86 protein-coding genes, 1 tRNA gene and 7 pseudogenes (1 of these 94 running past the window's edge) are annotated in these 115,343 nt (G+C 71.9%); 32 read left to right on the forward strand and 62 right to left on the reverse strand.

Features of this window, described 5'->3' with window-relative positions; all coding sequences use genetic code 11:
* Positions 1 to 191: 191 nt before the first annotated feature.
* Complete coding sequence (locus ACH5AF_RS12060; protein ID WP_398901478.1) at positions 192 to 350, reverse strand: hypothetical protein; 159 nt, start codon at positions 348 to 350, stop codon at positions 192 to 194.
* Positions 351 to 401: 51 nt separating this feature from the next.
* Between ACH5AF_RS12060 and ACH5AF_RS12065 the strand changes: the two genes are divergently transcribed.
* Both ACH5AF_RS12065 and ACH5AF_RS12070 read left to right on the forward strand, forming a co-directional pair.
* Positions 402 to 1,283, forward strand: a complete 882-nt coding sequence (locus tag ACH5AF_RS12065; protein WP_398901479.1) for a hypothetical protein — start codon at positions 402 to 404, stop codon at positions 1,281 to 1,283.
* Positions 1,284 to 1,586: 303 nt separating this feature from the next.
* Entirely contained in the window at positions 1,587 to 2,237 is a 651-nt protein-coding gene (locus ACH5AF_RS12070) for a class F sortase (RefSeq protein ID WP_398901893.1), read from the forward strand.
* 74 nt (positions 2,238 to 2,311) lie between these two features.
* Here the strand turns inward: ACH5AF_RS12070 and ACH5AF_RS12075 are convergent, their stop codons facing one another.
* Positions 2,312 to 3,163 (reverse strand): polysaccharide deacetylase family protein, encoded by an 852-nt coding sequence (locus ACH5AF_RS12075; protein ID WP_398901480.1) that lies wholly within the window; start codon positions 3,161 to 3,163, stop codon positions 2,312 to 2,314.
* 145 nt (positions 3,164 to 3,308) lie between these two features.
* On the opposite strand from ACH5AF_RS12075, the pseudogene ACH5AF_RS12080 reads away from it, so the two are divergent.
* The 3 genes and pseudogenes from ACH5AF_RS12080 to ACH5AF_RS12090 all read left to right on the forward strand — a co-directional run bounded on the left by ACH5AF_RS12080 (position 3,309) and on the right by ACH5AF_RS12090 (position 5,419).
* Positions 3,309 to 3,766: pseudogene (locus tag ACH5AF_RS12080) on the forward strand (universal stress protein).
* Between the two features lie 434 nt (positions 3,767 to 4,200).
* Entirely contained in the window at positions 4,201 to 4,818 is a 618-nt protein-coding gene (locus ACH5AF_RS12085; protein WP_398901481.1) for a sigma-70 family RNA polymerase sigma factor, read from the forward strand.
* Between the two features lie 85 nt (positions 4,819 to 4,903).
* Positions 4,904 to 5,419, forward strand: a complete 516-nt coding sequence (locus tag ACH5AF_RS12090) for a hypothetical protein (RefSeq protein ID WP_398901482.1) — start codon at positions 4,904 to 4,906, stop codon at positions 5,417 to 5,419.
* 104 nt (positions 5,420 to 5,523) lie between these two features.
* Here the strand turns inward: ACH5AF_RS12090 and ACH5AF_RS12095 are convergent, their stop codons facing one another.
* From ACH5AF_RS12095 to ACH5AF_RS12115, 5 genes are all read right to left on the reverse strand, one after another.
* Positions 5,524 to 6,744: a sensor histidine kinase gene (locus ACH5AF_RS12095; protein ID WP_398901483.1), complete on the reverse strand. Its 1,221-nt coding sequence runs from the start codon at positions 6,742 to 6,744 to the stop codon at positions 5,524 to 5,526.
* Positions 6,741 to 8,474, reverse strand: a complete 1,734-nt coding sequence (locus ACH5AF_RS12100; protein WP_398901484.1) for a cation acetate symporter — start codon at positions 8,472 to 8,474, stop codon at positions 6,741 to 6,743. The genes ACH5AF_RS12095 and ACH5AF_RS12100 overlap by 4 nt, the downstream gene beginning before the upstream one ends.
* Before the next feature lie 3 nt (positions 8,475 to 8,477).
* Positions 8,478 to 8,858 carry a hypothetical protein gene (locus ACH5AF_RS12105; RefSeq protein ID WP_398901486.1) on the reverse strand — a complete coding sequence of 127 codons (381 nt, stop codon included), beginning with the start codon at positions 8,856 to 8,858 and terminating at the stop codon, positions 8,478 to 8,480.
* Positions 8,859 to 9,507: 649 nt separating this feature from the next.
* Entirely contained in the window at positions 9,508 to 9,777 is a 270-nt protein-coding gene (locus ACH5AF_RS12110; RefSeq protein ID WP_398901487.1) for a hypothetical protein, read from the reverse strand.
* Between the two features lie 156 nt (positions 9,778 to 9,933).
* Complete coding sequence (locus ACH5AF_RS12115; RefSeq protein WP_398901489.1) at positions 9,934 to 10,773, reverse strand: LytR/AlgR family response regulator transcription factor; 840 nt, start codon at positions 10,771 to 10,773, stop codon at positions 9,934 to 9,936.
* A gap of 158 nt (positions 10,774 to 10,931) precedes the next feature.
* Here ACH5AF_RS12115 and ACH5AF_RS12120 point away from each other — a divergent pair, with 158 nt between their 5' ends.
* Positions 10,932 to 11,600: an anti-sigma factor family protein gene (locus tag ACH5AF_RS12120; protein ID WP_398901491.1), complete on the forward strand. Its 669-nt coding sequence runs from the start codon at positions 10,932 to 10,934 to the stop codon at positions 11,598 to 11,600.
* A gap of 19 nt (positions 11,601 to 11,619) precedes the next feature.
* Here the strand turns inward: ACH5AF_RS12120 and ACH5AF_RS12125 are convergent, their stop codons facing one another.
* From ACH5AF_RS12125 to ACH5AF_RS12140, 4 genes are all read right to left on the reverse strand, one after another.
* Entirely contained in the window at positions 11,620 to 12,480 is an 861-nt protein-coding gene (locus ACH5AF_RS12125) for an Fpg/Nei family DNA glycosylase (RefSeq protein ID WP_398901492.1), read from the reverse strand.
* 641 nt (positions 12,481 to 13,121) lie between these two features.
* Positions 13,122 to 14,492, reverse strand: a complete 1,371-nt coding sequence (locus ACH5AF_RS12130; RefSeq protein WP_398901493.1) for a wax ester/triacylglycerol synthase family O-acyltransferase — start codon at positions 14,490 to 14,492, stop codon at positions 13,122 to 13,124.
* Between the two features lie 102 nt (positions 14,493 to 14,594).
* Positions 14,595 to 16,670 (reverse strand): SpoIIE family protein phosphatase, encoded by a 2,076-nt coding sequence (locus ACH5AF_RS12135; RefSeq protein WP_398901494.1) that lies wholly within the window; start codon positions 16,668 to 16,670, stop codon positions 14,595 to 14,597.
* Positions 16,671 to 16,724: 54 nt separating this feature from the next.
* Complete coding sequence (locus ACH5AF_RS12140; protein WP_398901495.1) at positions 16,725 to 17,711, reverse strand: DUF6777 domain-containing protein; 987 nt, start codon at positions 17,709 to 17,711, stop codon at positions 16,725 to 16,727.
* 387 nt (positions 17,712 to 18,098) lie between these two features.
* On the opposite strand from ACH5AF_RS12140, the gene ACH5AF_RS12145 reads away from it, so the two are divergent.
* From ACH5AF_RS12145 to ACH5AF_RS12155, 3 genes are all read left to right on the forward strand, one after another.
* Entirely contained in the window at positions 18,099 to 18,941 is an 843-nt protein-coding gene (locus ACH5AF_RS12145) for a YndJ family protein (RefSeq protein WP_398901496.1), read from the forward strand.
* Entirely contained in the window at positions 18,938 to 19,495 is a 558-nt protein-coding gene (locus ACH5AF_RS12150; protein WP_398901497.1) for a DUF1990 family protein, read from the forward strand. Before ACH5AF_RS12145 ends, ACH5AF_RS12150 begins: the two co-directional genes overlap by 4 nt.
* 242 nt (positions 19,496 to 19,737) lie before the next feature.
* Positions 19,738 to 21,144: a lipase maturation factor family protein gene (locus ACH5AF_RS12155; RefSeq protein ID WP_398901498.1), complete on the forward strand. Its 1,407-nt coding sequence runs from the start codon at positions 19,738 to 19,740 to the stop codon at positions 21,142 to 21,144.
* A gap of 119 nt (positions 21,145 to 21,263) precedes the next feature.
* Here ACH5AF_RS12155 and ACH5AF_RS12160 read toward each other — a convergent pair whose 3' ends face one another.
* Positions 21,264 to 21,434, reverse strand: a complete 171-nt coding sequence (locus ACH5AF_RS12160; protein WP_215187325.1) for a hypothetical protein — start codon at positions 21,432 to 21,434, stop codon at positions 21,264 to 21,266.
* 297 nt (positions 21,435 to 21,731) lie between these two features.
* Complete coding sequence (locus tag ACH5AF_RS12165) at positions 21,732 to 23,195, reverse strand: SDR family NAD(P)-dependent oxidoreductase (protein ID WP_398901499.1); 1,464 nt, start codon at positions 23,193 to 23,195, stop codon at positions 21,732 to 21,734.
* 936 nt (positions 23,196 to 24,131) lie between these two features.
* On the opposite strand from ACH5AF_RS12165, the gene ACH5AF_RS12170 reads away from it, so the two are divergent.
* Entirely contained in the window at positions 24,132 to 25,169 is a 1,038-nt protein-coding gene (locus tag ACH5AF_RS12170; RefSeq protein WP_398901500.1) for a DMT family transporter, read from the forward strand.
* On the opposite strand, the gene ACH5AF_RS12175 is transcribed toward ACH5AF_RS12170, so the two are convergent.
* From ACH5AF_RS12175 to ACH5AF_RS12200, 6 genes are all read right to left on the reverse strand, one after another.
* Positions 25,050 to 26,315, reverse strand: coding sequence for a peptidoglycan DD-metalloendopeptidase family protein (locus tag ACH5AF_RS12175; protein WP_398901502.1), 1,266 nt, complete (start codon positions 26,313 to 26,315; stop codon positions 25,050 to 25,052). The genes ACH5AF_RS12170 and ACH5AF_RS12175 overlap by 120 nt on opposite strands.
* 159 nt (positions 26,316 to 26,474) lie before the next feature.
* A complete protein-coding gene (locus ACH5AF_RS12180; protein WP_398901503.1) occupies positions 26,475 to 27,464 on the reverse strand; it encodes a zinc-dependent alcohol dehydrogenase family protein in 990 nt (329 codons plus the stop codon).
* Complete coding sequence (locus tag ACH5AF_RS12185) at positions 27,461 to 28,339, reverse strand: carbohydrate ABC transporter permease (protein WP_398901504.1); 879 nt, start codon at positions 28,337 to 28,339, stop codon at positions 27,461 to 27,463. Before ACH5AF_RS12185 ends, ACH5AF_RS12180 begins: the two co-directional genes overlap by 4 nt.
* Complete coding sequence (locus tag ACH5AF_RS12190) at positions 28,336 to 29,226, reverse strand: carbohydrate ABC transporter permease (RefSeq protein WP_398901894.1); 891 nt, start codon at positions 29,224 to 29,226, stop codon at positions 28,336 to 28,338. Before ACH5AF_RS12190 ends, ACH5AF_RS12185 begins: the two co-directional genes overlap by 4 nt.
* A 116-nt stretch (positions 29,227 to 29,342) precedes the next feature.
* On the reverse strand, positions 29,343 to 30,710 hold the full coding sequence (locus tag ACH5AF_RS12195; protein WP_398901505.1) for an ABC transporter substrate-binding protein: 1,368 nt from the start codon (positions 30,708 to 30,710) through the stop codon (positions 29,343 to 29,345).
* A 123-nt stretch (positions 30,711 to 30,833) separates the two neighbouring features.
* Positions 30,834 to 31,595: a DeoR/GlpR family DNA-binding transcription regulator gene (locus ACH5AF_RS12200; protein WP_398901506.1), complete on the reverse strand. Its 762-nt coding sequence runs from the start codon at positions 31,593 to 31,595 to the stop codon at positions 30,834 to 30,836.
* A 414-nt stretch (positions 31,596 to 32,009) separates the two neighbouring features.
* Between ACH5AF_RS12200 and gndA the strand changes: the two genes are divergently transcribed.
* Entirely contained in the window at positions 32,010 to 33,452 is a 1,443-nt protein-coding gene (gene gndA, locus ACH5AF_RS12205; protein WP_398901507.1) for an NADP-dependent phosphogluconate dehydrogenase, read from the forward strand.
* A 721-nt stretch (positions 33,453 to 34,173) separates the two neighbouring features.
* Here gndA and ACH5AF_RS12210 read toward each other — a convergent pair.
* The 9 genes and pseudogenes from ACH5AF_RS12210 to ACH5AF_RS12250 all read right to left on the reverse strand — a co-directional run.
* The gene (locus ACH5AF_RS12210; RefSeq protein WP_398901508.1) at positions 34,174 to 34,800 is read right to left on the reverse strand and encodes an aspartate/glutamate racemase family protein; all 627 of its coding nucleotides are present in this window, start codon (positions 34,798 to 34,800) and stop codon (positions 34,174 to 34,176) included.
* 68 nt (positions 34,801 to 34,868) lie between these two features.
* Entirely contained in the window at positions 34,869 to 35,681 is an 813-nt protein-coding gene (locus ACH5AF_RS12215; RefSeq protein ID WP_398901509.1) for an MBL fold metallo-hydrolase, read from the reverse strand.
* Positions 35,682 to 35,903: 222 nt separating this feature from the next.
* Entirely contained in the window at positions 35,904 to 36,245 is a 342-nt protein-coding gene (locus ACH5AF_RS12220; protein ID WP_398901510.1) for a GNAT family N-acetyltransferase, read from the reverse strand.
* A 74-nt stretch (positions 36,246 to 36,319) separates the two neighbouring features.
* Entirely contained in the window at positions 36,320 to 36,736 is a 417-nt protein-coding gene (gene panD, locus ACH5AF_RS12225; RefSeq protein ID WP_398901511.1) for an aspartate 1-decarboxylase, read from the reverse strand.
* A gap of 470 nt (positions 36,737 to 37,206) precedes the next feature.
* Entirely contained in the window at positions 37,207 to 37,620 is a 414-nt protein-coding gene (locus ACH5AF_RS12230; RefSeq protein WP_215187305.1) for a hypothetical protein, read from the reverse strand.
* Positions 37,621 to 37,666: 46 nt separating this feature from the next.
* The gene (locus tag ACH5AF_RS12235; protein WP_398901512.1) at positions 37,667 to 38,047 is read right to left on the reverse strand and encodes a protease inhibitor I42 family protein; all 381 of its coding nucleotides are present in this window, start codon (positions 38,045 to 38,047) and stop codon (positions 37,667 to 37,669) included.
* A 121-nt stretch (positions 38,048 to 38,168) separates the two neighbouring features.
* Positions 38,169 to 39,752, reverse strand: a complete 1,584-nt coding sequence (locus tag ACH5AF_RS12240) for a peptidoglycan-binding protein (RefSeq protein ID WP_398901513.1) — start codon at positions 39,750 to 39,752, stop codon at positions 38,169 to 38,171.
* Between the two features lie 11 nt (positions 39,753 to 39,763).
* On the reverse strand, positions 39,764 to 40,135 hold the full coding sequence (locus tag ACH5AF_RS12245) for a hypothetical protein (RefSeq protein WP_398901514.1): 372 nt from the start codon (positions 40,133 to 40,135) through the stop codon (positions 39,764 to 39,766).
* Positions 40,136 to 40,285: 150 nt separating this feature from the next.
* Positions 40,286 to 40,508, reverse strand: a pseudogene (locus tag ACH5AF_RS12250) (aldehyde dehydrogenase family protein); the annotation flags it as partial.
* A 211-nt stretch (positions 40,509 to 40,719) separates the two neighbouring features.
* Between ACH5AF_RS12250 and ACH5AF_RS12255 the strand changes: the two are divergent.
* Positions 40,720 to 40,931, forward strand: a pseudogene (locus ACH5AF_RS12255) (cystathionine beta-lyase); the annotation flags it as partial.
* A 235-nt stretch (positions 40,932 to 41,166) separates the two neighbouring features.
* On the opposite strand, the gene ACH5AF_RS12260 reads toward ACH5AF_RS12255, so the two are convergent.
* The 7 genes from ACH5AF_RS12260 to ACH5AF_RS12290 form a co-directional block, all read right to left on the reverse strand.
* Entirely contained in the window at positions 41,167 to 41,868 is a 702-nt protein-coding gene (locus tag ACH5AF_RS12260; RefSeq protein WP_398901515.1) for a GNAT family N-acetyltransferase, read from the reverse strand.
* 31 nt (positions 41,869 to 41,899) lie between these two features.
* On the reverse strand, positions 41,900 to 42,097 hold the full coding sequence (locus ACH5AF_RS12265; RefSeq protein WP_398901516.1) for a hypothetical protein: 198 nt from the start codon (positions 42,095 to 42,097) through the stop codon (positions 41,900 to 41,902).
* Positions 42,097 to 42,306, reverse strand: a complete 210-nt coding sequence (locus ACH5AF_RS12270) for an ATP-binding cassette domain-containing protein (RefSeq protein WP_398901517.1) — start codon at positions 42,304 to 42,306, stop codon at positions 42,097 to 42,099. The genes ACH5AF_RS12265 and ACH5AF_RS12270 overlap by 1 nt, the downstream gene beginning before the upstream one ends.
* Positions 42,307 to 42,340: 34 nt before the next feature.
* Positions 42,341 to 43,579 (reverse strand): type III PLP-dependent enzyme, encoded by a 1,239-nt coding sequence (locus ACH5AF_RS12275; protein ID WP_398901518.1) that lies wholly within the window; start codon positions 43,577 to 43,579, stop codon positions 42,341 to 42,343.
* A complete protein-coding gene (locus ACH5AF_RS12280) occupies positions 43,576 to 45,336 on the reverse strand; it encodes an IucA/IucC family protein (RefSeq protein WP_398901895.1) in 1,761 nt (586 codons plus the stop codon). Before ACH5AF_RS12280 ends, ACH5AF_RS12275 begins: the two co-directional genes overlap by 4 nt.
* Before the next feature lie 161 nt (positions 45,337 to 45,497).
* The gene (locus ACH5AF_RS12285; RefSeq protein ID WP_398901519.1) at positions 45,498 to 47,291 is read right to left on the reverse strand and encodes an IucA/IucC family protein; all 1,794 of its coding nucleotides are present in this window, start codon (positions 47,289 to 47,291) and stop codon (positions 45,498 to 45,500) included.
* The gene (locus ACH5AF_RS12290) at positions 47,288 to 48,478 is read right to left on the reverse strand and encodes an acetyl-CoA carboxylase biotin carboxylase subunit family protein (RefSeq protein ID WP_398901520.1); all 1,191 of its coding nucleotides are present in this window, start codon (positions 48,476 to 48,478) and stop codon (positions 47,288 to 47,290) included. The genes ACH5AF_RS12285 and ACH5AF_RS12290 overlap by 4 nt, the downstream gene beginning before the upstream one ends.
* A gap of 182 nt (positions 48,479 to 48,660) precedes the next feature.
* Between ACH5AF_RS12290 and ACH5AF_RS12295 the strand changes: the two genes are divergently transcribed.
* From ACH5AF_RS12295 to argB, 4 genes and pseudogenes are all read left to right on the forward strand, one after another.
* Positions 48,661 to 49,515 (forward strand): (2Fe-2S)-binding protein, encoded by an 855-nt coding sequence (locus tag ACH5AF_RS12295; RefSeq protein WP_398901521.1) that lies wholly within the window; start codon positions 48,661 to 48,663, stop codon positions 49,513 to 49,515.
* A 537-nt stretch (positions 49,516 to 50,052) separates the two neighbouring features.
* Positions 50,053 to 51,087, forward strand: coding sequence for an N-acetyl-gamma-glutamyl-phosphate reductase (gene argC / locus ACH5AF_RS12300; RefSeq protein WP_398901522.1), 1,035 nt, complete (start codon positions 50,053 to 50,055; stop codon positions 51,085 to 51,087).
* An 86-nt stretch (positions 51,088 to 51,173) separates the two neighbouring features.
* Positions 51,174 to 51,548 (forward strand): annotated as a pseudogene (locus ACH5AF_RS12305) (bifunctional ornithine acetyltransferase/N-acetylglutamate synthase); the annotation flags it as partial.
* A complete protein-coding gene (gene argB / locus ACH5AF_RS12310) occupies positions 51,545 to 52,417 on the forward strand; it encodes an acetylglutamate kinase (RefSeq protein WP_398901523.1) in 873 nt (290 codons plus the stop codon). The pseudogene ACH5AF_RS12305 and the gene argB, both read left to right, overlap by 4 nt.
* 118 nt (positions 52,418 to 52,535) lie before the next feature.
* On the opposite strand, the gene ACH5AF_RS12315 is transcribed toward argB, so the two are convergent.
* Genes ACH5AF_RS12315 through ACH5AF_RS12335 form a run of 5 tightly spaced genes read right to left on the reverse strand, consistent with a single transcriptional unit; the run spans position 52,536 to position 57,735 of the window.
* Entirely contained in the window at positions 52,536 to 53,060 is a 525-nt protein-coding gene (locus ACH5AF_RS12315) for a GNAT family N-acetyltransferase (protein ID WP_398901524.1), read from the reverse strand.
* A gap of 44 nt (positions 53,061 to 53,104) precedes the next feature.
* The gene (locus tag ACH5AF_RS12320) at positions 53,105 to 54,682 is read right to left on the reverse strand and encodes an amidohydrolase (RefSeq protein WP_398901526.1); all 1,578 of its coding nucleotides are present in this window, start codon (positions 54,680 to 54,682) and stop codon (positions 53,105 to 53,107) included.
* A 13-nt stretch (positions 54,683 to 54,695) separates the two neighbouring features.
* Positions 54,696 to 55,544: an ABC transporter ATP-binding protein gene (locus tag ACH5AF_RS12325; RefSeq protein WP_398901527.1), complete on the reverse strand. Its 849-nt coding sequence runs from the start codon at positions 55,542 to 55,544 to the stop codon at positions 54,696 to 54,698.
* Positions 55,541 to 56,602, reverse strand: coding sequence for a FecCD family ABC transporter permease (locus tag ACH5AF_RS12330; RefSeq protein ID WP_398901528.1), 1,062 nt, complete (start codon positions 56,600 to 56,602; stop codon positions 55,541 to 55,543). The genes ACH5AF_RS12325 and ACH5AF_RS12330 overlap by 4 nt, the downstream gene beginning before the upstream one ends.
* Before the next feature lie 59 nt (positions 56,603 to 56,661).
* On the reverse strand, positions 56,662 to 57,735 hold the full coding sequence (locus ACH5AF_RS12335) for a FecCD family ABC transporter permease (protein ID WP_398901530.1): 1,074 nt from the start codon (positions 57,733 to 57,735) through the stop codon (positions 56,662 to 56,664).
* 223 nt (positions 57,736 to 57,958) lie between these two features.
* On the opposite strand from ACH5AF_RS12335, the gene ACH5AF_RS12340 reads away from it, so the two are divergent.
* Together ACH5AF_RS12340 and ACH5AF_RS12345 are read left to right on the forward strand one after the other, a co-directional pair.
* Positions 57,959 to 59,656, forward strand: a complete 1,698-nt coding sequence (locus tag ACH5AF_RS12340; RefSeq protein ID WP_398901531.1) for an ABC transporter ATP-binding protein — start codon at positions 57,959 to 57,961, stop codon at positions 59,654 to 59,656.
* Positions 59,657 to 59,832: 176 nt separating this feature from the next.
* Complete coding sequence (locus tag ACH5AF_RS12345; RefSeq protein WP_398901897.1) at positions 59,833 to 61,638, forward strand: ABC transporter ATP-binding protein; 1,806 nt, start codon at positions 59,833 to 59,835, stop codon at positions 61,636 to 61,638.
* A gap of 129 nt (positions 61,639 to 61,767) precedes the next feature.
* On the opposite strand, the gene ACH5AF_RS12350 is transcribed toward ACH5AF_RS12345, so the two are convergent.
* From ACH5AF_RS12350 to ACH5AF_RS12375, 6 genes are all read right to left on the reverse strand, one after another.
* Entirely contained in the window at positions 61,768 to 62,181 is a 414-nt protein-coding gene (locus ACH5AF_RS12350) for a DNA-binding protein (protein ID WP_398901532.1), read from the reverse strand.
* On the reverse strand, positions 62,163 to 62,447 hold the full coding sequence (locus ACH5AF_RS12355) for a hypothetical protein (RefSeq protein WP_398901898.1): 285 nt from the start codon (positions 62,445 to 62,447) through the stop codon (positions 62,163 to 62,165). The genes ACH5AF_RS12350 and ACH5AF_RS12355 overlap by 19 nt, the downstream gene beginning before the upstream one ends.
* Positions 62,448 to 62,864: 417 nt before the next feature.
* Positions 62,865 to 63,074, reverse strand: a complete 210-nt coding sequence (locus ACH5AF_RS12360; protein ID WP_398901534.1) for an MbtH family protein — start codon at positions 63,072 to 63,074, stop codon at positions 62,865 to 62,867.
* Positions 63,071 to 78,625, reverse strand: coding sequence for an amino acid adenylation domain-containing protein (locus ACH5AF_RS12365; RefSeq protein WP_398901535.1), 15,555 nt, complete (start codon positions 78,623 to 78,625; stop codon positions 63,071 to 63,073). Before ACH5AF_RS12365 ends, ACH5AF_RS12360 begins: the two co-directional genes overlap by 4 nt.
* 154 nt (positions 78,626 to 78,779) lie before the next feature.
* Positions 78,780 to 79,817, reverse strand: coding sequence for an iron-siderophore ABC transporter substrate-binding protein (locus tag ACH5AF_RS12370; protein WP_398901536.1), 1,038 nt, complete (start codon positions 79,815 to 79,817; stop codon positions 78,780 to 78,782).
* 95 nt (positions 79,818 to 79,912) lie between these two features.
* Positions 79,913 to 81,262 carry a lysine N(6)-hydroxylase/L-ornithine N(5)-oxygenase family protein gene (locus ACH5AF_RS12375; RefSeq protein ID WP_398901537.1) on the reverse strand — a complete coding sequence of 450 codons (1,350 nt, stop codon included), beginning with the start codon at positions 81,260 to 81,262 and terminating at the stop codon, positions 79,913 to 79,915.
* A gap of 245 nt (positions 81,263 to 81,507) precedes the next feature.
* On the opposite strand from ACH5AF_RS12375, the gene ACH5AF_RS12380 reads away from it, so the two are divergent.
* Together ACH5AF_RS12380 and ACH5AF_RS12385 are read left to right on the forward strand one after the other, a co-directional pair.
* Entirely contained in the window at positions 81,508 to 82,455 is a 948-nt protein-coding gene (locus ACH5AF_RS12380; protein ID WP_398901538.1) for a methionyl-tRNA formyltransferase, read from the forward strand.
* A gap of 222 nt (positions 82,456 to 82,677) precedes the next feature.
* Positions 82,678 to 83,364: a winged helix DNA-binding protein gene (locus tag ACH5AF_RS12385; protein WP_398901539.1), complete on the forward strand. Its 687-nt coding sequence runs from the start codon at positions 82,678 to 82,680 to the stop codon at positions 83,362 to 83,364.
* Positions 83,365 to 83,479: 115 nt separating this feature from the next.
* Here ACH5AF_RS12385 and ACH5AF_RS12390 read toward each other — a convergent pair whose 3' ends face one another.
* The 4 genes and pseudogenes from ACH5AF_RS12390 to ACH5AF_RS12405 all read right to left on the reverse strand — a co-directional run bounded on the left by ACH5AF_RS12390 (position 83,480) and on the right by ACH5AF_RS12405 (position 86,854).
* Positions 83,480 to 84,211, reverse strand: a complete 732-nt coding sequence (locus ACH5AF_RS12390; protein ID WP_398901541.1) for a DUF2470 domain-containing protein — start codon at positions 84,209 to 84,211, stop codon at positions 83,480 to 83,482.
* Between the two features lie 156 nt (positions 84,212 to 84,367).
* Positions 84,368 to 85,467: pseudogene (locus tag ACH5AF_RS12395) on the reverse strand (ArsO family NAD(P)H-dependent flavin-containing monooxygenase).
* Complete coding sequence (gene arsB / locus ACH5AF_RS12400) at positions 85,464 to 86,549, reverse strand: ACR3 family arsenite efflux transporter (protein WP_398901543.1); 1,086 nt, start codon at positions 86,547 to 86,549, stop codon at positions 85,464 to 85,466. Before arsB ends, ACH5AF_RS12395 begins: the two are co-directional and overlap by 4 nt.
* Entirely contained in the window at positions 86,546 to 86,854 is a 309-nt protein-coding gene (locus ACH5AF_RS12405) for an ArsR/SmtB family transcription factor (protein ID WP_398901545.1), read from the reverse strand. The genes arsB and ACH5AF_RS12405 overlap by 4 nt, the downstream gene beginning before the upstream one ends.
* A gap of 91 nt (positions 86,855 to 86,945) precedes the next feature.
* Between ACH5AF_RS12405 and ACH5AF_RS12410 the strand changes: the two genes are divergently transcribed.
* The 4 genes and pseudogenes from ACH5AF_RS12410 to pstS all read left to right on the forward strand — a co-directional run bounded on the left by ACH5AF_RS12410 (position 86,946) and on the right by pstS (position 89,624).
* Positions 86,946 to 87,359 (forward strand): arsenate reductase ArsC, encoded by a 414-nt coding sequence (locus ACH5AF_RS12410; protein WP_398901546.1) that lies wholly within the window; start codon positions 86,946 to 86,948, stop codon positions 87,357 to 87,359.
* A gap of 216 nt (positions 87,360 to 87,575) precedes the next feature.
* Positions 87,576 to 87,837 (forward strand): annotated as a pseudogene (locus ACH5AF_RS12415) (universal stress protein); the annotation flags it as partial.
* A 35-nt stretch (positions 87,838 to 87,872) separates the two neighbouring features.
* A pseudogene (locus tag ACH5AF_RS12420) lies at positions 87,873 to 88,128 on the forward strand (Glu/Leu/Phe/Val dehydrogenase dimerization domain-containing protein); the annotation flags it as partial.
* A 371-nt stretch (positions 88,129 to 88,499) separates the two neighbouring features.
* Positions 88,500 to 89,624, forward strand: coding sequence for a phosphate ABC transporter substrate-binding protein PstS (pstS, locus tag ACH5AF_RS12425; protein WP_398901547.1), 1,125 nt, complete (start codon positions 88,500 to 88,502; stop codon positions 89,622 to 89,624).
* A gap of 107 nt (positions 89,625 to 89,731) precedes the next feature.
* Here pstS and ACH5AF_RS12430 read toward each other — a convergent pair whose 3' ends face one another.
* The 5 genes from ACH5AF_RS12430 to ACH5AF_RS12450 form a co-directional block, all read right to left on the reverse strand.
* The gene (locus ACH5AF_RS12430) at positions 89,732 to 90,286 is read right to left on the reverse strand and encodes a DoxX family protein (protein WP_398901548.1); all 555 of its coding nucleotides are present in this window, start codon (positions 90,284 to 90,286) and stop codon (positions 89,732 to 89,734) included.
* A 198-nt stretch (positions 90,287 to 90,484) separates the two neighbouring features.
* Complete coding sequence (locus ACH5AF_RS12435) at positions 90,485 to 91,957, reverse strand: bifunctional transcriptional activator/DNA repair enzyme AdaA (RefSeq protein WP_398901549.1); 1,473 nt, start codon at positions 91,955 to 91,957, stop codon at positions 90,485 to 90,487.
* Between the two features lie 27 nt (positions 91,958 to 91,984).
* Positions 91,985 to 93,223, reverse strand: coding sequence for an NAD(P)/FAD-dependent oxidoreductase (locus tag ACH5AF_RS12440; protein ID WP_398901550.1), 1,239 nt, complete (start codon positions 93,221 to 93,223; stop codon positions 91,985 to 91,987).
* Positions 93,220 to 94,644, reverse strand: coding sequence for an FAD-dependent oxidoreductase (locus tag ACH5AF_RS12445; protein WP_398901551.1), 1,425 nt, complete (start codon positions 94,642 to 94,644; stop codon positions 93,220 to 93,222). Before ACH5AF_RS12445 ends, ACH5AF_RS12440 begins: the two co-directional genes overlap by 4 nt.
* Positions 94,641 to 96,095 (reverse strand): FGGY family carbohydrate kinase, encoded by a 1,455-nt coding sequence (locus ACH5AF_RS12450; protein ID WP_398901553.1) that lies wholly within the window; start codon positions 96,093 to 96,095, stop codon positions 94,641 to 94,643. The genes ACH5AF_RS12445 and ACH5AF_RS12450 overlap by 4 nt, the downstream gene beginning before the upstream one ends.
* Before the next feature lie 507 nt (positions 96,096 to 96,602).
* On the opposite strand from ACH5AF_RS12450, the gene ACH5AF_RS12455 reads away from it, so the two are divergent.
* The 5 genes from ACH5AF_RS12455 to ACH5AF_RS12475 all read left to right on the forward strand — a co-directional run bounded on the left by ACH5AF_RS12455 (position 96,603) and on the right by ACH5AF_RS12475 (position 105,611).
* Positions 96,603 to 97,601, forward strand: a complete 999-nt coding sequence (locus ACH5AF_RS12455; protein ID WP_398901554.1) for a hypothetical protein — start codon at positions 96,603 to 96,605, stop codon at positions 97,599 to 97,601.
* A 190-nt stretch (positions 97,602 to 97,791) separates the two neighbouring features.
* Positions 97,792 to 99,348, forward strand: coding sequence for an amino acid permease (locus ACH5AF_RS12460; protein WP_398901555.1), 1,557 nt, complete (start codon positions 97,792 to 97,794; stop codon positions 99,346 to 99,348).
* 187 nt (positions 99,349 to 99,535) lie between these two features.
* Complete coding sequence (locus tag ACH5AF_RS12465) at positions 99,536 to 99,967, forward strand: pyridoxamine 5'-phosphate oxidase family protein (protein ID WP_398901557.1); 432 nt, start codon at positions 99,536 to 99,538, stop codon at positions 99,965 to 99,967.
* A gap of 921 nt (positions 99,968 to 100,888) precedes the next feature.
* Complete coding sequence (locus ACH5AF_RS12470; RefSeq protein WP_398901899.1) at positions 100,889 to 102,583, forward strand: S8 family peptidase; 1,695 nt, start codon at positions 100,889 to 100,891, stop codon at positions 102,581 to 102,583.
* A gap of 190 nt (positions 102,584 to 102,773) precedes the next feature.
* The gene (locus ACH5AF_RS12475) at positions 102,774 to 105,611 is read left to right on the forward strand and encodes an AAA family ATPase (RefSeq protein ID WP_398901559.1); all 2,838 of its coding nucleotides are present in this window, start codon (positions 102,774 to 102,776) and stop codon (positions 105,609 to 105,611) included.
* A gap of 591 nt (positions 105,612 to 106,202) precedes the next feature.
* Here the strand turns inward: ACH5AF_RS12475 and ACH5AF_RS12480 are convergent.
* A tRNA-Pro gene (locus tag ACH5AF_RS12480) sits at positions 106,203 to 106,276 on the reverse strand.
* A gap of 595 nt (positions 106,277 to 106,871) precedes the next feature.
* On the opposite strand from ACH5AF_RS12480, the gene ACH5AF_RS12485 reads away from it, so the two are divergent.
* Positions 106,872 to 107,384 carry a DUF309 domain-containing protein gene (locus ACH5AF_RS12485; RefSeq protein WP_398901560.1) on the forward strand — a complete coding sequence of 171 codons (513 nt, stop codon included), beginning with the start codon at positions 106,872 to 106,874 and terminating at the stop codon, positions 107,382 to 107,384.
* A gap of 14 nt (positions 107,385 to 107,398) precedes the next feature.
* Here ACH5AF_RS12485 and ACH5AF_RS12490 read toward each other — a convergent pair whose 3' ends face one another.
* The 5 genes from ACH5AF_RS12490 to ACH5AF_RS12510 all read right to left on the reverse strand — a co-directional run bounded on the left by ACH5AF_RS12490 (position 107,399) and on the right by ACH5AF_RS12510 (position 111,027).
* Complete coding sequence (locus ACH5AF_RS12490; protein ID WP_398901562.1) at positions 107,399 to 108,622, reverse strand: cytochrome P450; 1,224 nt, start codon at positions 108,620 to 108,622, stop codon at positions 107,399 to 107,401.
* Between the two features lie 195 nt (positions 108,623 to 108,817).
* Positions 108,818 to 109,189: a DUF488 domain-containing protein gene (locus ACH5AF_RS12495; RefSeq protein ID WP_398901563.1), complete on the reverse strand. Its 372-nt coding sequence runs from the start codon at positions 109,187 to 109,189 to the stop codon at positions 108,818 to 108,820.
* Between the two features lie 269 nt (positions 109,190 to 109,458).
* A complete protein-coding gene (locus ACH5AF_RS12500) occupies positions 109,459 to 109,905 on the reverse strand; it encodes an MFS transporter (protein WP_398901564.1) in 447 nt (148 codons plus the stop codon).
* A gap of 41 nt (positions 109,906 to 109,946) precedes the next feature.
* The gene (locus ACH5AF_RS12505) at positions 109,947 to 110,276 is read right to left on the reverse strand and encodes an MFS transporter (protein WP_398901900.1); all 330 of its coding nucleotides are present in this window, start codon (positions 110,274 to 110,276) and stop codon (positions 109,947 to 109,949) included.
* 217 nt (positions 110,277 to 110,493) lie between these two features.
* Positions 110,494 to 111,027 carry a hypothetical protein gene (locus ACH5AF_RS12510; protein WP_398901565.1) on the reverse strand — a complete coding sequence of 178 codons (534 nt, stop codon included), beginning with the start codon at positions 111,025 to 111,027 and terminating at the stop codon, positions 110,494 to 110,496.
* A 293-nt stretch (positions 111,028 to 111,320) separates the two neighbouring features.
* Here ACH5AF_RS12510 and ACH5AF_RS12515 point away from each other — a divergent pair, with 293 nt between their 5' ends.
* Entirely contained in the window at positions 111,321 to 111,764 is a 444-nt protein-coding gene (locus ACH5AF_RS12515) for an SsgA family sporulation/cell division regulator (protein WP_398901567.1), read from the forward strand.
* A 300-nt stretch (positions 111,765 to 112,064) separates the two neighbouring features.
* The gene (locus ACH5AF_RS12520) at positions 112,065 to 114,485 is read left to right on the forward strand and encodes a SpoIIE family protein phosphatase (RefSeq protein ID WP_398901568.1); all 2,421 of its coding nucleotides are present in this window, start codon (positions 112,065 to 112,067) and stop codon (positions 114,483 to 114,485) included.
* Positions 114,486 to 114,620: 135 nt separating this feature from the next.
* Here ACH5AF_RS12520 and ACH5AF_RS12525 read toward each other — a convergent pair whose 3' ends face one another.
* A protein-coding gene (locus ACH5AF_RS12525) for a glutaminyl-peptide cyclotransferase (RefSeq protein ID WP_398901569.1) crosses the window boundary here: on the reverse strand, positions 114,621 to 115,343 show its 3' portion. The gene runs 114 nt beyond the window's last position; only the last 723 of its 837 coding nucleotides appear in the window; the start codon falls outside the window, past its right edge; it ends in the stop codon at positions 114,621 to 114,623.

Here is a 115,343-nt window from a genome sequence, read left to right on the forward strand (position 1 = left end):
CGGGCGGGGCGCGCCGCGCGCGGCGCGCGGGGCGGGGCTCCGCGGCCCCCCGGCGGCGGCCCCCCCCCCCGGGGGGGGGGGGGGGGGGCCCCCCCCCCCCCCCCCCGGGGGCCCCCCCCCCCCCCCCCCCCGGCCCCCCCCCCCCCCCGGGGGGCGACGGGCGGTTGGCTCCGATCGGGAGGTTCGGCCGATCAGGCCTGACCGCTGGCCGTACGGCGACGGCGGCGGGCGATGAAGACGCTGCCGCCGACGGCCGCCGTGGCGACCAGGCCGGCGCCGACCGCCATCTCGGCGGTGGTGGGTCCGATCGACCCGCCGAGACCGCCTGCCGCACCGCGTGGGGAAATCACGGTGAACGAGGCACTGGCGGTCCGCGGGCTGTCGTTGCACCGGACCGTCAGGTGGTAACTGCCCGGCGCGGCGTTGTTTCGGACGCGGGCCGTGGCCACGGCCTGGCCGCTGTCGGCGCGGCTGCCGCCATTGCCGCCTCGGTTGCCTCCGTCGCCGCCGATGCCGCCTCGGTTGCCTCCGTCGCCGCCGATGCCACCCCGGTTGCCCCCGTCGCCGCCCCGGTTGCCGCCGTCGCCACCTCGGTTGCCGCCGTCGCCGCCCTGGTTGCCGCCGTCGCCCCCATCACCTCGGTTGCCGCCGTCGCCGCCCTGGTTGCCGCCGTCGCCCCCATCACCTCGGTTGCCGCCGTCGCCGCCCTGGTTGCCGCCGTCGCCCCCTTCACCCCGGTTGCCGCCGTCGCCCCCTTCACCCCGGTTGCCGCCGTCGCCGCCAATGCCGCCCCGGTTGCCCCCGTCACCACCTCCATCGCCCCCAAAGCCGCTCCGGCCACCATCGCCACCCCGGTTACCCCCGTCACCCCCAAAGCCACCCCGATTGCCACCATCGCCGCCAATGCCGCCCCGGCCACCATCGCCGCCCCGATTACCCCCGTCACCCCCAAAGCCACCCCGGTTACCCCCGTCACCCCCAAAGCCACCCCGATTGCCACCATCGCCGCCAATGCCGCCCCGGTTGCCCCCGTCGCCCCCGATGCCGCCCCGGTCGCTGCGCGAGAGCACCGCGTCCGGGAAAGCATTCGAACTGACGACGCCACCGCGGTGGCAGCCGTCCACGGTGATCGTCAGAGTGCCTCCCGGGAAGACGGCGGAGGGACTGACGTGGACGTTTCTCGGGCCGTCGCCGCCGCCGGCGGCGGCCAGCGGAGCGCAGAGCCCGACGGCCGCGAAGGCGGTCGCGGTCACCGCGAGAGCGCGTGTAGCACACATCGTTGAACCTCCAGCGGAAGACGCTCCGGAGCGGCGCTCCGGCATATTCGACGAGTACGCCTTCCATGACGAACCCTCATCGCAGGGAGCAACACGCGCATGTCGGCCTTGGTCCACCCCGGTGAGGCGACACGCCGCACGGGCGCCCAATCATCTGACGGAGCCGCAGGTCACAGACCGTCAGGATTTTTATCCGCCGATTACTCGGATGGGGCACCCCGACCGGCCCCGCCACCCGTTCGCCCTTCCCTTCTCGCAGCCTCGGCGGACGGCACTTAGCGTGACCGCATGCGCACAATGGGGAGAATCATGGGCAAGGACATCTACGGCTCCGAGCCGAGACGACGCTCGCCCTGGGGCGTGCTGGCCCTCGTCATGCTCAGCGGCATCGCACTGATGAAGAACGGGCTGGATGTGGGCATCGGGCCGCCGCAGCCCGCGGTCGCCGCGTCGCTCGCCGGCCGCGCGGGCGAGACGTTCCTGCCCGTACCGCTCGAACCTCTGCCGTACGCGCCCCCCGGCCGGGTGCGCATCCCGGCGATCAAGGTGGATGCCCCGATCATGGACGTGGGCCTGGACGAGAAGGGGTGGATCGCGGCCCCGCCCCCGCAGGACCCCAACCTCGCGGGCTGGTACCAGAACGGTGTCGCGCCTGGTCAGCGCGGCACCGCCGTGATCGTCGGGCACGTCGACAACCAGGCGGGGCCCGCGGTGTTCTACGGTCTCGGCTCCGTGAAGCACGGTCACCTGATCGAGGTCCCGCGGCTGGACGGCAGCACGGCCGTCTTCGAGGTGTACGGCGTGGAGGTCTTCTCCAAGCACGCCTTCCCCGGCGTCCGTGTGTACGGCGACACCGGGTCACCCGAGCTGCGGGTGATCACCTGCGGGGGCGGCTACTCGGAGGCGCACGGCTACGACGGCAACGTCGTCATCTTCGCCCGTATGGTCAAGGCCCGCTGAGCCGCGGCCCGTTGCCGCCCCCGCGGGCGGCCCGTTGCCGCCCCCACGCCCGTTCCCGGCCGTCGCGCGGCCGCTCAGCGGGGCGGGACGGTGATGCGGTAGCCCGCGTCCAGCAGTTTCGGCAGATATCTGCGCAGGGCCGCGACGCTCTGGGAGCGGTTGCCACCCGCGTCGTGGGACAGCACGACGACACCCGGGGCCGCACCCTCCAGCACCCGCCGGACGATGGTGCGGGTGCCGGGTGTCGTCCAGTCCAGGGTGTCGACGGTCCAGGCGAGCGGCTCCATGCCGAGTTCGGCGCCGATCGCGAAGGAATGCTTGTTCCAGGCTCCGTAGGGTGCCCGGTACCAGAGCGGCGCCGCGCCCACAGCCTTGTCGACGACGTCGCTGGTGCGGCCGAGCTCCTCGCGGATCCGCGACGGTGAGAGCCCCGGGATCAGCGGGTGGGACCAGGTGTGATTGCCGATCACATGGCCGTCGTCGACCATCTCGCGCAGCAGGTCGCGGTGGTCCGTGGCCATCTCCCCGCAGACGAAGAACATCGCCTGCGCACCGTGCTCGCGGAGCGTCGCGAGGATGTCGGGCGTGTACCGGGGGTCCGGTCCGTCGTCGAAGGTGAGCACCATCATCCGCCCCTCCGCGGGCACCTTGAGGAAGGGCCTCGTACGCACCGGCGGCACCGCCCGGCCCAGCTTCACCGGGAGGTAGGCGGTCATGGGCTGCAGCCGGTACGACGACGCCCGCGGGGGCCGGCCCGCGCTCGGCAGGCCCGCGGCGCCGCGGGCCGGAGCGGGGGCGGGCCGGGGGGCGGTGCGTCCTGTGGTCGGCTCGGTGACGAACAGCCCGCCGAAGGCGGCGACACCGCCGAGGCCGGCGGCGACACGGAGCACCGAGCGGCGTCCGCGGAGCAGCTGATCCTTGTCCATGGCCCACTGCTCGCACGGCTGACGCCGCGGACAACTGATCGACACCGCGTTGCGGGCAGGAATGACCCGTTGGGAGCAGTGCCACGGGCAGGGCGCGTGACGGCCACGAGCCGGGCGCCCGGGGAGGGGCATGAGCCTCGGTCGCGTGAGCGAGCATCCACCCCACCGGTTCGAACGCGGCGCGGACAGGCCGAAGGTGATCCTCGTCGGTCTGACGGATCCGCGTCGTCGCTGAGGGCCGCCGCCTACGCGAACGCTCTCGCGCGCCGTCAGGGTGCGCTGCCGGCGATCGTCTGCGTACGGCCTGTCGTGCCGGCCTGAGCGGTGCTCGGTGTGCTGGTCGCTGGCACTGTCGAGGAGAACGGGGAGGGTCCGGTCGCCGAGATCCGTACGGCCGTCGAGCGGGTGCGCGGCGTCGGGGACGTCCGCAGGGAGTTCCACACCTCCCCCCGGTGCCCCGTGCACCGGGCTGGTCACCACGGTTGGCGACTGGAGGCGGATGCCGTGATGGGGCCTCGGAGTCCTGCAGGACACGGATCATCGTTCTCGGTCGCGGTGCGGCTGGTGAAGCCGGGCCGGTGGCCCGTGACCGTTGTCCCGTAAGGGCACGCGAGCACGGGGTCATTACGGGTCCGGCCCCGGCGGACGCCGGGGCGTCCTGCTACGCGGGCGACCGTCCTCAGCGGCCCATCGTGAGGCCGTCGTACTGCGCGCCGCGGCCGAGCAGCGCGGCCCTGATGTCGGCGGGGGCGGTGCGGTAGCCCCCACGTCGGTCGTTCGACCGCGGCGACCACCTGAATCCACCGGGGAGGCCGGACGGAGTCGAGCGACGAAGCCGTCACTTCGCTGGAGCGGCCGTGTGCCGCCCGCCCGCCCGCCGCGCCCGCCCGCGCCGGTCCGGTCGACCGCTCGCCGCACCACTCGCCGCTCGGTGCGACCGTTCGTCGACGCCCGCGGTACGGCGTCTGTCGCTGTGCGCCCTGATGCGTTCGTATACGCCACGTGGCAGCGACCGACGGGTGAAGGGGTGTTTGACAATGGCAACAGCGACCGCGACGACCGACGAGCGGGCCATGGCGGAGCTGCAGCGTGAGCACGGCCCCGCGCTGCTGAGCTTTCTGCTCGGCCTCACCTACGGGGACCAGCAGCGCGCCGAGGACCTGTTGCAGGAGACGCTGGTGCGCGCTTGGCAGCACCCCGAGGCGTTCGACGGCCCCTACGAGTCCATGCGGCCGTGGCTCTTCACCGTCGGCCGCCGCCTCGCCATCGACGCCCGGCGCTCCCGGCTCGCGCGCCCCACGGAGATCGGCGACGGCGTGCTCGCCACCACTGCGGACCCGGCCGACCCGACGGAGAACGCGGCCCTGGCCCTCGACGTCCGCGCGGCGGTCGGCTCCCTGAGCCCCGAGCACCGCGCCGTACTCGTGCAGATCTACTTCCGCGGGCTGAGTGTCAACGAGGCCGCGCAGGCACTCGGCATCCCGCCCGGGACCGTCAAGTCGCGCTCGTTCTACGCGCTGCGCGCCCTCGCCCGGTGCCTGCCCGGCTACAGCAGGCGCACCGCCCCGGCCGCCCCACCGGCCACGGTGGCGCAAGCCTCCCCCACGGACCACGACCACGGGGTGGCCGTATGCCGAACGTCACGCCGGAGTTGAGCAAAGAAGCGCCCCGGGACGTGTTCGACGGTGGAGGCTCGTCATCGGGGCCCGGACGCGACTGTTTCGGAAGTGGGTGGAAGGCGTGCAGCCCGAGAGTGCGAACGGCACCGGGGGACCGGGACTTGCGGTCCCCATGGCGTGGCTGTGCGCCGAGTACACGGCCGAGGAGATGCTGCGGGCCGGCGCGCTCGTGGAGTACGGCTCGCTCGAGTACCGCGCGGGACGGCGGACGCTGGCGCTGACGATCCATCTGTCCGACGGCCCTGGGGCACCGGACGCACTGCGCTCGGCGGCCAGGATCGACGAATGGCTGTCGCTGACGTCCTACGGGCACCCCTGGCAGGAATGGGTCGAGGAGCGACTCGCCGCCAGGGCGGCAGGTGAACGGCACGGCGCCTCGGATCCCGATCTCGCGCTCGCGACGACCACCTGGGACTGGCTGCGCGCCACCGAACTGCTCGCCGCCGACCTGGGGGATCTGGAGCCCTGGCATCCTGCGCTCCCGCTCGACGGCACGGTGGACGAGGCGGACAAGGTGTGGACCCCCGCCTGGCAGCTGGGACTGCCGCTGGGGCATCTGGCGATCCATCTGTGGTGAGCCGCCGATGGGGGTGAGCGCCCGACGCCCCGGCGTGGGTGAGCGCCCGGTCGTGGTGAGCGCCGACCGGCCCCGACGGACGCCGGGCCGGAACCTCCGCGTCGTCAGTCGGCGCGCCGGACCGCCGAGGAGTGCACGCCCGCGCGGTACTTGGGGATCCGGATCGTGATCTTCATGCCGGCGCCGACGGCCGTCTCGATGACGAGCCCGTAGTCGTCGCCGTACACCTGGCGCAGCCGCTCGTCGACGTTCAACAGCCCGATGCCAGGCGAGGTGGTCCGCTCCCCCGCGAGGATCGCGCGCAGGACTTCCGGGTCCATGCCCACCCCGTCGTCCTCGATCGTCACCATGGCCTCCGACCCCGCGTCCTGGGCAGCGATCATGATGCGGCACTCGTGGCGGGAGTCCTCCAGGCCGTGCTTGACCGCGTTCTCGACCAGCGGCTGAAGGCACAGGAACGGCAGTGTCACGGGCAGGACCTCGGGGGCGACCTGCAGCGTGACCTTCAGCCGGTCGCCGAAGCGGGCGCCGGCGAGGGCCAGGTACTGCTCGATGCAGCGCAGTTCGTCCGCGAGATGGGTGAACTCGCCGTGGCGGCGGAAGGAGTAGCGGGTGAAGTCCGCGAACTCCAGCAGGAGCTCGCGGGCGCGCTCAGGATCCGTCCGGACGAACGAGGCGATCGCCGCGAGCGAGTTGAAGATGAAGTGCGGGGAGATCTGGGCGCGCAGGGCGCGGATCTCCGCCTCGATCAGCCGGGTGCGGGAACGGTCCAGCTCGGCGAGTTCCAGTTGCACGGAGACCCAGCGGGCGACCTCGGTCGCCGCCCGCACCAGCACCGCCGACTCGCGCGAGCCGTGGGCCACCAGGGTGCCGAGGACCCCCTCCTCACCGGTCAGCGGTGCGATGACCACCCAGCGCAGCGGGCACTGAAGGTCCTCGCACCCGGAGTGCACGCTCTGGCTGCGGCCCGAGTGCAGGACCTCCGCCACTCGCTCCATCACCTGCCGTTCGTGGTGGTCGCCCCCCGGTCCGTCCCAGGCGAGGACGCGTTCGCGGTCGGTCAGGCACAGCGCCTCGGTGCCGAGCAGGGAACGCAGCCGCCTGGCCGCCTTGCGCGCGGTGTCCTCGGTCAGACCGGCGCGCAGCGGCGGGGCGGCGAGGGACGCGGTGTGCAGGGTGTGGAAGGTGGCGTGTTCGACGGGCGTGCCGAGGTCGAGGTCCGGCTCCACACCGCGCCGGGCGGCGATCCTGCTCAGTGCGAGGCCCAGCGCGATGCCGACGGCGAGCAGCACCGCCCCTGCCGCGACCGCTTCCGTACCGGTCATCGCTCCACTCCTTCGGGGTGCGGCAGGCCGGCGAGGTCCTCCGGAAGGTGGAGCCGGGCGAGGATCGCTGCGGCGCCGGCGGGTACGTGGCGGGCGGTCGCCAGGGAGACGGCCACCATGGTCAGGAAGCCGAGCGGTACCGACCACAGCGCCGGCCAGGCCATGAGGGTGTGCGGCCAGCCGTCCGGGGCGAGACCGGCCCGCGTGGCCATGACCGCGGTCAGGGCCGCCCCACCGCCGAGGACCAGGCCGGCCGCGGCGCCGGGCGGGGTGAGCCGGCGCCACCAGATGCCGAGCACCAGCAGCGGGCAGAAGGAGGACGCGGCGACGGCGAACGCGAGACCGACCGCGTCGGCGACCGGCACGTTGCTCGTCACCACGGACAGGCCCAGCGGCACGGCCATGGCGAGCAGCGTCGCGAGCCGGAAGTCGCGAACGCCGCGCGAGGGCAGGACGTCCTGGTTGATGACCCCGGCCACGGACATCGTGAGACCGGACGCAGTCGACAGGAACGCGGCGAAGGCGCCGCCCGCGAGCAGGGCCCCCAGCAGTTCGCCCGTGATCCCTCCGACCATTCGCTCCGGGAGCACAAGCACGGCGGCGTCCGCGGCGCCGGTGAGGGCCAGCTCCGGTGCGTAGATGCGGCCGAGTGCTCCGTAGACGGGCGGCAGCAGATAGAACGCGCCGATCAGGCCGAGTACGACAAGGGTCGTGCGCCGGGCTGCCCGGCCGTTGGGGCTCGTGTAGAAGCGGACCGCGACGTGCGGCAGGCCCATGGTGCCGAGGAACGTGGCGAGGATGAGTCCGTACGTCGCGTACAACTGGTAGCCGTCCCGCCCGCCCGAAAGGGGCTGGGACCAGCTGACGGGGTCCGTGCCGGAGCGGGTCCGTTCGGGCACCGCCGCGCCCTTCGGCAACCGCAGCACGGTGCCCGCCTCGATGCGGTGGGTGCCCTCGCCGAGGGTCACCTTTTCGCCGTGGTGGGGAGTGCGGTCGACCGCGCCGGTGACGGTCAGTGTGAGTGGTCGGTCGATTTCGACGCGTACGGTGTCGCCGATCCGGACGTCGGTGTCGGCGCGGAGCACGGCGGGTGCGTCGAAGCGGGCGCGGGGCGCGTCGTCGCCGGCCCAGGCGACGACGAGGAACAGCACGGGCACCAGCAGGGCGGTCAGCTTGAGCCAGTACTGGAAGGCCTGCACGAAGGTGATGGACCGCATGCCCCCGGCCGCGACGGCGCCGGTGACGACGACGGCGACGACGAGCGAGCCGAGCCAGTCCGGGGCGCCGGTGAGGATCTCCAGGGTGAGTCCCGCTCCCCGCAGCTGGGGCAGCAGATACAGCCAGCCGATCCCGACGACGAACAGGGACGCCAGCCTGCGGACGGCGGCCGACTCCAGCCGGGCCTCGGCGAAGTCGGAGAGCGTGTAGGCCCCGGAGCGGCGCAGCGGGGCGGCGACGAGCACGAGGAGAACGAGATAGCCGGCGGTGTAACCGACCGGGTACCAGAGCATGTCAGGGCCTTGGAGCAGGACCAGACCGGCTATGCCGAGGAAGGAGGCGGCCGAGAGGTACTCGCCGCTGATGGCGGCGGCGTTGAGGCCCGGCTTGACCGTGCGCGAGGCGACATAGAAGTCGGACGTGGTGCGGGATATGCGCAGTCCGAGCGCGCCGATGAGGACGGTGGCGAGCACCACGACGGTGACCGCGGCCACCGCGTAGGTCTGGTTCACGGGTCAGCGGCCTTCGACGAGCCTGGTGAAGTCGCGCTCGTTGCGCTCGGCCCGGCGCACGTAGCGGCGCGCGATCAGCCACATGACGGGATAGACGCCGAAGCCGAGGGCGGCCCAGACGAACGGGGCCGGGGAGTCGAGCGAGCCGCCGAGGGCGGCGGGCAGGGCGAAGAGGAGCGGCAGCGTGCCGACGAGCGTTCCGAGCGCGCCGAGGGCGTAGAGCGCGGCCCTGAGCTGGCTGCGCATCAGCGAGCGCACATAGGTGGTGCCCAGCGTGGTCTGCTCACTGATCTCGAATCGGGCGGGCGCGTGGCCGGGTGGCCGCCGGGTGCCACGCGGCACCCCGGTGACCACCTCGCGGCGCGGGGGCTGCTCTGCTGACATCGGCGTACGCTCCGGCGTCTGTCGGCGAAGTGGGGAGGACGGGGGATCTGGGAGGGGGAGTCTACGCAGCGGCTGTCACGGCCGGTAGGGGCGAGCCTGCCGCTTCCGGCCCGGCCGGGCCGAGGGAATCGACCGGGGGGTGGCCAGGGCCGAAGGCGCCGTGCCGACGGGCGAGCGGGCAAGGCCGACGCCGTAGGACGCCGGGGCCGTAGGAGCCGGGACCGGCGGTCAGCCAGCCCGCGGGCAACTGGGCCGGGCGGGTGCCGGCAGGGAGCCGTCCTGGCCTCAGGACCCGGGCCCGACGGAGCCGAGCCGGAGGCCGACGGCCGAAAGCGCCGTGCCGACGGGCGAGCGGGCAAGGCCGACGCCGTAGGACGCCGGGGCCGTAGGAGCCGGGGCCGGCGGTCGGCTGGGCCGCGGGCGGCTGGGCCGGGCGGGAGGCGGCGGGGAGCCGTCCTGGCCTCAGGACCCGGGCCCGACGGAGCCGAGCCGGGTCGAGAAGGCCAAGAACGGAGGATGCCGGGGACGCAAGAACCGGGGTCGGCGGGCAGCCGGGCCGAGAAGCCCGCGCGGGAGCCGCGGGACCGGAGCCGTCCTGGCGCGGGGCCCGGGACCGAGGGATCGGGCCGTAGGGGGTCTGATCGCCCGGTCAGCACGCCCCGGGGTTCGCACAGGCGCTGAGCGCGATCTCCAGCTCGACGTACGACTCCTCCGCGCGGCGGAACGCCACTTCCAGCGCCGCCTCCGTACGCGGACCGGCGAGGCCCTGGGACGCCTCTCGGATGTCCTCCAGCACGTCCGCCCAACGGCCCGCCGCGCTGCGGGCGGCAGCGAGCAGCGTCTGGAGTTCGGCCGCGCCCGAGGGGCGCACGGACGGCAGTCCGCGCAGTTCGTCCAGCAGTGCTTCGATGTCGGACATCAGGCCCCTTCTTCCCCCGTTACCCCGGCGTGATCAAGGTTAGGGGCCGCGCCGCGGCACCAAGGCCGGGCCGGGGTGTGCCTCGCCCAGCGGGTGGCGCACGTCGCCGTACGGCCCGCCGCCTGCGACGAACGGCCGTTCTCGGCCGCCGAACGGTCAGCCGCCCGACCCGGGCACGCCCCCGCCCGTGCCCTTGGGGCCGCGCGGCAGCATCAGCAGATCCCGTAGCTGGCGCGCGTGGCGGCGGCTGACGGCCAGCTCGGCGGTGCCCACGCGCACGGTCGTCGTCCCGGCATCCAGGCGGAGTTCGTCGATACAGCCGAGCGCGACGAGGTGGCTCCGGTGGATGCGCACGAAGCCGCGCGAGGCCCAGCGCTCCTCCAGCGTCGACAGCGGAATACGGACCAGATGGCTGCCCTCGGCCGTGTGGAGCCGGGCGTAGTCGCCCTGGGCCTCGACATAGGTGATGTCGTCGACCGGTACGAAGCGGGTCACCCCGCCCAGCTCGACCGGTATCTGCTCGGGCCCGGTCCCGGGGACGACCGTGGGTGCCGCGACCGGCACGGGCCGGCCGCGCTGCATGTCGGGCTGTGTGTCGCGCTGCGGGACGATCAGCTCCCGGACTCTGCGCACGGCCTCCGCCAGCCGTTCCCTGCGCACCGGCTTGAGCACGTAGTCGACGGCCTTGAGGTCGAACGCCTGCACGGCGAAGCCCTCGTGGGCCGTGACGAACACGATGAGCGGCGGCCTGGCGAACCCGGCGAGCAGCCTCGCGACGTCGAGCCCGGTCAGCCCGGCCATGTGGATGTCGAGGAAGACGACATCGATGGCGTCGTCGCTGTCGGGGCCCGCCTCCAGTGCCCGTCCGATGCGCCGCAGCGCCTCGGTGGCATCGGTGGCACCTTCGGCACTGCGGATCCTGGAGTCGGAACGCAGGAGGTAGAGCAGTTCCTCGAGCGCCGGTTTCTCGTCGTCGACGGCCAGTACGCGCAGCATGGTGCGGAGTGTAGGCGGGCCTCGGGGCCGGGACCATGTCTGCGTTCCCGTACGGGTTTGCGATCGCGTCGGACGCCTCGCCGCCGGGTTGAGCAGAGCGCCTTCCTGCTGCGTATTCCAGGGTGACCGCCCGTAACATGAGGAATCGAGGACCCCCCATGAGCCGCCAGCAGCCGCACGAGGATGTGGCCGCCTACGCCCTGGGCGTCCTGGAACCCGCCGACGCATTCCGCTTCGAGGAGCATCTCGCCGAGTGCGTGATGTGCGCGGTCCGGCTCTCTGACTTCACCGACGTCGCCCGGGCCCTCGCCGAACTCGCCGGCCCCGCCCGTGTCGACGCCCGCCCCTCGCCCCGCCTGATGGACCGGCTCAGCCGGCACGTGGCACTGGAGCGGCGGCGCGGCCGCAGGCGGCGGCTGCGGCTGGCGGCCGCGGCCGCGATCCTGATCGTCGGCCTGCCCGCCGCCGTGGTCGCGGCGCAGGACGATGCAGCCCCCGCCCCGCAGCCGGTCGTGGCGACCGATCCGGTCACCGGGGTGCGGGCCACCGTAGCGCTGCAGGACCGAGGGTGGGGGACCTCGGTGGCGATGCGACTGGCGGGGCTACCGGGGCCGCGCACCTGCCGGCTCATTGCGATCGGCAAGGACGGAGTGGAGCATCCGGTGCTCAGCTGGTGGGTGCCGGCGGGCGGCTACGGCATGGCGGACGGCCCCGGGCACGAGGGGCCGCTGGACATCGAGGGGGGCACCGGGCTGCATACGGCGGAGATCGGCCGGTGGGAGGTGCGCGGCGAACGGGGCGAGCGCCTGCTGTCGATCGGCGGCTGATCCGGACTGCGGCACGCGATCACTTCAGCAGGCGCGAGAGCCTCCGGTCGGCGAGCGGCTTTCCGCCCGTCTGGCACGTGGGGCAGTACTGCAGGGACGAGTCGCTGAACGACACCTCGCGAATGGTGTCGCCGCAGACCGGGCACGGCTCCCCCGTACGACCGTGCACGCGCAGTCCGCTCTTCTTCTCCGACTTGAGCCGACCGGCCGCCACGCCCCGAGAGCGGGCGACGGCGTCGGAGAGGGTGGCGCGCAGTGCCTCGTAGAGCGCATCGGTCTCGTGCTCGTCCAGGTGATGGACGAGCTTGAAGGGCGACAACCTCGCCGCGTGCAGGATCTCGTCGCTGTAGGCGTTGCCGATGCCGGCGATCAGGCTCTGGTCGCGCAGCGCGCCCTTGATCTGGCGCCGCTCCCCTGCGAGTACGGCCGTGAAGGCGGCGCGGTCGAAGGAGTCGGCGAGCGGATCGGGGCCGAGCCTGGAGATGCCGGGCACGTCGGCGACGTCCCGTACGAGGTGGACGGCCAGGCGCTTGGTGGTGCCCGCTTCCGTGAGGTCGAAGCCCGCGCCGTCCACCAGGACGGTGCGCAGGGCGAGCGGCCCCTTGCCGGGCCGGGGCGGCGTCGCAGGGAACTCGTCCTTCCACTGCAGCCAGCCGGCCCGGGCGAGATGGACGACCAGATGCAGGCCGGCGGCGGTGATGTCGAGCCATTTGCCGTGCCGGTCGACGGAGGTGACGGCGGCGCCCTCGATCGCGGTCAGCGGGGGGTCGTACGTCTTGAGGACGCTGACGGCCACCGGCATGACGCGGGCGATCTCGCGGCCGACGAGATGGCCGTCGAGGAACTCTCGGAGCGCTTCGACCTCGGGTAGTTCGGGCATGTCTCCACCCTGCCGCACCGGGCGGCCCGTCGCATCGAGTACCGCCCGGGCGCGCGGGTCGCTGCCGGTGGAAGCGGGCGGGAGTCACAGCCCCTGGACGCGGCCAGGTGTCATGGCCCGTGGACGCGGCCGGGAGCCACGGCCTGTCGCCGACGCCGGGTACCACAGCCCCTGGACGCGGCCGGATGTCACGGTCCGTGGACACGGGCGGTCGTCGCGCCGAAGACGGCCCGTCGCTCCTCCTCACCGAGCGCGTGAGTGAACTGCCGGGCCCCGTGGGCGACTTCGCCGTAGGAGGCGGCCGGCACACCGGCCGGGCGGACCCGAACATCAGCCGCCCCGGTCCGAAGGAGTCGAGCGCGGTGCCCGAGTACGGCCGCAGGTCGCGCACGCTCCAGGCGCCCCAGTCCGGCCCCGTCACCAGCCCGGAGAGCTTGCACACCGTAGTGAGTCGCTCGGCCGGCGCCCGTACCGCAACGGCCCACGGACCGGTTCGCCGCACGGGCGGCTTGCCGAGGTGGCCGAGCTGGCCCGGCACAAAGGTGAGTCCGGGGACCGGGCCGCGGCCTCGCCGGGGGCGGGCAGCTGAGAAGGCAGGACGACGAGGTCGGAGGCGAGTCCGGCACGGGCGGCGGCCTCATCTATCGCGAGGCGTCCTCGTTCGCCCCCTGTCCGCCGACGAGGGCGAGCAGCTCGTCGAGTTCCTCCCGCGCCGCATCCGCCAGGCGGTCGAGGTCGGGCAGGGCCTTGCCGTCGGCGACGAGCCCGATGTGCACCTGGCGGCCGTACGTCGACATGGCCACCGCCAGGGACTGGCCGCGGGCGAGCGGCGCCATCGGGTAGATCTCGCGCAGGGGGCAGCCGCCGAGGGACAGGGCCGAGCGGGGCAGCGGCACGCTGGTGACGAGGACGTCGAAGAGCATCCGGGCCGCACCGCCCGCCAGCGGGGCGCCGAAACGGTGGGCCAGCGGCGGCAACTGATCGGCCAGCAGCGCGACGGCGCCGGCGCCGCGCGCCGGGCCCGCGGCCTTGTTGTGGTCCATGGCCTTCCGGACGGAGGCGAGGCGCAGCCAGGGGTCGGGTTCGGCGACAGGCAGTTGGAGCAGGTACGCGGACAGCTTGTTGCCCGCGCCGGGGGGACTGCCGGGGCGGCGGCGCGAGACCGGTACCAGGGCACGAGGGCCCGCGGCAGGCAGCCGTTCGCCGCGCCCGTGCATCCAGCGCCGGAGCGCGCCGGCGACGACGGCGAGCAGGACGTCGTTGGCGGTACCGCCCATGGCCCGGCGCACCTGCTGCACATCGTCCAGGGGCAGCACGGCGGTGCCCAGCCGGCGGGTGCCGCTCGGGGCCGCGGTCAGGGCGGGCAGTCCGCGGGGGTCTAGCCGGCTGGCCCGTACGACGGAGGCACCGACGCCGACCGCGCGACCCAGTTCCTCGATACGGCCCTGGGCGAAGTCCGCGAAACTGCGCGGCCCGGCGAGCCAGGAGCGCGGGGGCAGGGGGCGGGCGCGGCGGGCACCGGTGCGGCGGACGTCGGCGATCTCGTCGAAGATGCCCGCGCCGATGGCGACGGCGCGCATACCGTCGGCGAGGGCGTGGTGGAGCTTGACGAGGACGGCGAAGCGATCGTCGCGGGCGCCGCGCAGGAGGTACATCTCCCACGGCGGCAGACCGCGTTCGAGCGGACGTTCCATCAGCTCACCGGCCGCGGCCGTGACCTCCGCGGTGAAATCGTCCCCGGTCAGGCCCACTTCGCGGACATGGCGGCGTACGTCGAAGTCCTTGGCGGTGCTCCAGGCCGCTCCGCCGACGGGCAGCAGGACGTCGCGCACCCGCATCCTCAGCCGGGGGATGGCGGCGGCGCGGCTCGCCAGCAGATCGATGACGCCCGCGGCGTCCGCGCCGCCGGGCGGGGAGTCGAAGAGCGCGAGAGCGCCCAGGTGCATGGGGTGACCGGCGGATTCCAGATGCCAGAACGCCAGGTCCAGCGGGGCGAGAAGCTCAGAGCTCAAGTGATCCTCATGTCTTCCGGAGGCCGGGAGTCGCAGTCAACCGCTTTCGTTCGGTTACGGTCAAGTACGATCGGTTCACGGACAGTTAACAGTCGTCCAACCTCAGAGTCCGAGCCTGTCCGGAATGAGGAACTCGCACCACACGCACTTCCCGCTCCCCCGCGACTCCACGCCCCACGACTCGGACAGCCGGTCAATCAGCAACAGGCCCCGCCCGGAGACCCCCGACTCCCCGGCGTCCCGCCTGCGCGGCAGCGCACTGGAGCCGTCCTCGACGTCGACCCTCAGCCGCCGTTCGCTGCCCGAGAGCACCCGTACGGTCACGAAGGCCCCGCCGTCCGTGTGCAACAGCGCGTTGGTGATCAACTCGTCGGCGGCCAGCTCCACCTCGTCCACCCGCTCCCGGGCCCCCCAGGCCAGCACGGCGGCCCTGACCATGTGCCGCGCCGAGCGCAGCGCCTCCGGGTCGTTCTGTCCGACGTGCTGCTGGAGGCGGCCGCCCGCCTGGTGCGGGAGCGCGCCGCTGCGCCGCAGCAACAGCAGGAGGGCCACGTCGTCGTCCCCGGCACGCTCGTCGACGACCTCGCACATCCGGTCGGCGAGCGACTGGAGGTCGCGCGGCCCGTCGCGCACCAGGGCGGTCAGGAACTGCATGCCGTCGTCGAGGTCGGCACCGGGCTGCTCGATCAGTCCGTCGGTGTAGAGCAGCAGCGTCTGCCCCGCGTCCAGTTCGACGGTGCTCACCGGGTATTCGAGCCGGCCGAACTCGGCCGAGAGCCCGAGCGGCAACCCGCCCGGCACCGGCACTCTGCGGCAGCTGCCGTCCTCGTTCCTGATCAGCGGATCCACATGGCCCGCGCGCACCATCTGCACCACGCCGGTGGACAGGTCAACCTCCGCGTAGGTGCAGGTGGCGAACCGGCCGGTGTCGAGCTCGTGGAGGAAGAGCGAGGCACGGGCCATCACCGTGGCGGGCGGGTGCCCCTCGGCCGCGTAGGCCCGCAGCACGATACGGAGCTGCCCCATCACGGTGGCCGCGTGCGTGTCGTGGCCCTGTACGTCGCCGATGACGGCGCCGACCCGGCCGCCGGGCAGCGCGATGATGTCGTACCAGTCGCCGCCGATGTCCCGGCCGAGGCGGGCGGAGCGGTAGCGCACCGCGATCTGCGCGCCGGGCACCTCGGGAATGCGGCGGGGCAGCATCGCCTGCTGGAGCCCCTCGGCGAGGTCGTGCTCCTGCTCGTACAGCATGGCGCGCTGGAGGCTCTGCGCGATGCTGCTGCCGAGGGCGACCAGAAGGTTGCGGTCCTCCAGCGTGAAACCGGTCTTGTCCCGGTACAGCAGCCCGAGGGCCCCGATGGGCCGGGCCTGGGCGATGAGCGGGAGATAGGCGGCGGCGGAGATGCCGAGGCCCTTGATGTGCGGCCACAGCAAGGGGTACGACTCGGCGAAGTCCTCCTTGGACTCGATGAACCGGGGAGTCAGCGTGCGCACCACTTCGCTCATCGGGTACTGCTCGTCGACGCGGGTGTAGCGGGTGCCCGGCACGAAGGCGTCCTCCGGGCCCTCGGCGACCAGATGGATCCGTCCGGATTCGAGCAGGCCCATCACAAGACTGGTCGCGCCGAGGAGTTTCAGGCCGTGCGACCCCTTCAGCAGTTCGATGACGTCCTGGACGGTGCGGGCGTGGGCGAGCGCGGCCGTCGTGGACTCCACGACGCTGGTCTGGCGGCGGCGTTCCACGTCCACCTCGACGCGTGCGCTGGAGTCGGCGAGTTCCTGGGTGGCGTCCCGCACGATGCCGATGATGCGTACGGGGCGGCCGGTCTCGTCCCGCCGCACACACGCCTGCGTGTGCGTCCAGCGCAGCGTTCCGTCACGGCAGCGGATGCGGAAGTACGCGCCGTAGCGGTCGTTCCCGCGCTTGAGTGCCTGCGCCACCAAGGAGTCCAGCCGGACGGCCTCGTCCGGCGGCACCCGTACGGCCAGGCTCGCCGGGTGGCCGTCGTACTCGTCCGGGTGCAGATCGAACACGTCGAGGCCGGGCTCGTCCATGTGCATGAGACCGCTGGTGAGGTCCCAGTCGAAGGAACCCATGCGGTTGAGCGTCAGACTTGTGTCCGCGTGCGCCGGCCAGTCGTCGGGGAGCGACAGGGCACTTGCTGCCCGATCAGCCATGGAGCCACTCTGCCATCATTCATCGCATTCCACGACCGGATCCGGCGGGCTCGTTCAGCCCTGGAAGCCGTCCGGCCCCCCGGTCGCCGCCGCAGGCGGCACCGGGTCCGGCTCGACCGGTGCCTGCGGCTCCGGATCCGGGACGGGGGGGTCGGCCGGCAGCGGTTCGACCTCGTCCTGCGGCGGCTCGTAGGGGAGGTCCGCGGCGGGCGGGTCGCCCGGGTCATAGGGCAGGGGCTGGTCCGGCAGGGGCTGGTCCGGTAGAGGCTGGTCGGGCTGGGGAGCCGGGGCCTGGGGCACGGGGGCCTGTCGCGGCGGGGACTGAGGCGCCGGGACCTGGGGCGCCGGGGGGCCGTCGGGCCCGGTGGCCGGGGCAGCCGTGCCCGAGGCGTCGCCCTGCCGCATGGCACCGGAGGACTCGGTACGCGCGAGGTCCGAGAACACCTCGTCGGGGTCGACGGGTGGCAGCACCCCGGGGCGGGCGTCCTCCTCCCCATCGGTGCCGGAGGGCCGCTCGATCCAGGTGCTGTCGGCGATGTTGACGATCAGGAGGTTGTTCACGACCTGGGCGGCCGGCTTGATCACGAGGACGCGGTCGCTCCGGTGGCCCGCCCACGCCGTGCCCTCGACCACCACCGGGCGCCTCACGGCCACGGGCGGCTTCAGCGGATTGCCACCGGCGCAGCGCACCCGGGGAGCGCCGTACTCGTCCACGAGCACAGCGGTCCCGGCCTGGAGGACGGCCTGGAAGGCGGCGGCTTCGCCGTCACGGAAGCCATGGCCGGTGATGCGGGTGTCGGCACGGAGGACGACGGGGGTGAGCCCGCGCAGGAACGGGGCGATGTCCTGCTGGTCGATGCCGGCGCCCTTGGCAAAAGCCCGGACCTTGTCCTTGTCCTTGTCCTTGTCCTTGCCTTTGCCCTTGTCTCTGGCTGTGTCCAAGCCCGCGCCGTCCGCGCCGAGGTGGCGGACCAGGGCCTCGACGTCACAGCTCGCGGTCTCCTGGGCTCCTCCGTACAGACCAGGGGTCGAGCCCAGCATCGTGCGCAGGCTCGTACCTCCGCCCGCCGGGCTCTTGGGAGCCGGCGCGACGGGCGGCGGCGCGAAGGGGGCCGGGGCTGACGCGGTCGACGCCGTGAAGGGATCCGGGCCCCTGGCCGCGAGGGGCTGGAGGAGCACGTCCGCCGAGTCCGCCGCGCGGCTTTCGCCGCCGCATCCGGCGACCAACGGCCCCACGCACAATGCGGCGACCGCCGCGACCAGACCATGCATCGGTGAGCGCACCAAATTCTCCCGTCTTCTGCAAATCCGAGATGTCCCTCCTGTTCTGACGGACAGACAGACAAGGCGCGACTTGAACGCGTTCAGTTCAACGACTAGCCTTCACCCCAATGAATTGAACGTGTTCAATCCAGGAATGGCTGCCTGATGTCCGCACTGGTCAACATGATCGTGATGCTCGGAATGCTCTTCGTGGTGCCCGCGGGACTCCGTCTGGTCGACCCGGTCGGGCTCGCGTCCATTCGGCGGACATGGCCGGTGTTCGCGGTGGCGGGTTCCGTCGCCCTGTGGCTTCCGCGCGGTGCGGCCGCCGTCGCACTCGCCGCCGTCTACGGCGTGGGCACACTGCTCCTGGCCGCCCAGGCCCCGCGCCGGCTGGTGCGTACGCGGTCACTCGCCCCCGCCGAGTTCGCGGTGCTCACCGCACTGGTGACACCTGCGGTCGCGGGCGTCGCACTGGTCGCCGAGCGGGCCGGTCACGAGCTGTTCGGCTTCACGCTGCCGATCCTGGCCCTGACCGTGCCCCACTTCCACTTCGCGGGCTTCGCGGCGGCACTCGTCGCGGGGCTGGTGTGCGAAGCGGCGGGCGCGGCCGGCCGTCTCAGCCGGTTCGCGGCCCTGAGCGTGCCGGTCGGGAACGTGCTCGTCCTGGGCGGGTACTTCATGGGCGACTGGGCCGAGCTGTTCGGCGCAGTGGTGCTGACCGCCGGTATGTGGGCGGTCGCAGGGCTGACCTGGCGCGACGTCCGCGGCGGCGAGCGGGACCGCGGCACGCGGGCGCTGCTCGGCGTCTCGGCGACCGTACTGGTGGCGACGATGCTGCTCGCACTGAGCTGGGCCGTCGGCGAAGCCGCCGACCTGCCGCACCCCGACCTGACGTGGATGGCGGCCACCCATGGCCTCGGCAATGCGCTGGGCTTCGCCCTCTGCTCGGTGCTGGCCTGGCAACGACTGCGACGACAGCGACAACTGAAGGAGAGTGCCGTATGAACCGCCCGATGAACCGCTCGCAGTACATGCGAGGCTCGTTCACCTACCCGGAGACGGGCGCCACCCGGCACGGTCCGCTGCCGGACGGTTACCACCATCTGCACCACACCACCCGCGTCGGCCGCGGCCGCTCAGCATTCGAGCAAGCCGGGGCCGCGGTGACCGGCTGGGACATGCACCGCAGGTCCGGAGCCCGAGTACGGGCCACCGCCGCACGGGCCGAGGCCGGGGTGCGGGTGCAGGTGTCACTGGGTGCCGGGCCGCTGCGGGTGGCCGCTCCGTGCGAGGTGGTCTGGGCGGCGTATGACAAGGACCGGACGGGCTTCGCGTACGGGACGCTGACCGGCCACCCGGAGCGGGGCGAGGAGTCGTTCGTGGTCGACATCCGCGAGGACGGCTCGGTGTGGTTCACGGTCCAGGCCTTCAGCCGGCCCGCTGCCTGGTACGCCCGGCTCGCCGGGCCGCTCGTGCCCGTGGCGCAGCGGCTGTACGCCCGGCGGCTCGGCCACACGCTGCGGCGGATCGCCGCCGGCGCCGGGCGGCCGTCCGACTGACCGGGAGGACCGGAGCCGACCGCCCGGGACCGTCGCCCCACTCACCGGCAGGACCCGGACAGCCGTCCGACCGGGCAGGACCGGAGACCAGCCAGCCCAGGGCGCCCGCCAACCGACCCGGCACAACCGCAGCCCACCCATCCCGGACGCCGCCCAACCGGCCCGGCACAACCGCAGCCCACCCGCACCGGCGCGGCAGGCCGACTGATCGGCGGGGCCGGAGCTGCCCGATACTGGGAGGGATGGAGTGGTTCGGCGACGATGCCTACTGGCTGAGCCGGCTGGTCTTCCAGCGGGCTCTGGCCGCCGTGTACCTGGTCGCCTTCCTGTCCGCGGCGCTGCAGTTCCGTGCGCTGATCGGCGAGCGGGGAATGCTCCCGGTACCGGCGTTCCTGCGCCAGGTGCCCGCCCGGGACACGCCGAGCCTGTTCCGGCTGCACTACAGCGACCGCTTCTTCGCCCTCGTCGCCTGGACCGGCGTCCTGCTCTCGGCGGCCCTGATCGCCGGGGCGGCCGACGATGTTCCGCTCGGTGCCGCGATGGCGTGGTGGGCGGTTCTGTGGGCGCTCTATCTGTCGATCGTCAACGTCGGCCAGACCTGGTACAGCTTTGGCTGGGAGTCGCTGCTGCTGGAGACCGGATTCCTCGCGATCTGGCTCGGCAACGAGCGCACCGCGCCGCCGGTCGTCGTGCTGTGGCTGCTGCGCTGGACGCTGTTCCGGGTGGAGTTCGGCGCCGGGCTGATCAAACTGCGCGGCGACCGGTGCTGGCGCGAGCTGACATGCCTGTACTACCACCATGAGACCCAGCCGATGCCCGGCCCGCTGAGCTGGTACTTCCACCATCTGCCGAGGCCCGCGCACCGGGTCGAGGCGGGCGCCAACCATGTGGTGCAGCTGCTGGTGCCCGTCCTGTTGTTCACCCCGCAGCCGGTCGCGAGCATCGCCGCGGCGCTGATCGTGGTGACACAGCTGTGGCTGGTGCTGTCGGGCAACTTCGCCTGGTTGAACTGGGTGACGATCGTGCTCGCCCTGCCCGCCGTCGACGGCTCGCTGATCGTCGACGGGCCCGAACTGCCGGACGCGCCGCTGTGGTACGCGGTCGTGGTGCTCACCGTGTCCGCCGGGCTGCTGGCTCTGAGCTACCGGCCCGTGCGCAACTTGTTCTCACGGCATCAGGCCATGAACCGCTCCTACGACCCGTTCCATCTCGTCAATTCCTACGGGGCGTTCGGGACGGTGGGCCGGGTGCGTTACGAGATCGTGGTCGAGGGCACGGACGAGCGCGTGGCCCACGCGGGCACGGTGTGGCGCGAGTACGGCTTCAGGGGCAAACCGGGCGACGTCCGCAGGCTGCCGCGTCAGTTCGCGCCGTACCATCTGCGGCTCGACTGGCTGATGTGGTTCGCCGCGCTGTCCCCCGCGTACGCCCAGTCATGGTTCCTGCCGTTCGTGGAGCGGCTGCTGGAGGGCGACCGGGACACGCTGCGCCTGCTGGCCCGCAATCCCTTCCCGGACGCCCCGCCCGCACAGGTGCGCGCGAGGCTGTACCACTACCGGTTCACGACCCGGCAGGAACGGCGGCAGACGGGGGCGTGGTGGCACCGGACCGCCGTACGGGACTTCCTGGCGCCCATGAGGCTGCACTGAACGACGGGCCCGCGGCCGCCTCGTCGGCGTGCGGGGAGCAACCCTGGTGTGCGGCAGGAGCCGTGAGCAGCCCCGTGCCCCCTGCCGGGCGGGCGGGGGGCACGGGTGCAAAGCGCAGATCAGTCGATGCCAGGAAGGATGTGCGGCTCGGCCAGGTCTTCCTCGTAGCCGGCGAGCCGGATCGGGGCCGAACGGGCCCAGACCTCGAGGTTGCGAATCTCTTCGGCCTTGCCGGGCCGTTCGCCGCCGTCCTCCGACGGCCGCTTCTCGTGCTTCACATCTGGTGTCACCGCGCACTCCTCTGTGTCGCGTATGTGGGACAGGGCAGTTGGGTCGCGGTGGCGCCGTCAACTCTGGCGGGACCGCGGCCCGGTTGAAGACCTGTCCCAGGAGGGCCGAAGGGGATTGGTAGGTCCCTTGGAGGCCGTCCATTCACCCCAGGGTAACCAAATGAGCGGACCTCCGCTCGATGGGGCCAATAATGCGGCTCAATTCACGCCAACGACCCCCTCCAGATGGACAACGGCCGGTGCACCTGCTGGTGCACCGGCCGAAAGGGGTGACGCTATGGGCGAATTACGCATTTCCTACCAGTTGGCGGGGCCGTAATCCTTGAGGAAGCAGCCGAACAGGTCCTCGCCGCTCTCGCCGCGCACGATCGGGTCGTACACGCGGGCGGCTCCGTCGACGAGGTCGAGCGGGGCGTGGAAGCCCTCTTCCGCCAGGCGCATCTTGTCCGGGTGCGGGCGCTCGTCGGTGATCCAGCCGGTGTCCACGGCGGTCATCAGGATGCCGTCGCTCTCGAACATCTCCTGCGCGCTGGTGCGCGTGAGCATGTTGAGCGCGGCCTTGGCCATATTGGTGTGCGGGTGGCCCGCCCCCTTGTAGCCGCGGCTGAAGACGCCCTCCATGGCGGAGACGTTCACGACGTACTTGCGCCGGCCCCGGGCTGCCGCCATCGCCGGGCGAAGCCTGCTGATCAGGATGAACGGCGCGGTCGAGTTGCACAGTTGGACCTCGAGCAGCTCGACCGGGTCGACCTCGGAGACCGTCTGGATCCAGCTGTTGCTGTCGTGCAGATCGGGGACGAGGCCGCCGGCGTCGATGGCGGTACCGGCCGCGATGCGCTCCAGGGACGCGGAGCCGCTGACGAGCGCGAGGTCGGTGACCTCCTGGGCGCTCAGGCCCTCGCCGCGGGACGAGGGCAGGGCGGCGACGGAGTCCACGGCGCCGCTGCCGAACGTGCCGATGACCTGGGCGGGCGGCAGCTCGCCCGCCGGCAGCGGGGCCGACTCGGCGACCACGAGCTCGCGGTACGCCTGTGGCGAGCGGCGCACGGTCTGGGCGGCGTTGTTGATCAGGATGTCGAGCGGGCCCTCGGCGGCGACCGAGTCGGCAAGGGCGACGACCTGCGCCGGATCGCGCAGATCGATGCCGACGATCTTGAGCCGGTGGATCCACTCGTCGCTGTCCGGCATGGCCTTGAAGCGGCGGATGGCGTCATTGGGGAAACGCGTGGTGATCGTGGTGTGGGCGCCGTCGCGGAGCAACCGCAGCGCGATGTACATGCCGATCTTGGCTCGGCCACCGGTGAGCAGGGCCCGCTTGCCGGTCAGGTCGGTGCGGGCGTCGCGGCGGGCACGGTTCTCGGCGGCGCACTTCTGGCACAGCTGGTGGTAGAAGGCGTCGACCTCGATGTAGCGGGTCTTGCAGATGTAGCAGGACCGGGGGCGCTGGAGTATGCCCGCGATCTCCCCCACGACGGACGAGGAGGGCAGCAGCCCCTGCGTCTCGTCGTCGATGCGCTCGGCGGAACCGGTGGCGGTGGCCTCGGTGACGGACCTGTCGTGCGCGGTCTTGGCGGCGCGGCGCTCCTGCCGGCGGCGCTGCTTGACCGTCCGGTAGACGCCGGCGGTGGCGCGGCGCACCGCGATGGCATCCGGGTGGTCGATGTCGAGCTTGTCGAGCTCTTCGAGCACGCTCAGGCAGACGGCCAGACGCTCGGGGTCGATGCCCGGTCCGTATACCGGGCTGTCCTCTGTGACGGTCATGGCCTGTGTTGTTCCTCGATCACTCGAATGCCGGAGTTTCAAAAGCGCGATTTTACCGAGCGATGGGGTGCCCGCCAAATGACGGGCGTCACCTCCGGACGGTGCGGTCGGGCGGCGCGCTGATGCGCCCAGTGATCCAGGTCGGCCACCGCACTGCCCGTGGGCGTGGTGGCCACGAACGGACTGGCCGATTCCGTGCGCTGGCCGACGGGGCCGATTGGTCTGGACATGTGAGGAGAGACACCACATCACCGCAACCGCTTGCATCAGACGGCATACGGGCCCTTGGACTGACGGCGAGTGGTGGGCAGTGTGCCCGGCGGCGCTGGAGGCCGTTCGTCGGCCGCGGGCGGGCGGATCCGTTTTCCGCCAGGTTTCACCATCCGCACACAGATCCCCCGCATTGCACCCCACTATGTGATCCGACAAGGCCACCGACCACTCGGAAAATGGGGGGGTAGGGCATGCCGGATGGGGGTCCGGCATGCCCTACCGGGATTCCGGCACCCGGTCGAGCGCCTCCGGCCGCCCGGTGCGCCGCGCCCGTGGAGTCAGCTCCCGTCCGGCTCCGGATCCGGCGAGAGCCGAGCCGGCGTTGCCCAACCACCCGTACCGGACCGCCGTATCTCCCCCACGCATACCTGACCACCCGCACCCGACCGTGGAAAATCCGGTGACGCCGTGCGTGATCACCGTAAGGATGTCCCGGTGCCCGGCGGTGGACGACGCCGGTGCCACTGCCGCGCGCGCGGCGGTGACGCACATCGGATACTGGGGATGAACCCGCGCGCCGAGCGGGTCGGCGGTCCCCCCGATCCGCCCGCGCCCCCGTCGGAAGGGGGACGTCGGAGGTCATCCCGTACTACGTCAGCAGTACGGACAAGTGCCTGCTCAAGAACGACGACGTACCGGCAGAAGGGGGACAGGGTGGTCATCATGAGTTCCCTCGCGCTGTCCGTGTTCCTGTCGCTGGTCTCCGCGGTCGCCTACGCGGCCGGGGCGATCCTCCAGGAGCACGTGGCGACCACCACGCCGTCCCGCCCGTACGCGCCGCTCAACCAAGTCCGTTGGTGGGTCGCCGTGCTGCTCAACAGCGTGGGCGCGGTGCTCCACGTCGTGGCGCTGGCGTACGGGCCGCTCAGTGTCGTGCAGCCGCTCGGCGCGCTCACCATCGTCTTCGCGCTGCCCATGGCGGCGCTGTTCGTACGGCGCGGGGCAGGGCCGACGGCCTGGCGCGGCGCGATCATGGCGACCGCAGGGCTCGCCGGGCTCCTCGCGCTGACCGGCGGCTCCGCCTCGCAGTCACTGGGCGGCGTGGAGCGCGCGGTGCTCGCCGCGGTGACGCTCGGCGCGGTGGCCCTGCTCTTCCTGGGCGCCCAAGGGGTGCGCCGGCCGATCGTGCGCAGCGTCCTGCTGGCCGGTGCGGCGGGCGTCGCCTTCGGTATCGCCTCGGTGTTCACCAAGACCGTCGCCGTCGACTGGGACTGGAGCGCGCCGCTGACGCAGTGGCCGAGCCTGCTCGTCGTGGCCGTGCTCGCGGCCGGCGGGCTGCTGCTGTCCCAGGCGTCGTATCGCGGGGCCGGCCTCGCGGCCCCGCTCGCCACCGTCACCGTGGTCAACCCCGTGGTGGCCGCGGCGGTCGGGATCACGCTCTTCGGCGAGGACTTCCGGTACGGGGCGGCGGGCACGGTGCTGGCGCTCGGATGTGGTGTCGTGGCCGCGGGCGGGCTCGTCCTGCTGACGATCGAGCGGCTGGGCAACGGCGTGCGCCCCCGAGACCGCCACGTGCGCCGGGAGCGTTCAGAGGGACGTGCGACCTTGTCGGGAGATCGCGTCGTTCCCCCGCGCGCCGGATCAGATCGACACGCCGCCGGCCCTGAGATAGGCGAGGGGATCGATGTCGGACCCGTATCCCGGTCCGGTGCGGATCTCGAAGTGCAGATGCGGTCCGGTGCTGTTGCCGGTGGATCCTGAGCGGGCTATCCGCTGGCCCGGCGTCACCTGCTGGCCGGTGCGCACGGTGAGCGCGGACAGATGCGCGTACTGGCTGTACCGGCCGTCGCGGTGGCGGATGACGATCTCGTAGCCGTACGCGCCGCCCCAGCCGGCCGACACGACCGTGCCCGCGGCCACGGCCTTCACCGATGTCCCGGTGGGCACGGGGAAGTCGACGCCCGTGTGATACCCGCTCGACCAGGAGGAGCCCGCCTTGCGGTAGGCGGTCGACGGCCCGGCGGTCACGGGTGCGCTCAAGCCGGCGTGCCGCTCGGGCAGGGACTGGTCATTGGCCTGCCTGTCGGGCTGGGGCTTGGGCTTGGTCTTCTGCTGTTCCGGCCGAGGCGTGGCCTGCTGCTGAGGCTTCTGCTGCTGGGGCTTCGTCTGCTGCCTGGGCTCGGCCTGCGGTTTCGGTGCCTGCTGCCGGGGCGCCGGCGGCTCGGCGGCGGGCGCTGTGCGCTCCTTCGGAGGAGAGGCGGGAGCGGCCGCCGTGGCGCGCAGGACCAGCCGCTGGCCGGGGAAGATCAGGTCCGGGTCGTCGCCGACCACGGCGCGGTTGTCCGCGTACAGCCGCTGCCATCCGCCCCTGACCCGCTCCTTCTCCGCGATGCCGGACAAGGAGTCACCGCGGGCGACCGTGTATCCCTCCCGCTGCGTCGGCACGGTCGTGGGCGACGCGGCGCGCTCGGAGGTCAGCGCCCGCTTCGGCTCGGCGTGCGCGGCCGGCGCGATGGCAGGTGCGTCCCCGCCCCGGGTGAGCCGGGCACGCTCCGAGCAGGTGGGCCTGGCGCGCTCGCCCTGCCCTTGGAGAACCTTCTCGGCGATGGCGATCTGCTGGCCCTCGGTGGCGAGGTCGGCGCGCGCGGCGTACCGGGTGCCGCCGTAGGCCTCCCAGGTGGCCTGGGTGAACCGGAGCCCGCCGTCATGACCATTGCCGGTGTTGATCTGCCAATTGCTCGTGGACTCGCAGGCCGCGGCCTTCTCCCGGATATCGACGGATGCCGCGTGGGCCGATCCCGCGCCGATCAGGGGAAGCGCCATGCCGGCGCCGCCGGCGGTGACGGTGAGCGATGCGCGGTTGATGCGACTCGGCTGATATCGACGGTGCCGACCGGTTCCGGCCATGGTGTGCTCCCCCACTACATGTAGGTCGCGCATGCAGGTCATGCCGCAGGCGGCCAACGTAGGGGCGTAATACGGAGCGTGACAAGGTTTCAGAACGAGAGTGTCCGGAATGCTTCCCCGGCCCGGGTGGGCGACACCCCGCCGGGGCCGGGCCGCCGCTTACGGCTCCACCACGATCTTGCGGCCGTGACCCGCCGCGAACCGCTCGACGGCCTGCGGGTACTGCTCCAGCGGCAGTCGGTCGCTGATGAACACCGACGGGTCGAGCACGCCGGTCGCGAAAAGTGCGGCCGCCCGCTCGTAGCTGTGAAGAACGGCCATGGAGCCGGTGATGGTGATCTCCTGGTTGTAGATCCGGTACGGCTCGATCACCGCCGTCGTCGCGTAGTCGGCGACGCCGAACTGGAGGAAGGTGCCGCCCTTGGCGACGCGGCCGAGGCCGTCCTGGATGGCCTTGGCGTTGCCGGTGGCGTCGATGACGACGTCCCAGCCGCCGGGGCGCTCCAGTTCGTCCGCGGAGGCGGCCGTACGGGAACAGCCGAGGAGCCCGGCGGTGGCGAGGCGGTCGGGGTTGACGTCGAGGACGTCGACGCCGGCGGCGCCGGTGCGCTTGGCGAGCTCCAGCATCATCAGGCCCATGGTGCCGGAGCCGTAGATCAGGACCTCGGCACCGAGCGTGCCGCTGAGCACGTCGTAGCCGCGTACGGCGCAGGACAACGGCTCGATGAGGGCGGCGTCCTTCACATCGATGTGGTCGGGCAGTTTCACGCAGTTCGCCACGGGTGCGACGGCGTACTCGGCCGCACCGCCGGGAACGGTGACGCCGATGGCGGCCCAGCGATCGCAGAGGTTGCCGCGCCCGCTGCGGCAGTAGCGGCACTCGTGGCAGTGCAGCGACGGATCGACCGCGACCAGGTCTCCTACAGCCAGTTCCCTGACGTCCGTGCCGACACCGACGACCTCGCCCGCGAACTCGTGGCCCGGCACGATCGGCAGGGTGGGCGCGAACTCGCCCTGCAGGATGTGCAGATCGGTGCCGCACAGGCCGCACGACGCGACGGATACGACGACGTCGCGGGGCCCGGGGGTGGGGTCGGGCACGGTCGTGACGGTGACCTTGCCAGGTGCTTCGACGATCGCTGCCCTCATTTGACGGCTCCAAGAGACAGGCCCTGGACGAGCTTGTCCTGGGCGGCGTAGCCGGCGGCGAGCACCGGCAGGGACACGACGACGGACGCGGCGCACAGCTGGGCGAGGAAGAGGCCCTGGCTGGTGACGAATCCGGTCAGATACACAGGTGCGGTCTGGGCGACGACGCCGGTGAGCACCCGTGCGAACAGCAGCTCGTTCCAGCTGAAGATGAAGCAGATCAGCGCGGTGGCGGCGATGCCGGGCCCGGCGACGGGGGCGACGACCCGGGCCAGAATGGTGGGCAGCCGGGCGCCGTCGACCTGGGCGGCCTCGATGATGGAGACCGGGACATCGGCGAGGAACGACTGCATCATCCACACCGCGATCGGCAGGTTCATCGAGGTGTAGAGGATGACGAGGAGCAAGATGTTGTCCAGCATCCCGGTGTTCTTCGCGAACAGGTAGACGGGAAGCAGTCCGGCGACGACCGGCAGCATCTTGGTGGACAGGAAGAAGAACATCACGTCGGTCCACTTGCGCACCCGCCGGATGGACAGCGCGTAGGCGGCGGGCAGCGCGAGCACCAGCACGAGCGCGGTCGAGAGCAGGGACGCGGACATCGAGTTGACCAGCGGCGGCCACGGAGTGGGTCCGCCGCCGCCCCCGAAGAACTCGCGGTAGCCGTCGAGGGTGAGCGAGGCGGCGAACGAGGGCGGGTTGGTGGCCGCGTCCGCCTCCGAGTGGAAGGAGGTGAGCAGCATCCACAGGGCGGGCAGACAGAACGCGATGCCGGCGATCCAGGCGACGAGGCCGAGGGCTGCGGAGCGCCGGCGGGCCTTGCGAGCCGCGGGCGGCAGCGCCTGGTGGGAGGGTCGGACGGTGGCGGTGCTCATGCTCGGGTCGCCTCCTCACGGAAGAGGGACGAGACCACCCGGAGTGCGAAGGTCGCGATGACGATGGTGCCGATCACGACGACGACTCCCGCGGCGGACGCCAGTCCGTACTCGTGGGCCTGGTAGAAGGTCTGGTAGATCGTGTAGGGGAGGTTGGCGGTGCCGAGCCCGCCGGAGGTGAGGGTGAACACGGCGTCGAAGTTCTGCACGATGTACACCGAGCCGAGCAGAATGCCCAGTTCGAGGTAGCGGCGCAGATGCGGCAGGGTCAGGTAGCGGAAGGTCTGCCAGGAGTTCGCACCGTCGAGCCGGGCGGCCTCCATCATCTCCGCGGGCCTGCTCTGCAGTCCGGCGAGCAGGATCAGCATCATGAACGGTGTCCACTGCCACACCAGGGCCGCTTCGACGGCGAACAGCGGCATCTCGGATATCCAGTCGGGCTGGGCCGGTGCGTCGATGCCGACGAGCCCGGCGGCCCAGGTGAGGGCACCGTTGAACAGCCCGTATTCGGGGTTGTAGAGGGCGTGCTTCCACAGCAGGGCCGCGGAGACGGGCACCAGCAGGAACGGGGTGATGAGCAGGGTGCGCACGATGCCGCGGCCGAAGAAGGTGCGGTCGAGCAGCAGGGCGAGGAGCAGTCCGAGGACCACGCTCGCGATGACGACACTCGCGGTCAGCAGCACGGTGGTCAGCACCGAGTCGCGCATCGAGGCGTCCGTGAACACGGAGGCGTAGTTACTCAGGCCCGTGAAGGCGCGTTCGTCGGGGGCGAGGGAGTTCCAGTCGAAGAGGGAGATCACCAGTGTGGCCACGAAGGGCAGCTGGGTGACCGTGATCAGGAACACGAGGGCGGGCAGGAGCGGAGCCCTGGTGGCCCAGGCACGCATCCGGTCGCTGCGGCCGGCCGTGCGCGGCGCGGCGGGCGGGGGCTCGGGTGCCGTGCCGGGCGCGGTCCGCGGCCGCTGCCCGGCGGGTGTGGGGGACGGCGTGCTCAGCGATGTACTCACCGGTACTCCTCGGCGACCTTCTCGGCCAGGGCCTGCGACTTCTTCAGGGCCGCCTCGACGGACTGACGGCCGGCGATGGCCGAGCTGATCTCCTGCGACACCTTGGTGCCGAGGTCGGTGAACTCGGGGATGCCGACGAACTGGATGCCGGGCGCGGGGCGGGGCTGGGTGCCGGGGTTCTTCGGGTCGGCCTCCGCGATGGCTCGCTTGGTGACGTCCGCGAACGCGCCCGCCGCCTTGAGGTATTCGGGGTTGGAGTAGGTGGAGTCCCGCTTGCCGGCCGGCACGTTGGCCCAGCCGATCTGCTTGCCGACCAGCTCCTCGTACTCCTTGCTCGATGCCCAGGAGATGAACTTCCAGGCGTTGTCGGCCTTCGTGGACGCCTTCTGCATGCCCCAGGCCCAGGTGTAGAGCCAGCCGGAGCTGTCGGTCTCCTCGACCGGCGCGGGTACATATCCGATCTTCCCCTTGACCGGGGAACCGGAAGCCTCCAGGGAGCCGGCGCCCGCGGTGGCGTCGTACCACATGGCGGTCTTGCCCTGGGTCATGTTGTTGAGGCACTCGGCGTAGCCGGACTGGGCCGCGCCGGCCTCGCCGTGCTTCCGGACGAGGTCGACGTAGAACTTGGTGGCCTTGGTGAACTCGGGCGAGTCGAGCCGTGCTTTCCAGTCCTCGGTGAACCAGGTGCCGCCCATGGTGTTGACGACAGTGGTGAGGGGAGCCATGACCTCGCCCCAGCCGGGCAGGCCGCGCAGGCAGATGCCCTTCATGCCCTTCTCGGCGCCGTCCGCCTTCGCGGCGAGGTCGGCGACCTGCTGCCAGGTGGGCTTGTCGGGCATGGTCAGGCCCTGCGCCGCGAACACGTCCTTGCGGTACATCAGGAAGGACGACTCGCCGTAGAAGGGCTCGCCGTAGAGCTTGCCGTCCTCGGCGGTGAGCGAGTGGCGCAGGGGCGCCAGGATGTCGTTCTGGTCGAAGGCGGTGTCCTCGGCGGCGTACGTGTCGAGGGAGTGCAGCCAGCCGTTCCTGGCGTAGATCGGTACCTCGTAGTTGCTGATGGTGGCGACGTCGTACTGGCCGGCCTGGTTGGAGAAGTCCTGGCTGATCTTGTCTCTGACGTCGTTCTCCGGGAGGACGGTGAAGTTGACCTTGATGCCGGTGTCCTTGGTGAAGTGGTCGGCGGTCAGCTTCTGCAGTTCGACCATCTGCGGGTTGTTCACCATGAGCACGTTCAGGGTCTCGTTGCCTCCGGAGGAGGACGAACCGCCGCCGGCACCCCCGCATCCCGCGGCGAGGACGACGAGGGCGGCCGTGGCGGCAACCGCACTGATGCGCTTTCCATGGTGTCGTCGCTTCAGGGTCATGGATGTCTCCTGGGGTTTCAGAGCGGCTCATTGCGCCGGTTTCGGGCGTCTCGTTCGGAGTTTCGGGGTGTGACGGGCCGTCCCGCCGAGGCGGGCAGTGGGTGCTGTTGTGGAGGTGTCGGGTCAGACGCGGATGACCTGCGGCCCCAGCAGGGAGTAGCGCTGGGCCTCGGCCGAGGAGAGGCCGGTGTCGGTGACGACGGCCTCGAGGTCCCCCACGTCGGCGAAGCGGCAGAAGCTCACCGCGCCGAACTTGGTGTGCACGCCGGCGAAGACACATCGCCGCGCGCTGCGCACGGCCTGCGCCTTGACCTCGGCGACGGCCGGGTCGGGTGTGGTGAGGCCGTACTCGCGGGAGATGCCGTTCGCTCCGATGTACGCCAGGTCGATGACGAAACCGGCCAGCATCCGGGTGGCCCAGTGGTCGACCGTGGCCATGGTCTGGCCGCGGACCCGGCCGCCGAGCAGCAGCACGGCGATCCTCTCCGCGTCGGCGAGGACGGTCGCCACCGCCAGCGAGGCCGTGACCACGGTCAGCGGCCGGTCCCTCGGCAGGGCCTCGGCGACGAGCTGCGGGGTGAAGCCCTCGTCGACGAAGACGGTCTCGGCGTCGCCGAGGAGGTCGGCGGCGGCCACCGCGATCCTCGACTTCTGCGGTACATGGCGTGTGGTGCGCATCGCGAGCGTCGTCTCGAAGCCGGCGCTCTCGACGGGATACGCCCCGCCGTGCGTGCGCCGCACCAGTCCGTGCTCCTCCAGGGTGGTGAGGTCGCGGCGGATGGTCTCCTTGGCCACCGCGAACCGGGCGGCCAGCGCATTGACCTCGACCGACCCGTTCTGCCGGGCCGTGTCGAGAATTCCCCGTCGGCGTTCCTCGGTGTCCACGACGCACATCCCTGCTGGTGCCGGTCTTGCTGGCGGGCTCGACGTCCGTTCGGGCCCATGCGTCGTTTGTACAAGCAACCGGGGCCGCTGGACCAGCGTCTTCGCGGGCTACGGTGTGCCCGTTAATGCCCGTTTCATCCATCGCGTCGTCGCTGGTGGGCCGTGATGTACGGGTGCGCCACGGGCCTTGTCGGTGCCCGCTTGGGACGTGACGGAGTCCGAACGGCGCCCGGGTGCGGGCGCCGGGGCCTGGGCAGGGTGCGCGGCACCGTCCGAACGCCGACGATCGGTGAATGTCCCTGGCGGCGCGGACGTATGCGTACGTGTACGAGGGGCGACAGCGGCACCACGGCACCACGGCACCACGGCACCACGGCACGGACGTACTTCCGACGGACATCCAGGAGCACACAGATGAGTGGCACAGCTCAGATCGGCGTCACGGGACTCGCGGTGATGGGCCGCAATCTCGCCCGCAACTTCGCGCGCAACGGTCTCACCGTGGCCGTGCACAACCGGACCGCGGCACGCACGCGCGCGCTGGTCGAGGAGTTCGGTGACGAGGGCACGTTCGTGCCGGCCGAGTCGGCCGAGGAGTTCGTAGCGGCGCTGGAGCGGCCCCGCCGGCTGGTCGTGATGGTCAAGGCGGGTGAGGCGACGGACGCGGTGATCGAGGAGTTCGCGCCACTGCTGGAGGACGGCGACGTCATCATCGACGGCGGCAACGCCCACTTCGCCGACACCCGCAGGCGCGAGAAGCAGCTGCGGGAGCGCGGCATCCACTTCGTGGGCGTGGGCATCTCCGGCGGTGAGGAGGGCGCGCTCAACGGCCCCAGCATCATGCCGGGCGGCTCGGCGGAGTCGTACGCCTCGCTGGGGCCGCTGCTGGAGCGGGTCGCCGCCAAGGCCCCGGACGGCACGCCGTGTGTGACCCATGTCGGTCCCGACGGTGCGGGCCACTTCGTCAAGATGGTCCACAACGGCATCGAGTACGCCGACATGCAGTTGATCGCCGAGGCCTACCACCTGCTGCGCGCGGTCGCCGGGTACTCACCGGAGCAGATCGCCCGGACGTTCCGCGACTGGAACACGGGGCGGCTGGACTCCTATCTGATCGAGATCACGGCCGAGGTCCTGGCGCACAAGGACGCGGCTACGGGCAAGCCGTTCGTGGACGTGGTCACCGATCAGGCGGAGCAGAAGGGCACGGGCCGCTGGACCGTACAGATCGCGCTCGACCTCGGGGTACCGGTGTCGGGCATCGCGGAGGCGGTGTTCGCGCGCTCCCTGTCCGGCCACGCCGGGCTGCGTGAGGCGTCGCGGGCGCTACCCGGCCCGGCGGCGAGGCCGCTCGGCGCGGAGGAGACAGCACGTTTCGCCGGCCGGGTCGAGCAGGCGCTGTACGCGTCGAAGATCGTGTCGTACACCCAGGGCTTCCACCAGGTGCGGGCGGGCAGCGAGGCGTACGGCTGGGATGTCGACGCGGGTGCCGTCGCGGCGATCTGGCGAGCCGGGTGCATCATCAGGGCGGCGTTCCTGGACCGTATCCGCGCGGCGTACGACGCACAGCCGGAGCTGCCGAGCCTGCTGGCGGACAAGCTGTTCGCGGAGGAGATCGGGGCGGCGCAGGACGACTGGCGCGAAGTGATCGCGACGGCGGCGCGGCAGGGGGTGCCGACGCCCGGCTTCTCCGCGGCACTGGCGTACTACGACGCGCTGCGCGCGGAACGGCTGCCGGCGGCGCTGACGCAGGGCCAGCGCGACTTCTTCGGCGCGCACACCTATCGCAGGACCGACCGCGAGGGGTCGTTCCACACGCTGTGGGGCGGTGACCGCTCGGAGGTCCGGTCGGACTGAGGCCTCGGGCGGGGCGGTGACGCGGGTGCTGGTACGGGGCCGGCGGGGCGGGCGCGCGAAGGCATCCGGCACGGTGAGGGCGGCGACGCGAGGGGGTTGTCACCGTCACGGGCCGACGGCACGGGCGCGCGGAAGCATCCCGCAGGGCGGGGGCGGCGACGCGAGGGGGTTGTCACCGTCACGGGCCGACGGCACGGGCGCGCGAAGGCATCCCGCAGGGCGGCGCGGGCTCGCGGAAGTATCCGGCAGGGCGGCGCGGGCGCTTCGTGGCCGGCCCGGCCGTACGGCGGCCGGGCCGGATAGCCGGGGCCTCTCAGGCGTGGACCGTGTCAGGCCGGGCCCGGCTGCGGCTCGGGAGGCGGTACGGGCTCCGGATCAGGTCCCGGTGGTGTGGGGATCGGGTCCGGGGCGGGGCCCGGCTGGGGCGTCGGCGTCGGCACCGGCCTGGGCAGCGGGCCCGGGTCGGGAGGCGGGCCAGGGGTCGGTGAGGGGATGGGCTGTGCGGGGTCGGGATGGGGGTGGGTCATGCCGCACCTCCGGAGTGCGAAGTGTTGCGTACCCAATCTCTACCGGTGCGCGTTCCCACGGTCGCCGTGTCCAGTCGTCGGGGCCGCCGATCAGGTGGCCGCGTGTCCCGGTCCGCAGACCCGGCTGCCGGGCCGTCGCACCGCCAGGGGTCCGTGGTCTCGCCCCCTGCCGACGGACCGGGCCGCCCGGCCCGTCAGACCGCGGATCCGGTGGCCGCGGCCTCGGCCGCGGCCCGCAGGCCGGGTTCGGGACTGGAGAGCACCGGCAGCGCCGTGTGGGTACGAGCGGCGGCATCGGCCATGGAGGCCTGAGCCAGGACGACGACATCCGCGTCGCGCACCGTGTCGACGGCGGCAGCGACCGCGTCCAGGTAGCCCTCCCGGTCCCCCGCCCGGAAACGCTCCCAGGCGTCCTCCACCAGGAGCGTCCGCAGCTGCGGCGTACGTCCCCGGGCCTCCTCACGGATGAGCGCCGCGGTCGGCCCCAGGGTGCTGCGGAGCGCGGCCACGATCACGATCCGGTCCCTGCGGGCGGCGACGGCGCACATGGGCCTGTCGACCCGCAGCACCGGTACGCCCACTCGGGTCGCGGCCGCCTCGGCCACGCCGCCGATCGTGGAGCAGGTGCACAGCACGGCGTTCGCACCGTCCGCGGCGGCGTCGGCGATCACGTCCGCGACGGCGTCCGCGCCCTCGTGCCCGGCTCGTTCGAGCAGGTCCTCGTGGACGAGGTGGCGCAGGGACAGGACGGGATGGTGCGTGTCGCGCAGGGCCTCGAAGACCGGGACGTGGACCGGGGACGTGTGCAGGAGTGCGAGCATGCCGGGATCGTAGGCGGTGCCACCTCGCGCGTCGCGGGTGTCACCGAAGCGCAGGTGTCACCGAAGTCTCAAGAAGGGACACCTCCTGCTTCGAACCCGGCGAGCATCCGCTCCAGTGCCTGCTGGTCGGGGCCGATGAACGGGTCCGCCTCGGGTGCCGCGGCGATGGTGTCGATCATCTGCGGAGCGAGGCCGAGGGCGGGCGGCAGGTGGGTGCTCAGCACGGCCTCGGGCGCCATCTCGCGCAGCGGCCGGACACTGGCCGCGTACCTGTCCGGGTCGACGTTGTGGATCCACGGGCTGTCCACCGCCGCCCACAGCAGCTGGCCCGCCCGCAGTTCGTCGTCCTTGATGTCGCCGGCGGTCGCTCCGGAGGCGAGTTCGGCGCTGGCGACGGGTGCGCCGAAACAGTCGGAGCTGAAGCAGGCGCCCGACTTGTCGTCGTAGAAGCCCACGGTGGCGGGGTTGTCGAACAGCGGTGGGCGGAAGGCCCGCAGGACGCGGTCGCCGACGTCGAGGGACTGCCCCGGGTTGAGCAGGAAGACCCGGTCCAGAGGCAGGGGCCGCTCCGTCGACATGATGCCGACGGCCAGATACGTGGTCACCAGGCGGGCCCGGGGCGCCGCGTCCAGCAGTGCGAACAGCCCGCCGGTGTGGTCGCGGTCGGGATGCGTGAGCCAGATCCAGCGCACGTCCTCGGGATCTATGACGCTGCTGAGGGTTTCCAGGAACCTGCGGTCGGGAAGGCCGAGGCCCGTGTCGACGACGACGGGTTCGGCGGCGTGGAGCACGAAGGCGTTGACCGTGAGGTAACCGATGCCGGGAACCGGCAGGTGGTCGCCGAGGACGCAGATCTCGTGTCCGATTCTGTGAATGGCCATGACTTCTCCGGGAACCCCCCGGGGGCAGGATCGGATCACGGCTCACGGCGCCGCGGTCACATACGGGCCCCGCACCGGGTAGGCACGCCCGTCCCCGGGCCGACATCAGCGCTTCTGCTCACAGTCTCCCCCCACCGGGCCGGGACCGCTGGCCACCACGGGGCTTCGCCTGCGCGTGGCCGCGGTCGACCGCCGGCCCCACGCGCGGGCGAGCAGGGTCCGTCACAGGTCGGCATGCTCCTTGAGCTGCGCTTCGGCCTCGCGAACGAGTTCGGCGGGTGCGGCGGGCGCCTCGTCGGGATGCTTCTGGGCCCACTTCGCGGCGTACGGGCACAGCGGTACGACGGGGACGTTCTCGCGGGCCGCGGTCGCGTAGAACTCGCGCACCAGGGAACCGGCTATGCCCTTGCCCTCGTGGCCCGGTTCGACGATGGTGTGCACGGCCACGAGAGCGGGGGTGTCCCCCGCCAGCACGAAGTACTCGACGCGTCCGGCCACCTCCCCGTCCACGTGCGCTTCCAGCAGCCCTGCGGGCCGGTTGTCGCGGATCTCGATTGCTCCCACTGCGGCGTGCTCTCCTCGGTGGATCGGACGGGGCCGCCGGCGGGCCGTCCCCGCCGGCGGTGGGTCGCGAGCGGTCAGGCCACGGCGTGCGGGCTGCGCGCGGTGTCCGTGCCGGGCACGGGAGCGGACGCGTCCGAGCCGAGGGCGACGATCTTGTTGTCGGCGTCGACGTGGACGACGCTGGGCACGAGCGAGCGCGCCTCGGCGTCGTCGACCTGGGCGTAGCTGATGAGGATCACCAGGTCGCCGGGGTGGACGAGGTGCGCGGCGGCCCCGTTGATGCCGATGACTCCGCTGCCGCGCTCGCCCTCGATGACATAGGTCTCCAGGCGGGCGCCGTTGGTGATGTCGACGATGTGGACGAGCTCGCCGGGCAGGAGGTCGGCGGCGTCCATGAGATCGCGGTCGACGGTGACGGAGCCGACATAGTGCAGATCGGCCTGGGTGACGGTCGCCCGGTGGATCTTGGACTTGAACATGGTACGCATCATCGAGGTACTCCTGGATCTAGGCTCCCTGCCTGCGTTTTAGCAGGTCAAGGGCGGTTTCCTACCCTACAACGAGTCGCATGTCCGGGCAGCACTCCCCAGTTTCTCAGGGCTGATGCTGACCACTTGCTGACTTTTCCGACGTTCGTCAGGTCGGATCGATAGGGCTGCGTCGGCCCATCCACTCCCCCACCGCGACGACGATGCCAGAGTACGCAACGCCGCTCGGAGGATCGCCGTGATCACCGTCACTGCGGCGGCCTGGGCGGCAGTCACGGACGAAGGCGGTCGACCGGGAGTCGGGCCGCGCGCCGCCATGGATCAGCTGACCCAAGCCCCTCCGTATGCCAGGCCGATCCAGCCCACCCGCGCTCCGCCCCTCAGGTCGAACATGCTCCCGATCGCGCCCAGCGTCGTGAGCGGGACGGCGTACTGCGGCACACCCGCCGCCGTACTCGGATCGGCTGCTCAGATCACGTACTCCGGCCCCGCGCCCGGGTCAGCTGCTTCAGTTCGATGATGGTCGCCACGGCGCGCAGCCAGGTGGCCGCGGTGTCGTCGGCGGCGGTCCCGCCCACGAGTTCGGTGCCGGCCCGCAGCCACTCCCGTACGAGGACGGCCGCCTCCCGGCGAGGCAGGGGCTCGGGCAGCTCCGCGGCGCGGGCGAGTCCGCCGGCGCGCACGGTGTCGGCGAGGAAGGCGACCGAGCGCGGCTCGGTGCCGAGGCGGTCGAGGATGACGGCTGCGGCCGCGGCGCCGTCGCCGAACAGGGCGGTGCGCCGGGTGCCGGGCTCGGCGGCGAGGCCGTAACGCAGCAGGACGGTGATGTCGAGCCGGGCCAGCTCGTCGTCCGTGCGGTCCGGCGGGTACGGGGCGTCGTCGTTCATGGCGGGGCCTCGGGTGTCTCGTCTCATCTGACTGGTCCGCTGCGGCTCAGTTGACGGTGACGGTGTAGGTGATGCGCTCGGGGGCCTGGGAGGGGGTGGTCGCCCCCGTGGTCGGGGTGGCGGAGGGTCCGGTCGTCTCGGGGGGCAGGGTGGAGGTGTTGCCCTGGCAGGTGGTGAATGTGCAGTGCAGCAGCGTGAATTGAGTGGTCCCCTTGCCCTTGGCCTCGAAGGTGAAGGTGAGCCGGCCGCCGGCACCGGCCACCGGCTCGTCGCCGGAGTCGGACGCGTAGTCCTGACCGCGGCTGACCAGCACCGAGCTGTCGGGCTCGGGGTCGACCAGGTACCAGTACTCGCGGGTGGAGGCGTTCTGGTCGACGGTGAGCGTGAAGCGCTCGCCCGGCTCGGCAGTGATGCTGGTGTCCTTCACCGGGTGGCTCGTCGGGCGGCTCGCGGTGCTCGTGGAGCCGCCGGCCGGTTCGTCGGCACCGGGGCCGCAGCCCGTGGCGAAAGCGAGGAGCGCGGCCGCCGCGATCGCGGCACCGCCCCTGCTACCGCGGAAGATAGACGCTGTACGCGTTGGGGAGATCACTGTCGGAAGCCTTGCCCATGTGGCCGTTGATGAAGTCGTCTTCGCTGACCCAGGTGGTTGAACCCCAGGGGTTGTACACCTGAAGCATGTCACCCTCCTGGGCGATGATGGTCATCGCGTGGGCGCCCTCCTTGCCCGAGACGTCGACAGGCACCGGCCGCCCCTGCGCCACCGACTTCTCGACCTCGGTGAGGACCGCCCTGCGTTCGGCGGCGCTGTCCAGGTCCTGGCGCTCGTAGTCAGTGCCGGTGGCACTGCCGACGGCGGTGTCGTTGATCCGTTCCTGCCCCTCCGGCCCCATGCCGCCCCAGTTCTCGCCGCCGTCGCCTTCGGTGTGCAGCCGATGCTGTTCGGCCACCAGGCGCTGCTTGAAGGCGTCGGGGTCGTCCTGCTGCCCGTCGGGGCCGCCGGTGAGGTCGAGCGCGTACAGGGGGTCGACCATGGCGCGGGACGTGACGGTGGACGAGGCCACGCAGGTGCCCTCCGAGCCGTCGCCGCCCTGGATCCACCGCTGGCCGTTGAACGTGACGAAGTCCTTGTTGTTGTTCGAGCCGTCCGGCGCCAGGCCCTCGTCGTTCATGCTGTCCCCGGCGGTGACCACCGGAGTGAGGTGCCTGCGCAGCCAGTCGGGGTCCTTGCCGTGAATCTTGTCCTGGAACTCCCCGATCTCGGCGACGCTGTGGCCGGCGGCCAGGGCCTTCATCAGGTAGGCCCGCTCCTGCGGGGTGTCCGACTTCGCCAGCATCCGCTCCATGGCCATCTCGTCGTCGAGACTCAGCCGGTCCATACGCGTCGACGCACGCGCCAGGTCGCCGGCCGTGAGGATCTCGTTCAGCTCGGCGTCGGCACCCCAGACGCCGGTGTCGGCGAGCATCAGCTTGTCGACGGCGGTGAGTTCGCTGGTCTCCATCTTCCCGGCCCGTGCCTCGGCGGCCCACTTGTTCAGGTCCCGGGCCGCGACGCGGGTGGCCTCCTGCGCGTCGGAGACGGCATCGTGCATCAGGTCGACCGCGTAGGAGCCGAAGTGGGCGGCGTTCTGGCGGTCCCACTCCTCCTCGTCGTTCTCGTGCAGGTCGTCGAAGAAACCGTCCTTGCCGCCGAGCGTCTTCCTCTGCTCCAGCAACTGTCCGCGGCCCTGCTCGTCCTTGCGCTGTGCGGCGCCGATCGCGTCGGCCAGCGTCAGCAGCACCGACGCGCACTCGTGGAACGCCTCCCTCATCTGGCTCGCCGACCGCCCGGCGGCGTTCACCACGTCGGAGGCGAGGACGCTCGTGTCACCGACCCACACCTCCGGAAGACCCCTGCGGCCCACTCGGTCGACCTGGTCGAAGACGCTGTCGACCGGGTCGACCTGGCCGCGGTACAGCCTTGCCAGGCCCTCCAGCACGCCCTGGTCGCCGCCCGGTACGGGCACCGAGAGGGCGTCGTCGATCAGGTCGAGGAGCTCGTTCTTGCTCCCGGCGCCGAGCATCTTCTTGGACAGCCCGGCGAGCCACGCGAGGCGGAAGGAAGGGGAGTCGAGAGGAGAGAAGAAGAACGACACCGGCCCGCTCCTCAGTAACTCGAAAGGGCCGAGGTGTGCACGCCCTGCGTCGATGTGTCGGTGCGGCTGCTCGTGCCGCCGGTGGGGACGCTGTCCACCTGGGTCTCCACCAGACCGTCGGTGCCGCGGTAGGTCTTCTTGGCCAACTGCACCTTGCCACCGAGCTCGTGCAACGCCGACGCCAGTGTCTTGGCCTCCGCCTCCCAGGCCCCGACGAACGCGTTCAGCGCCGACGCGGCGTCATCGCCGCCGACATCGCCGTACGAGTATTTCGTGCGGGACTTGACTGCCGAGCTGACGCCGTCCATGTCCCTGCCGGCGTTGTCGAGTTGCTGAGCCTGGCCGGTCATACCTGCCTTGACCTGGTAACCGTCCGAGCCCACCGCGCCTCCCCCGTATGCATTCGATTGTGACCGCGGGCAGGCTAACACGCACTGCACATACAAACGATCATGCGTCTTCCGTCACACACACCTCCTCCACATCACCCGCCCACGGCACGCCTTGGCGCTGATCCCGTCCGAGGCGATCGGCTACAACTCGCCGTAGGCGTACACCGCGTACGAGCCGACGCCGCGACTTACCTCGCTCTTCCCCAAGCCCCGAATTGACTCCACGTTGCGGCTGGTCGTGTTCACGTCCGACGCCGCCCGCCCGCCCGCAGCCACCGGGCTACGCGGAGGATCGGTTCAAGTCGCCCGACCGGACGTCGTCAATCAGGCCGTAGTCGGTGTCGTTGGCGAGAGCTACGGCCTCCAGCCTCCAGGAGCCGGTCATCCTACGGATCGCCCGGGCCCCGAATCCGCATTGCACCTCCGAGCGGGCGGCTCATACGCAACGAGTACGCCGCCGAGCCCTGCCTCGCCGCCATGATCGCGACTCTGGTCCCGTGGATGCGCTGTGTCGGGACCTCGTCCATGCGAAGGCGTGCTCATTGGAGGCCCGGACCTTGGGGCGGAGGAGCGCCTTCTCGCTCATGTCGGCGACCAAAGGCTGGAACCTCGCGGGAATCAAGCCGCGCTCGCCGTCGCAGGGCCCCGGGCAGCCGCTGATCTGCGCCGGATGCCCGAGGAGGTCCACCACGGCGCCAGCTACCTGGGCGTCATCGCCCACACGGCTGCCTACCTCCACGGGGACAAGTGGCTCGATGCGCTACTGGCAGGGCTCGACGCGAACCGATCCGCTTCGAACACAACATGCGCGCCACGCCGGTGCTGCACACGTCGCCGAGGACGTCGAGGCGGCCGATCTCGGCTGCGGGCCGGCAGGCTCACCTGATCAACGGCCGCAGGCACCACGGCGCCTACCCCATCACGAGCCTGACAGCTGCTGCCCGCGCCGTCTGCGAGGGCGGCACGGTCGGTGCCTGACGGCAGGTGGCCGCGCCGCGACGAGATCCACGTGCCCGAGGCCGTTACGGAGTGCGGAATCCCCGAAAGGTCACCTGCTTGCGGGTCCGGAAGCCGAGCCGCTCGTAGAGTGCGATCGCGCCGGTGTTCGCCTCGGCCACGTGCAGGAAGGGACGTTCGTTCCGCGACACGATGCGCGCGACGAGCGCACTCACCAGGCGGGCGGCGTGGCCTCGCCCGCGTGCCTCGGGTGTGGTGGAGACGGCACTGATCTCGGTCCATCCCGGTGGGCGTAGCCGCTCGCCCGCCATCGCCACCAAGGTGCCCTTCTCGCGGATGCCGAGATAGGTGCCGAGTTCGATGGTGCGCGGCCAGAACGGCCCCGGCTGGGCCTTCGCGATCAGGTCAAGCATCTCAGGCACGTTCCCCGCGCCCAGTTCGACCACGCTGGTGTCGAGCCCAGCACGAGGATGATCGGTTCGGCTGCTGCCCGGCCAGATCATCTGGCGGCCTTCGAGGACGAAGACCGTCTCCCAGTCCGACGGCGGGATCACTGGGCAGCTGAACATGTCGGCGAACTCGCCTCGGCCGAGCAGCCGAGCGAGGTCGGCCCACTCCGCCGAATCCGCGTCGGGAGACACCGAAGAGAAGGTCGCGACGCCGGGCAGGTAGGTGGCAGCCCGACCGAGTCGGCGGGCGAGATGCGCGTGATGACCGCCGAGTGACTCGCCCACCGGGTCGTCGAGTGCGACGTCGCGGTCCACCATCGTGCTGCACCTCTCGTGTTGTGCGTGGAAGTCAGTCGACCGGGGCGCTCATCTGCTGCGCGGATCCCCCCGACGGCAGCAGCGTATCGAGAATGCGCTGATAGTCGGCACGCGCCCTCGGCTCCGAGGCCCAGGCCGTGGTCGGCACGCCGGCTGATGAGGTCGAGGCACTGGCCAGGTGTTGGGGCGCGGCGCCCAGCGGGGCGAGCGGCCATGTCGACGTCGTCATCACGTGGCCTGTCGCAAGGCCATGGCAGATGAACAGATACGCCACTCCAGCCTTTCGTGAAGGTCGGTGAGCAGGTTCAGCACCTCCGCCCGTACGGAGGGATCCAGCGCGGACACCGGCTCGTCAAGGACGAGCAGTCGCCGCTCACTCGCCAGCGCCCGTGCGATGCCGATGCGCGGGCACTGCCCGCCGGACAGATCGTGCGGCAATTTCCCGATGGCGCGTGCGTGGGTGGGGCCCGGTTCAGGACCGCCGGGTGGCCTCACCTCGGCTCCCCGGCCGGTGCAGGAAGTGGAAGCCCGGGCGGGGGTGCATGAGGAAGTCGTGGTGCGAGATGTTCCATGCGTAGGCGCCCGCGAGGCCGAAGGCCACCCGGTCACCCGCGCGCAGGCCCGGCGCCGGGACGTGGCGGGCGAGGATGTCCTTGGGGGTGCACAGCTGGCCCGCGAGCGTGACGCGGTCCTGGCGGGCGGCGGGTCGCGGCCAGGGCTGGGACCAGGTGTCCACGGGCAGGACGGAGCAGGGCTGGTCGTGGCCCTTGGTCGCCGGGGTCCGCAGGTGGTGGGTGCCGCCGCGGACGACGGCGAACTCCTCACCGTGGCTGTGTTTCACGTCCAGCACTTCGGTGGCGTACCAGCCGCAGTACGCGGTCAGGGCGCGGCCCGGCTCGATGCGCAGCGTCAGGTCCGGATGTGCGTCCAGGAGGTGGGCGAGGCCCACGCCGTACCCGGCCCAGTCGAAGCGCTCCTCGGGGGCGGTGTAGTCGACGGTCATGCCACCGCCGACGTTCACCTCGGCGATGCGGATCCGATGGCGTGCGAACAGGTCGGCCGCCCAGGTCACGACGGACTCGGCCACGGCGAGCTGTTCGGGGGCGCCGAGGCCGCTGGCCAGGTGGGCGTGGACGCCACGCAGTTCCAGGTGCGGGCAGGCACCATCGGTGAACAGGCGGACGGCCGAATCGGCTTCGGACGGGTCGATGCCGAACGGAGTCGGACGGCCGCCCATCGCCAGGGAACTGCCCGCCATCGACGCCTCGGACAGCGGGAGGTTGAAGCGGAGCAGGACGCCCACACGGGTGTCCGGCGCGAGCCGCCGGGCGAGTTCGGCCAGCCTGTGGAGCTCGTACAGGCTCTCGACGTGGAAACGCGCCACGCCCCGTTCCAGCGCGGCCGCGATCTCGGCCGGGGTCTTGCCCGGGCCGCCGAAGGCCAGCGGGTGGTCCGGCACCACCTTGGCGGCGTGCGCGAGTTCGCCGCCCGAGGAGACCTCGTAGCCGTCCACATACGGGCCGAGCGCCGTCAGGATCTCCGGCTCCGGGTTGGCCTTGGCCGCGTAGTACAGCTCGACGCGCGCGGGCAGGGCCGCCCGCACGGCCGCAGCATGCTCACGCAGCGCCTCGATGTCGTAGACATAGGCCGGCAGTTCTTCCGGGGACAGGGCCTGGACGCGGTCCCGCACCGCGGGTGTGGGGGTGGTCATCGGGCTTCGCTCCGGTCGGGGTCGGCGGTGGGCAACACGCCCTCCGCGAGTGGTGAGGTGAGCCGGACGTAACCGGCCTGGCGGTCGGCCTTGCGCTTCCAGCGGGTGAGCAAGTTGGCCTTGGCGGGCAGGGGCACGCCGGCGAGTAGGGCGGCGAGTTGCGGTGGGCAGCCGTGGCGGTCGGCGTACGCCTGAAGGGTGGCTCGGACCTGGGCCCACAGGGCGGCCTCGATCTGCGGGTGCAGGTCGGCGACGGCGGCGAGCATCTCGGCGACGTGGTTGACCAGCAGGCAGTAGACGACGCGGTCCCAGCCGCGCTGGGCGTCGTACGTCATGGGCCCGGCGACCTCGGCGGGGAGTGCGGCGAGGATCTCCGCGTGGTGTTCGGGGACGAGCTTGGTGCCCTCCAGGTCGCGGAAGAGCACCTGGGCCGGCATACCGTCGTCGTCGACGCAGACGAGGACGTTCTGCAGATGCGGCTCCAGCACCAGTCCGTGGTCGAAGTAGGCGGCCAGGACGGGGGGCAGGAGCAGCTTGACGTACGCCGCCCACCAGGTGAGGGCGGTCCGCGGGCCGGTCGCACCGAGGAGTCGGGAGATGTGGCCGGGGCCGGTCGGGTACTCGTCGGCGACGGCGCCCGCGAGCAGCGGGGTGGTGCCGGGCAGGAGCCGGGCGGACAGCCCCTCGCGGACGATGACGGCGAAGCCTTCCAGCAGGGCACGGTCAGGGGTGCCGTCAGGTCCGGGGAGTGCGAGACTTCGGTAGGCGGGTTCGCGGAGCATGGCACTGCCCGGAAATCGGGTGGCGAGGTCGTTCAGGAGGGGCTCCAGCGACCGCGTCAGGGCGACCGCGCCGGACAGTTCGTAACTGGCGTTCTTGCGAAGGCAGTTGGTGATACGGACGTTCAGGCTGAACTTCAGGAACGTCTCGCCGTCGTAGAGGGTGCGTACGGAAGCGGTGGCGGCGAAGGGGTGCCCGCCGCGTCCGAGGTCGAGGATGTCGCCCCGGTCCAAGGCTGTGCGCAGCGCCGGGTGGTCGCGCAGCATCTCGTACTGCCACGGATGCGCGGGCAGCAGCCGGTAACCGACCGGGACACCGGGACGCAGCCGGTCGAGCGGCGCGGCGGCGCCGTCCTCGGCGTTCTCCTCGGCGATCAGGTGCTCGCGGACGGCGAGATGGCGCAGCCGGAACGAGGCCCCGGCCTCCGGCGCGTAGGACAGCCAGGAGGCGGCGTCGCCGCTGCGGGCCTTGGGTGTGGGGTGGAAACGGTGGCCGAACAGCAGGGACTGCTCGGAGGCGAGGTAGCCGGCCGGCCCGTCACCCTCGGCAGGGGGCGGGGCCTGCCCGTCGCGCGCCGCGAGTGCGGCGGAGACCGCATGGTGGCTGGAGGCCACCTGGTCCAGGAACTCCTCGTTGTGGACGCCCGTACGGAGCGACAGTTCGTCCCGCACGTGCTCGGCCAGGCGTCGCCAGTCGATCTCCGTCCAGCCGCCGTCGCCCTGCTCCAGCACAGGCCCGGTGAACCGGTGTGCACCGAGCAGGGACGTACGGCGCAGGGCGATTCGCAGCACAGCGGCACGGCGGGGCAGACGCAGCAGCAGGTGGCCGTCGGCGATGGCGGTCTGGCGCTCGGGGCCGGAGACCTCCCGCAGGAGGCAGTTGAGGAGGGTGTGGGCCACCACGTCGTCGGCGGCGGGGAACGCGGTGGGCGCCTCGGCAACGGGGGCGGTGCCGAGCGGGTTGTGCAGCGGGGACATCAACGGCTCCAGGTCGGGCCGACGCCGAAGGGCAGGCGAACGGCCGTCGGTGATCAGGGTGTCGGCCACGCCGGGTCCGGCCGTGCCCGGTGCGATACCGGGCCGTGGGCGGGGGTCGAAGGCGGAGTGCGGCGCAGGCGACGACGCGGCCGCGGTGGCGCTCATCGCGCGACCCCCTCCCGTCGCAGATAGTTCGGGCCGGTGGTGTAGTGCTTGTTGATGTCCGGCGCACCCGAGCGCTCCTTGGTGAGCAGCGTCCCGGCCGTGACCATCGCCTTGACCGGCAGTTCGGGTGCGTCCAGGACCTGGGCGCGGAGGGTCCCGCCGGGCTCCCCCGGACCTGTGCCGAGTCGCTCGAACGCTTCGGCCAGCCGGTCACGTACGAGCCCGAGCAGCCTGTCCCGGGGGGCGCGGCCGTGCCGGGCCAGCCCGAAGGCGTACGCGCCCGCACACAGGTGAACCGTGATGGTGGTGAACAGGTCGACCACGGCCCGGTCGTCGTCGCCGAGGATCCGGGCGTCGTCGAACGCGGTGGGGTCGGGGGCGTCGGTGCCCAGGGCCTGCCGCATGCGGGCCGTGTTGATGCGCGGGCCGTCGTTGTCCTTCAGCAGCACCCGCAGCCGGGTACGTCCTGCCGGGCTGTCGAGCACCAGCGAGACGTTCTGCTGGTGGGACTCCAGCGCGATGCCGTAGCGGAAGAGTGTGGTCTGCCAGTCGAAGAGCAGGGTGAGGCAGGCGTCGAGGAGGGCGAGCGGGTCGCCGCCGTAGAAGCGGTCGGCGAGGTGGTCGATCACCAGCCGACCACCGGGGGCCTGGCTCAACAGCCCCGCCATGGGCACGACCACCGCGTCGCCGAGGCCGGCCGGGAAGCTGCGGCAGAGTACGGCGAGGAGTTCGTGGCCGGCGTGGGCGTGGACCGACTCGTCGGCATGCAGGACGGTGTCGCGAAAGCGCGGCTCGCGGGCGATCACGGCCTGAAGGAGCCGCTGTGCCGCGGCGCCGTCCACGAGGGTGCCGGGCTTGATGGTCCGGCGGTTGCGCAGGCCCAGGGTCGCGGTGGCGAGCGGCAGTTTGAGGTGGAGGGCGGGATCGGCGGCGAGCGCGACGGTACGCATGGACAGCGTCGGTACGGCCGCCATGTACGGCTGCTCGGCGAGGACCGCCTCGCCCTCCAGACCGGCGTCCCGAAGGGCCTCACGCAGCGGGGCGCCGAGCGTGAGGGGGTGTACGGGAAGTGCGAGATGGCTGGGGAGGAGCTCCGGGAGGGCGAGGTCCGCGGGGCTGGGCCAGCAATCCGGGAGCGTGCCCTGCACCGTGAGGGCCTGCCGCGGCACGGCGATCCAGCGCAGCGCGAAGCGCGGGTGGAACTCCGGGGCAAAGAAGCGCAGTTGTTCGTCGTCGAAGCCGAGGCGCCCCCGCGCGGTCGGATAGACGGGGTGGTCGTGGCGGGCGGCGAGGGTGTCGTGGGCGAGGCCGCCGGCGAGGCCGGTCCAGTCGGCGGGATCCCTGCCGTAGCGGTCAGTCAGTCCGCCGGTGACGTCGTCATGGGTACGGTCGTGCAGCCGCATGGTCGCGAGGGTCTGGCGGCACTCCTCGGCGAAGGCGGCGAAGCCGCCCCGGTCGACGGGGTCGGCGAGCGCGCTCAAGGCATCGAGCACCGCGTCGTGGCCGGTCAGCTCGGTGCCGTCCGGCTCCCGTACGAGCAGCGGCAGGCGTGCGGCGTACACGCTCTGGAACCCGTCCGCCAGGACCGGCAGCAGCAGGGCGTGCTCCGCGCGTCCGGGAAGCGCGAGCCGCAGCCAGGTGCCGTCCTCCTTGTCCACCCGTGTGGAGCGTGTGCGCAGGCCGACGACGTCCTCCCGCAGCAACGCGCCGAGCACCCGCAGCAGCAGGTCCTGCTCGACCGTGTCCGGCGGCACCGCGGTGATCGGCCCGGCCGTGGTCTTCGCCGTCACGGGGTGATCTCCCAGCGCTGACCGCCGAGGAAGTCGGCGACGACGCGGTCGACCGTCTCCTGGTCGGTGCCGATGGCCCGGAGTACACCGAGGTAGTCGCGGTTGGTGCGGTACAGCTCGTGCCGTTCGCCCGGCTCACGCAGTGGCCGATACGTCAACGTCACGCCATCCACCAGCAGGTCGGCCGCGGTGGGGGCGGCAGTCAGCGTCCCCGCGCTCTTCGCACACGGGTACGCGATCCGGGCCGCGCCATCGGTACGGGCGCCGAGGTCCGCCGGCAGCGGCTCGCCCAGGTGCGTACGCAGGATGTGCTCGAAGAGCGGGATGTCGAGCAGCTGGGCCAGCAGCAGGTCGCACTGGTCACCGATGGCACGGTAGTTGACCTCGATGATGCGGGCACGGCCCTGGTGGACCACGAACTCGGTGTGGCAGGCGCCGAAGCCGACGCCGAGGGCGTCGAGCTGGGCGAGGACCTGAGCGATCACCGGTTCGGGGTGGGCCGGGACGAAGGTCAGGCATTCCTCGATGAAGTACGGGGGCGGGGACACTTCGGTGCGGAAGCCGCCCAGGACGTGGCGGACGCGGCCGTCGCCGAGCGTTTCCAGGGTGCAGAGCTCACCGGCGAGATACTCCTCGACGACCAGCGCCGCCCCCGGGCGCCGCGCCTGGATCTCCTTGCAGCGCAGTACGAGGTCCTCTGGCCCGTCGGCCGACACCACGTCCTCGCTCGCCACACCCTCGGACGGCTTGACCACGCACGGGTAGGGCACATCGAGGCCGGACAGCACGGCCGGGTCGTGCCCGGCCCGGAGCTCGGTGGACCACACCGCGTCGGCTCCGGTGGCGGCCAGGTGACGGCGCATGTGCGCCTTGTCCTTGGCGCGCAGTGCGGACTGCCAGGTCTTTCCCGGCAGCCCGAAGTAGTCCGCCGCCAGGGCGGCCTGGGTCTGCAAGTGGTCGCTGTTGGTGAAGACCGCGTCCGGCTCGTGGTGGGTCGACATCCGGGTGATGACGGCGCGGAAGTCGCGTACATCACACTCCAGAATCTCGATGTCCGGGTAGCGGCGGCGGTGGGCTTCCGGCTGGTCCGTGAGAACGGTGACGCCGAGGCCGAGCCGGGCTGCGGCCGGGAGGAAGCCCTCGGTGACCGAGTCGGTGGGGTTGAGGGCGAGCACGTACAACCGCATGAGCGGCGGCCCCTTCCGAGAAGAGTGTCGGACGCCGACGACCGGCCATCGGCGGCAGCTTAGGAAAGGCAACCCTAAGGGTTCAACTCCGCAGGGATCGCCGGGAGGTGACCCTTACTCAGTTGGCAACGGCTTTGTGATTAAGGTAAGCCTTACCTACCCCCTCTGACGCCGGAGAGTCGATGACCATGGCCCCGGGTACTGCCACGGCTGGCCCAGCCCTGAGCACTGCCCCCTCCCTTGCCGACACCTACCTGCGCCTTGTGGGCTGCTGCGAGGCGCTCGACGCGCGGGTCGCGCCCCCGGGCCCGGGGACCGCAGGGCGCTTCTCCGGTGCGGAGCTGACGGAGAGCCAGGACACGCTGAACGCCTTCGTCGACGCCGAGGCCGCCCGCATCCGCCGGCGCGGGCAGACCGCCCGCAGGGATGTCGCCGCCTCCCGCGCGCTGCACGATTACCTCTGGTCCGTCAGCCTGCTGATGAGCGGCGCCTGGTACCTGGACCGGCGCGTGCCCCGAATCCAGCCGAGTGAGGTACGGCTGGATCTGACGACGGGCGCCTTCGAGGTCACCCCGACGTCCGATTTCGCCTGCCTGCCGGACGACCCGGCGGCGCTGTTGCCCGGCGCGCGGGTGCTCGGCCACGAGGAGGCGCTGCGCGCGGAGTTGCGGTCAGCCGTCGCCGACCATGTACGCCCCCTGCTGACCGCCATCGGCCCGGCCGTCCGGCGCGGACCGCGCGCCCTGTGGGGCATGGTCGCCGACGACCTGGTGTCCGGCATCTGGCACCTCGGCCGCACGCTCGGTCAGGAGGAACGAGCCATTCGGGACGCGACCGAGCTGCTGCCGACCGGCATCCCACCCTTTCCCGGCGGCGCCGGCTTCCGCCGACTCACCGGCCGGGAGGGACAGCGCTATCCCACGCGGACCCGGCTCGGCTGCTGCCTGTACTACACGCTCGCTCCGGACCAGGCATGCCTGACGTGCCCGCGGACGTGTGACGCGGAGCGGGTACGGAGGCTGGAGGCCGCGGACTGACCGCGCCGGCACCGACCCGGGTCGTTCCGCGTCTCACCGCGAGGGTGGCGACCGGTACTGCACCCCTCCTCGGTGAGCCGAGTGAAGTCGGGGCGCTCGCGAGACGCGGTGCAGCGGCTCTCCGGACGGGTCGGCGGCGGGTCGTGACCGCCACTCCCCTCCCCGTCCCCCCTCCGCCACTCCCCTCTCCGTCACCCCTTCTCCGTCACCCCTTCTCCGTCACCCCCCTTCTCCGTCACCCCCCTCTCCGTCACCCCCTCTCCGCCTCTTCTCTCCGTCTCATCTCTCCGTCTCTTTCCGTCCCACCCCATCCAACGCACGCTAAGGTTAGGCTAAGCTAAGTTCCACGATGGAGGGCGGTGGCCTCCGGGGATCACGTCATCAGGGGAGGACGAGGTCTCCCATGGGCTTGCCGGCCATCGGCTCCTGTCCCATGCGCCGACCGCACCACGATCCCTCCGTCCTGCGTGTCCTGGGCGATCGACCCGGCACGGCGGCGCTGTTGGTCCACGACAGCCACGACGAGAGACGGAGAACATGACGGTACGGGTTGCGGTGGCCGGAGCGAGCGGCTACGCCGGCGGGGAGATCCTGCGCCTGCTGCTGACACATCCCGAGGTGGAGATCGGCGTGGTCGCCGCGCACAGCAGCGCGGGCCGCGCACTCGGGGAGGTGCAGCCGCACCTGGCCGCGCTCGCGGACCGCGTCCTCGTGGAGACCTCGGCCGCCGCACTCACCGGGCACGATGTGGTGTTCCTGGCCCTGCCGCACGGCCAGTCCGCGGCCCTCGCCGAGCAGTTCGGGCCCGAAACCCTGATCGTGGACTGCGGAGCGGACTTCCGGCTGCGCGACCCGGCCGATTGGGAGCGGTTCTACGGATCGGCCCATGCCGGCACATGGCCCTACGGTCTGCCCGAACTTCCCTCGGCGCGTGAAGAATTGAAAGGGGCGACCCGCGTGGCGGTACCCGGTTGCTACCCGACCGCGGTGACCCTGGCGCTCTACCCGGCCTTCGCCGCGGGCCTGGTGGAGCCGGAGGCCGTGATCGTCGCGGCGAGCGGCGCCTCGGGAGCCGGCCGTGTGGCCAAGACGCAGCTGCTCGGCTCCGAAGTGATGGGCGCGATGAGCCCGTACGGAGTCGGGGGCGGGCACCGGCACACGCCGGAGCTGACGCAGAACCTGTCGCGGGTGGCGGACGAGCGGGTGACCGTGTCCTTCACGCCGACGCTGGCGCCGATGGCCCGAGGCATCCTCGCCACCTGTTCGGCCCGCATGCGTGCGGGAACCGGCGCCGGTCCGCGGGAAGTGCGGGCGGCGTACGAAACCGCCTACGCCGATGAGCCGTTCGTCCGGCTGCTGTCGGCGGGCCAGTGGCCGTCGACCGGCGCCGTACTGGGCTCCAACACCGCGCAGGTACAGGTGACGGTGGACGAACAGGCTGGTCGCCTGATCGCCGTGAGCGCGATCGACAACCTGACGAAAGGCACCGCGGGTGGCGCGGTGCAGAGCATGAATGTCGCCCTCGGCCTGCCGGAAGAGCTGGGCCTGCCCACGAATGGAGTAGCTCCGTGAGCTGGAGGCACTCCCCCTACGCCCTGCGGGCGTGGTGGGACGCCCACCCAGCGGTAGCTGGGGGAGCACGCGCAGCCGCAGGGCTGGGTGCGTCGAAGGAGATCGAGGTCGAGGTCGTCGGCGCGGCGACGGAGGGGGACGCCGTGACGGTGGGCCGGTCGGTGGCCAGGAACAATCTGCTCAAGTGCGCTCTCCACGGAGAGGACCCGGACTGGGGCAGGGTGTTGTCGGCGATCGGTACGACGTCCGCCGTGTTCGGCCCCGACCGCCTGGACGTGGCCGTCAACGACGTCCGGGTGTGCCGGGACGGCGCGGCGGGCGAGTCCCGCGACAAGGTCGACCTGTCGGGACGTCGGATCAGGATCACGATCGATCTGCGCTCCGGTGACGCGTCGGCGGTGATCTGGACCAACGACCTCACCGCTGAGTACGTCCACGAGAACAGCGCGTACAGCTCATGAGAGCGGTCGAGGCACGCGTGGCGTGCGGGGAGTTGGCGGCCTTCCAGGGCCGGACGGTCGTCATCAAGTTCGGTGGCAACGCCATGGTGGACGAGGACCTCAAGCGGACGTTCGCCCAGGACGTCGTGGAGCTGTGGCGCGCGGGACTGCGCCCGGTCGTCGTGCACGGGGGCGGGCCGCAGATCAGTGCGTTGCTCGACAGGCTCGATCTGGAGGTGCGCTTCGAGGCGGGGCTGCGGGTGACCAGTCCGGAGATCATGGATGTGGTCCGGATGGTGCTGACGGGTCAGGTCCAGCGGGAGCTGGTGGGACTCATCAACGTCCACGGGCCGTTCGCGGTGGGCATGACGGGCGAGGACGCGCACACCATGACGGCCGTGCGGCGGGCCGCCTGGGTGGACGGCGAGCCGGTGGACATCGGGCTCGTCGGCGACATCGTCGAGGTGAATCCGGACACCGTGCAGGCCCTGTTGGAGCAGGGCCGCATCCCGGTGGTCTCCCCCGTGGCACGCGGGACCGACGGGCAGGTCTACAACATCAACGCCGATCTCGCGGCGTCGGCCCTCGCGGTCGCCCTCGACGCGGAGAAGCTGGTGATGCTCACGGACGTGGAAGGGCTGTACGCGAACTGGCCCCACAGCCCCGAGGTGATCGAGCACCTGACGGCCGGCGAGCTGGAGAAGCTGCTGCCGGAACTGGCGAGCGGGATGCTCCCCAAGATGGAGGGGTGCCTGCGGGCCGTACAGGCGGGCGTGCGCATGGCGCACGTTCTGGACGGCCGGGTGCCCCACTCCGTGGTGCGGGGCGTCTTCACCCACGACAACTCCGGCACCACCGTGGTTCCGGACCAGGAACAGGGCGAGGCATGACCGTCGGCCACGACGAGGGCCCCGCGGGCGTCTTCGAGGCCTGAGGAAACGTCATAGAACAGGGGCTGGTCCGGAAGCCGTTTTCCGGACCAGCCCCTTTCGCTACGCCCGCGCGGAATCAGATCTCGCGGGCGAGGACCTGCGAGTTGCGACCGGGGTCCAGGGAGTTCGCCCAGGCCGCGGGTGCGAGACTCGCGCAGGAGGGGGCGAAGCCGTACCGGCGGAAGAGGCCGCCATTACCGGTCGTCGCGGTGAACAGGGCGCGCAGCGACTGAGCCGCCGCCGTGGCCAGCGCCGCGCGCAGCAGCACAACGCCCACCCCGCGTCCCTGCCGGTGCGGCGCGACGCAGAAGTTGTACAGGACACCCGTGGGCCCGCCGTCACCGACCGGATCGGCCGGATGAACGCGCAGGCCCAGACAGCCGTCGAGCGTGCCGTCGGGCGCTTCCACGACCAGGAAGTCCGCCGCATCCCTGGCGTACAGGGAGAAAGGACGCTCACGCAGCGCTCCGGAGCGGACGAACGGCCGGGACAGGGCGTGGAGAGCGGCGGCATCGCCGGCACGGGCGGGCCGTACGGACGGCGAGGCAGGCGGAGACGTACGCGCCGGCAGCGTGGCGAGGCGCGTGGTGGCCGTGATCAAAGGATTCCCTTCTTGATTGCGTCAGCACTCGTACCGGTCGGCCCTCAGCGCGCCGACGCCTCGGTCTCGCGGCCGTCGACGAACGTCGACACCACCTCGATGTCACCGATGCGTGAGGTGCTGACGCGCCGTGGGTCGTCTCCCAGCACGACCAGGTCGGCGCGCTTGCCCGGAGTGAGAGTGCCCGCGCTGTCGTCCCAGTGGCACGCGTAGGCGCCACCGACGGTGTACGAGCGCAGCGCCTCGTCGACGGTGATGCCCTCGTCCGGGCCGATCACCTGGCCCGACTCGGAGGCACGCTCGACCATGAACTGGACGGCTCGCAGCGGCGATCCGTCCGTGACGGGCCTGTCGGAGCTGCCCACCAGCGTGATGCCGTGGTCCAGGAAGCCTCTGCCCCGGTACAGCCAGGGGGCCCGGTCCTCGCCCATGATCGATGCGTAGTCGTCGCCGAAGTAACGCAGGAAGTTCGGCTGGATCACCGCGGCCGCGCCGAGCTGTGCGAGGCGCGGGAGCTGGTCGGGCCGGATCAGGCCCGCGTGTTCGATGCGGTGCCGGGCGCCCGGGCGCGGGCGCTGACGCTGGGCTCGTGCCAGGGCGTCCAGGGCGAGGTCGGCGGCGCGGTCCCCGATGGCGTGGACGGCGAGCTGCCAGCCGGCGAGATGGCCGTCCACGATGGTGTCCGCGATGCGCTCGGGGTCGTCCTGGAACTGACCGGTGTGTTCCATCCCGTGGTACGGGCTGGTGAGCGCGGCGGTACGAGCCATCATGCCACCGTCGGTGTAGATCTTGAGGGCGCCCATGGAGAGCCAGTCGTCGCCGAACCCGGTGCGCAGGCCGAGGTCGAGGGCGCGGGGGATGCCGTCGGAGTCGTGCGAGGCGACGGGACGCAGCGTGTCCCCGGCCGCCATGAGCTGCACACGCAGGGGCAGCCGGCCCTGGTCCCTCAGAAGCTGGTAGGCCCCGAGCTCGACGGGGCTGTGGCCCAGCAGACCGCCCCCGATGCCCGCTTCGGCGCAGGCGGTGACGCCTTCTGTCAGACAGACCCGGCCCGCCCGCTCGATGGCGTCCGCGAGCTCCGTCTGGGAGTACGGCAGACGCAGTTGCCGTGCGGCGGTCATGGCGCTCTCGGCGAGAAATCCGTCCTGGTGCGGGACTTCGGCGGGAAGCAGATCCAGGACAGCGCTGTTGACCACGCAGCCGTGCCCGGAGTCGTGCATCAGGAACACCTTGCGCCCGTGGCTGACCTTGTCCAGTTCGGCGGCCGTCAGGTGGCGCCCCAGAGCGCGCTGGTCGTAGCCGGCGACGTCCACCCAGGCGCCGGCCGAAGACTGCCGGGAGACGGCGTCCGCCACGACCGCGAGCACGTCCTCGACCCGTGTGCAGGGCGCCACGCTCGGCGTGCTCGCCTTCAGACCGGTCCAGGCCAGGTGGACATGACTGTCGATGAATCCGGGCAGCACCGTGGCCCCCTGGAGGTCGATCACCTCGCGGGCGGGCAGCGAGGTCACCGCGTCGTCCAGGCCGACGATCCGGCCGCGCCAGATGCCCAGGTCGTGGGCGACGGGGTGGTCCGGGTCCATGGTGACGATGTTCGCGTTCGTCAGCCTCGTGCGGAGCATTGGGCAGTCCGTCCTAGGGTGTCTCCGCCATGGCGGCGTCCTTGGCCATGGCTGGGCGCTTGCGGGCGGTGGGCACCATCAGCGGAGTGCCGGTCTCGGGATCGTCGATGATCCTGCACGGCAGGCCGAACACGTCCTCGACCAGCTCGGCGGTCATGACCGTCGCCGGGTCGCCCTCGGCGGCGATGGTGCCGCCGGGCCTCATCACCACCAGGTGGGTGGCGTAGCGGCAGGCCTGGTTGAGGTCGTGCAGGACCGCGACGATCGTGTGCCCCTTCCGCTCGTGCAGATCGGCGCACAGATTCAGCACCTCGACCTGGTGTGCGATGTCGAGGTACGTGGTCGGTTCGTCGAGCAGAAGGATGGACGTCTCCTGCGCCAGCACCATGGACAGCCATACGCGTTGCCGCTGGCCACCGGAGAGGTCGTCGACGGGCCGGTCGGCGAGTTCGAGTACGCCGGTCTGCCGCATCGCCTCGATCACGGCGGACTCGTCCTCGGCGGACCACTGCTTCAGCATCCGCTGGTGCGGATAGCGGCCGCGGGCGACCAGGTCCCCCACGGTGATGCCACCCGGCGCGGTGGACGACTGCGGGAGCAGGCCGAGCCTGCGCGCGACTTCGCGGGAGCGGTACGAGGAGATGGCGGCCCCGTCGAGATACACCTCGCCCGCCTTGGGCCGCAGCATGCGGGCCAAGGCCTTGAGGAGGGTGGATTTGCCGCAGGCGTTCGGGCCGATGATCACCGTGAACGAGTGGTCCGGTATGACGACCCCGAGAGAGGTGGCCACGGTCCGCTGCTCGTAGGAGAGTGTCAGGTCCTCGGCGCGCAGCCGGGCCGTCGGGGGGATCGTTCCTGTCATGCGCGGCTCTTTCGCGATTCCGTGACCAGCAGCCAGATGAGATACAACCCACCGATGGTGCCGGTCGCCGTACCCACCGGAAGGAGAGCGGGTGAGAAGATGCGCTGCACCGCGAGATCGCTCCCGGCCAGCAGGAGGGCGCCCATGAGGGCGGCCGGGACCAGGGCGGGGCCGGACGACCGGATCAGCCGCCGGGCGAGCTGGGGGGCCGCCAGCGCGACGAACCAGATCGGACCGGTCACCGCCGTGGCGAACGCGGCCAGCGCGACGCTGATGAAGAGCAGGGCCAGTCGGCTGCCCGCCACGTTGACACCGAGCGCCGTCGCCGTGTCGTCGCCCATCTCCACCATGGAGAGCCTGCCGGCGAGACCGAAGGCGAACGGAAGCAGGATCGCGACCGCGATGCCGACCGCGCCGGCGTGGTCCCAGCCCCGGTTGCCCAGGCTGCCGACCAGCCAGGCCTGGGCCTCCAGCGCCTCCTGCCAGCTCGCCCGGGTGATCAGGTACGAGTTGACGGCGAGCAGCAGGGCGCTCACACCGATGCCCATGACGACGAGCCGGAACCCGTGCATGCCGGCGCCGAACACCAGCAGGTAGACCGCGGCGGCCGTGGCAAGGCCGCCGATCAGCGCTCCCAGCGCGATCTGGGTCATGCTTCCGTTGAGCACGACGATGACGATCAGTGCTCCGGTCGCCGACCCGTTGGTGAAGCCGATGATGTCCGGGCTGCCGAGCGAGTTACGGGTCAGGCTCTGCAGGATCGCCCCGCTGACCGCCAGCGCGGCCCCGACGCACAGCGCGGTCACGAGCCGTGGCATGCGCAGGGTGTTGACGATGAAGTCCGCGCCGCCCGAACCGTTGCCGGTCAGGGCCCGGAGAACTTCCCCGATCGACAGCTCGAAGTCCCCTGTGGTCAGGGTGATTCCCATGACCGTGGTGAGCGTGACCAGCAGAGCGGCCGTCACGGCCACCGCACGGCCCTGGACCCGCAGGGAGAGCCACCCGGTGCGGGTACGGATGACGAGACCGCTCACCACGCGGGGCTTCGGGACGTCCACGGAATCGCTCACCTTGTCGGGTGCCTGGGTGTCGGAGGCTCTGACCTCCCGTACGGCCCTCACAGCATCGCCAGCTTCGGGCGGCGGCACAGCGCGAGGAACAGCGGTGCTCCGATGAACGCGGTGACGATGCCGACCTGGACCTCGCCGGGCGCACCGAGCACCCGGCCCAGGACGTCCGCGCCGATGAGCAGGATCGGCGCGAGCAGCGTCGAGTACGCCAGCACCCAGCGCTGGTCGGGGCCCACCACGAAACGGGCCATGTGGGGCACCACGAGGCCGACGAAGCCGATCGGTCCCGCCGCGGCGGTGGCGGCGCCGCACAGCAGCATCACCGAGACGACGCCGAGCGCCCGGGTCCGGCCGACGTTGAGGCCCAGTGCGCGTCCCATCTGGTCTCCCATGGCCAGTGCATTGAGCGAAGGGGCGAGCCCGAGGGCGATCACCAGGCCCACGGCAACGAAGGGAACGATGACGTAGACGGTGTCGTAGCCACGGCCGGAGAGCGCACCCACCGTCCAGAACCGGAACTGGTCGAACGCCCGCGGATCGAGCAGCAGGACAGCGTAGTTGAAGGCGTACAGCACTGCCGTGACCGCCGCACCCGCGACCACCAGCCGGTCGGGGGTCGCAAGCGTCCGCCCGGACGAGCCGAGCAGGTAGACCGCGACGGAGGCCATCGCCGCACCCAGGAAGGCGAACCAGACGTAGCCGAGGGCCGTCCCCACGCCGAGGAACGCGATGGCCACCACCACGCCGCTGGAGGCGCCCAGGCTCACGCCGAGCAGACCGGGGTCGGCGAGCGGGTTGCGGGTCAACGCCTGCATGAGGGCGCCCGAAAGCCCCAGTGCCACGCCCACCGTGAGGCCGAGGAGGGTCCGGGGTATCCGGTAGTCGTGGATGATGACCGCGGCATCCGACCCGTCGGGCTGCCACAGCAGGCTCCACGTCGAGGTGAACGGGATGTCCCTGGTGCCCACCCACACGCTGAGCAGCGCGACCAGGATCAGTGCGCCGAGCCCCACGAGAATCCCCAGGCCGCGCAGTGCCGCCGCTGCGGCCCGGCGTTTCGAAGGGGCAGTTGGGTCGTCGGCACCGGTCTCGGATGCCGCCCGGGCCTCGACCGACGACAAGAACGACCCCCTGGTGGCAGACGGCGCATCACGCAGGAAAGGTGACGTACGCACAGGAAAAGCTGACTTAGGTGAGCCTAACCGAACCGGCGATACAGGGTCAACGCCCGTGCGTTTTCTGCCAGTACGACAGGTGCACCGAAGGCCGGAACGGGGGCTTGGCCTGGCATTTGATTAAGGTAGCCTTACCTAACCACTGTCTCGTCTCCGCCGGAGGTACCGCATGCTCGATGGAGGACCGACGGGGGGCCACGTCCTCCGGAGGGCGATCGGGAGCCAGCGGCGGCGCATCGCCGGGGCCTCGCTCCTCGGCATGACGCACCAGGTGTGCGAGGCGATGGTCCCCGTCATCATCGGCGTGATCATCGACGAGGCGGTGGCGACCGGTTCCGCCGGCGCTCTCCTGCGCTGGCTCCTGGTACTCGCCGCGCTCTTCTTCGTCCTGTCCACGTGCTACCGGACTGCCGCCAGAATCACCGACGGAGCTGGGGAACGCGCCGCGCACCGGATCCGGCTCGAACTCGGCACCCGGGTCCTCGACCCGCGCGGCGGCGCCGACGCGGGCCGGCTCCCCGGCGCACTGACGGCCATCGCCACCGGCGACGCCAAACGGGTCGGTGCGGTCGCGGCCGCACTGCCGTACGCCATGTCGGCGGTCGCCGGACTGGCCGTCAGCGCAGTGGCACTTCTTCGCATCTCGGTACCGCTCGGCCTGCTCGTCCTGCTCGGCGTCCCACCGCTGCTGTGGCTCGGCCATGTGATCAGCCGACCTCTCGAACGGCGCAGCGAGGTCGAACAGGAGCACGCCGCCCACGCCTCCGGCGTCGCCGCCGACCTCGTCGCGGGCCTGCGGGTCCTCAAGGGGATCGGGGCCGAACCGGCCGCCGTGTCCCGCTACCGGCGGACCAGTCAGGACTCGCTGACGGCGGCGCTGCGTGCCGCCCGCAGCCGGGCCTGGCACGCCGGCGCGGTTCTCTCCCTGACCGGCATCTTCATCGCGGTCATCGGACTGGTCGGTGCGCATCTGGCGATCCGCGGCTCGATCAGCGTCGGCGACCTGGTGGCGGCCGTGGGACTCGCGCAGTTCCTCCTCGGGCCGTTCCAGCTCCTCACCTACGTCAGCGCCGAGTTCGCCCAGGGCCGTGCCTCGGCCGGCCGGATCGCGGAGGTGCTGGCGTCTCCCCCCGCCGTGACGGCGGGCTCGGCCACGCCGGCCCGCCCCGTCGCCGGGCGGCTCCGGCTGCGCGGCGTCACACACGGCGCGCTGCGCGGCGTCGACCTCGACGTCGGCCCCGGAGACTTCGTCGGCGTGGTCACCAAGGACCCGGCCGCGGCGAGGGACCTGCTGCTCTGCCTGGGCCGGGAACTCGACCCGGCCGAAGGGGTGATCGAGCTCGACGGCGTATCCCTGGCTTCGCTCGATCCCGACGGCGTGCGCGGCGCGATCCTGGTCGCGCACCATGACGCGGATCTGTTCGAGAGCAGTCTGCTGGACAACGTACGGGCCGGAACGGAAAGCGACACGGCGGACGTCGAGCCGGCGCTGGCAGCTTCGGCCGCGGATGACGTCGCACGTGCCCTGCCGCTGGGTGTGGACACCATGCTGACCGAACGCGGGCGGTCCCTGTCCGGCGGACAGCGTCAACGAGTCGCACTGGCCAGGGCGCTCGCCGCCGAACCCCCGGTCCTGGTCGTCCATGACCCGACCACCGCCGTCGACACGGTCACCGAGTCGCGGATAGCCACCCGCCTGAGGGAGCTCCGCCGTGACCGCACCACGATCCTGGTGACCACGAGCCCCGCTCTGCTCGCCGTGACCGATCGCGTGGTGGTGCTCGACGACGGCGCGGTGACCGCGGACGGCCGCCATCCGGAACTTGTCGCCGGCGACGAGGCCTACCGCTCGGTGGTCCTGGCATGACGGCCGTGAACGACGAGGCGGTGAACGACGACGGCGCGGACGGCCGACCTGCGACCGGCCAGGGTACGACGGGCCGACGTCCGAAGGACCACCATCCGAAGGACCGACGGGCGACCGGCAAGGGCGGGAACGGCAAAGATGCGAACGGCATCGGCGGGAACGACGGAGGACGGACGATGAGCGGAACCGGCACGCGGGATCGCGCGCTCCTGCCGATCGCCACCGGCGCCCAGACCCTCGCCGTCGTCGGCTCGCTGCTGCGCCGTCACCGGCTTCTGGCGGTGTCCGCTGTGACCGTCCTGGTCATCGGAACCGGCATCGGCATGCTGACCGCACCACTGCTGGGTCGCATCGTCGACCTGGTCGTCGACCAGCGCGAGCCCGGCTCGCTCACACTGCCGATGGTCCTTCTCATCGCCGTGGCCATCGGCAGGGGCGCAGGAACCGCGGTCGGCAGTTCCCTCGTCGCCCGGCTCGGCGAGACCATTCTCGCCGGCTTGCGCGAGCGGTTCATCGATCGGGCACTGCGACTGCCGCTCGAACGCGTCGAGAAGGCCGGTTCGGGCGACCTGACGTCGAGGGTGACCGGCGACGTCACCCTGATCACCAATGCGGTACGCCAGGCGCTGCCCGAGTTCAGCTCCGCCCTGCTCACCATCGGGCTGACGCTGGTCGGACTCACCGTGCTGGACTGGCGCTTCCTTCTCGCCGTCCTGCTCGCCGTGCCGATCCACGTCCTCACCGTGAGGTGGTACATCCCCCGGTCCACGCCCGTGTACGCCGCGCACCGGGTGGCGACCGGCGCCCTGCAGCACCAGCTCCTCGACAGCGTCGGCGGCGTCCGGACCGTGCGCGCGTTCCGGCTGAACGACAGGCACGCCGACCTCTTGGAGCAGCGGTCACAGGATGCCGTGGGCCTCGCGCTGCGCGGTATCCGGCTCGTCTCGGGGTTCTTCTCGCGCCTCAACCTCGCCGAGTTCGTCGGTATGACGGCGGTCCTGGTGACGGGATTCGTGCTGGTCGACAACGGCTCCGTGAGCCTCGGCACGGCGACCGCGGCAGCGCTGTACTTCCACGCCCTGTTCAACCCCGTCAACGCCGCGCTGTTCCTGATCGACGAGGCGCAGTCCGCCGGCGCGAGCCTGGCCCGTCTGGTCGGTGTGTCCAGCCTGCCGGTCGAGCAGGAGTCCGACGTGCCGGCCGCGCCGGTGGATGGTTCCGTCAAGGTGTCCGCGCTCAGCCACGCGTACGTCCCTGGGCACCCGGTGCTGCAGGAGGTCGACCTGGACGTGCGCGGCGGGGAGCGGGTGGCCCTGGTCGGCGCCAGTGGGGCGGGAAAGACCACCCTGGCGAAGCTGATCGCCGGCGTACACGAGCCGTCCAGTGGTTCGATACGTCTGGGCGGCGTCGACACCCGCGAGCTCGGCCCGGCCGGTGTCCGGCGGGCGGTGACGCTGATCAGCCAGGAAGTCCACGTGTTCGCCGGTCCGTTGGCCGAGGACCTGCGCCTGGCCCGGCCGGAGGCCACCGACGACGAGCTGCGCGCGGCGCTCGCCAGGGTCGATGCCCTGGCCTGGACGGAGGCGCTGCCCGACGGGCTCGACACGGTGGTCGGCGAGGGCGGGCACCGGCTCACGGTGACCCAGGCCCAGCAACTGGCCCTGGCCCGCCTCGTTCTCGCCGACCCTCCGGTGGCGATCCTGGACGAAGCCACTGCGGACGCCGGCAGCGCGGGCGCCCGGATCCTGGAGACCGCTGCCCTCAGGGCGCTGGAGGGACGTACGGGACTGATGGTGGCCCACCGGCTCCCCCAGGCCGCGACCGCGGACCGCGTCGTCGTACTCGACCAGGGCCGCGTCGTCGAGACGGGCACGCACGACGAATTGGTGGCCGCGGGCGGTCGCTACGCGGCGCTGTGGGCGGCATGGTCCGCCAGCCGACGGGAACCGGAAGCCGCGCCGCAGGTGGCTGCGGAGGCATGACCCGCTCTCGGAGAGCCCTGCCACCGCGACGTCCTGGCCGCCGACGTATCGCTCCCGACACCGGCCACAGTTCTGATGTCGTTCGGCGGTATTCAACGGCGTCCGCAGATCTCTCATCGGACGCGCCGGCTAGACGGCGACGAGGCGCACCTTGTCGCCGCAGAGCTTCGTCATGTCGTCGATGTCCGAAGTGAGCATGACGACCGGGCGGCGCTGTCGCAGCGCCATCTCGGCGACAGCGGCATCGATCGCGTACTTGTGACCGTGCAGCCCCGCGTTGATCAGCATGGCGGAGGCGGCCTTTGCCTCCTCGTCGCCGACATGCACGATCCGCATGCCCGACAGGACCCGGGTCAGCCGCGCCTTGTCGGTCCGGCGATGTGCCGCTTCGATGATGGTGAGTGCGCTGATGACCACCTCCATGCCGCGCTTGCGCGCTTCGGTGACGAGGACGACGACGGGCTCGTGATCACTGACGAACTTCGACAGACCCTCGCTGTCGAGGACGAGGGTGCCTTCATGACTCAGCTTGCGTCGGGCCACTGGCCCTCCTCGGCGAACGCCTCGTCGAAGAGTCGGCGAGCCCGCTCCTGCTCGCGCTCGGAGATCAGCCCCTTGCGGCGTTCGTAGTCGGCCAGATACTCGTCCAGGATCTGACCGCGCAGTTCACGCTCCACCGCTGCGGTGACGAACGCAGAGAACTCGCGGTCGCCGACCCGCCGGCGGATCGCCTCGGCCGTTCCTTCGGGCAGCGAGAGGCTGACCCTGGTGGCCGGCCCTTCGCCCACGCTGTATGGGACCTCACTCATGGAGCCCAGATTATCAAACGAGTAGGAACCCCGTCGTGTCAGGGTCGGGACGTGCCATGGGCGGACCAGTGCGGGGATGCCGCCGGCGATCAGAGGGTGGGCGATGTCGGTGAGGTCGGCGGGTGACCAGTCCTGGTCGGTGTCGAGGAGAAGACGGGCGGCGGCTTCGGCGATTCCGACGACGAGGGCGGCTGTCCCCGCGGCGGTGCGGACGTCGGCTCCTGTGCCAGTCGCGGACGCCAGTTCCAGCCCCGTCGTGATCAAGGTGCCGGATCACTGATCCAGCGTGCGGCCGCCCGTGCGGTCCATCAGACGGCCGCCCAAGCCGTTGAGCTGTCGCGCCGTCGGTAGACGGAATTCGCCGCCCGGCGGTGAGTAATTGCCTCACCGCCGGGCGGCGACGTTCTTCCAGCAGGCTCAGGCCTGCTGCGCGATCAGGCTCGCGGGCCGCAGGTCGGTCCAGTTGGCCTCCACGTAGGCGAGGCAGGCCTCCCTGCTGTCCTCGCCGAAGACGGTCCGCCAGCCCGCGGGCACCTCAGCGAAGGACGGCCACAGTGAGTGCTGGTTCTCGTCGTTGGCCAGAACCAGGAAGCGGCCCTGCGGGTCCTCGAACGGGTTCGTTGTCATATGTCGTCACTCCTCATGGACATTACGGTGAACAGCTCCGAGAGCGGCTGTTCCGGGTCGGCTGCCACGTTGTGCAGCAGCACCTGAAGTTCGTCGACGAGCTGCTGTGCCTTGGCCGGGCCGAGCAGTTCGGTCGCGTGGATCAGCTCGCAGTGCACCGGCCCGTCGCCCTGCGGCTCGTAGAAGCTGAGCGTCAGCTCGGCCCGTGTGGAGCCTGTCGGGACGGCGTGGAAGGAGCCCATGCCGCCCTCCAGCTCCACGAAGTCCGCCTGCTCATGGTGGATCACCATGACCTGCGGTCCCTCCGGGGGCAGGCCGGTCGCCCGGACGACCTCGTCGAACGGGACGTCCTGCCGGTCCAGGGCGCTGAGCGTCGTTTCCCGTACCCGGGTCAGCAGCTCGGTGAAGGTCGGGTCCCCCGCGGTGTCGGTGCGCAGCACCACGGTGTTGAAGAAGCAGCCGACCAGGTCGGCCAGTTGGTCGTCGCCACGGCCGGCGACCATGGTGCCGATCGGCAGGTCGGTGCCCACGCCGTGGGCGGTGAGCAGTGCCGACAGGACCGAGTGCAGCACCATGAACATGCTGGTGCCGGTCGCCTGCGCGAGCTTGTCCACCTCGGCGTGGAGCCGCTCGTCGAGGACGAACCCGACGTGGTCGCCGCCGTGGCCGGGCAGGCCGGGGGCGGCGGGACGCGGCCGGTCCGTGGGCAGTGTCAGCACACGCGGGACGTCCTTCAGCGTCTGCCGCCAGTAGGTGAGCTGCCGGCCGCCAAGGCTGTCGGGGTCACCGAGGTCACCGAGCACCTCGTGCGCCCAGTGGGTGTAGTCGGCGTAGGTCACCGGCAGTGGCTCCCACTCGGGTGCCCGGCCGGCCGCCCGCGACGCGTAGGCCGTGGTGAGGTCTCGGAACAGAGGCACCACGGACCATTCGTCCACGGCCAGGTAGTGCATGGTCAGCAGCACCGCCTGGGTTCCGTCCGCCCCGGTGAGCAGCCGGGCCCTCACGGGCGATTCCAGAGACAGGTCCGGGGCCTCGGCGGCGAGTTCGGCGAGCCGGGCGTCCAGATCGGCGCACCGCTCCGACACAAGGGCCGGGGTCGCGGATGCCTGCTGGTGAACGGCTCCGTCCCGCTCGGTGAAGACGGCACGCAGCGGCTCGTGCCGTGCCGTCACATCATCCAGTGCGGCCGACAGCGCGTCGGCGTCCAGCCCACCCGGTGAGCGCAGCACGAGCGCGTGGTCGAAGGCCGCGTGCCGCCGGTACGACGACCACTGCCACCGCTGTACGGGGGCGACCGGCAGCGCGGCACCGTCCGTGGGGTGTTCGACCGGGCGCAGCAGGGGCCTGGCGGCGGACGCTCCGTCGAGCTTGGCCGCGATGCCGGCGACGGTCTGTGCGTCGAAGACGTCCCGGATGGTCAGCTCGGCCCCGAACTCGGAGCGGATCCGCCCGAGCAGCCGCATCGAGGCCATCGAATGGCCGCCCAGCGCGAAGAAGTTGTCGTGTATGCCGACCTCTTCCAGCTTCAGGATCTCGCCGAACAGCTCGGCAAGGCGGGCCTGCGTCTCGGTGGCCGGGCGTGCGTCACCGGTCATTGCGGACCAGTCCGGATCGGGCAGCGCCTTGCGATCCAGCTTTCCGTTGGGGGTCAGCGGCAGCGGACCGTCCAGGGGCACCACGAGGGCGGGCACCATGTACTCGGGCAGCAGCCCGGCGACGTGCGTGCGCAGCGCCTGCGGGTCGAGCTCGGTGCCGTCGGGGACTGCGTAGCCCACCAGGCGCACGATGTCGCCCTGCCGGTCGGGCACCACGGCGGCCTGGCTGACGGCCGGGTGACCGGCGAGTGCCGCCTCGACCTCGCCCAGCTCGATGCGGAAGCCGCGGATCTTCACCTGGGTGTCGACCCGGCCGAGGAAGTCGAGGTTGCCGTCCCTGCGCCAGCGGGCACGGTCTCCGGTGCGGTACATCCGGCTGCCGGGCGGGCCGAACGGGTCAGCGACGAACCGCTCGGAGGTCAGCGCGGACTTGCCGAGGTAGCCCCGGGCGAGTCCGCGTCCGGAGACGTACAGCTCGCCCACCACGCCCGGCGGGACCGGGCACATGCGGTCGTCCAGCACGTAGCAGAGCGTGTTGGGGTCGGGCCGGCCGATGGGCACCCGGCCGGCCGGCCGGCCGCCGTGCTCCCAGGCGGGCCACAGCGTGGAGTTGACCGTCGCCTCGGTGAGCCCGTACGCGCAGATCAGGTTGGCCGTGGCGCCGAAACGCTCGAACAGGTCCGGCGGCACCGTCTCCGTACCGACCAGGATCGTGGATCCTTCGGGCAGCTCGCAGCCCGCCGGCAGGGCCGATACCAGGGAGGGCGGCAGGATCATGTGGGTGACCCGCTGGTCCGCCAGGAAGTCGGTGAGGGCCGGTCCGGCGACGCGCGCCTCGTCGGGTATCAGCACGAGCCGCCCGCCGTGGCACAGCGCCATGGACAGTTCGAAGACGAAGACGTCGAAGCCGATCGAGGCGAACTGCAGCACCCGGCTGTCGTGCTCCAGGCCCATGCGGTCGACCGCGGTGGCGACGAGGCTCGAGATGCCCTCGTGCGGGACGACGACGCCCTTGGGGCGGCCGGTCGAACCGGAGGTGTAGATCACGTAGGCGGCCTGGTCCAGGCTCACCGGCAGACCGGTCGCCGCGGTCTCGGGAAGCCGGTCGAGTTCGGCCCTGGTCTCAGGACCGTCGAGCAGCACCACCGGTACGCCCGCGACGTCCGGGATCTTCCCGGCCACCGACTCGGTGCCGACGACGAGCGCGGCCCCGGAGTCCTCGATCATGTAGATCAGCCGGTCGGCGGGGTGGACCAGGTCGAGCGGCAGGAAGGCGGCGCCGAGCTTGTGGGCGGCGAGCACCGTCGCCACCATGTCGACCGAGCGGGGCACTGCCACCCCGACCGCGCTCTCGGCCCCCACGCCCTGATCGGCCAGCAGGCGCGCGATCCGGTTGGCCCGGGCGTCCAGCTGGGCGTACGTCACCGAGCGGGAGCGCTCCACGACTGCCACCGCGTCCGGCCGCTCGGCGACCCACCGGGCGAACAGGGCGGGCAGCGAGGCCTCGTCGACGTCACGCCGGGTGGCGTTGAAGCCCTCCAGCACCAGCTGCCGTTCGTCGGCGGCGAGTACCTCCGCTTGCGAAACCGGCTGCTCCGGTTCGGCGGCCACCGCCGTGACCAGCCGCCGCAGTCGGTCGCCGAGCCGCTCGGCGGTCTCCACGTCGAACAGCTCGGTGGCGAACTCCAGTCGGCAGGTGAGTGTGCCCTCGTTGCCGTCGGCCCCGCTCATGTGCTCGGTGAAGCTGAACACGAGATCGAACTTGGCCGACCGGATCCGGAACGGTACGTACTCGACGCCGAGGCCGGGCAGTTCCATCTCGTCGCCGGTGCGGTTGTGGTAGCCGACCATCACCTGGAAAAGCGGGTTGCGGGCGAGCGACCGCGTCGGGTTCAGCTTCTCGACCACGGACTCGAACGGTACGTCCGCGTGGGAGAAGGCGGCCAGGTCGGTGTCGCGGACCCGCGTCAGCAGCTCATGGAAGCTCGGGTCGCCACTGAGATCGGTCCACAGGACGAGCGTGTTGACGAAGAAGCCGACCAGTTCGTCGAGCGCCTCGTCGCTGCGCCCGGCGATGGGCGAGCCGAGCGGAATGTCCGTACCGGCGCCCATGCGGTGGAGCAGTGCGGCGACGGCCGCGTGCACCACCATGAACATGCTGGTGCCGCTCTCCCGGGCCAGCCGCTTCAGGCCCTGGTAGGCCGTGGCGTCGAAGTCGATGTCGAGCTCGGCTCCGGTGAAGGCCGGCCGTGCGGGCCGGGGCCGGTCGGCCGGCAGCTCGATCTCCTCGGGGGCACCGGCCAGCGTCGTACGCCAGTACTCCAGTTGCCGGGCCGCCAGGCTCCGCGCGTCGGCCGGATCACCGAGCAGGCGCTGCTGCCACAGCGCGTAGTCGGCGTACTGGACCGGCAGCGGCTCCCACGTCGGTGCCGAGCCGGACCGGCGGGCGGCGTAGGCGGTGGCCAGGTCACGCAGGAACGGCCGGTCCGACCACTCGTCGGTGGTGATGTGGTGCAGCAGCAGAACGACGACGTGGTCCTCCGGCCCCACCTCGACGATCGTCGCGCGGAGCGGCAGCTCGGCGGCGAGATCGAACGGGCGGTTGACGGCGGCGTCCACGATGCCTGCCACCTCGTCCTCACCGGCGCGGACGCACTCCACGACCGGACGCGCCTGCTCGATGGGCAGGACCCGCTGGAACGCCTGGCCGTCGCGCTCGGTGAAGACCGTCCGCAGCGCCTCGTGGCGTGCCGCCACATCGGCGAGCGCCGCCCGCCACGCGTCCACGTCGAGCGCGCCGCGCAGCCGCATCACGAGCGGGAAGTTGTAGGCGGCCGAGGTGCACTCGATCTGCTGGATGACCCACAGCCGCTGCTGGGCGTGGGACAACGGCAGTTCGGCGGGCCGCTCCTGGGCCGTCAGTGGCGGGCGGTCGGCGGCGTGCGAGCCGTTCGCGCGCTCGACCAGCTCGGCGACGGTCGGCGCCTCGAAGAGGTCCCGGATCGCCAGCTCGGCCTTCAGCGCGCTGCGGGCGCGGCTGATCAGCCTGGTGGCCAGCAGTGAGTGACCGCCAAGCTCGAAGAAGTTGCTGTCGATTCCGACGCTGCCCTCGGCGAGGCCGAGCACTTCGGCGAAGAGCGCGCACAGCGTCTCCTCCTGCGGCGACCGGGGCGGGCGGCTGGTGCTCGGTCCGGCGAAGTCGGGAGCGGGCAGGGCCTTCACGTCGAGCTTGCCGTTGACGGTCAGCGGCAGCGTGTCCACGGTCACCAGCGCGGCCGGGACCATGTAGTCGGGCAGGCCCGCCTTCAGGTGGTCGCGCAGGCTCAGGACCAGTGCCTCACCCTGCTCCGCGCCTTCCTCCGGTACGACATAGCCGACCAGGCGCTTCGTCCCGGCGGTCTCCGCCACGACGACCGCGGCGTGGGCCACCTCGGGGTGCGCGGCGAGGGCCGTGGAGATCTCTCCCAGTTCGATCCGGTAGCCGCGGATCTTGACCTGGTCGTCGGTACGGCCGAGGAAGTCCAGCAGCCCGTCCGGCCGCTGCCGCACGAGGTCGCCGGTGCGGTACATCCTCCCTCCCGGTGCACCGAACGGGTCCGCGACGAACCGCTCCGCCGTCAGGCCCGGCCGGTCGTGGTAGCCACGGGCCAGGCCGGTGCCGGCGATGTACAGCTCACCGGGGCAGCCCGGCGGCACCGGGCGCAGCATCGCATCGAGCACATGGGCCCGGGTGTTGCGGATCGGCATGCCGACCGTCGGGGTCGCGCTGTCCGCCGTGGACCCGCCGAGCGTGTTGATCGTGTACTCGGTCGGCCCGTACAGGTTGTAGCCGTAGGTGCCCTCCGTGCGCCGCAGCCGCGTCCACACCGTGTCCGAGACGGCCTCGCCGCCGAGGAGGACGAGCGCGGGCCGGTACCTGCCGGTGGCCTCCTCGGTGGCCTCTTCCCGGTCGAGCAGGCCCTCTTCGATCAGCAGCTGGGCGTACGTGGGCGTCACATTGACCACGTCGACGCGGTGCCGGTCGCAGTAAGCCACCAGGGCTTCGGCGTCGCGGCGCAGCTCCTCGTCGCAGACGTGGACCTCGTGCCCCTCGACGAGCCAGAGCAGCTCTTCCCAGGACATGTCGAAGGCGAAGGAGACGGTGTGCGCGATGCGCAGCCGTCGTCCGCCCGCCGAGGCGATCGCCGGGTCGAAGATCTCCTTCTGGTGGTTGAGCTGCATGTTCGTCAGTCCGCGGTACGGAGTGACGACGCCCTTGGGCTTGCCGGTCGAGCCGGAGGTGTAGATGACGTAGGCGGGGTGCTCCAGCCGGTCCGGCACGGTGTGGGCGAACGCGGGCCGCTCGGCGTCGGTGATCTCACCGCCCGGGAGAGCGGAGAGCTCGGCCGTGACGGCCGGGTCGTCCAGCAGGAGTTCGGCGGCGAGGGCACCCGTCTCCCCCCGCAGGGTCGGGGCGACCGCTGTCGTGGACAGCAGGCACAGCGGCCCGGTGTCCTCGACCATCAGGCGCAGCCGGTCAGCGGGGTGGTCGAGGTCGAGCGGCAGGTAGGCGGCGCCGGTGCGCAGTACCGCGAACAGCGCGACGACCATCTCGATCGAGCGCGGCAGCGCGAGGGCGACGACCTTCTCCGGTCCGGCGCCACGGGCGAGCAGCAGCCGGGCGAGCCGGTTGATGTGCGCGTCGAGCTCCAGGTAGGTGAGGGCGCGCTCGCCGAACACCAGCGCCACCGCGTCCGGGGTGCGGGCGACCTGAGCCGCGAGCATGTCGGCGACGGTCTCGTTCGGTACGGGGTTGTCGCCGGCCTCCCACGCGGAGAGCAGTTCGGCACGCTCGCCGGGCAGCAGCAGGTCCAGGGTGCCGACGCGCGCCGACAGATCGCCGATCAGCCGCTCCACCAGGGTTGCGAAGCGTTCCAGCGTGGCCGTGGCCTGCTCGTCGTCGACCAGGTCCGTGCGGTACTCCAGCTTCACCCGGATGACCTCGGCCGGGTTGACGATCAGGGTCATGGGGTAGTGCGTGGCGTCCACGCTGCCCACGCCGGTGATGCCGTGCCGCTCGGTGAGCTGCCGGAACGCGCCTTCGTCGGCGAAGTTCTGCAGCACGTACAGGGTGTCGAAGAGGTTCGTGTGACCGCCGGCCCGCTGGAGCTCGGCCAGGCCGAGGTACTCGTGGTCCATCAGTGCGACACGCTCGGACTGCAGGCGGCGCAGGAGTTCCGCGACGGTCTCGTCGGCGTGGAAGGTGACCCGCTGGGGCACGGTGTTGAGGAACATGCCGATCGCCGTGTCCACTCCGGGCACGTCGGCCGGCCGGCCGGCGACCGTGGCGCCGAACACGACGTCGTGGCGGCCCACGGTCGCGGACAGGACGAGCGCCCACGCGGCGGACAGCACCGCGTTGATCGTCAGTCCGTGCTCGCGGGCGGACGCCCGCAGCCGGTCACTGAGTTCAGGGGTCAGATCGAAGGTGCTGCGCCGCGGGATCGTCGGCTCGTCACCGCCCGGCTGACGGGTCCGAGCCACGAGCGTCGGCTCGTCGAGTCCCGCCAGGGCCCGCCGCCACGACTCACGGGCCGCGTCGAAGTCCTGCTCGGCGAGCCAGCCCAGGTAGTCGCGGTAGCTGCCGGCCGAGTCCAAAGCGGTGTCGTCGCCCGCCGCGGCGTAGAGCCCCAGCAGTTCGTCGAGGAACACGGATTGCGACCAGCCGTCCCAGGCCACCAGGTGGTGGCTGAGCATCAGACGGTCGGTGTTCTCGGTGAGCCGGATCAGCTTGAGCCGGAACAGCGGCGGCGCGGCCAGGTCGAACCGCTCCCGCCGGCCGGCGTCGGCGATCTCCGCGAGGCGTGCCTGCCGCTGCTGCTCGCTCAGGCCGGTCAGATCCACCTCGGTCAGCGGCACCGGCATCTCGGTCGCGGAGCAGACGAACTGCACCGGTTCCGGCAGGCCGTCGCTGGTGATACCCGTGCACAGGCTCGGGTGCCTGCGCAGCAGCGTCGCGCACGCCGCACGAAGCCTCTCGGCGTCGAGGCGGTGATCGAAGTCGAAGGTGTCCTGCGCGGTGTAGACGTCCAGCGCGGACGTGTCGTAACTGGCGTGGAAGTGGATGCCTTCCTGCAGCGGCGACAGCGGCCAGATGTCGGCGACGGGCACCGGGCTGACGCTCTCGACCCGGTCGATCTCGGCCTGGGTGAGCCCGACCAGCGGCACGTCCGAGGGTGTGAGGGCCCGCCCGGCCCGGCCGGGCTGGGATGTCTGCGCGATGAGTTCACCCAGCGCTGCCGCCCACTCGTGGCCCAGCGCCTGCACGTCCTGCTCGGTCAGCGCCTCGCTCTCGGGCCAGCTCCAGGTGGCGCGCAGCTCGGGGCCGTGGGGCGTGTCCGCGCACACCGCGTTGACCTGGAGCGGGTACGGCATGGCGAGATCGGCGTCCGGTTCGACGGACAACGCGTCGGCCTCGACGGCGGGTGCCCAGTCACGGGTCTGCTCGGCGGGAAGCCGGCCGAAGTAGTTGAAGAGCACCTGCGCGCTGGACAGTTGGGCGAAGACGGGGGCGAGCTGCGGGTTGAGGTAGCGCAGCATGCCGTATCCGGCACCGGAGTCCGGCGCCGAACGCACGGCCTCCTTGACCAGCTTGAGCACGTCGAGGGCGTCCTCTGCCGTGGGGAGCCGTACGGGATGCAGGCTGGTGAACCAGCCCACGGTGCGCGAGAGGTCCAGGTCTGCCCCGTCGCGTCCGTGACGTTCGAGATCCACCAGCAGGTCGCCGCCGTCCCGCTCACCGCGCCAGCGGGACACGGCGAGGCGCAGTGCGGCGAGGAGCACCTCGGTGACATCGGCCCCGGCGGCGGCGGGCACCGAGGTGAGCAGCGCCTGGGTGTCCTGGGTGGACAGGGACACGACGTGTTCCCGCGCCGACCCGGCCGTGCCGGTACGGGTGGCGCCGGGGACCAGTTCGGCACCGGGCGCCAGGGTCCGGGCCCAGTACGGCAGTTCGGCCTGCCGTTGCGGTGAGGTCGCCTGCTCGGCGACGTCCCGGGCGAAGCGCCGCAGTGATGTGGGCACCGGCTCCAGAACGGGCCGCTCCCCCTGCGAGACGGCCTCCCACGCGGTGGCGATGTCACCGAGGAGCACGCGCCAGGACACGCCGTCGATCGCCAGGTGGTGGACGACGAACAGCAGTCGCCCGGGCAGGTCCCCGCCGGCGTCGAACCAGACGGCCTGCAGCATGACGCCGCCGTCGGGATCGAGCCGGGAGGCCGCGCCGTCGGACTCCTCGGCGATCACCGCGCGAAGTCCCGCGGCGTCGAGGTTCCGGACGTCGACGCGCCGCAGCAGCGAAGCCGCCTCCACCGCACCCACGGCAAGCGTCTGCGCCGACCACAGCGCCGGAATCGCCGGGCCGAGATCCATCCGGGAGAGCGTGAGGCGCAGACCGTCGTGGTGGTCCAGGAGCGCCTGCACAACCCGTGCCAGCGCGTCGGCATCCGCCGCGGCGGGGGCCTGCACCAGCATCGACAGGTTGAAGCGGTTGATCGATCCGCCGTCCTCGCGGAGCTGGTGGACGATCGGCAGCAGCGGAATGTCGCCCACGCCGTCGGCATCGGCGGCGACCGCGGGAGCGGTGTCCCCGGTGCCGGCGATCGTCGCCGCCAGCGCGGCGGGTGTGCGGTGTTCGAACACGTCCCTGGGGCTGATCGGCAGTCCCGCCTTGCGGGCGCGACTGGAGACCGACATGGACAGGATGCTGTCCCCGCCGAGCACGAAGAAGTCCTCGTCCGCGTCGACCTCGTCGATCCCGAGCACGGCGGCGAAGATGGCGCAGAGCTGCGACGCGCGGCCCTCGCGCGACGTCCGTCCCTGCCGCCGCCGGACCTCGGGGGCCGGCAGAGCCTTGTGGTCGATCTTCCCGCCCGGGGTCAGCGGCAGTGCGTCGAGCGCCACGAAATGGCTGGGCACCATGGGTGCGGGAAGGGCACCGCTCAAGGAGCCGCGTACGGCCGCGACATCCAGCGTCGCTCCGGCTGCGGGGGCCAGGTAGGCCACCAACTGCTTGACTCCACGGTCGTCGTCGCGGGCCACGACCACCACATCGCCGACGGCCGGCTCATCACGCAGCCGTGCTTCGATTTCACCGAGTTCCACCCGGTTTCCCCTGATCTTGACCTGGTGGTCGGTGCGCCCCATGTACGTGAGCACCCCGTCGCCACTGAACTGAACCATGTCTCCGGTGCGGTACATCCGCTCTCCCGGTCCGCCGAACGGATCGGCGACGAAACGCTCCGCGGTCAGCGCGGTGCGTCCGTGATACCCGCGGGCCAGTTGTGCGCCCGCGATGTAGAGCTCGCCGGGCTCACCCTCGGCAACGGGGCGGAGGTACCGGTCGAGGACGTAGAGCCGGGTGTTCCACACCGGACGTCCGATGGGCACGGTGCCCTCTTCGCCCGGCTCGGAGCCCGCCTCCCAGCTGGTGACCTGGATGACGGCCTCGGTCGGCCCGTAGACGTTGAAGAGGGGCACCCCGGTGCGCTCCTGCCAGCGCCGCGCGAGCGGGACAGGCAGCGCCTCGCCACCGCTGAACGCCCTGCGCAGGCTCGACCACCAGGGTTCCCCACCGGTGTCATCGGCCAGCAGCGCCGAGTACAGCGAAGGCACCAGATCGACGTTGGTGACCTGTTCGCCGTGGATGAGCTCCGCGAGATACGCCGGGTCACGGTGACCGTCCGGCCTGGCGATCACCACGGTCCCGCCGGTCAGCAGCGGGGCGAAGATCTCCTGCACCGACGGATCGAAGCTGGTCGAGTACTGGTGCAGTACGCGCTCGCCGGAGCCGAACCCGAACCGCTCAGCCGTCCAGGACAGCTGGCCGACGACCGCGCGGTGCGGCACCAGCACGCCCTTGGGCCGACCGGTCGAACCCGAGGTGTACATCAGATACGCGGCACTGTCCGGATGGACGCACACGGAGGCGGGGGCGACGGGGACGTCTTCCCGACCGTCGCCGAGGACGATCCGGGTCACGCCTTCCAGCTCGGGCAGTCGCGCCCACGACTCCTCGGTGGCGACGACCGTACGGGCCCCGGAATCGGCGAGCATGTAGCGAACGCGGTCGGCCGGGTAGTCGACGTCGACCGGCAGGTAGGCGGCACCCGCCTGGAGAACACCGAGCAGCGCGACCAGCGTCTCGGCCGAGCGGGGAACGGCGACGGCCACGATGGACTCGGGGCCCACGCCGTGGGCGAGCAACCGGTGCGCCAGCGCCTCGGCGCGCTCCTGAAGTTCGGCGTAGGTCGTCCGCTCGCCGTCGTGGATCAGAGCGGTCGCGTCAGGGGTTCGGCGGACCTGCTCGGCGAACGCTCCGTGCACCGTGCCGGCGGGCATCGCGTGCTCCGCTCCGGTGAGGCGGTCCAGGGTGCTGCGGCGCTCGTCGGCGTGCTGCGCCGCCAGCCGGGCGACCGGGAGCCCGGGGTCGGCGACGACCTGATCGAGCAGCGCGCGCAGCCGGGTGGCGAACCGTTCCGCGGCCGCGGTGTCCAGCCGGGTGGGCTCGTGTTCGAGCCGCAACCGGAGTCGCTCCCCGGGAAGCACGGTGAGCGCCAGCGGGTAGTGCACCGAGTCGCGAATGCGCGACCCGACGATACGGACCTGCCCGGCCGGATCGGCCGGCTCACCCGCGTCGGGCAGGTTCTCCACCACGACGAGCGCGTCGAACAGTTCGCCCTGCCCGACGGCCCGCTGGATGTCGGCGAGTCCGAGGTACTGCTGGTCCAGCAGGTCGGCCTGATCGTCCTGGAACTGCGCGAGGACCTCGGCGAGCGACTGCTCCGGACGCCATCGCAGGCGCGCGGGCACGGTGTTGATGAGCAGGCCGACCAGCGTTTCGATGTCCTCGACGGCGGCCTGCCTGCCGGAGACCGTGGTCCCGAAGACCAGGTCGTGGGAGCCGACGACATCGCCGAGCACCAGGCCGAAGCCGCCCTGCACGATGGTGCTCAGGGTCAGCCCGAGCTGCCGGGCGCGCGCCGTGAGCGCCGCCGTGTCCTGCGGGGACAGCTCAAGAGTGACCCTGCCGACCTTGCCGTCCTCGCCGACCGGCCCGGAGTCCGCTGCCCGGACGGGCAGCCGGGCCGGTGTGTCGAGTCCTGCCATCGCCTCGCGCCACGCGCTGCGCGCCTGTTCCCGGTCGCGGCCGGCGAGCCATCCGGCGTACGCCCGGTAGGTTCCGCTCGGCGCCGCCGGTTCCGCCGCGGCGCCCGGCCGGTAGCCGTCCAGCAGCTCCCGCATGATGAGCGAGACCGACCAGCCGTCGACGACGATGTGGTGCATGGTCAGGACCAGCAGGGACCGCCGCTCGCCGAGCCGGACCAGCGCGGCCCGCATCAACGGCGGGATCCCGAGATCGAAGCCTTCCGCCCGCTCCGCCGCCGTGACCTCGTCGACGGCCGTGGACTGCTGTACCGCGTCGAGTTCCGACAGGTCGGCGAAGCGCCACGGCAGCTCGACGCGCTCACGTATGAGCTGCACGAGCTGACCGTCCGGGCGCTGACGGAAGGCGGCGCGCAGCAGCGGGTGACGGTCGAGCAGACGCTGCGCGGCTACCCGCAGGGCGTCGGCGTCCACGTCACCGGCGAGTTCGAGGGTGTCCTGCACGGCGTAGCCGTCCACCCCGCCCGCGTCGACGGCGGCGTGGAAGAAGAAACCCTCCTGCAGTGGAGTGGCCGGTACGACGTCGAGGAGGCCGGGGACGGCGGAATCGAACTCGGCACGCTCGGCATCGGTCAGCGACACCAGGGAGAACGGCGCGGGCACCGCACCGGATTCACGCGGTGGCGCCGCCACGCCGTCGGTGACGCGCGCGAGTGCCGCCACCGTGCGGTGCCGGAACACGTCGCGAGGCGTGATCGCGAGTCCGCCGGCCCGCGCGCGGGTGACCAGCTGGATCGCGACGATGCTGTCCCCGCCCAGTTCGAAGAAACTGTCGTGGACGCCCACCGACGGCAGGCCGAGCACCTCGGCGAACAGTGCGGCAAGAGCGGTCTCGCCCGGCGTCGTCGGCGCGGCATCGCCGGTCATCGCCGTCCACTGCGGCTCGGGCAGGGCCCGGGTGTCGAGCTTTCCGTTGGGAGTCAGCGGCAGCGGCCCGTCCAGCAGGACGACGGCCGTCGGCACCATGTAGTCCGGCAGCTCCGCCGACACCTGCGCCCGCGACGCCGCCACGGACGCCTCGGCGTCCGCGCCGGCGTCGCCGACCAGATAGGCGACGAGGCGCTTCATACCCCGGTGGTCCTCCCGTACGAGGACGGCGGCCTGGGCGATGCCCGGGCAGGCCATGAACGCGCTCTCGATCTCGCCCGGTTCGATCCGGTGGCCCCGGATCTTGAGCTGGCCGTCCGCACGGCCGAGGAAGTCCAGGTTGCCGTCCGCGCTCCAGCGAACACGGTCGCCGGTGCGGTACATCCGCGCGCCCGACGGTCCGAACGGGTCGGCGACGAACCGCTCCGAGGTCAGCCCCGCCCTGCCCAGGTAGCCGCGGGCCAGGCCGCGCCCACCGACGTACAGCTCACCCTCGACACCCACGGGAACAGGACGCAGCGCCGAATCGAGCACATAGGCACGGGTGTTGGGGTCGGGTCGGCCGATCGGTGCGGGACCCGGCCGGCCGGGCTCGGCGAGCCACAGCGTCGAGTTGACCGTCGCCTCGGTCAGACCGTAGGCGACGACGATACGCACCCGCCCGGACCAGCGGGCGATCAGCTCGCTCGGCACCGCCTCGGTGCCGACCACGAGCACCGCTCCCTCGGGCAGCTCACAGTCCTGCGGCAGCGCCGAGACGAGCGACGGCGGCAGGATCATGTGCGTGGCCAGGTGCTCCTCGATGTAGTCCGTCAGGGCAGGCCCGGCGACCCGGCGCTCGGTGGGGACGATGATGATCCGGCCGCCGACGCACAGCGACATGATCAGGTCCCAGACCGTCACGTCGAAGCCGACCGAGGCGAACTGCACGACACGGCTGTCCGCGCCGATGCCGATCCGGTCGGTGGCCGTGGCGATCAGGCTGCCGACCCCGTCGTGCGAGACCACCACGCCCTTGGGGCGGCCGGTGGAGCCCGAGGTGTAGATGACGTACGCGGCCTGGTCCAGGGCGATCGGCAGGCCGGGTTCCGAGTCGTCCAGGGCGGCGGACTCGGCGGCCACCAACGGGTCGTCGAGCAGTACCTGTCCGACGCCGGGCGCTGCCGGCAGTTCACCGGCCAGCTCGCCCGTGGTGACGACGGTCCGCGCGCCGGCGTCGGACAGCATGTAGGCGATCCGGTCCTGGGGATGGTCGGCGTCCAGCGGCAGATACGCCGCCCCCGCCTTCATCACCGCCAGCAGGGAGACCACCAGTTCGGGCGAGCGCGGGACGGCCACGGCGACGACGTCCTCGTCGCTCACGCCGCGCGCGATGAGCAGCCGGGCCAGCCGGTTCGCGGCGGCGTTGAGTTCGGCGTACGACAGTTGCCGGTCCTCGCACACCAGCGCGACGGCGTCCGGCGTGCGGCGCACCTGCTGCTCGAACGCGGCGGGCCAGGACAGTTCGGGAACCTCGCGCGGCGCGACTGAGAACTCGTCGAGCAGCTGGGCCCGCTCCGCGCCGGAGGTCAGCTCGATGTGGCCGATGGGGCGGTCCATCCCCTCGACGAAGGCTTCGAGGAGCATGAGGAAGCGGCGCTCGTGGTCGCTCAGCGTCCGCTGGTCACACACCTCCGCGTCCGCGTCGAAATGGATACGGATACCCTTGCCCGCCCGGGACTCGGCGAGTGTGACCGCCAGGTCGCTGACCGGGCCGAGCCACAGAGGGCGGAGGTCGGCCTCGTGGTCGCCGAAGCGCACCCCTTCGAAGCCGGTCAGGATGTTGACCGTGGGGCCGACGAGCTCCGGTACGCCGTCGACCAGCCCCAGGTCCCTCGCCAGGTCCTCGGCACGGTAGCGCCCGTGCTCTACCGTCTCGGCGATCTGGCACCGCACGATGTCCGCGAGCTCGGTGGGCGTCATGCCCCCGTGGACCGCGACGCGCAGGGGGAGAATGTTGGACACCATGCCGGGGACGTCCCTCGACTCGGCGTCCTGCCGGGTGGTGACCGGCAGGCCGAGGACGAGGTCCTGTTCGCCGGTGACTCGGTGCAGGTAGGCGGCCACGGCCGCCACCAGCAGACGGGACAGGCGCACGCCCGCGCCGGCCGCGGCGACGCGCAGCCGGGAGGTGTCCTGCAATGACAGCTCCGCCGTGCGCCGGACGCGCCGCGTCATCGGCGCCGACGCGCGCTCGACGAGGCGCACGGGCTCCGGACGGTCGGCAAGCCGGCTCAGCCAGTACGCGCGATCCGCCTGGTACTGCTCGGACGCGCGGTAGGCCCGCTCGGCGCCCACCAGCCGGGACAGTGCCCAGTCGGCGTCTTCCCCGGGCTCACCGGACGGCTCACCGGCGGTGTAGATCTCACCGGCCCGGCGGGAGATCAGCGCGATGCTCATCCCGTCGATGGCGATGTGGTGGTAGCGCTGGTACCACAGGACCCGGTCGTCCGCGAGGCGGAGAAGTGCCTGGCCGAACAGCGGACCGCTCACCAGGTCGACGGGCCGATCGCGGTCGTCTTCCGCCCAGTCCGCGGCAGCGCCTTCGGGATCCGTCTCGTCCCGCAGATCGATGGTGGGCACGTCGACGGGGAACCGTGTGATGGTCTGGCGCGGCTCACCCTCCTCGACACCGACGCGCACATGCAAGCACTCCGCCTCCTCGATCGCCTGCCGCACGGAGGCGGTGAGGCGGTCGAGGTCGACGTCGCCGCGCAGTTCCAGGACGAACGAGACGTTGTAGGCCGAGCTGTCCGGCTCGATCTGCTGGGCAAGCCAAATGCCGGACTGCCCACCGGTGACGGGTATCCCGGCGGCAGAAGTCCGGTCCGACTCGGCGTCAAACATCGTTCGAATGACCTTTCCCTGGTTGTGCGTCGGTGATGAGTCGTGGTGTGGCGGTGCGTGCCACGCCCGCCCGGCGGGAGACGGCCACCGGGCGGGCGTGAGGTGGAGGTGGAGGTGGAGGTGGCTACAGCGTGCGGGAGACGCTGTGGCGCTCCTACTTGATGGCCTCGAGCATCGGCACGACCTGGTCGATGGCGTACGGGATCGACAGCACCGTGTTGAAGGAGAGCGCGGCGCCGATGTCCGGGCTGTCGTACGGCAGGAACAGGTCCCGCTTCTCCTGGTGCACCTTGGTCTTCTTGTAGAGCGGGTCGGCCTTCATGACCTTCTCCGTCTCAGGAGTACCCAGCCACACCGTCCGGTCGGCCTCCATGACGTCGAAACGCTCCGAGCTGAGGTCGGCGATGTTCTCCTTGCCGAGCGCCTTGCGGTACGCCTCGGAGGTGGTGAAGCCCATCTCGCTCAGGAAGATGACCTTGGGGTCCTTGGGCGAGAACGCGGAGAACTTGCCCGGCTCGTAGGGCTCCCCGACGGTGACCGTCTTGCCCTTCCACTCGGGGTGCTTGTCGCGGACGGCCTTGAAGCGCGCGTCGATGCCGGCGATCAGCTTCGCGGTCTCGGCGTCCTTGCCGAGCGCCTTGCCGATCTGCTTGGTCATGACCTGCCACGGCGCCTGGTAGTCCTCGTGCCCCTTGGGCTGGGCAACCACCTTGGCGATCTTGGACAGCGTGTCGTACTGCTCCTTCTTCATGCCCGAGTACTGGGCCACGATCAGATCCGGCTTGAGCGCCGCGATCTTCTCCATGTTGTACTCGTCACGCTCGCCCACGATCTGCGGCGGCTTGGCACCCCAAAGGTCCTTGGCCCACGGCCACTTGCCGTACGGCTGCTCCTTGAACCAGTCCACCGAACCGACCGGCTTGACGCCCAGCGCCAGCACCGCGTCCTGGTCGGACAGGCCGAGGGTGACGACCTTCTTCGGCTCCGACTCGATCGTCGTGCTGCCGTACTTGTGCTCGACCGTGACAGGGAAAGCCGCCGACTTCGCGCTCTCCTGCCCGGACGGCTTGGCATCGCTCTTGTCGTCGCCGCCACCACAGGCGCTCAGCACCAGCGCGGCGACTGCGGCCACAGCCACGCGGGGGATCTGTCTGACGATCCTCGTCAGACCGGGGCGTGTACCAACGGACACGGGTGTTTCCTTTCACGGGGGATTCACGGTGCGCGTCACATCCGCCCGATGGCCGACGACCACCGGGCAGGCGGGACTGTGGGGGGAGGCTTGAATCAGAGGGTCGAGCCGATCTCGTCGACGGCGTGCCGGGATCCGGTGACCGGCTCCTGACCCCGGTCGATGATCGACTGAAGGATGTCGCCGACCCTGACAGCGGTGTTCGACAGCAGCGACGACGTGATGCCGTGCGTGTGCTCGGTACCGCCCTGCAGGTAGATGCCGCACTGCAGTTCGGGATCGGTCTCGATGCGGTAGTCACGCTCGACGCGGACGCGGCCGTCGTCGTCGCGGTGGCAGTACGCCTCGACATCACCGAGGAGCCCGAGGGCATCGGCCGACCGGTACCCGGTGGCGTAGACGACGACATCGGCGTCCAGCGGGGTCTTCTCGCCGGTGACCAGCGACTCGACCGTCGTACGGACCTTGTCGGGGGTCTCGACGACATCGGTGAGCCGGGACACCTTGAGGAACCGCAGACGCTGCGTACCGAGGACCTTCTCCTGGTACTCCTGCCGGTAGAGGTCGTCGATCAGGTCGATGTCGACCACGGAGTAGTTCGTGTTGCCGTGGTAGTCGATCAGCTTGCGCTTGACGTCTTCAGGCGCCGTGAAGAACTCGTCGACCGCTTCGGGGTCGAAGATCCGGTTGGCGAAGCTGCTGTCGTCCGCAGGGCTGTAGCCGTAGCGGGAGAAGACCGCGCAGACCTCGGCCTCGGGGAAACGCCGGTGCAGGTACGCCACGTTCTCCGCGGCGCTCTGTCCGGCTCCGACCACGATGAAGCGGGACGGATCGGCGTCCTTCAGCCCCTCGACACGTGCCAGCAGGTCGGAGTTGTGCCAGATCCGGTCCGTTCGCTCGACACCCTCCGGCATCTGCGGCCGCAGACCGGTGCCGATCACGAGGTTGCGCGCCCGGTGGACGACCAGCTCCGACCCCGAACGGGCCGTCACGTCCACGTACTGCACCACTCCGTCGTGTACGACGGGCTGCACGGCGACGACCTCGTGGCCGTAGGACACCATGTCGTCCACCTTGGCCGCGGCCCACTCGAAGTAGTCGTGGAACTCCACGCGCAGGGGGAAGAGGTTCTTGTGGTTGATGAAGTCGATCAACCGCCCCTTGCTCTTCAGGTAGCACAGGAAGCTGTACTCGCTCGCCGGATTGCGCAGCGTCACAAGGTCCTTGAGGAAGGACACCTGCATGGTGGCGTCGTCGATCAGCATGCCGCGGTGCCAGCCGAAGTGCGGTTGCCGCTCGAAGAAGTGAGCAGTGACCGCCTCCTCCCTTCCGACGCTTGCGTTGTGCTCGCTGAGCGCAATCGCCATGGCCACATTGGACGGCCCGAAGCCGATGCCTATGAGGTCGTGGATCAGAGGTGCGTCGTCAGGAAGACCCTGTGACATGTCACTCCCATCGTGCGGGGCAGCCGTTTGTCAGGCGTTGGGGAACGTCAGCAGGGCACACCGAAAAGCGGCGGCCGAGCGGAACTTAGGTAAAGCTAACCTGATCTGGGGAGCCCTGTCGACCGGACAAAACGGACAAGCGGTGGACCATGGGCGCGAACGCCGCCCACATCGGGCCTCGTTGCACCGTTAGGTAAGGCTTGCTTTACTTAACGCTGATCCATCACCGCTCTGAGGAGGAACCCATGCGGGTCGTCATGTTCGGTTATCAGACCTGGGGGCATCGGACCCTGCAAGCCCTCCTGGACTCCGAACACGACGTCGTGATGGTGGTGACACACCCCAAGAGCGAGCATGCGTACGAGAAGATCTGGAGCGACTCGGTCGCCGACCTCGCCGAAGAGCACGGCGTGCCCGTACTGATCCGCAACAGGCCCGACGACGAGGAGCTGTTCACCCGGCTCAAGGACGCGGACCCGGACATCATCGTGGCCAACAACTGGCGGACGTGGATTCCCCCGCGCATCTTCGGCCTGCCCCGCCACGGCACCCTGAACGTCCATGACTCGCTGCTGCCGAAGTACGCCGGCTTCTCGCCGCTGATCTGGGCGCTGATCAACGGCGAGCGTGAAGTCGGCGTCACCGCGCACATGATGGACGACGAGCTCGACGCCGGCGACATCGTGCTCCAGCACGCGGTGACGGTCGGGCCGAAGGACACCACCACCGACCTGTTCCACAAGACGGTCGACCTCATCGCCCCGGTCACGACCGGAGCGCTCGACCTCATCGCGTCCGGGCGCACCGACTTCACCAAGCAGGACCGCTCCCAGGCGAGCTTCTTCCACAAGCGGTCCGCCGAGGACATCCGCATCGACTGGAACTGGCCGGCGGAAGACCTCGAGCGCCTGATCCGTGCCCAGTCCGCCCCGTACCCGAGCGCCTTCACCTTCCACAAGGGCAAGCGACTGGAGATCCTGGCGGCGTTCGTGTCCGAGGGCCGCTACGGCGGCACTCCCGGCCGCATCTTCTACCGCGAAGGCGACGGTGTGGTGATCGTCTCCGGAGCCGACGCCCGCACCGGCCGCAACCACGGCCTCGCCATCACCCGGATACGCACGGAAGACGGCGAGGAGATGCCCGCGACCGACTACTTCACCTCGATGGGCGGCTACCTCACGAGCCGTCCCTGACCGCGTTCGGCCGAAGAGTCCGCCGGCGCCCCACTACGGCCCTGGGGCTGACGGCCGTCATCGCCGTGTGGACCACCGGTCCACACGGCGATGACGTTCACCTGCACGTGTTCGCGGCCGACCGGCCGAGCCGTCGGCGGCATGCCGCGTGGCAGGCGGGGCAGCGAAACGCCCCCGATGCGGGGCACGTTTTCCCGGCCGCAGGAAGAGAGTGGGAGAGCAATGGAACAGCCGGTCTTCTCAGGGACGGCTCATGACCCTTCGGGGGCCAAGTTCGCCTTCATCGGGTTGTCGAACCTGCCGACCGACTGGGCCCAGGTCCTTCGTGCCATGGCGAACGCCGATCTGACGATCGAGACGGTGACGCCGGAAGGCGCAGAGGTGTTGCGCGCCGCCGTACACACTGCGCCGGAACCCGACGACGAGGACAACGCGTCCGGGCCGCCGCCCATCGACATGGCATCGCCCAGCGTGCTGCGCCTCAACGCCTACCTCATGTACGCGATCGGCAAGGCGGCGCGGCGCAGGCTCTCGGAGAAGTTGACCGCCCGTGGCCAGCGGCTGTGGCATCTGACCGTGCTGGCCCTGCTGGCGGATGTCGGACCGCAGTCCAAGGGCACTCTGGCATCCCGGCTGGACATGAATCAGAGCGACCTGGTCAAGATTGTGAACGACCTGGCCAAGGCCCAGCATGTCGACTGTGTCCGCGACACGGCCGACCGCCGCCGTGTCGTCGTGCGGCTCACCCCCGAGGGGAGGGCGCCACTGAACCGGCTCAACGCGGACATAGCGTCAACGGACGACGATCTTCTGTCCCCGCTGACCGAGGCGGAACGCGCCCAACTCGGCTCCCTCCTGCGCCGCGTGCATCAGCACCTCGCCCTGGCCCCCGTGCAGCGTCGCCCATGAGGACTCCCCTTCCGCTCAGGGCGACGGCGTGGTGGTCGTCACCACAGCCGACGCCCCCGCGAGGGGGGCGCGACCAGGCCTCGTGATCATCGTGACCTCACCCGCGCCGACCGGTTCACGGCCGGATCGGTGACCTGTGCCGACGAGGGCAGGCGCGTGCCGCCGCCAGCAACGTGCGCACCCGGTCACCGGCCTCCGCCGCATCATCCAGCGGCGCCGCGAACGGCAGCCGTACATCGTGTTGCGCGTGTGCGTGCTCGAGTCGCAGCGTGATCCCGTACCGGTCCATGGCGAGAGGAAGCACGCGCAGTACGCCCTGCATGAGCCTCGGGTCCACGAGCCGGGTGAGCAGGGCGACTTCGTCGCTGTGGACGTCGACGAGGTGGGTGAGCATGTCGGCCTCGTGCACGGCAAGCGGGTCCGCGTCGGCAAGGGTGAGTTCGTCGAGCCCGACGGTGACCGTTCCCTCCGCTGTCACCAGCTCGGCATGCGCGATGTCCATACGTACGTCGACGCCAGGCGTCTCGGAAACGGGGCCGGCGGGACCCAGCCATCCGGAGAGCGTCACACGGGCACGCACACGGTCGCGCGCGGTAGTGGGTGCGATGTCGGTGAACTTCAGCCGTGCCGCCACGATGCCGCGGGGCGCGAGGGCGACCTCGGCTGCCAACGCACAGTCGTCCGGCACCCGCAGGCACAGACGCCCGCGCTCGTCCAGGCTGTGCAGCCCGGCCGGCTCGCAGGAGTGCCGGTCCGTGACCACCATCAGGGACCCCGCTGCAGCCACCACGCTGCGAACGCGCTCACCATTGGTGGGCCGAGCCGTGCAGACGTCGGCAGCACCCATCCCGGATCCCCTTTCAGGTTAACTTAGGCTTACCTAAGTTAACCTATCGTGGCTGAACGCACCAGCGGCTCTCGATGGCGTCGCTCTCGGCCGCTTCAAGCGTTGCCGGAGGCGGTGGCCGCCCGGGTCGGGCGCGTCGTGGAACGCTGTCCTGAATCAGACGATTGCGTCGGCCAGGAGTACGGCGAGCTGCCGTGCCGCGTCCCGTGCGGTGCGGCCGACGGCGATCAGGGTGGCAGAGGCGGGTCCGGTCCAGTCTCCGTAGCCCAGCAGGTGCAGGCGCGGTTCGCCGATGGCCTGGGTACCGGTGGTCGGGATGTGCCCGCGCGTGCCCCGCAGTCCGAGGGGCGCGAGGTGGGACAGGGCGGGGCGGAAGCCGGTGCACCAGATGATCGCGTCCGCCTGGGCGCGGCTGCCGTCGGCCCACACGACGCCGGTCGGGGTCAGGTGGGTGAACATCGGCCGCGCGGTGAGGAGTCCGGCGTCGCGTGCCGCGCGTACGGACGGGACGGCGACGATGTCGCCGAGCGAGGCGACGCCGCCGGTGTCGGTGCGGCCTTCGTCCAGGGCGCGGCGGCGGGCGGTGGCGACGTCGAAGAGGACGCGTCCGTCGATGTCGTCGGCCAGGAACCGCGGTTCACGCCGGGTCACCCACGTCGACTCCACCCCGGCAAGGGCGAGATCGGCCGCGATCTGTGCACCGGAGTTGCCCCCGCCGACCACGATCACCCTCCCCCTGGGGCTTCGTCCTGGGGGACCCCCAGACCCGCGAAGTCGCGCGGGCAGCGGTAGGCGACGGTGTGCAGTTGGCGGCCCCGGAAGTCCGCACTGCCGGGGACGGCGGGCAGGAAGGGGCGCGTCCAGCTTCCCGTGGCACTGATGACCGCCCGTGCGTGCCAGGTGCCGGTGTCGGTCTCGACGCGCAGGAACCGGCCGTGACGGTGGACGCCTTGGACCCGCACACCGCGCTGCACCGGGAGTTCGTACCGCTTCTCGTAGTCGGCGAGGTAGTCGACGACGTGCTGTGCGTCGGGGTAGGTCTCGCCGGGCTGCGGCGGCATGAGGCGGCCGGGCAGCGAGGAGTAGGCGGCCGGGGAGAACAGGCGCAGGGAGTCCCAGGTGTGCTGCCAGGCGCCGCCCGGCGTGGACTGCTCGTCGAGGACGACGAAGTCGACGCCGAGGCGGCGCAGGTGGTAGCCGGCGGCGAGCCCTGACTGGCCACCGCCGACGACCACCACATCGGCGTGCTGCGTCACCGCATCGCTGCCGCGAACTTGTTGCGCCAGGCCAGCGACACGTACACCAGCGCGACCAGGACGGGGACCTCGATCAGCGGGCCGACGACACCGGACAGGGCCTGGCCGGAGGTGACGCCGAAGGTGGCGATGGCGACCGCGATGGCCAGCTCGAAGTTGTTGCCCGCGGCCGTGAAGGCCAGGGTCGCGGTGCGGTCGTAGGCGAGGCCGATCATCTTGCCGAGGGCGAACGTGCCGAACCACATCACCGCGAAGTACACCAGCAGCGGCAGGGCGATCCGGGCCACGTCGAGGGGCTGGGAGGTGATGGTCTTCCCCTGGAGGGCGAAGAGGATGACGATCGTGAAGAGCAGTCCGTACAGCGCCCATGGGCCGATCCTGGGCAGGAAGGTGTTCTCGTAGGACTCGCGGCCGAGCCTCTTCTCGCCGATACGGCGGGTCAGGAACCCGGCGAGGAGCGGGATGCCGAGGAAGATGACGACGTTCAGCGCGATCTTCCACATGGAGATGTCCAGTGATTCGCCGTCGCCGAGGCCGAGCCAGCCGGGGAGCAGGTCCAGGTAGAACCAGCCCAGGAGACCGAAGGCGAGGACCTGGAAGACGGAGTTCAGCGCGACGAGGACGGCGGCGGCCTCCCGGTCTCCGCAGGCCAGGTCGTTCCAGATGATGACCATGGCGATGCAGCGCGCGAGGCCGACGATGATCAGGCCGGTGCGGTACTCGGGCAGGTCCGGGAGGAAGATCCACGCGAGGGCGAACATCACCGCGGGGCCGAGGACCCAGTTGATGACCAGCGAGGAGATCATCAGCTTGCGGTCGCCGGTGACGGCGTCGAGCTTGTCGTAGCGGACCTTGGCCAGGACCGGGTACATCATGATCAGCAGGCCGACGGCGATCGGGAGCGAGATGCCGCCGATCTCGACCTTCGCCAGGGCGTCGTCGAGGCCGGGGATCAACCGGCCGAGCCCGAGGCCGAGGCCCATGGCGATCAGGATCCAGACGGCGAGGAAGCGGTCGAGCGTCGACAGCTTCGCGACGACCGACTGATCCTCAGTGGTCGCGGGTGCTTCGGTGCGGGTCACGGACAGGCCCTCTTGTTGTCGGCAGCGGTACGGGCGGACTCGGCCAGCTCGGCGAACTGGCCGGCGAGCGAGGCGATGACGTCCGGACGCAGCTTGTAGTAGGTGAAGCGGCCGCACGGCTCGGTCTCCACCACTCCGGCCTCACGCAGCACTCTCAGGTGGTTGGAGAGGTTGGTCTGCCTGGCACCGGTCTCCTCCACCAGGTGAGTGGTGCACAGGGTCTCGCGCGCGAGCAGGGTCACGATCCGGAGCCTGAGCGGGTCGGCGAGAACCCGGACCAGTTCAGTGTCGACTGACGTCATCATGGGCTGATACTGTCACATCAGTGGAAGCTGACACCACCAGGTGCTGACATCACGCGCACCTGATTTCCTCGTGAGACAAGGCAGACCCCTGATGTCCGAGAAGCCCTCCGTGCTGTTCGTCTGTGTCCACAACGCAGGCCGCTCGCAGATGGCCGCCGCGTGGCTGACTCACCTGGCCGGAGATCGCGTCGAGGTCCGCTCGGCCGGTTCCGCGCCCGCCGACGCCGTGAACCCCGCAGCCGTCGAGGCGATGCGCGAGGTCGGCATCGACATCTCCGCCGAGACGCCGAAGATCCTCACCGTCGACGCGGTCAAGGAGTCGGACGTCTGCATCACGATGGGCTGCGGCGACACCTGCCCCGTCTTCCCCGGAAAGCGTTACCTCGACTGGCAGCTGGAGGACCCGGCCGGCCAGGGCGTCGAGGCCGTCCGCCCCATCCGCGACGAGATCAAGAAGCTGGTCGAGGGCCTGGTCGAGGAGATCGCGCCGGAGAAGACCGCATGAGCGACACCGTGGACGGGATCCGGAAGGTCATCGGCCACGGCCCGCCCACCGAGCCGGAGAAGTCGCCCGCGGCCGTAGGCGTCTGAGCGGCCGGCGCGGTCGCAGCCCGCACGGAAGGCTCGTCGAGCTGGTCCGCGCTTGATGACGGAAGTCGCGGAGGCCGGTGACCTCCGCGACGGCGTTTCACCCGTCGAACTCGCGAGTTCCTGCCGCCCACTGACATGCCGTTCCTGCAATCCCGCCTTCCGGCACGGAGTCGTCGTCGGATTCGACGGGTCGACCTCCAGCGAGAGGGCGCTCGCCCATGCCATCGGAATGGCCAGCAGGTCGGGTTCCGGCCTGATCATCGTCCACGTCGCCAACAAGGCTGCCCACCACGGTCCGGGCCGGCTGCGAGCCGCCCGTCTTCGTGGACGTCCCCGACCACCGCACCAAGGTGCTGGGCCTGGAGCTGGCCCGCGCGGACTACCTGACCGAGCACTCTCCCTCGTCGACGACCAGGGTCCCGAGAAGATCGTCGCCGTCTCCCATCGACGCACCGGAATGAAGGGCGTTCTGGTCATCGACAACACCGCCCGCGGTGTCGGCAAGGGCGGCACGCGCATGGCCCCGACGTCTCCGTCCGGGAGGCCGCCCGCCTGGCCCGCGTCATGACATGGAAGTGGGCGAGCGTCGACCTCTTCTACGGCGGCGCGAAGGCCCGGCATCGTGGCGGACCCGGCCTCCCCCGACAAGGAGGCCGTCCTGCCGGGCCTTCGCCCGCGCCGTGCGCAGGTGGCCTCGGCGCGCAGCGAGGCGAGCGCGGACGGGTCGACGGTGCCGGAGCGACGGTGCTGGAGACGCGGTCGGGGACGATCAGGCCGCCAAGTGGCCGGGCCGGAGGGTGCTTCGTGCCTTCCGGCGACCGGCGCCGGACGCTGCGCGGCTTGTGCATCCGCCCGCACAGGCGTACTTCGCACACCTACGGGTCGCCGCGCCGGCCGCGGTCCGCATCACCCGGCGGCCGGCCGAGCAATCCCCTCCACGCCGGCCTGGAGAGTGATCAACACCTGGGTGATGTCCATTGTTCGCCTTCACGTCACCAAAGGAGCATCGGCGTCGGACAGCATCGGTGTCTCCGACTCAGGGGAGGGAACGCGGGTGCCGCAGCGACGGATCAACCGGCTACGTCAACTCGGCGCGGCAGTCGCGGCCTTGGCCGCCATCGCGTCGTTGTCCGCGTGCGGTGCCGACGCCACCGGTGACACCGACCGGGCCGCCGACAAGGCACCGAGCACCATCGTCTGCGCCCGAAAGGGACAGCTGGCGGCGTCGGGCTCCACGGCGCAGCAGAACGCGATGAAGCACTGGATGCGTGAGTACCAGCAGGCGTGCCCCGGTGTGCAGATCCGCTACGTGGCCATCGGCTCGGGCGGGGGCGTCGCCCAGTTCCTGCGCGGGGCCACGGTGCTCGCCGGCACGGACAGCGCGCTGAAGCCGGACGAGGTCGAGGCCTCGCGCCGGTCCTGCCCGGGCAGCCGGGCCATAGACCTGCCCATGGTCGGCGGGCCCATCGCCATCGGGTACAACCTCGACGGTGTCGACGACCTGGTCCTCGACGCGCCGACGCTCGCCAAGATCTTCGACTCGGAGATCACCACCTGGGACGCCCCCGCGATCCGCCGCCTGAACCCCGGGGCCGAACTGCCCTCGACCCCGATCAGCGCCGTGCACCGTTCCGACGGATCGGGAACGACGCAGAACTTCAACGCCTATCTCGGCGCGGCGGCGCCCGAGCAGTGGCCTTACGAGGCGGAGAAGGCGTGGCAGGCGAAGGGGGGTCACTCGGCGGCGGGCTCCGACGGGGTGGCTGCGCACGTGTACGGCACGGACGGCGCGATCGGGTACTTCGAGCTGTCCTCCGCGGCGGCGGAGAAGATCGCCACGGTCCGGCTGGACACCGGTGCGCCGGAGCCCGTCGCCGTCTCGGCGAAGGCGGCGTCGGCCGGTATCGCCGCCGCGGCGGTGGGTGGCGGAGGCGTCAAGGACCTGACGGTGGAGTTCGACTACGCGACCAGGGCACCCGGGGCGTACCCGATCGTCCAGGTCACCTACGAGGTCATGTGCGACAAGGGCACGCCGGCCGAGGTGCTCCCCGCCCTGAAGTCCTTCCTCACGTACACCGCGAGCGAGGAGGGGCAGAACCACCTGGCGGGGATCCACTACGCCCCGCTGCCCGACGCGCTGGCCGCGCGGGTACGGGACGTCGTGGCGAGCCTCTCCTGACCGACGGGCCGCAACCGCCCGCGCGCGGCGGTTCGTTCGTCCCAGGTTCACCGCAGCGGGTCACTCGTCGCAGGGGGTCTCGTCGCAAGGGGTCTCGTCGCAGCGGGTCACTCGTCGTAGGGGTCCTCGTCCTCCGCGTCCGGGTCCGCCACCGCCGCTGCCTGGTCCTTGGCTCGCTTGCCGACGACGGCGGCCGCCGCGAGTGCGCTGGCGAGGAAAGCGGCGGCGACCGTCCACGGCCGGTCGAAGCGGTGGCCCGTGACATGGTCGAGGGAGTAGCGGCCGGGGCCCACGACACCGATGCTCGCCGCGGTGAATCCGAGGAACGCCGGGTACTCGAAACCGCCCGACTGCGCGAAGAAGCCCGCCGGCGCGTGCACGGAGACGGCTCCGGCCATGTTCCCCGCCGCGGCGGCACCGGCGGCCGGGGTGGCGAGACCGAGGGCCAGCAGTACGCCTCCGCCGGTCTCGGCGAGACCCGCGGCCAGTGCGCTCCCCTTGGGCGGGTGGAAGCCCATCGCCTCCATTCCCTTGGTCGTGCTCTCCAGGCCGCCTCCCCCGAACCAGCCGAAGAGCTTCTGCGTGCCGTGGGCGGCGAGCACGGCGCCGGTGCCGACGCGCAGGACGAAGAGTCCGGCGTCACGGCGGTTGAACGGGGTCATGGCTGCTCCCGGTGCGGATGACATGGGGACTGGGATGGGGCGACCGACATGGGCGACGTCATCCACTCTGGGCCCGACGAGCTCACGGGTCGCTGCGTTGCTGAACCGAACGGGTGACAGCACGGCCGTGGCCGGTTGCCGCCCCCGGGCCCACGGCGGAGCCAGGCGGCGCTCAACACCGGGCCGCGGCACGCTCCTTCACCTCTTCGGGCACGGCTCCCGTTCGGTGCGTCCGGCGGCCGCGGCCGCCTGGGCGGGACGGCGCAGCGCCAGGTACCGCATCGCGTACGACCTCCACGGGCGCCAGCGGTCCGGGTGGGCACCGGGCGGGACCGCCGGGCTGTCCGGCAGCAGGACGTCCGGATCGCCGAGGGCATGGGTGCGGATGCGGGCGGCGGTCGTGGCGTCGATGCCGGGGAGGGCGAGCAGGCGGCGCTCGGTCTCCTCGCGGTCCGCGCCCGGATCGAGCGCGAGGACGCCGGAGGCGAGGGCGCCGGCCAGGGCGCGCAAGGCGGGCGGTCCCGCCTCGGTGAGGCTCTCGGCGCGGGGGAAGAGATGGGTCAGTCCCCCGCTGGGGACGCACAGCCGCTCGCCGTATGCCACCACCAGGCCCGCGGCGGAACCGCCGGCGACGGCACGGAGCGCGGCTTCGTGCGGGTCCGGTGTGCCGGGGACGCGCAGCCCGGGCCGGGCCGCGACCAGCGGGGCGAGGACCGGGTCGGCGCCGAGGCGTTCGCCGACCGCGTACGGATCGGCGTCCAGGTCGAACACGCGGCGCACGCGCTGCGTCGCGGTGGTCAGGTCGCGCGGGTCGGCGAGGTGCAGGCGGCACTCCAGCCAGCCTCCCCGACCCGGCCGTTCGGACACCTCCGCGACGGCGGGACCGCCGGGCAGGCGCAGGGTGCGCCGGTAGGTGCGGGAGCCGTTCGTGCCGACGACCTCCTCGACACCGGGGATCGCCCGGTCGGCCAGGTGGTCGAACAGGTCCTCGGCGGCGTACGGGCCCCGGTGGGCGAGCCGCAGCGGGACGCCCGCCCCGCGGCCCGGCGCGAGAGTCCGGCCGGGGCGTCGGGAGCGCAGTTCGCTCGGGGTCGCGGCGTAGATCTCGCGGATGGTGTCGTTGAACTGCCGCACGCTCGCGAACCCGGCCGCGAACGCGATCTCCGCGGCCTGCAGCGTGGTCGTCTGGAGCAGGACACGCGCGGTGTGACCGCGCTGTGCGCGGGCCAGAGCGATGGGGCCTGCGCCGAGTTCGGCGTTGAGCTGGCGCTGGACCTGGCGGGCGCTGTAGCCGAGCCGGGCGGCGAGTCCGGCGACGCCCTCGCGGTCCACGACGCCGTCGCCGATGAGCCGCATGGCGCGGCCGACGACATCCGCGCGGACGTTCCACTCGGCGGAGCCGGGCACGGCGTCGGGGCGGCAGCGGCGGCAGGCCCGGTATCCGGCGCGCTGGGCGGCAGCGGCGGTGCGGAAGAACGACACGTTACGGCGTTTGGGCGTGACCGCAGGGCAGCTGGGGCGGCAGTAGATGCCGGTCGTCGAGACGGCGAAGAAGAAGACACCGTCGAAGCGGGCGTCACGGCTGCTGACCGCCTGGTACCTGCTGTCCTCCATCCGGATGTCATCGGTGCGCTCCGCGGGATGTCCGGTCCCGCTGACGTCGAGGGTCATACGGCCAGTATCAGTGGCTCCCCGGCCCTACGGCTGGCGGAAATCGGACATGGCGCTGACCTTCACCGCGCCGCCGCCGCGGTCCACCTCGGCGAGCCAGCCCGCCCGCAGCCCGATGGCGCGGCCGGGCACGGCGGTGCCGGGCAGCGGCTGCCGGTCCAGCAGCCGCCCGTCCTGTTCGACGACGAGGACCGCGCGGGGCAGCCGTTCGGCGGTGCGCACCAGGAAGCGGTCGTGCGGCGGCGGCGGACCGGCGGCGGTGACGAGGTTCGGGGTGATCCGCAGCAGCGGTGCCTCGCACAGGACGGGCGGGCCGGCGTCGGGCCAGGGTCTGTCACCTCCGAGGAACCGCAGCACGGCCGTGGCGGCGTGCCGTCCCTCGGCGGCGGCCGTGGCGGCGGACTCGACGCCGCGCAGCAGGTTGCCGGCGGCGAAGACGCCGGGCCGCGCGGTGCGCAGGGCGGTGTCGACGGCCGGGCCCCGGGTGGCGGGGGCGAGCGGCACGCCGCCGCGCCTGGCCAGTTCGTGGTCGGGGATCCAGTCGCCCGTGAGGACCACCGTGTCGCAGGCGACGAGCCGCAGGGCGCCGTCCGGGCCGATGAGCCGTACGCCGGTGAGCCGGCCGTGGCCGGTCAGCTCGGCCACCGTGGTGCCGGTGAGGACCGGGACGCGATGGCGCGGCGACTGCAACGGGCCGTGCGCCCGGTCGGTGACCAGCGCGACGACCTGGGTGCCGGACACCCGCAGGGTGCGGACGGCGGTCAGCGCGACGGGGTCGGCGCCGACGACGACGGCGCGGCTGCCGACGCGGCGCCGGTAGCGGTGCACGGACTGCTGGAGTTCACCAGTGGTGAGAACGCCCTCGGGCCGGGTGCCGGGGATCAGGCGGGCGCTGCGGGGACGTTCACGGGCGCCGGTGGCGAGGACGACGGCCCGCGCGGTGACGCGTTCCAGCCCGGTGGGCGTCGTGAGGTCGAGTGTGCGCGGACCTGCCCAGTCCGTGACGGTGGCGGAGGTGCGCAGGACGGCTCCGGCCGCTGTCGCGGCGTCGGCGAGGTCACAGGCGTAGGAGGGTCCACCGACCGGCCGGTGGGGCGGGCCGAAGCCCCGGTGGGGGCAGTGGCGGGGGGCGCCTCCGGGATGTTCCTCGCGCTCGACGGCCTCGACGCGGCCCGCGCCGTGAGCGGCGAGCCGCGCGGCCGCGGCGAGTCCGGCGGGGCCCGCGCCGACGACCAGGACGTCGACGGTCCGATCACGGCGGCTCATCGGGCTGCTCCGCCCGCGGCGTCGGGGGTGCGGCGGGCGTCGAACAGGGCGCGGACCGCCGCCCCGCAGAAGAAGCCCTGGCAGCGGCCGCCGCGGGCGCGGGTGCGGCGCCGCAGTCCGTCGAGTGACGCCGGGGGGACGGTGGCGGCGAGGGCGTCGCGGATCTCGCCGCGGGTGACGCGCTCGCAGTGGCACACGACCGTGCCGTATTCGGGGTCGGCGGCGATCAGGTCGGCCCGCTGGTACGGGCGGGGGGACGCCTCCCCGATGTTGGGCATGCGCACGGGGTCCAGGGGCCGCGCGGGCCCGAGGTCGAGTCCGGCGTCGCGGAGCAGTCCGACGACGTATGCGGCGATGGCCATGGAGGCCGTCAGGCCGGTGGAGCGGATGCCGCCGACGGTGACGTACCGCTGCCCGGGACGTGACTGGATGCGGTAGTCCTCGTGCTCGGTGGCGGCGCGCAGTCCGGCGTAGAGGGCGGTGACCTCCTCGTCGACCAGGTCCGGCAGGATGCGCCGGCCCTTCGCGCGCAGCACGTCGAGGCCCTGCGCCGTGGAGCCCGTCGCCCGCTTGTCGTCGAGGTCCTCCGCGGTGGGGCCGAGCAGGACGTTGCCGTACACGGTCGGTGCGACGAGGACGCCCTTGCCGAATGCGGTGGGCACGGGCAGCAGGATGTGGCGGACGAGGGTGCGGGCGAGCTTGTCGTAGACGATCAGCTGGCCGCGGCGCGGGGTGACGGTGAAGTCGTCGTGGCCGAGCCGCCGGTCCAGCTCGTCGGCGTGCAGCCCGGCCGCGTTGACGAGGTAGCGGGCGCGTAACGGACCGCGGCCGGTGGAGAGTTCGTGGTACGCGCCTTCGCTGACGGACCGGACCCGGCAGTTGAGGTGGAGCCCGACTCCCGCGCGTACGGCCTGGGTCGCGTAGGCGAGTGTCGTCGTCCAGGGACAGATGATCGACTCGCCGGGGACCTCCAGAGCGCCGAGCGCGCCGGGCCCGAGCCGAGGTTCACTGCGGTACGTCGCGGCGGCGTCCAACAGGCGGGTGTCATGACAGCCGTTGCGTACGGCTTTGCCGGCGAGCCGGGGCAGGGCGGCGAGCTGCTCCCCGTCCCAGGCGACCAGGAGCGCGCCGACGGGCTCGATGGGGATGCCGCTCTCGGCGGCGTAGGCGGCCAGGCGGTGCTGCCCCTCGCGTACGAGCCGGGCCTCGAGGGAACCGGGGACGGCGTCGAAACCGGTGTGGAGAATGGCGGTGTTGGCCTTGGAGGTGCCGTTGCCGACGTCGTCGCTCGCGTCCACGAGTGCGGTACGCAGCCCGTACCGGGCCAGTTCACGGGCGATGGCCGTGCCGACGACCCCGGCGCCCACGACGGCCACGTCATGGAGGTCGCCGGGCAGTGCGCCGCGGGTGGTGACCGTCATGCGACAGGTGCCGTCGCGGGCGAGCGTGCGAGCAGAGCGTCCACCTCGGCGCGGAAGCCCGCGAGCCGTTCGGCGGCCTCGTCGGCGCCGATCCGCGGCTCGTACACGGCGGACGGCGCCCACTCCGGAACGGCCTGCCGCAGTGTCAGTCCCGGATCGGCGCCGAGGCGGGCCACAGCGGCGACGCCGAGCGCGGTCGCGTCGGGCAACGCCGACACCTCGACGGGACGTTGCAGCAGGTCGGCCTGGGTCTGCATCAGCAGCGCGGAGCGGGTGAGCCCGCCGTCCACCCGCAGCGAGGTGACAGGGCTGCCGAGGTCGGCGGCCACGGCGTCCGTGAGCCCGGACACCTGGGCGGCGATGCCCTCGCACAGTGCCCGCACGAGGTGCCCGGGACCGGTGTCGAGGCCGAGTCCGGTGACCGAGCCGCGCAGATCGCCGCGCCACCACGGCGCGGCCAGCCCGGCGAGTGCGGGCACGAAGGTGACGCCGCCGCTGTCGGGGACGGCGGAACCGACCGGGTCGAGGTCGGCCGCGCCGGAGATGACACCCAGGTCGGTGAGCCAGCGCACGGCGGACGCCGCCGTGTACACCTGGCCGTCGAGGCAGTAGCTGGTGCTGCCGCCGAGCCGCCAGGCGACACAGCTGACGAGGCCGGTCGTGGCGCGCCGGGGCCTCGGTCCGGTCTGCGCCAGCAGGAACGCGCCGGTGCCGAAGGTGCACTTGGCGGTGCCCGGTTCGGTGACGCTCTGGGCGAGGAGGGCGGCCTGCTGGTCGACGAGCAGGCCGGTGAGTGCGATCCTCGGGCCGAACGCGGTGGTGACCCCGACCGGGCCGTCGGCGTCCACGACCTCGGGGAGCCGTTCGCCGGTGAGGCCGAAGATGTCGAGGGCGCGCGGCGACCAGTCGGTGCTGTCGAGGTCGAGGAGCTGGGTGCGGCCCGCGGTGGCGGCGTCGGTGACGAACGCTCCGGTGAGCCGGTGCACCAGCCATGAGTCGCTGGTGGTGACCACGCCGTCGCGGGTGAGCTCGCGGCGGATCCAAGCCATCTTCGGAGCGGCGAAGTACGGATCGAGGGGCAGTCCGGTCAGCTGCCGCAACTCATCGGCATGGGAAGCCAGTTCGGTGCAGAGCGGGGCGGCGCGCCGGTCCTGCCAGACGATCGCGTCGGTGAGCGGTTCGCCGTCGGCGGGATCCCAGGCGAGGACGGTCTCGCCCTGGTTGGCGAGGCCGACGGCCATGACCGGTTCGCCGGCCCGGGCGAGCGCCTGGCGGCCGGCGTCGACGACGGAGGAGAGCAGTTCGCGGGGGTCCACCTCGACACGGCCGCCGGGGCCGTACCGTGGCGCGACCGACGCGAAGCCGCTGCCGATGACGCCCCGCTCCGGGCAGACGACCAGCGCCTTCGTCCCGGACGTGCCCTGATCGACGGCGAGCACAGCGCCTGTCACGGCCACCCCGTTCTTCGCTCGAAGGAACCTTGATCGCTGTGGAAAGAGCGTGGTGCAGGCCGCCGTCCCCGTCAAGGCCCGGCCGGACCTGTGCCCTGATACATCATCAACTCCTTGCCGCCTCGGCATGGTTGAGTAAGATCGGCGCGTCGCGGAAAGCGGAGGGGGACCGGCGCCGTTTCCCCGCCTGACGTGACACCGCCCGACGGCGTCCGGCCGACCACCGGACGTCCGCCCCCGCACGACGGACGGCCGGTGTGTTGCCGGGCGTCCGGTTCCTCCCCGACGGCGGCCGGCCGATCCCGCGGCCGCGCCGTCCGGCGGACGCCGATGCCCGCCGGTGTGCCCGATGCCCACCTGCGGGGCAGGCACGCCTCACCTCCTATCTCCCGAGAGGCCCCATGACCTTCCGTTCACCGACCGAGCCCTGCCACATCAAGACGGCCTCCGGGGCGTCACGGTCGTGCTGAGCGCGCCCCGCACTTCCCCGCGCGGGAGGACGGGCTGATGGCTCAGGGCGAGTTACGGCCCGTGTACCACCCGGCCGGACACGACAGCGAGCTCCGCGCCGCGCTGGAGGAACTGCGCACCGGCCGATGGCTGGCGATGCGGAACCTGCTTGCGGACACCGTGGACTGGGCGGTGTGGACGCAGCGGACCCAAGTGCTGGCCGCGGTGGCCGCCGGATCCGACACGGTGCAGGCCTGGCGCGCGGAGGAGCCGGCGAGTCCCGCCGCAGCCGTGATGCACTGCCGCGTGGTGGTCGAGCGCGCTCTGCGGGCGCATCGCGAGGGACACCACCGCACCGACGAGTTGTGGCACCAGGGCTGGGACGCGTGCCGTACGGCGGCGCACGCCGCGCCCGAGGACCCGGTGCCCTGGGTGTGCCTCCTGGCCCTGGCCCGTCTGGACGAGGGGCAGCGGCTCGAGGAGCACCGCGTGGCCCCGCCGGGCCCGATGCTGTTCCCCGGGCCGTGGGGCCTGCTGGCCCAGGCGCACAAGCGCGATCCGCACAATCGCGAGGCGTACCACCGGATGCTGCAGTTCGTGTACGGCCGCCGGGCCGGCGGGCACCTGTCCGAGGCGGTCAACTTCGTCCAGTGGGCGGTGTCCTCGGCTCCGGCCGGGTCCGCGGTGACGGTTCTCCCGTTGTACGTGCGGGTGGAGCGCTACCGCCGTGAGCACGGCCAGGAGAAGGCTCTCGACCTGCACTGGGTGACCGACGACGCGGCGCGTGACGCGCGGCTGGCGCTCGGCTGGTTCGCTGCCGCGGATCGGGAGCACCGTTCACTGCTGGATCTCGGCCACCTGGCACACGCGCTGTGGGGTGCGCAGCAGTTCGCGGACGCCGGCCCGGTGTTCGAAGCGCTCGGCCCGTACTACACGCCGCTGCCTTGGGCGTACCGCACCCACGATCCCCAGGACACCTCGCTGGCGAAGGAGGTGTTCCTGCGCGCCCGGTCCCGCTGCCTGGCCGCGGCCCGTGAGGCACGCTCCGGTCCGTGAGGCACGCTCCGGTCCGTGAGCCGCACCCTCGAGGGGCACTTCGGCCCAGGAGGCGGGGCTCCCGCCCATGAGCCCGGCCCGAGCGCGGGCGGCACCGGTACGTCCCGCTCGCCGCCGCTCGCCCGCCCGGGCCGGGCCCGAGGCCCTCCCCGTCCCCACCGTGCACCGCCTGTCCCCGGAGGTATCCACGATGTCCACGTCCCGGCCGTCCCCGCAGTCCCCGCTGTCGCCGCCGAAGCGGTCCCGCTCCGACCAGGACCCGCAAAGGGACGAGGAGGAGCGGCTGAAGGAACTCGGCTACCAGCCGGTCCTCGCCCGCCGCATGGGCGGTTTCGGCAACTTCGCGATCAGCTTCTCGGTGATCTCGATCCTGTCGGGCTGCATGACGCTCTACGGCTTCGGCCTGGGTACCGGCGGCCCAGCCGTGATGCTGTGGGGCTGGGCCGGCGTCGGTCTCTTCGTGCTGTGCGTCGGCATGGCGCTGGCCGAGGTGACGAGCGCGTACCCGACGTCGGGCGCGCTGTACTACATGGCCGACCGGCTCGGCGGCCGCAAGTGGGGCTGGTACACGGGCTGGCTGAACCTGCTGGGGTTGCTGGGCGCCATCGCCGGCATCGACTACGGCTGCGCCCTGTTCACGGGCGCCTTCCTCAACCTGCAGTGGGGTTTCGAGCCGACGCCCGGCTCCACGATGCTCATCTTCCTGTGCATCCTGCTGCTGCACGCCACGCTGAACCTGTTCGGTGTGCGGCTGGTGAGTCTGCTCAACTCCGTCAGTGTGTGGTGGCATCTGGCCGGTGTGGCCCTGATCGTCGGCGCGCTGGCGATCGTCCCGTCCGACCACCAGTCGCCCGGGTTCGTCTTCGGCGAGTTCGTGAACGACACCGGCTGGGACAACCCGCTCTATGTGGCCGCTATCGGTCTGCTGCTGGCCCAGTACACCTTCTCCGGCTACGACGCCTCCGCCCATCTGTCGGAGGAGACGTCGAACGCCTCGGTCAGCGCGGCCAAGGGCATAGTCCGCTCCATCTGGGTGTCGTGGATCGCCGGTTTCGCGCTGCTGGCGGGGCTGACCTTCGCCATCCAGGACTACACGGGCACCCAGGAGACCGCGACCGGTGTACCCCCGGCACAGATCCTGATCGACGCGCTCGGTGACGGCGCCGCGTCCGCGCTGCTGCTGGTGGTGATCGTCGCGCAGTTGTTCTGCGGCAACGCGGAGGTGGCGGCGGCGAGCCGCATGGTGTTCGCGTTCAGCCGGGACAACGCGCTGCCGGGCTCGGCACTGTGGCGCAGGGTCAGCAGCCGTACGCAGACTCCGGTGCCCGCGGTGTGGCTGTCCGTGGGCTTCGCCGCCGTGCTGGCGCTCCCGTCACTGTATTCGGCGACGGCGTACGGCGCGGTCACGGCGATCAACGTCATCGGCATCACCCCGGCGTACGCGATCCCGGTCTATCTGCGGCTGCGGGCGGGCGACCGCTTCCGGCCGGGGCCGTGGAGTCTGGGCCGCTGGAGCAGGCCCATCGGCTGGGTGGCCGTGGTGTGGGTGGCGTGTGTGACGGTCCTGTTCTGTCTGCCGCAGTCGAACCCGGTGACGATCGACTCGATGAACTACGCCTCGGTCGCCCTGGTGGCCGTGCTGGTGCTGGCCACGGTGTGGTGGTTCGTCGCCCGGCGCACGTACAGCACACCGGCCGCGTACGGAAACGCCCGTGAGCAGGCGGAGCTCGCGGAGAACATCGTCTGACCGGTCACCGCACCAGTGGCGGGCCCGTCCGCGGTGGACGGGCCTCTCACCCTGGTGCCGTCGCGGCTCACCGGCCGGCCGCGGTGTGCGCCGGAATGACATACGCAGCCGGGGCGTTGGGCCGATGTGCGCTCCGTCGCCGGAGCCGATGCCTTCCGAGTGTGCCTACCGAAGGAGTGAGTGTGCCGTGGCCCTCTCCCGTCACGAGCGTGAACAGTTCCTCGCCGAGCCCCATGTCGCCGCACTCGCGGTCGATGCGGGCGACGACGGCGGACGGGCGCCGCTCACGGTGCCCATCTGGTATCAGTACGCGCCGGGCGGCGACATCTGGATCATGACCGGCCGCGAGTCCCGCAAGGGGCAGCTGATCGCACAGGCGGGGCGGTTCAGTCTCATGGTCGACCGTGTGGAGCCGACGATCCGGTACGTCTCGGTCGAAGGCCCCGTCATCGACACCGTGCCCGCCACACGGGAGCAGTTGGTGGAGATCTCCGCGCGCTACCTTCCGGCCGACAAGGTCGATGCCTACGTCGAGTTCGCCTGGAAGAACCACGGCGACCAGACGGTCATCCATATGCGGCCGCAGCGCTGGGTGAGCTCCGACCTCGGCGCAGTCTGAGCCGGCTTCGGGGTCGACGAGCCCGGTGCCGTCCGGGTTCGGCGCCCGCCCGGCCCGGCTACGTCACCGGGCCCTGGGCGGGTCTCCCCACCGGCTACGTCACCGGGCTCCGGACGGTCCCACCAGCGACGTACACCGGGATCTGAGCTCCCACCAGTGACGTCACCCGGCTCCGGGCGGGTCCCCCCACCAGCGACATACACCGGAATCCGGGCGCCCCCACCAGCGACGTACACCGGGATCTGAGCTCCCACCAGTGACGTCACCCGGCTCCGGGCGGGTCCCCCCACCAGCGACATACACCGGAATCCGGACGGTCCCACCAGCGACGTACACCGGGATCCGGGCGCTCCCACGAGCGACGTACACCGGGGATCCAGGCGGTCCCGCCGGCGACGTCAGTAGGGGGCGGAACCGGCCGGACCGACGTCGTCCCCCGGTCGAGGGCCCGGTAAGTCCCCACCCCTGTCGGCGTGTCCCCCTCCCCCACCCTCGGGGTGCACGAGGGGGACAAGGGTTTTCCCCGTATCGCGTTCACCTCAGCTTTTCCTACTGTCTGCCGCACCGGCAGATCCCGCCCCCCTGACTCGCGAGCCCCATCGCTCTCCTGTCAGGTGCATGTAGATCGGGGCCTGTCGGTGCGGCCCCGACCCGGGGCCGTCGTGCCGGCGGCGGCGCGCGGGCTAACCCGGCCCGGGGAACCGCGGAATGCACCCCCACACCGCACCGCGGTTCCCGCGCCGCCCGCTCGCGCTGAAGAGACCGTCATTCGAGAGGAACACCTTGAACGGTTCCAGGCGGAGACTCATAGCCGTCGCGGCAGCGAGCGCCACGCTCGCCGGCGTTGCCGCGACGACTTCCGTGGCGTTTGCCGCAACGCCCACGGACCCCGCGCCGAAGCCCGCCCCGGCGTCGCAGACCATGGCCACCCCGCCGGCCGCGCCGGTGGAGAAGGTCATCGTCACCTACAAGTCCAAGGCCGCCGAGGCCACTTCCAACACCGCGGCTCGTTCCGACGCCGCGGCCAAGGGCTCCGCGACCGGCGAGAGCCTGTCCTTCGAACGCCGGCTCGCCGGCGGTTCGGCCCTGGTCGACCTCGGTGGCGAGGCGTCCAAGAAGACGGTGGCCGAGGTCATGGACGCCTTCCGCGCCGATCCGTCGGTCGCCTCCGTGGAGCCCGACATCCGCGCCTACGCAATGGCCGTCACCCCCGACGACACCGAGTACGCCAAGCAGTGGGACCTCTTCGAGGCCACCGGCGGCATGAACGTGCCCGGCGCCTGGGACAAGGCCACCGGCAGCGGCGTCACCGTCGCGGTCATCGACACCGGCTACGCGGCCCACACGGACCTCGCCTCCAACGTCGTCTCCGGCTACGACTTCATCTCCAGCTCCGCCGACGCACGCGACGGCAACGGCCGCGACAGCAACGCCAAGGACGAGGGCGACTGGAACGCCACCGCCGGCGAATGCGGCACCGGGTCCAGGGCGAGCAACTCCTCCTGGCACGGCACGCATGTCGCGGGCACCATCGCGGCGACGACGAACAACGGCAGGGGCGTCGCGGGCATCGCGTACGGCGCGAAGATCCAGCCCGTCCGTGTGCTCGGCAAGTGCGGTGGTTCCTCCTCCGACATCGCCGACGCCATCACCTGGGCCTCCGGCGGCTCCGTGCCGGGCGTCCCGGTCAACGCGACCCCGGCGAAGGTGATCAACCTCAGCCTCGGCGGCGCGAGCAGCAGCTGCCCGAGCGTGTACCAGAACGCCATCAACGGCGCCGTGTCCCGCGGCACCACCGTGGTCGTGGCGGCGGGCAACAGCAACACCAATGCCTCCGGATTCACGCCCGCCAACTGCGCCAACATCATCAACGTGGCGTCCACCAGCCGCGAGGGCAACCGTTCGTTCTACTCGAACTACGGCAGCATCATCGACGTCTCCGCTCCCGGCGGCGAGACCCGCCGTGCCACGGACACCCCCGGCACGGTGACCACCCCGGAGAACGGCATCCTCTCGACGCTCAACTCGGGCACCACCGTCCAGTCCACCGAGAACTACAAGCCCTACCAGGGCACCTCGATGGCCGCCCCGCACATCGCCGGCCTCGCCGCGCTCCTGGAGTCGGCCAAGCCCACGCTGACCCCGGCCGACATCGAGTCCGCCATCAAGGCCAACGCCCGGCCGCTGCCCGGCACCTGCACGGGCGGCTGCGGCTCCGGTATCGCGGACGCGGCCAAGACCGTCGACGCCGTCTCGGGCACCGTCCCCGGCGGCGCGACCTACAGCAACACCACCAACGTGACGATTGCGGACAACTCGACCGTCACATCGTCGATCGCCGTGACCGACCGCACCGGCAACGCCCCCGCCGCCCTCAAGGTCGGCGTGGACATCAAGCACACCTGGCGCGGCGACCTGGTGATCGACCTGATCGCCCCGGACGGCACGGTGCGCAACCTGAAGACGTCCGCCGGCTCGGACAGCGCCGACAACGTCCTCGCGACGTACACCGTCGACGCCTCCAGCGAGATCGCGGGCGGCACCTGGAAGCTCCAGGTCCGCGATGTGGCCTCGGGTGACACCGGCTACATCGACTCCTGGAGCCTCACCTTCTGATCCACCGGATCACCCGCATCACCGCTGGTCAGGGCGCGTTCCCGGCATCTGCCCGGGGCGCGCCGTACCGCTTTTCAAGTCCAGACCTGTCCGTATGCCGGACGACGGACCTGGACTGAGGGGACAGGCTTCGTATCCTCTGCTCGAACGGGCAGGGGGCCCGCGCACGCCGGAAGGTGGTGGTGGGCTCATGACATCGGTCGCATACCGCGCCGAGCCCGTCGGCCGCGCGGAACTGCTCGCCCGCCTGGACCGTGTGCTGTGCACCGGCGGACGTGCGCTGCTCACCGGTCCCCCGGGGGTCGGCAAGACGGAGGTCGCCCTGTCCGTCGCCGCGCGCGCCGAGGCGCGGGGCGAGACCGTGCTGTGGCTGGCCGCGCTGCCCGCCGACCGTGGCATCCCGGGGACGACCGCCGCCGCGCTCATCGCCTCCGTGGCGGCTGCCGTCCCGACCGCCCAGGGCGGGGACGGCGGCGAAGGACACGTTCTGGAGGGGCTCCCCGGCCCTCAGCGCGCGGCTGTCGCGATGCTGTGCCGTGAGGCGCCCATGCCGGAGGGCGGCTGGGATCCGGTCGCCCTGCGCCTGGCGCTCGCCCGCATCCTGCGCACCCTGGCCGCGGACGGGCCGGCCCTCCTCGTCCTCGACGGGGTCCAGTGCATCGACCCGGCCAGTGCCGATCTGCTGCGTTTCGCGCTCCGTCTGGCGCCGCCCGAGCTGCGGGCGATCGCCGTCGACACCCCGGCGGCGTACGGCACGGGCAGCGAGTTCAAGGACGGGCGGCCGGACCCGGTGACGGCGAAGCCGCTGTGGGAGCCGTCCGAGGCGGACGTGCTGAACGTGCCGCCGCTGCAGGCCGACGAGATCGCGGAGCTCCTCATCCACCACCGGCTGCCCTCGCGCATGGCGGGCCGTATCCACAAGGCCAGCGGCGGCAATCCGCGGCTCGCGCTGGCCGTCGGCCGATCGCTCGCGGACGCGCGCACGCCCGTGCACCACGCCGAGGCCCTGTCGCTGTCCGGACGCGCCCGGGACCTGGCGCGCGGCCTGCTGGGCGCCGTCTCCCCCGACGTGCGCGCCACGCTGCTGCTCGCGGCGCTCGCTCTGCGTCCGTCGGCGTCGCTGATCCGCCGGGCCGGACGGCCGACCGCCGAGGCGGATCTCGCGGCCGCGGAACGGGCGTCGCTGATCCGGCTCACGGAGGACGGCACGGTCGCGTTCTCGGCCGGCGTCCTGCCCTCGACCCTGGTCCACGACGCCTGCTGGGCGGAGCGCAGCTCGGGTCACGCGGCACTCGCCGAGGTCGTCGACGACCCGGTCGAGGCCGTACGACACCGGGCGCTGGCCACCGACATCCCCGACGAGGGCCTGGCCGCCGAGGTGTCGGCCGCCGCGGAGACGGCCCGGCGGCGCGGCCACAGCACGCTGGCCGCCGAACTCGCCCTGCTCGCCGCCGAGTCCACTCCCGGTCTGCACGGCGCGTCGCAGCGCATCGCCCGGCTCGTGGACGCGGCGGAGGAGGCGGCGCGCGCGGCCCGCGCCGATCTGGCGATGCGCGCGGCGACGGACCTGCTGGCACGGGACGCGTCCCCGGCCGACCGGGTACGGGCCAGGCTCGCGGTGCTGGACACCGCCGGCCAGGGCCTCACGGGCCTCGACGAGATCTACGTCCATGCCATGGAGGACTCCGAGGGCGACACGGGGCTCCGGGCCGCGGTCCAGCTGCGGCTCGCGGTCAAGCACGTACTGGCCGACGGCGATCCCGTGCGCTCACGCGCGGCGGCCGTGGAATCGGCGGAGCTCGCCGCATCCGTGGGCGACCGCGCCACGGCGGCCAAGGCGCTGACCGTGCAGGCACGCATGGACCGGGTGCTCGGGTCGCCGGACGCGGAGCGCGTGCTCGCCGAGGCGCGCGCGCTCGAAAGGGTGGAGCGTCCGCTCGGCATCCGCAACGCCGCCCAGATCCTGACGATCCGTCACGCCATGTTCGACGACCGCCTCACCGAGGCCCGCGACCAGCTCGGTGCGCTGCTGCCGCTCGTCGAGCGCCGCGGTTCGGTGGAGGACACGATCGAGCTGCTCCATACGCTCGCGGAGGTCGAGGCCCGGCGGGGCCAGTGCGCGGCGGCGCTCGCGCACGCGGGACGCTCACTCGCCCTCACGCTGGAGGCGGGACTCTCCCCGGGGCCCGCCTGGTACACCCTGGCTCTCGCCGAGACGGCCGGAGGCAGTTTCGCGCGGGCGGCGAGTTACGCACGGCGCAGCGCCCAGGCCTCGGAGGAGGAGGGAGACCACGTCTTCCTCTCACGCAGCCTCTACGCGCTCGGCCGGGTCCAGTTGCTCTCCGGTGACGTCGCCACCGCCCAGGAGACGCTGCGCCGGGTGCAGGTGAGCGAGCGGGCCCAGGCGACCGTCGACCCGTCGATGCTTCGCTGGCACGAGGAGCTCGCCGAGGCCCTGGTGGCTGTCGACGCGCCGGAGGAGGCGGGCGCGCTGCTCGCGGACGTCCGCCCGGTCGCCGAGCGCCTCGGCCGCACGACGGTGCTGCTGGCCTGCGACCGGGCGCACGCCGTGCTCCTCGCCGCGAGCGGCTGCGCGGACGAGGCGGCGGCGCTGCTGACGGAGGTCGCCGAACGGTACGGAACGGCGGGTCTGCCGCTGGAACGCGGTCGGTCGCTCATCACGCTCGCCCGCGTGGAACGCCGCCGCCGCAGGCGGTCGGCGGCGGCAAGCGCGTTGCAGGCCGCGGCCATCGTCTTCGAACGGGCGGGCGCCGTGCCGTGGCTGGGCCTGGCGACGGAGACCCCCACGGCCCCGGCCGAGCAGACGCCTGCCGCGCGGGGTGCCCTGTCGGCCCTGACCGACGCGGAGCTGCGGCTGGCACGGCTGGTGGGCCAGGGGGCGAGCAACCAGGAGGCCGCGGCGAAGCTTTACCTGAGCGTGAAGACGGTCGAGGCGCGGCTGACCCGTATCTACCAGAAGCTGGACGTCCGCTCACGGTCCCAGCTGGCGACGGCGCTCAACAGCTGACCGCCCGGCCCGGGCATCGCACGGAGACGCCTCGCGTGGCCGGGGGTGGGACGCGGGCGACGTCCGCGGCCTCTGGCCACGGTGGCGGAAAAGAGGGCCGATCCGTTCGGATCGGCACTTCGTCACACTGTCATGTGTTGTCGCCGACGGGACGACGCAGAACGCGACGTGGCTGATGGCGGCAGCGGGGGCAGCGCCCAAGGGCCGCAGCCCGTCAGACGCAGAACCTCATCGCGCAGACCGTTACCCTGCCTGAGATGACGGCGCTGTGGAACCCCTGCAGATAGGTGCTGACGACGGCCCCTTCCAGCTTGAGCAGCTGAAGCGCCACATTCTGATTCACGATGCTGTCGGCTCACACGCGGGCGGTGCGGGCAACATGTCCCAGCGGCCGCCACGCCGAACTCCTACGACAGCGCCACGCCGCACGGTTTCCCCTGCCGCGTCGCCAACGTCCGAAGCGCACCTCCATCCGGTCGAGGTGCGCTTCAGCCACAGCCACGTGCGCCGGTCGCCAACCGGTCCCCGAAACGATCAAGAGGCCCCATCGGATTGACTCCGATGCGGCCTCTGACCTGCGACTCTTTCGAGTCGGGACGACAGGATTTGAACCTGCGACCCCTTGACCCCCAGTCAAGTGCGCTACCAAGCTGCGCCACGTCCCGGTGCCCGTGTGACCTGGGGTTTCCCCCTGGCCGGACGCGCAAGAGAACAATACAACACTCCACAGGGCCGGCCGGGCAGCTCCCGGCCGGTCGCCTGTTGGGGGCGCAGGTACGACGCGCGGGGGCGCCGGCTCCGCTCGCGCAGCGGTGTCCCCCCGTCGCGTGGGCGCGCGGCCCGCGTCATGGGGCGCACCCCGCGGTACGGGCGGAACGGAGGGGTCGATGCCGCGGACGCGTTCCGGCAGGGCTGGATCTTGGACAGCGCCCGGACACGGGGCGCGATCGGGCCGGCGCGACGCAGAAATCCCGGGGCCGAGGGCGGCATGGACGCGCCGGGTTCGGTAAGCCGGAAACGCCGGATCACCACGCTGCCGCACGGCCGGACCGCCGGTGGCCCGAGAAACCCCAGCCGCTGGAACGCGGGCCGTCGTGGGAGAAACAACGGGGCGCTCGGACGGCGTGGTGCCGGAGCGCAGGACCGCAGTGGTGCCAGTTCCGGCCGGGCACGACGCGCCAAGGCGCCAGGACCACCGGGGCAGGGGCTGCTGGGGACCAGGACCGGCGGGGCGACGCCGCGGCAGGGGACAATCGCGGTATGGACGATGTACGCAGCGCACGGCCTGGGCGGGATCGCGACGAAGAAGGGCGGGCCCGCAATGCCCGCCCACGCGACGGGCTCGGCCGGCCTCTCCCGTACGGGACGCCGGGCGTGGAGCGGCAGCCCGAGGGGGTGCGGCGGAGCGGGCCCGAGACCGTGGTCGAGGCGCAGCGACTGCTGGACGCGGGCATGCCCTTCCACGCCCACGAGGTCTTCGAGGACGCCTGGAAGTCCGGCCCGGCGCACGAGCGCGAGCTGTGGCGAGGGCTCGCGCAGCTCGCGGTCGGCCTCACCCACGCCGCCCGCGGCAACACGGCGGGCGGCGCCCGGCTGCTGCTGCGCGGGGCTGACCGGATCACCCCGTTCCAAGGGCCGTACGGGATCGATGTGCCGGGCGTGACCCGGTGGGCCCGGCAGCTGGCGGACCGGCTGACGGGCCCGGTCGACGCTGCCACCGAGGCTCCCCGGCTGACCGGTCCGGCCGCCCCGGCGGCGCGGTCCCACGGCTGACCTGTACGGCCGCTTCACCAGCGGACGTGCAGCGCCTCCGGCGAGCGGTGGATCAGAGTCGGGCGCATCACCGGCCGCGGCCCGTCCTCGTCCAGCCTCAGTCCGGGCAGCCGCCGGACGAGGAGACGGAGCGTCAGGGCGAGCTGCTCGCGGGCCAGCTGGGAGCCGGGGCAGCCGTGCGCGCCGTGGCCGAAGGCCACATGCCGACGGGACAGCGGGCGGGTGACGTCGAAGGTGTCGGGGCGGTCGTGCCTGCGCTCGTCCCGGTTGGCGGAGCCGTAGGCCACGAACACCGTCGCCCCGGCGGGCAGTTCGGTGCCGGCGACCGTGACGGGCCGGGTCGTGGTGCGGCGGAAGCCCTGGACGGCGGTGTCGTAGCGGGCGGCCTCCTCGACCGCCGCGGGGATCAGGCCCGGGTCGTCGCGGACGAGCTCCCACTGGCGGCGGTCGCTCAGCAGATGCAGCAGGGTCGTGCCGATGAGCGCGGTGGTGGTCAGGTGCCCGGCGATCAGGAAGTTCTGGAAGCTGGAGACGAGTTCGTGGCGCTGGTCGAGGGTAGGTTCGCCGCTGCCCGGCGCGAGCGCCGCGACCATGGCCGACAGCAGGTCGTCGCGCGGGGCGGCCCGCCGGTCCCGGATGTACCGGTCGAGCATGGTCTGCAGCGCGACCACGTCCTCGGCGGCCGCGACCTGCTCGTCCTCCTCCATCGGGCGGAACAGCAACTGCTCGGCCCGGTAGCCGCCGTGGACCGCGGCGGGCACATCGGCCGGGTCGATGCCGATGAGGCGGCCGGCGACCTGCCCCGGCAGCCTGCGCGCGTACGCCGACATCAGCTCGGCCCGGCCGTCGTCCGCGAAGGCGTCGACGAGTGCCTCGGCCTGCTCTGCCGCGTAGGGGACGAGCGCGGCGACGCGCCCGGCCGAAAGGGCTTGGTTGAGCGGGGCGCGGTGTCGCCGGTGCGCGGCTCCGTCGGTGGAGACGACGGTGGGCCGCTTGCCGTAGCCCTTGGCGAGCACCTGTTGGGCCGCGGGCGAGGGCAGCACGTCCGGCAGCAGGGCGCGTTCGGAGGAGAAGTCGTCGGCGCGGCGCAGCACTTCGCGAACGTCCGCATCGCGGGCGACCAGCCAGGCGCGGAGCTCCGGCACGAAGGTGAGGCCCTCGGCCTCACGGGCGCGGGCGTAGAGCGGGTAGGGGTCGCGCTGCAACTCGTCCAGCCGGGCATGGTCCTTGCTCGCCACGCGGCGCCTCCTGGGATCGGCGATGGCCGGAGCGGCGCCGGGACCGGATCCGCCCTGGTCGCGCCGGGCTCGCAGTGGTGGGTTCACTCGCGGTGGTACGTCCGGCCATCGTGCACGACCCGCGCGGCGGCCGTGAAGGGCCCGTCGGCGGAGGTAGGGACTCCATATCCACCCGTCAGGGCCAGCGGATGCGAGCTACCGCCGGGCGCCGAGCAGGCGCAGCAGCACCGACGCATGACTCGTGCCGGGATCCTTGGCCGCCGTGAGCAGGGTCAGTGGCCCGTCGGCCGCGAGGTCCCTGAGCCGCTGAAGGGCCTCGGCCGCTGCGGGTTCGGCGAGTTCGGCCTCGTAGCGCCGGCAGAACTGCTCGTACGTGCCGTCCGGGCCGTGGTACCAACGGCGCAGCTCCGTCGACGGCGTGAGGGCCTTCGGCCACTCGTCGACGCGGGCCTCGGTCTTGGCCAGTCCGCGCGGCCAGAGCCGGTCGACGAGTACGCGTACGCCGTCGTCCGGGTCCGGTGTGTCGTAGACCCGGCGGACCTTCACATGGTCGGAACCTCGCTGCATTCCCCCAGCGTCACAGCCCGGCGGCGCGGCGTGCAGCGGAACGGGGCCGTACGGCCTACCCGTCCCTCCCGCCCCGCCGTGCTCCGACGCCAGGACCGGCCACCGCGCCCTCCTGGCCTGAGTCGGTCAGCCGGGCGTCGGACTGTCGGAAGCCGAGGCCGGGCCCGACACCGGAGCCGACACCGAACCGGACACCGAACCGGACACCGACGCCGACGCCGACGCCGACGATGCATGCCTGGCCGGCAGCCGCAGCAGGCACAGCAGGCTCACCGCGCACACGCCCACCAGATACGCCGCCACGGCCCACGGCACGCCCTCGTCTGCGACAACCGGCTGTTGATCAGGGGCGTGAGCGCTCCGCCGAGCACCGCCCCCAGGTTGTACGAGATCGCCGTCCCCGACGTGCGCAGCCGCGGCTCGAACAGCTCCGGGATGTACATGCCCTGCACGCCGAGCATGGTGATGAGGGCGAGGAGCAGCACGGTCGTGCAGGCCCACACCGTCGGCAGTCCACCCCGGTGCAGCAGGACCAGATACGGCACGGTGAGGACGCCCATCGCGACGCAGCCGACGATGCTGAGCCGGCGTCCGCCGTAACGGTCACCGAGCGTCGCGGCGAGGGGTGTGGCGGCGGCCATCACGGCCATCGCCGCCATGATGCACAGCAGCGTCCCGCCGCGGGTGAAGCCCGGCCGGCCGGTGATGTGGGACATCGCCCAGACCGTGGCGGTGTAATGCACGGCGTACGTGCACATCACCGCGCCGCCACAAGCACCACGCGCCCCCCGTGCCGCCGCAGGACGGCCCGCAGCGGGGAGCGTGCGAGGGCGTCCTCGCGCGCGAGTCCCTGGAAGACCGGCGTCTCGACGATGCGGGACCGCAGCAGGAAGCCGATCAGGGTGAGGATCCCCGCGCCCCAGAAGGGCACGCGCCAGCCCCAGGCGAGGAACCGCTCGGGGGTGAGTGCCGCGGAGAGTGCCAGGACGCAGCCGTTCGCGCACAGGAAGCCGATCGCCGGCCCGGTCTGCGGGAACGAGGCCCACAGCCCGCGGCGTCCGGGCGGCGCGTGCTCGCCGGCCAGCAGGACGGCCCCGGTCCCCCTGCTCCACCAGGCCCTGGCGGCACTGCATCGTCCCGGCGTGGGCGACGCTCAGCGCGGTGATGCGCCGGTGTTCACCGCCGGAGCGGTTCCACACGGCGTGGCTGAAGTGCCGTTCGGCGACGTCGTAGGAGCCCAAGTGCTCGGCGGCCTTGGCCGTGTGGTTGCCCACGCAGGCGCTCGCCGATCCCCACAGGGCCGCTTAGAAGGGCATCTCCCGCTCGTCCGCGCCCTCGACGATCCGGGCGGCCCGCGCCGCCTCGGCCACGGCCTCCCGCCCGCGGCCGGCCATGGCGAGCGCTCGGGCGCGGGTGACGACGTACAGAGACTCGGTCGCGGGGTCCGTATGGCCCCGCACACGGCGGAGCGCTTCGTCGATGAGGTCGAGCGAGTGCTCGGGCCGGCCCACCTCCATGCCGTGGTGGGCGAGGACGCGCAGGACGAACGCGCCGTGCAGGTCGTTGTCCGCCTCGGGGGTCAGGGCGTACGCCTGGAGGTAATAGCGCTGGGCGAGGCCCGCTTCACCCGCGTCGTACGCCTTCCAGCCGGCCAGGTAGGCCACGCACGCCCCGGCGGACAGCATCTGCCGCCTGAGGTCCTCGGTCCGGAAGCGGGCACGGCACAGCGCGGCCACGTCGCTTCTGAGGTACTGCACCAGTGCGGTGCGTCCGTGCTGTCCGCCGAACCGCTCGTCCACGGCGGTGAACAGCCGCGTCATCTCGCGTACGGCCGCCACTTCCGTCTCTCCGGCGGTGCCGTTGCACTGCTGTACCCGGCCATGTGGCGCCTCACCGGCCGCGCGGGCGTCCAGGGGAAGGCCGGCGGCCGCGACGCTGTAGGGGACGGTGCGGGACCACGGCTCCGCTCGATGTCCGCCCCGGCGAGCGCGTCGAGCGCCTCCAGCGGGTCGTGTCCCTCGCCGGGCGGCGGCAGCGGATCGGCGTCGTCGGCGGTGGCAGCAGGCCGAGCTGGGTGGCCGACACCGGGAGCGGCAGCCGCCGTGACAGCATGGGTGAGGAGGCCCGTCAAGTGCCTGCGCCCCCGACCGATTTCCTGGAGGATGCGCCGGACGCGCGCACGGTCGTGGAGCGTGAGCTGGAGTTCGTCCTCGTACTCGCCGCCCAGCCGGCCGCGCGCACCCCGGTGGCCGTGCCGACCCGGCTGACGTACCGCGTCAGCGACCCGTACGCCGTCCACATCGCCTTCCACATCGACACGCCCGACCCGATCGCCTGGACGTTCGGGCGGGACCTGCTCATCGACGGGGTGTACCGGCCGAGCGGCGATGGGGACGTACGGATCTGGCCCGTCGGCGTCCACGGGGAGGGCGGCGCGGTCTGCATCTCGCTGTCGACGCCCGAGGGGAACGCCGTGCTGCGCGCGCCCGCCGTGGCACTGACCGCGTGGCTGGAGCGGACGATGCGGCTGGTGCCGCCTGGCCGGGAGCGGCTGGTCGTCCCGGCGACCCCCTGAAGCTCTCCAGCCACGGGTCACCGCCTTTCGTGGGACCGCCTCCCCGAACATTTCGCCGCCGCCCTCGCCGTCCGCCGGCTCCTGGAAACCGCCTCCCCGTGCGGACATTTCGCCCACTTGTCGTAGGAGGGCTTCCCCTGGCCGCCTGCGCGGGCATCATTCAGTCCCTGCTCCCTCTCTTCGTCTCGCTTCGTCTCTCTTCGTCTGCCTCGTCCTGACGTCCGACTAGCTGGGGACGTCCGGTGAACGGCAGCATGGAAGACAGGTGACGCCTGTCCGCGCACGGAGGCGGTACAAACTTTGACAAGGCAAGACTTTGCGTTCTGCGGGGCCGAGCTGGCGGCTGTCTACGTGCTGGCCGAGGAGCGCCACGGTCTGCGCCTGGCCGAGGTGGCCGGGGATCGCGGCGCGACGCACGGGCTGCCGGCACAGGTACCGCTGACCAGCCGGTCCCCCGCCGCGCTGGCCTACCGCGCGGGCCGGCCGCTGTGGCTGCGACCGTCGGACGTCGAGGCGTACGGTACGGGCGCGGACGCGCCCTTCCTGCGCCCCGGGCCCGGCTTCCCCCACGGCGCCCTGTCCCTGGGCGCGCTGCCGCTGGGCCGCGGCGCGCGGGAACTGGGCTGCCTCCTGGTCGCGGGCGAGGTCGGCGACGGATTCGACACCGACCGCCGCACACTGCTGGAGCTGTACGCCGATCAGGTCGCGGCCGGGCTCGAAGCGGCCGCGGCCCGCTCCCCCGGCCGGGCGGAGCCGCGGTCGCACGGCCCGTCCCTGGTGCCGCCGCAGGGCGGCGCGTTCACGCTGACGCTGAGCACCGGCGCGATGGACGCCGACCCGCAGATGCTGACGCTGCTCGGCATGCCGCCCGAGCGGTTCGACGGCCGGGCGGAGACCCTGCTCGCCTGCGCGGTGCCGGACGACGTCCCGGCACTCATGGAGATCGTGGAGCCCGGCCGACTGGCGGCGGCGGGAGGCCAGTTGGCGTTCCGCGTCCGGCGTCCAGGCGGTGAGCTGCGCTGGCTCGGGCTGCGGTGCCGGCTGCGGTTCGGCGCCGATGGGACACCGGAGCGCATACTCGGCGTCGTCGCCGACGCCGCCTACTTGCGTCCCACCGCCGACGAGGTCGCGGTCGTGCAGGAGCTGTCCGCGAAGCTGGCCGGGGCCACGACCGTACGGGAGGTCAGCCGGCTGGTCGTCTCCACCCTGCGCGGCCGGCTGGACGCCGACCGGATCGCGGTGGCGGAGCTGGAGGCCGACCGGCTCTTCGTCACGGCTCTGGACCCGCCGGACCACCAGTCCTGGCCGCAGCTGTGGCAATCCGAATGGCGTTCCGAATGGCCGGACGCGTCGTGCAACGCCCTGCCGACGCTGCAGAGCTCACTGCGCGAGGGCCACCTGAGCCTGTGGCCCTCGGGTGCCGGTCTCGAAGCGGGCCTGGCCGGGATCGGGCCGGGCGGCCTTGCGGTGCTGCCGCTGCCCGCCGACGGCCGCATGGTCGGCGTGTGCCTGGTGGGCTGGGAGGAGTCCCACGGGTTCGGCCCGGAGGAGCGCTCGCTGCTGACCGCGGTGGCGGGCCTGGTGGGCCAGGCCCTGACCCGCGCGCACGCGCTGGACGCCGGCCACGAGCTGGCGACGATGCTCCAGCGCAGCCTGCTGCCCCGCAAGCTCCCGGCGCTGCCCGGCGGGGTCGCCGTCGCCCGCTATCTGCCGGCGACGGTGGGCCTGGAGGTGGGCGGCGACTGGTACGACGTGATCCCGCTGAGCGACGGCCATGTGGCGTTCGTCATCGGCGACGTCCAGGGCCACAGCGCCGCGGCCGCGACGATCATGGGCCAGATGCGCACGGCGGTGCGCGCGTACGCGGTGGAGGGCCATCCGCCGGACGTGGTGGTCGCGCGCGCCAACCGGCTGCTCATGGGCATGGAGACGGACCTGTTCGCCACCTGCCTCTACTGCGAGCTGGACATGGAGGAGGGCAACGCGAGGTTCGTACGGGCCGGACACCTGCCGCCCGTCCTGCGCCACCCCGACGGGACGACGCAGGAACTGGGGGTCGAGGGCGGGCCGCCGCTGGGTGTGCTGGAAGATGCCGAGTTCCCCATGACGGAGGCCGGCCTGGCCCCAGGAACGCTGCTCACGATGCTCACGGACGGTCTCGTCGAGTCCGCGCATCTCGCGCTCGATGACGGCATGCGCCGCGTCCGCGAGGTCCTCGCGGCGGCCGACCCGGCAGACACGGGCCGGGTCGCCGACGCACTGCTGGGCAGCGCCGACGGCCGCGACGACGACGTGGCCGTACTGCTGCTGCGCTACGACGGCAGCCGGGCCCGCCCCGAACGGACCCACTGGACGGTGTGGCGGCTGCCGGACGCCGTGATGCACGCACGCCGCTTCACGGCGCGGACGCTGCGTGCGTGGGGCGTGCCGGACATGGCGGACGTGGCCCTGCTGGTGGTGTCCGAGCTGGTCACGAACGCCATCACGCACACCAGGGGCGAGGTCCGGCTCAATCTGACCCTGTCGGCGGACCGGCTGAGGATCGCGGTGAACGACGCGTCACCGCGCAGCCCGGTCAAGCCGGCCAACGTGGACTGGGAGGCGACCGGCGGCCGGGGCCTGCTCATCGTCGAGGCGATGAGCACGGACTGGGGCTCGGTGCCGCTCAGCGGCGGCAAGCAGGTCTGGGCGGAGATCCCGGTGACACCCACCGACGTCTGAGCCGCGGCCGGCGCAACGGAAAAGGCGCTCTCCCAGAGCCTAGGACAGGACCTGCGCCGGCCACCCTGGCATTGCCCGCCGGCAGGCTCTGAGCGCATCAGATACTCAGCGTCACGGCCTGGCGAGGCATCATGACTAACTGTCACCGCCCGCCGGGACGAATACGACCCGGAACATCCTGGGCCACCACTTGCCCGTCAGCAGGAACTGCTCGGTCCCCGGAACCGCGGCAATGCCGTTCAGGACGTCCGCGTGCCGTCTCTCGGCTTCGTTCAGCAGTGACGGAACGGCGATGTCACCGGTCACCGCACCGGAGCGGGAGTCGATGCGTACGACCCGATCGGTGGGCCAGACGTTCGCGTACACGACGTCGCCGACGCATTCCAGCTCGTTCAGCCGTCCGACCGGCCGCCCCTGGGTGGTGACGGCGGCCTCGCCACGCTTCTTGAGAGTTCGGGGGTCCCGGAAGACGAGCCGGGAGGTGCCGTCTGTCGTCACGAGCCGGCCGCGGTGCCGCTGGTGGCATACTCCCCAGCCTTCCCCCTCGTACGGCACCCGGCGCAGTTCGGCCAGCGTCCCGGCGTCCCTCTCGATAGCGATGCCGTTCCGCCAGGTGAGCTGCCAGAGCGTCGGCCCCATGACGGTGATTCCCTCGCCGAACAACGGTGGTGGCAGCTTGGCGCGCCGCGCCGGCGGGGTGCCGGGCCGACCGGCCCTGATCGTCGAGCGGCCAGGCACGCCCGTGCTCTCGTAGAGCATGCCGTGAGCCATCTCCAGGCCCTGGGTGAACGCCGTCGGATCATGAGGCAGGGTCTCGACGACCCGGACCGTCAACCGCTCGACCTGTACAGCTGTCTG

The organism is Streptomyces sp. NPDC018833 (genome assembly GCF_044390825.1).
In the GTDB taxonomy this organism is placed as follows: domain Bacteria; phylum Actinomycetota; class Actinomycetes; order Streptomycetales; family Streptomycetaceae; genus Streptomyces.

Excerpts from the sequence above, each read along its gene's own strand:
- ACH5AF_RS12325 (WP_398901527.1), bottom strand. The coding sequence starts at position 55,544 with ATGACAGGAACGATCCCCCCGACGGCCCGGCTGCGCGCCGAGGACCTG.
- ACH5AF_RS12210 (WP_398901508.1), bottom strand. The coding sequence starts at position 34,800 with ATGCTCGCACTCCTGCACACGTCCCCGGTCCACGTCCCGGTCTTCGAG.
- panD (WP_398901511.1), bottom strand. The coding sequence starts at position 36,736 with ATGATGCGTACCATGTTCAAGTCCAAGATCCACCGGGCGACCGTCACC.
- ACH5AF_RS12110 (WP_398901487.1), bottom strand. The coding sequence starts at position 9,777 with ATGTCCGACATCGAAGCACTGCTGGACGAACTGCGCGGACTGCCGTCC.
- ACH5AF_RS12085 (WP_398901481.1), top strand. The coding sequence starts at position 4,201 with ATGGCAACAGCGACCGCGACGACCGACGAGCGGGCCATGGCGGAGCTG.
- ACH5AF_RS12120 (WP_398901491.1), top strand. The coding sequence starts at position 10,932 with ATGAGCCGCCAGCAGCCGCACGAGGATGTGGCCGCCTACGCCCTGGGC.
- ACH5AF_RS12440 (WP_398901550.1), bottom strand. The coding sequence starts at position 93,223 with ATGAGCCGCCGTGATCGGACCGTCGACGTCCTGGTCGTCGGCGCGGGC.
- ACH5AF_RS12135 (WP_398901494.1), bottom strand. The coding sequence starts at position 16,670 with ATGGCTGATCGGGCAGCAAGTGCCCTGTCGCTCCCCGACGACTGGCCG.
- ACH5AF_RS12185 (WP_398901504.1), bottom strand. The coding sequence starts at position 28,339 with ATGAGCACCGCCACCGTCCGACCCTCCCACCAGGCGCTGCCGCCCGCG.
- ACH5AF_RS12455 (WP_398901554.1), top strand. The coding sequence starts at position 96,603 with ATGGCTCAGGGCGAGTTACGGCCCGTGTACCACCCGGCCGGACACGAC.
- ACH5AF_RS12470 (WP_398901899.1), top strand. The coding sequence starts at position 100,889 with ATGGCCACCCCGCCGGCCGCGCCGGTGGAGAAGGTCATCGTCACCTAC.
- ACH5AF_RS12150 (WP_398901497.1), top strand. The coding sequence starts at position 18,938 with ATGAACCGCCCGATGAACCGCTCGCAGTACATGCGAGGCTCGTTCACC.
- ACH5AF_RS12105 (WP_398901486.1), bottom strand. The coding sequence starts at position 8,858 with ATGTCAGCAGAGCAGCCCCCGCGCCGCGAGGTGGTCACCGGGGTGCCG.
- ACH5AF_RS12190 (WP_398901894.1), bottom strand. The coding sequence starts at position 29,226 with ATGCGTGCCTGGGCCACCAGGGCTCCGCTCCTGCCCGCCCTCGTGTTC.
- ACH5AF_RS12230 (WP_215187305.1), bottom strand. The coding sequence starts at position 37,620 with ATGAACGACGACGCCCCGTACCCGCCGGACCGCACGGACGACGAGCTG.
- ACH5AF_RS12125 (WP_398901492.1), bottom strand. The coding sequence starts at position 12,480 with ATGCCCGAACTACCCGAGGTCGAAGCGCTCCGAGAGTTCCTCGACGGC.
- ACH5AF_RS12380 (WP_398901538.1), top strand. The coding sequence starts at position 81,508 with ATGCGGGTCGTCATGTTCGGTTATCAGACCTGGGGGCATCGGACCCTG.
- ACH5AF_RS12340 (WP_398901531.1), top strand. The coding sequence starts at position 57,959 with ATGCTCGATGGAGGACCGACGGGGGGCCACGTCCTCCGGAGGGCGATC.
- ACH5AF_RS12095 (WP_398901483.1), bottom strand. The coding sequence starts at position 6,744 with ATGACCGGTACGGAAGCGGTCGCGGCAGGGGCGGTGCTGCTCGCCGTC.
- ACH5AF_RS12435 (WP_398901549.1), bottom strand. The coding sequence starts at position 91,957 with ATGACCCTCGACGTCAGCGGGACCGGACATCCCGCGGAGCGCACCGAT.
- ACH5AF_RS12180 (WP_398901503.1), bottom strand. The coding sequence starts at position 27,464 with ATGAGGGCAGCGATCGTCGAAGCACCTGGCAAGGTCACCGTCACGACC.
- ACH5AF_RS12460 (WP_398901555.1), top strand. The coding sequence starts at position 97,792 with ATGTCCACGTCCCGGCCGTCCCCGCAGTCCCCGCTGTCGCCGCCGAAG.
- ACH5AF_RS12295 (WP_398901521.1), top strand. The coding sequence starts at position 48,661 with ATGACCATGGCCCCGGGTACTGCCACGGCTGGCCCAGCCCTGAGCACT.
- ACH5AF_RS12165 (WP_398901499.1), bottom strand. The coding sequence starts at position 23,195 with ATGACCGTCACAGAGGACAGCCCGGTATACGGACCGGGCATCGACCCC.
- ACH5AF_RS12495 (WP_398901563.1), bottom strand. The coding sequence starts at position 109,189 with ATGCAGCGAGGTTCCGACCATGTGAAGGTCCGCCGGGTCTACGACACA.
- gndA (WP_398901507.1), top strand. The coding sequence starts at position 32,010 with ATGAGTGGCACAGCTCAGATCGGCGTCACGGGACTCGCGGTGATGGGC.
- argC (WP_398901522.1), top strand. The coding sequence starts at position 50,053 with ATGACGGTACGGGTTGCGGTGGCCGGAGCGAGCGGCTACGCCGGCGGG.
- ACH5AF_RS12260 (WP_398901515.1), bottom strand. The coding sequence starts at position 41,868 with ATGGTGGACCGCGACGTCGCACTCGACGACCCGGTGGGCGAGTCACTC.
- ACH5AF_RS12115 (WP_398901489.1), bottom strand. The coding sequence starts at position 10,773 with ATGCTGCGCGTACTGGCCGTCGACGACGAGAAACCGGCGCTCGAGGAA.
- ACH5AF_RS12390 (WP_398901541.1), bottom strand. The coding sequence starts at position 84,211 with ATGGGTGCTGCCGACGTCTGCACGGCTCGGCCCACCAATGGTGAGCGC.
- ACH5AF_RS12410 (WP_398901546.1), top strand. The coding sequence starts at position 86,946 with ATGTCCGAGAAGCCCTCCGTGCTGTTCGTCTGTGTCCACAACGCAGGC.
- ACH5AF_RS12155 (WP_398901498.1), top strand. The coding sequence starts at position 19,738 with ATGGAGTGGTTCGGCGACGATGCCTACTGGCTGAGCCGGCTGGTCTTC.
- ACH5AF_RS12320 (WP_398901526.1), bottom strand. The coding sequence starts at position 54,682 with ATGCTCCGCACGAGGCTGACGAACGCGAACATCGTCACCATGGACCCG.
- ACH5AF_RS12195 (WP_398901505.1), bottom strand. The coding sequence starts at position 30,710 with ATGACCCTGAAGCGACGACACCATGGAAAGCGCATCAGTGCGGTTGCC.
- ACH5AF_RS12275 (WP_398901518.1), bottom strand. The coding sequence starts at position 43,579 with ATGACCACCCCCACACCCGCGGTGCGGGACCGCGTCCAGGCCCTGTCC.
- ACH5AF_RS12140 (WP_398901495.1), bottom strand. The coding sequence starts at position 17,711 with ATGCTGGGCTCGACCCCTGGTCTGTACGGAGGAGCCCAGGAGACCGCG.
- ACH5AF_RS12445 (WP_398901551.1), bottom strand. The coding sequence starts at position 94,644 with ATGACGGTCACCACCCGCGGCGCACTGCCCGGCGACCTCCATGACGTG.
- ACH5AF_RS12475 (WP_398901559.1), top strand. The coding sequence starts at position 102,774 with ATGACATCGGTCGCATACCGCGCCGAGCCCGTCGGCCGCGCGGAACTG.
- ACH5AF_RS12360 (WP_398901534.1), bottom strand. The coding sequence starts at position 63,074 with ATGACAACGAACCCGTTCGAGGACCCGCAGGGCCGCTTCCTGGTTCTG.
- ACH5AF_RS12280 (WP_398901895.1), bottom strand. The coding sequence starts at position 45,336 with ATGTCCCCGCTGCACAACCCGCTCGGCACCGCCCCCGTTGCCGAGGCG.
- ACH5AF_RS12215 (WP_398901509.1), bottom strand. The coding sequence starts at position 35,681 with ATGGCCATTCACAGAATCGGACACGAGATCTGCGTCCTCGGCGACCAC.
- ACH5AF_RS12405 (WP_398901545.1), bottom strand. The coding sequence starts at position 86,854 with ATGATGACGTCAGTCGACACTGAACTGGTCCGGGTTCTCGCCGACCCG.
- ACH5AF_RS12345 (WP_398901897.1), top strand. The coding sequence starts at position 59,833 with ATGAGCGGAACCGGCACGCGGGATCGCGCGCTCCTGCCGATCGCCACC.
- ACH5AF_RS12175 (WP_398901502.1), bottom strand. The coding sequence starts at position 26,315 with ATGGCCGGAACCGGTCGGCACCGTCGATATCAGCCGAGTCGCATCAAC.
- ACH5AF_RS12500 (WP_398901564.1), bottom strand. The coding sequence starts at position 109,905 with ATGTCCCACATCACCGGCCGGCCGGGCTTCACCCGCGGCGGGACGCTG.
- ACH5AF_RS12145 (WP_398901496.1), top strand. The coding sequence starts at position 18,099 with ATGTCCGCACTGGTCAACATGATCGTGATGCTCGGAATGCTCTTCGTG.
- ACH5AF_RS12385 (WP_398901539.1), top strand. The coding sequence starts at position 82,678 with ATGGAACAGCCGGTCTTCTCAGGGACGGCTCATGACCCTTCGGGGGCC.
- ACH5AF_RS12290 (WP_398901520.1), bottom strand. The coding sequence starts at position 48,478 with ATGCGGTTGTACGTGCTCGCCCTCAACCCCACCGACTCGGTCACCGAG.
- ACH5AF_RS12075 (WP_398901480.1), bottom strand. The coding sequence starts at position 3,163 with ATGGACAAGGATCAGCTGCTCCGCGGACGCCGCTCGGTGCTCCGTGTC.
- ACH5AF_RS12170 (WP_398901500.1), top strand. The coding sequence starts at position 24,132 with ATGAGTTCCCTCGCGCTGTCCGTGTTCCTGTCGCTGGTCTCCGCGGTC.
- argB (WP_398901523.1), top strand. The coding sequence starts at position 51,545 with ATGAGAGCGGTCGAGGCACGCGTGGCGTGCGGGGAGTTGGCGGCCTTC.
- ACH5AF_RS12485 (WP_398901560.1), top strand. The coding sequence starts at position 106,872 with ATGGACGATGTACGCAGCGCACGGCCTGGGCGGGATCGCGACGAAGAA.
- ACH5AF_RS12365 (WP_398901535.1), bottom strand. The coding sequence starts at position 78,625 with ATGTTTGACGCCGAGTCGGACCGGACTTCTGCCGCCGGGATACCCGTC.
- ACH5AF_RS12265 (WP_398901516.1), bottom strand. The coding sequence starts at position 42,097 with ATGACGACGTCGACATGGCCGCTCGCCCCGCTGGGCGCCGCGCCCCAA.
- ACH5AF_RS12375 (WP_398901537.1), bottom strand. The coding sequence starts at position 81,262 with ATGTCACAGGGTCTTCCTGACGACGCACCTCTGATCCACGACCTCATA.
- ACH5AF_RS12070 (WP_398901893.1), top strand. The coding sequence starts at position 1,587 with ATGGGCAAGGACATCTACGGCTCCGAGCCGAGACGACGCTCGCCCTGG.
- ACH5AF_RS12355 (WP_398901898.1), bottom strand. The coding sequence starts at position 62,447 with ATGAGTGAGGTCCCATACAGCGTGGGCGAAGGGCCGGCCACCAGGGTC.
- ACH5AF_RS12430 (WP_398901548.1), bottom strand. The coding sequence starts at position 90,286 with ATGACCCCGTTCAACCGCCGTGACGCCGGACTCTTCGTCCTGCGCGTC.